Source organism: Ponticaulis profundi, assembly GCF_042659465.1.
Taxonomy (GTDB): domain Bacteria; phylum Pseudomonadota; class Alphaproteobacteria; order Caulobacterales; family Hyphomonadaceae; genus Ponticaulis; species Ponticaulis profundi.
Window position 1 is genome coordinate 349,805 of record NZ_JBHSSW010000012.1, and the last position, 81,944, is coordinate 431,748.

Below are 81,944 nucleotides of genomic sequence, written 5' to 3' on the forward strand. Positions count from 1 at the left end.
TCAAAGCTGGGTGGACGCGTCGGCAAAGCCCTGAAATGGGAAGGCATCGTCAACGACCCTGTCGGGGCCCTCTTTGCTGTCGCAGCTTTCGAAGTGCTGCGCGTTTTCGTTTCCGAAGGCAGCCCGCTTGCGATTGTCGCATGGATTGTGTTCGCAGCCATGGTGGGTGTTCTGCTGGGCGTTCTGGCCGGGCATCTTTTATCGCGTGCCTTCCGCAACGCGCTGATCCCTGAATTCCTGAAAGCGCCGATTATTCTCGTCAGCGTGCTGGCCTGTTACGGGCTGGCCGAAGCCATTGAGCACGAGATTGGCCTCGTTGCCGTGACAGCTTACGGTATGACGCTGGGCAATTCCCGCTTCGCAAGCCTGCGTGATATGCGCCGCTTCAAGGAGAACATTGCTGTTATCCTGATCTCAGGCGTGTTCATCATTCTCACCGCTGGCCTGACGCCGGAAGTGATCATGAGTGCCTTTACCTGGCAGACGCTTGCTTTCCTCATTGTCATGCTCTTCGTCGTGCGCCCTCTGACGGTTTTCGTCTCGACATTCGGCGAGCTGAACTGGCGGGAGGCTGCGCTAGTCGGCTGGATTGCGCCGCGCGGTGTGGTCGCCGTTGCCATTACCGGGTTCTTTGCTCAGCGTCTGACAACACTTGCCGAAAATGGTGAGCCGCTTCTGGCGGGCGCTGAACGCATCACCGCGCTTGCTTTCGCAATGGTGTTTGTCACCGTTGTTGCGCATGGTTTCACCATTGGTCCGCTGTCGCGTCGCCTGAAGCTCGCGCGGTCCGGACCCGCTGGTGTGTTGCTCGTCGGTGCTAATCCGTGGAGCGTCGGCCTTGCCAAAGTGCTCAAGGATGTTGGTGTCAGCGTCATCATGGCAGACACAGACATTCGCCGTCTGCGTCCTGCGCGTGAGGCAGGCGTTCAGGCATTCACAGGGGAAGTGCTCTCCGAAGCCGCAGAGCTGCGCCTGGACCATGCGCTGTTCTCAACCTGTGTCGCAGTCAGCGCAAACGACTATTACAACGCGCTGGTCTGCCGTCACTTCGGGCCGGAGCTGGGCCGCGACAAGACCTATCAGCTGTCCACATCGGATAAGGAAGGCGACGCGCTCGGCGTGCCGGACTCCACACGCGGACGCACACTCATGCGGTCCGGGCGTGGCTATGACACGCTGATCCGTGACCATTATCGCAAATGGGTCTTCCACAAGACGGAACTGACCGACGTTTACAACATGGAACGCTTCAAGGCAGAGCGCCCTGACGCAGAGCTGGTTGCCGAAGTCGCTCAGGATGGGAATGTCTTCTTCCTCGGGCCGAAACGGGCGCCGAAGGGGGAGCCAGGCATGACGATCATCAGTTTTGGTCCCGAGCTGAACCCGAAAGTGGAAACGCCGCCGCCGACCTCTGGTCAGCCGCCAAGCAATCCACCGCTTCCCAAAGAGTGAAGCTGCCTTCCATTCGATTTCAACCATTGCCGGGCCGCCTTGTGCGGCCCGTATGCGTCGTCGACCAGTTTCCAGAACGCCGAGGAGTGGTTCATTTCGATCAGATGGGCGACCTCATGGGCGGCGACATAGTCCAGCACATAAGGCGGTGCGAGAATGAGCCGCCACGAGAATGAGAGATTGCCGCGCGCGCTGCATGAGCCCCAGCGCGATACCGTATCCCGAAGCGTGATCTTCTGAGGTGATGCGCGCAGGATCGCAGCATACCGATCAACAGCGACCTCCAGATCCTTACGTGCAGACTTCTTGCAGAAGGACAGAATGCGGTCTTCGAAGGTGATCAGGGCGCCCGGACTGTCGATTTCGTTCGGTGACCCTTCGATCAGTTTTGTCCGGCCCTTGTCCGCTGAGCGGGTGAGAAGGTGGCGCTCGCCACGAAACAGAATGGATCCGCCCGGTTCGACCGATTGGCGCGTCGGTAGGCGCACCGCCTGTGCTTCCAGCCAATCTGTTCGGGAAGCCACGAATTTCTTCGCAGCGTTGAAATCCCGGTAAGATGGCGCGGTGACCACAGCTTTGCCTGATTTGGGATCTAAACGGAGTATCAGGCGTTTTGCCCGGGTGTTTTCTCTGAAGACCACGTCAAATCGGGTTCCATTTGGACTTTGGACTGCGAATCGATGGTGCTTCATGGAAGTCATGTTACAACATCCTGCACGGGGAAGAAGGGACAACCCTGTAGGGGTTCATAGAAATGAGGACAGGTATGAAAAAGTTACTCTTGAGCGGCACGGCAGCTATTCTGCTGGCATCTTGCGGCGGCAGTGGTGGGAACGCGAAAGAAGCAGAGGCCGCACTTGAGCTGCTTTCGCTGAAAGAATCCGGCATGGGCCGAGTCGATTTTGCGGAGAAAGATGTCTCCGGCAGCGACGCAACCTTCAAGGACGTGACCATCCGGACCAGCGAACTTGAGCCTGTCGAAGACGATATGGACATGGAAACGGATGACTCCGTTGACGTCGATATGGAAGGCGCCGATCTCAATATCGAGACGCTGAGCTTTAGCGGCCTCGAAGTTGACGATGCAGGTATCGCGCTCTTCTCGACCATGAAGATGAAAGGCCTGACGGCTGTTCAGACAGATGAAGACGCGACAGGTGACCTGACGGCGTCTGACCTGACGCTTGAAGAGCCATCGCCTGAGCTTGCCGCCTGGATCGCAGGCATTCTCGGCGCGGGCGAAGTGACGGATATGCCGGCAACTGAAGCGGTCAGCTTCGAAGGCTTCTCTCTGTCAAACCTCAGTGCGGTTGACGATGAAGAGAACCGTTTCGGCATCGGCAAAATCTCTGTGAAGGATTACGAACAGCTGAAGGCTGGTGAAATGTCTCTGGAAGACATGAACCTGTCTTTCATTGATACCGATTCCGACGCCGAAGGCTCTTTCAAGCTTGGTTCGATCAAGGTTGATGGCGCGAAAATGGACTTCCTGAAGGCGCTTGAGGAAGACACCGAAGAGGGCATTGTTTCTGGCGTCACGCAGATCGCCTATGGCAATCCGATTGATCCGGGCTTTGATGACTTTGCTCTGGAAGACCTCAGCTTCGATCTGGCGGGTGTTTCTTTCCTGCTGCCAAGCATGAACTACAAGGTCGATCGCAACAGCGATGGCGTGCCAACCAAAATGACCATGCCGAAATTTACGGCGACATTCTCTGCTGATGCAGAAGGCGGTCTCTATGGTCAGCAGGTTGCGCCAATGCTTGCGGCCTTCGGCTATGAAGAGGTGAAGATCACTGGCGAAGCGGAAAGCACCTATGATCCGGAAACGGACATCGCGGACTCCACGAAAAACTATATCGAGGTCGAGAACGCATTCCGTCTGAGCACCACCAGCAAGGTTGGCGGCGTTCAGAAGCTGGGTGAAGTCATGCAGAATATGGATGCAGAAGCCTTCTCGGAAGGTTCTCAGGATCCAACGAGCATGATGATGGAAGCCTATTCTGTCCTCGACTTCTACAATCTGTCTCTGTCTCTGGAAGATCAGGGCGTTGTCGACAATGCCTTCACGCTGGTTGCGGCACAGCAGGGCGCTGATCCGGCGCAACTTCGTGCGCAGGTCGTCGGCATGGTTTCGGCTCTGCCAGCCATCGCTCAGGGCTTCGGGATCGATCCAGCCATTTCGACGGAACTGTCGACCGCGCTGTCATCCTTCCTCACGCAGTCCGGTACCCTGACGATCACAATGAATCCGGAAGAGCCTGTGACACTGCCAATGCTGATGTCAGACCCAACCGCGATCACCAAGCAAAGCCTTGGTTTCTCGGCTGTGAATGACCCGGCTGAAACGGAATAGGTTCAGCGATTTCGACGAGAAACAAAACACCCGCAGAGCTGATCTGCGGGTGTTTTTTTGTGCTTATTCAGCGGCGATTTCGAAGGCCTGCTGCCAGTTCCGCTCAACCGTTTTGTCGTGGAAGCGGTGAATGAACTCGACCACGCGCGGCACAATTTCATTGCAGAAGCGCGAGCCATTGAAGACGCCGTAATGGCCGACGCCGGGCTGGATGTAATCGGTGCGCATGCTTTCCGGCAGGCTGGAGCATAGCTCGTGTGCGGCCTGTGTCTGGCCAATGCCGGAAATGTCGTCATTCTCGCCCTCGACTGTCATCAGGGCCGTCGTACGCACTTCGGATGGCTTCACCAGACGGCCATGATGATAGAATTTGCCAAGCGGCAAATGGTGCTCCTGAAACACGCGCTTGATGGTGTCCAGATAGAACTCCGCTGACAGGTCCAGAACGCTCAGATACTCGTCATAGAATTCACGGTGCTTCTGCGCGCTGTCGCCGTCATCTCCAACCAGATGTTCGAAGAAGCTGTAATGCGCGTCGACATGGCGCTCCCAGTTCATGTTCATGAAGCTGGAGAGCTGAACAAAGCCCGGATAAACACGGCGCAGCGCCCCCGGATACGGGAAGGGCACGGTGTAGATCATATTGTCTTCGAACCATTTGAACGGGCGTTCTTCGGCCAGCTGGTTCGGCACGGTCGGTGATTTGCGACAGTCAATCGGCGAGCCCATGAAGATCATGGCTGACGGGCAGTTCGGATCCTTGTCTTCCGCCATCATGGAGATGGCCGCCAGCGTTGGTGGGCCGGGCTGGCAGACTGCCAGGACGTTAGCGCCCGGTCCGACTTCACTGATCATGGTCCGGATATAGGTGATATAGTCATCCAGATCGAAACGACCCTGGATCAGCGGCACCATGCGGGCATCCGTCCAATCGGTGATAAAGACCTCGAAATGCGGTAGGAACGCTTCGACGGTTCCGCGCAGCAGTGTTGCGTAATGGCCGGAAAGCGGCGCCACGATCAGCAGGCGCGGCTGGTGATAGTCTTCGCCAAGGAGTTCGGAAAGGCGCGCCGGGTCGCGGCGGAAATGGATGAGGTCGCACCAGGTATCAGACCAGGCGATTTCCGGCGTTACAGCAATCTCTTCGCCTGCAATTTCGGTGCTCTCAAGTCCCCAGACAGGCTTGCCATACACCCGTGTCATGGACTCGAACAGCGCAGCGCTGGCCGCCATGGACTTGCCGAATTCAGTCCGGCTCAGTGCGTTCAGATCATGCTCGAAGAACATGCGATTGGCGCGTGCCAGCATGCGCATTGGGGCGGCTGCCGCGCGCTGCATTTCGACCATAGTGTAAAGCATGAGGCCTGCTCCGAACTCAGATTGTTGCAATGCAACATAAGCCAGACTGATGGATGTTACAACTCGTCAGTTTAAGGCGAAGATCTTGCGACTTGCCTCGTTCGACAAAATCAATAATAATAGTAAAAACTATAATTGTTCGGGGGGATATATGTTCGACGTCATTTCTGTTTCAGATCTGCTTGTCAGGGCGCGCCGCTGAGATGGCGTCCCGGCGAACCTTTCTGAAAGCGGGCGCAGGCCTGGCCGCGCTGGCTGCTATGCCTGTCGGCGGTCATATCTACTGGCAGACGAAAGACTTCACCCGTAACGGTTTCGACCCGGCGCCGCCGATTGCACCGGATGGTGAAACCAGCTGGATGAACTGGTCCGGCATTGAGCGTTCAACGCCTGTCGACATGCTGTTCCCGGAAACCGAAGACGAATTGGCGGATGTGGTGCGTCGCGCGCAGGCACCCATTCGTCCCGTTGGAAGTGGTCACTCCTTCACCGGCCTCGCGACAAGCGAGGGCATTATGGTGGACATCAGCGCAATGGAAGGTCTGAAGCGCTTCGATCCGGAAACCGGGCAGGCTGTCTTTGGTGCCGGTACGCGCCTGTTTCAGGCCGCGAGCCAGCTGGATCTGCATGAGCGCGCCTTTGCCAATCTGCCTGATATTGACGTGCAGACCATGGCCGGCAGCTTTGCCACCGCAACGCATGGCACGGGCAACCAATTGTCTGCCTTGCATGATGCGGTCACGGCGTTTCGTCTCATCACACCCTCCGGCGACATTCTGGATGTCAGCGCGTCCAGTCACCCAGACCTGTTCGCTGCGGGGCGCGTGTCGCTCGGTGCGCTCGGCATCATCACGGAATATACGATCAATACGGTGCCAGCCTTTAACCTGCACCGGCGCATGCATGTTGAAAAAGTCGAGCCCTTCCTGGAACGGATGGAAGAGCTGGGCGAGACGCACCGCAATTTCGAATTCTTTTATCTCACGGGAACGGGCATGGTTGCCTGGCTCACGCACGACCTGTTCGAGGGGGAGATTGAAGGCCGCGGGGAAAGTCAGGACGATGACACGCTGGATGCCATGAAGGCGCTGCGTGACAGTTTTGGCTGGTTTCCCTGGCTTCGGAAGAAGATCGCGCAAACGGCGATCCCGACAGGGGAGGTCGAGAACTTCACCGATGAATCTTGGGCGCTCTTGTCGACCACGCGGCCGGTCCGCTTTGTCGAAATGGAATATCACATTCCCCGCGAAGCCGCGCTGGCGACCGTCCGGCAGGTCATTCGCAAGCTTGATCAGACATCGGAAGCTTTCTTCCCGATGGAGTTTCGCAATGTCGCTGCCGACACGGCCTGGCTCAGTCCGTTCTCTGACGGGCCGAAATCCTCCATCGCCATTCATGCGGGCGTGGATGAGCGCTATGATTACTTCTTCTCGGAGTTTGAGCCCATCTATCGCGCGGTTGGCGGTCATCCGCATTGGGGCAAGCTGCATTCGCTGGGCAAGGCAGACTTCCTGTCCCTTTATCCGCGTTTCGCTGACTTCCTCGACATTCGCAAGACGCTCGATCCGACGGGTAAGTTTCTGAACCCCCATCTGGCACATATTTTCGGGGAGACATTCAATGGCTAGGCTTTCGAGACGAGTGCTCCTGATCGGAGGGCTTGGTGCAGCAGGAGTGGCAGCCGTAATGAGCAGACCGGAAGACAAGAGCGGGCCAAGAGACCCTTACTTTCTGAAGATGCAGACGGCGTTGGCAGAGGCCAATATCGCGACGCCGACACTGGTGATCGATCGGGCCCGGCTGAACCAGAATATTGATACATTAATGTCCCATCTGCCGGAGGGCATGGGATATCGCATCGTCGCCAAGTCGCTGCCTTCGCTGGATCTGATTGCCCATATTCGCGAGCGGACGGGTACAAATCGGCTGATGACCTTCAACCAGCCCATGCTCAATGCTCTGAGCGAGGCGATGCCCGAAGCCAGCCAGTTGCTGGGGAAACCTCTGCCCATTCAGGCTGCGCGCAATTATTTCGCCGGGCTTTCGCCAGATCGCTCCGATGCCGCAGACAACATTCAGTGGCTGATCGATAGCCCATCGCGGCTGGCCGACTATGAGGCGCTGGCTCGTGCTGAGAACCGGGTTTTTGCCATCAATCTGGAACTTGATGTCGGGTTACACCGTGGAGGCTTTGAACCGGGAGCTGAGCTGCAGGGCACGCTCGAGACCATTGAGAACGCACCTTCGCTTCGGTTCGCAGGCTTTATGGGCTATGAGCCGCATCTGCCGTCCTTGCCGAGCGCACTTGGCTGGCGCGACCGTGCCAAGGCCAATGCCTGGAAACTGTATCGGGCCTGTCAGGCGCAGGCGGTCGATGTGTTCGGTGAAGACCATGTGCGCAACGCTACGCGCAATGCGGCGGGCAGCCCGACCTATCGCTATTATCAGGATACCGATCTTGCCAATGAAGTTTCGGCCGGGTCTTGTCTCGTCAAACCCACCCATTTCGACACCGAGCTTCTGGAGCCACATCTACCGGCGGGCTTCATCGCCACACCTGTGATCAAGGCGATGGACAAGACGCGAATGCCGGGCCTTGAGTTTGCTGACGGTGTCCAGAAAGCGCTGAATCCCAATTACAGCAAAACCGTCTTCATTTATGGCGGCCATTGGCTCGCAGATCCGGTCGACCCGCCCGGGCTGGAATATAACAAGACATTTGGACGCTCATCCAATCAGGAAATGCTGAATGGCGGTCCGGAACTGGAAATGGCGATGGATGACTTTGTCTTCTTCCGTCCGCATCAGAGCGAGGCTGTCTATCTCCAGTTTGGCGATATTGCCGTTTATGAAGACGGCCAGATCGTTGAGCGCTGGCCTGTCTTCCCGGCATCCGCCTGAGCCCGCCTACAGGGCCATTTCCATTTCTGGCCATTTGTCTTCGGCAAGAAAAGTCTCGGTCATGCGTTCCATATAGGCCTCGAGATTGTCATGCCGGCGCACCATCTGGGCAAGCGGGGTATCGAAATAGGGGGTGGCAGCGGAAATCAGCATCGAAGCGACGCTCGCATCTGCCGCTGTCGGCCAGTCACCGAACAGGAAATCGCGCGCACCAAGCTGCAAGGCGATAGCTTCGATATCCCAATTGGCCAGTTGCAGCCTCTCTTCGTGGGAATGACGGCCAAACCCGGCACCAATCTGAGTCTGCTCCAGTTCCTGACGAACGGTTTTGCAGATCTCATCGCGCATATGCGGCGGTGCATCTTCAAAGAAAAGCCGCGGCCCTTTGTTGAAATTGGCCTCCTTCAGCCAGCGCTCCATCATGATGAGCGCGGCGAGATGACCTTCGGCCATGCGCTCGAAGGACCAGCTCGCAGCTTCTTCACGTTCTGAGAGTCCCGCCGTCAGACGTTTGCCCAGCTTTTCCTCGAAATAGGCCCGAATGAAGTTGCTGTCCTCAATCACTTTGCCCTCATCATGGACATAAGGGGCTTTGTGCTTTGAGACGCTTTCCAGGTCTGCGATGGCCCGATCGAAATCAATGCCCAGCATTTGCAGCTGAATTTCACTTTTCATCACATACGGACTTGCCGACGGACAGCCAAACATCGGGCCCCAGCCATAAAGCGTTGTCATCATCTCTCTCCTTCTCAAACGATGATGATGACTTGATATCGAAGGGCTCCTGACAGCATGGTGTCAGGAGCATGTCAGTAAGGGTGGGCCATGCGTAGAACCGAACGACTTTTTCAGATCATCCAGATCCTCCGCCGGAACAGAAGACCGGTGACGGCCCGTACCTTATCAGACGAATTGGAAACGTCTGTGCGTACCATTTATCGCGATATGGCCGAGCTTCTGGCTCAGGGCGTGCCCATTCGCGGTGAGGCGGGCACCGGATATGTGCTGGAGCCGGGCTTTGACATGCCGCCGCTCATGCTCACCGAAGATGAACTGGAAGCCGCGGTCCTTGGTGCGCGATGGGTTGCTGCGCGTGGAGACCAGACTTTGGCCCGCGCGGCGCTGGACCTGATCGCAAAACTCACGACCAGTGTGCCGCTGGAACTTCAGCCCATTATTGTCGATGCAGGCCTGGAGCCGATCAGTTTCCGAAATCGCCTACGCGATAGCGCTGATATGAGCGTTGTGCGTCAGGCCATTCGAACACAGAGCAAGCTTCAGCTCGATTATTGCGATGAAACGCAAAACGTCACGCAACGGACCATATGGCCGTTCCTGATCGCCTATGCCGAGGAGGTGCGCCTGATCTGCGCCTGGTGCGAACTGCGAAATGATTTTCGCAGTTTCCGCACAGACCGTGTGCGCGATGTGTCTCTGTCATCAGACCGGTTTCGTCCGCGCGTCCTGCAATTGCGCCGCCAGTGGGAAGCGCAACGTCGGGCGTGTCGGGCCGGTGAGGGCTAGCTTTCCTTTTCGGGCAGGAAGCTTGCCATGCAGGATGCCATGTCTGTCGGGTGAGATTCATGGGTGAAAAAGGTTTTCAGCTCCCAGTTCTCATCCATCAGGTAAATCAGCGTGGAATGGTCCATGGTGTAACCTGCAGAGCTCGAGGTGTCTTCCGCGCGCTGATAGTAGGCAACGAAGTTCTTGGCCGCCGCAGCAACATCTTCTTCTGAACCGGTCAGACCGACAATGTCCTCCGGGAAGCCATCATTCGAGATGTAGGTTTTGATCAGGTCCGGCGTGTCGCGTTCCGGGTCGATGGAAATCATGATCGTTTGCGGCGTTTCCACATCATCAGGCAGCTCTTCCAGTGCCTGATGGATGCGGTTCAGCGTGAACGGGCAGACATCCGGGCAATAGGTGAAGCCGAAAAAGACGATCGAATACTGACCTTTGAAGTCCTCTTGCGTGACCGGCTGACCATCCTGATTGATCAGATTGATTGGTCCGCCGATTTCTGCGCTGGAGCGCGACGAACAGACATTCTGGGGGCCGGACGATTTGGCGATCTGCCCGGAATTGTCTCCACATGCCGTCAGCAGAACAAGGCTCGACACTAAAATTCGCTTAAGCATAAGGGGAAACGCTCCGTTACTCTGGTCACGATCAAAGCCATCAGATAGGACAGTTTCAGGGGTAAGCAAAGCGAGGGAACGGGACTTGGCAGGACATCTGGATGACAACCAGACGCTTTTTTCTCTTCCAAGAGAAGGACTTGGCGGGGTTGGGTCTGCATTTGGCCGCTTACGGGTGCGCACCTTTGTCGCGACTCGCTGGATTGCGATCGCAGGTCAGGCGGCCTCGGTTCTCTTTGTCGAATTTGTTCTGGGATATGATGTTCCGCTCGCGCTGTGTCTTGCCGCGATTGCGGCATCCGCCTGGCTGAACGTCTTTCTTCAGCTCTCCATGCCGAGCCAGCGGCTTGCCACGACGCCGGAGGCTGTGGCGCAATTTGCGTTCGATATCGTGCAGGTCGCTTTCCTGATTGCGATCACGGGCGGATTGTCCAATCCCTTCCTTCTGATGATCATGGCACCGGCCACCATTGCTGCGGTCAGTCTGGATATTCGCTTATCCGTCAGCCTCGTCTTTCTCGCCTTCGCCTGCACGGTGATCATGGCATTTGTGTCCATGCCTCTGCCGTCTCCGCCGGGAGAGGTCTGGGATGTGCCGCGCTATTTCCGGGTTGGGCAGTTTTCAGCGGTCGTGATCGGGCTTGCCTTCTTCACCCTGACGGCCATCCGGGTGTCGCGCGATGAAGCGCGCCTCGTGCGGGCGCTCGATGCCGCACAAGTGGTGATTGCCCGTGAACAGCGCTTGTCAGCGCTGGGGGCGCTTGCCGCTGCAACAGCGCACGAGCTTGGAACGCCGCTCGCCACCATTCATCTGGTCGCGAAGGAAATGGCTGCGGATCTCGAAAAGGACGATCCGAAATACGAGGATGCCATCCTGGTCGCCGAACAGGCAGAGCGGTGTCGCTCCATCCTCAAGCGCCTCGCACAGGAGCGCGAGGCCGGAGATATTCTGCATGCCCGGCTGCCGCTCAATGCCATGGTTGAGGAGGCCGCTCGCCCGCACAAAGGGCGCGGTCCGCTGGTCGATGTGCGCTGTCTGGCGCACGCGGAAAATGACGAGAAAAAACCACCCGTCCTGCGCCGCTCGCCGGAAATCATTCACGCCCTCGGCGCGTTTATCGAAAACGCTGTCTCCTTCTCCAGCATGGAAGTGAGTGTGGATGCGGTCTGGTCGGAACGTATCATCACAATTACCATCTCCGATGATGGGCCGGGTTTTTCCGCCAGCGTGCTGCCAAAACTCGGTGAGCCCTATGTCAGCGAGCGCAGTTCTGCCCATGCCGGCGGCGGCGATATGGGCCTTGGCTTCTTCATTGCCAAAACGCTGATCGAGCAGAGCGGCGGCGAGGTGGCAACTTTTAACCGACCAGAGCCGGAACATGGCGCCGTTGTACGATTAAGGTGGGAACGGAGCGCTTTGGAGGCTGAAACAACTTGGTCTGCTCACGAAAACGGCTTAAGTGACATATGATTTTGTCTAACTTAGCCACAATATCAGGGGGTTCGATATGAGCGCTGACATCGATATCCATCAGGCACTGGAGTCGATTCCCGACCGGACGTTGCTGGTTCTTGATGACGACGCACCGTTTCGCTCGCGTCTGGCGCAGGCTCTGACGCGCCGCGGTTTCACCGTGTCAGCGGTCGGCACAGTCGCTGAAGCCAAGGATGTGGCGCGCATGAATCCGCCAGCCTTTGCTGTGCTGGACCTGCGTCTCGATGATGGCTCGGGCCTCGAAGTGGTTGAAGTGCTGCACCAGTATCGTGAAGACTGCCGTGCGATCATGCTAACCGGTTATGGCGCGTTGGCGACAGCTGTTGCAGCGGTCAAAGCGGGTGCGGTTGATTATCTCTCCAAGCCGGCAGACGTGGAAGATATCATCAAGTCTCTGCTCGCCCTGCCGGATGAAAAGCCAGAGCCGCCAGAAAACCCGATGTCGGCAGACCGTGTACGCTGGGAACACATTCAGCGCGTCTATGAGCTGTGCAATCACAACGTCTCTGAAACTGCGCGTCGGCTGAACATGCACCGCCGGACCCTGCAACGCATTCTGGCGAAACGCGCACCGCGCTAGGCCGAAATCAGTTCCAATATCAAAAAGCCCGCCAGAGTGATCTGGCGGGCTTTGTCTTTTCAGTCTGGTTCAAACCGACCTTAGATCGGCTCGTATGGGAAGACGCTGGTCGTCGGGCCGAGGTCTTCCATGCTTGGCTTCATGGCTGGCAGGCAGACGTCCAGAATGCTTTCCGGTGTCCAGCCTTCAATATTGGCCATGCTTTTGACCGGGCGGGGCTGGCTGAAGAGAATGACTTCATTACCGCGCACAGAGAAGATCTGACCTGACGTGTCACAGCTGTCTGCACAAAGCGCCAGCGACAGGTTGGAGACCTGTTCAGGACGCATGGCGCGCTTCATGCGCTCGACGCGCTGGGCACTTGCTTCATCCTTGACCGGAATGGACGCAATCATGCGGGTCCAGGCGAATGGCGCGATGACGTTCGAACGGATGTTCTTGCGCTCGCCTTCCATCGCCAGAATGCGGGAAAGTCCCACAATACCGAGCTTGGCTGCGCCATAGTTCGCCTGACCGATATTGCCGATCAGACCCGTTGTGGAGGTGAAGAAGACATAATTGCCTGCTTCCTTGTCACGGAAATATTCAACAGACGCACGCGCAACGTTGAAGGACCCACGCAGGTGAACGGCGATGACGGAATCCCAGTCATCTTCGCTCATTTTGTGGAACATGCCGTCGCGCAGGATACCGGCCGGGTTGATGATGGAATCCAGACCGCCGAATTCCTTTTTTGCGGACTCGATCATTTCCTGCACAGCTTCAAAGTCGGTGACGCTGTCAGAGTTGGAGATCGCGGCGCCGCCAGCTGCGCGGATTTCCGCTGCAACCGATTCTGCCGGACCTGCATCGCCCGCGTCATCGCCTGTCAGTGTGCCGCCAAGGTCGTTGACGACCACATTGGCGCCCATCGCGCCTGCCATAAGCGCTGTTGCCTTACCAATGCCGTTGCCGCCACCGGTAATCAGAATCGTTTTGCCGTCGAGTAGACCCATTTTCCTCTCCCGTGTAGTTAACTCGCACCATTTCTAACTCAGCCGGTTCGAAAGAAAACCCTTTTCTCTGCGGCCAGCCAGACGGGCGTTGTGCGCTGATGCATCGTCTGTGATCGCGATTGCTCAATTTCAGCGCGCACGGGGAATTGAAGGGCAGGAAGGCTTGCGGTGCAACCGTCGATTTGTGCAGTGTCGCGGGACACGACTTTTTATCGACACGGCATTTTCGGAGGTTGTCCATATGTTTTCCCGTTTCAAATCAGTTGCGCTTGCGACCACAGCGCTCGCCTTTGTGTCTGGCGCAGCGATGGCGCAGGAAGCGGCTGACTCCGCGACAACACCTGAAACCGAAGAGATGAGCGATCTGCGCGCGTTTCACGAAAGCCTGCTCGTTCTGGACTCACACCTGGATACGCCCGCTCTGCTGGTTCAGCCGGGCTTTGACATTACCCAGCGCTATTCCACCGATGAAGACTATTCTCAGGTTGACCTGCCGCGCATGAAGGAAGGTGGTCTCGATGGTGGCTTCTGGGTGATCTATTCACCGCAAGGACCGCTGACCACCAAAGCTTACCAGACCATTCGGGATACAGCGCTTTTGCGAGCGCTTTCCATCCATGAGATGGTCGCAGGCCATCCGGACGAGTTTGAACTCGCGCTCAATTCCGAAGATGCCGAGCGTATTCATGAAGATGGCAAGCGGATTGTCTATATCAGCATCGAAAACAGCTACCCGCTGGGTGAAGACATCTCCATGCTCGACACATTCTACAAGCTGGGAGTGCGTATGGTCGGCCCGGTCCACTTCCGCAACAACCAGTTTGCTGACAGCGCAACCGATATTGCCGGTCCGCAATGGGATGGTCTGTCGCCGCTTGGTGAAGAGCTGGTCAAACGCGCCAATGAACTCGGTATGATTGTCGATGCCTCACACGCGCATGACATGGTGTTTGATGATCTGATGGAGCTGTCCAAGACACCGATCATCCTGTCTCACTCTGGTTCCAAGGCGATCTATGATCACCCGCGCAATATTGATGATGAGCGTCTGAAACAGCTCGCTGAAAGCGGCGGCCTGATCCAGGTCAACTCCTATGGCGGTTATGTGCGGGAGCTGGCGAACAATCCGGAGCGCAGTGAAGCCCTAAGGGCGCTTTATGCAGAAATGGATTCCGGCGGTCCGAAAACCGCTGAAGCCTATCAGGCCATGCTCGCCAAGCGCCGCGAAGTGGACGAGAAATACCCGCCAGCTACAGCGACGTTCGAAGAGTTTCTGGAACACCTGCTTCATATTCTCGAAATTGCCGGTCCCGAGCATGTGGGCCTGGGCGCAGACTGGGATGGCGGCGGCGGTGTGGCCGGTATGGAAGATGTCAGCGACCTGCCGCTCATCACCTACCGACTGCTCGATGAAGGTTATACCGAGGAAGATCTCGCCAATATCTGGGGGCTGAATCTGGTACGTCTGCTCAAGGCGGCAGAGGACTATGCAGCCAGCCTGAAAGAGGCTCCGCCAGTCGAGGAAACCGAAACCGAATAGAAAAGAGTGCTTGTTTCATCGCGCAAGAGCTTTTAGACGCGCGCGATGATTACTTATCTTCCTGAAACGCCCGACCAGCATGGTCGGGCGATTGAGACTCTGTTCGACGCAACCTTTGGACCGGGGCATTTTGCCAAGACGGCTGAACGTGTGCGCGAGTTCAGTGTCTCCCTGCCAGACATCACGCGCGTTGGCATTCAGGATGGGAAACTGGTGGCTGTCTGCCGCGTCTGGCCAATCCTGATCGGTGGTACGCCTGTTTTGTTTTATGGCCCGATCGCCGTGTCACCAGAACTGCAGGGCGAGGGCATTGGTCAGGCCGTCACCGAAGAATCTCTGCGTGCAGGCGAAGCAGCAGGCCATCAGTTTGCCTGCCTGATCGGGGCACCGGTCTATTTCGAACGCATGGGCTTTGAGGTCGTCGCGCGTGGTCAGCTGAAAATGCCAGGTCCGCAGGATATGAAACGCGTCATGCTGCGCCGGCTGGCGGCATCATCAGAGACGCCATTCCCGGCAGGGGATGTCACTTTCCCTCTCGACGCCATGCAAGCAGAAGCAACCCAAAGAGCATACCTGCGACGAGCCAGGCTGGCAAAATAGGGTGGGTTTCGCTGTCGCGAACCACATAGGCTTCCCGGTCTCTCAAACCAATCCAGTCACCTCCCGCGCCGCCATTTCGGGTCGCGCGGATGTTCGGCGTGTCTGAAGCGGAACGAACCCGTCTCACCGATCCGTCTGTTGCATCGGCCAGCGGCTGGAGCACCTCCGTGGTCGAGCGCAATTCCTCATATTCGCGCGGTTGGGAAGGGCCCAGCAAATGCAGGGCGCGCAAGCCTTCGGAATCGGCGCGGTATAGGCCAAGTCGGCTCACATCCTCGCGGATTTCATAGACCGTGTCGTCATTCTGTTGCCAGACGAGTTCGCGCTCACTGCCGTCCGGTGCGGTGAGGGTGAGCGGTTCAGGTGCAGGTGTCAGTGTGGTGAGGCGCGCAATCAGCGTTTGCCCATCAGACGACAGAGACAGGCGCTCTTCCTCCAGCTCGGGCTCCTTCATCATCCAGTGAACCAGACGGCGAATGAGTTCTGCAAACGGGCCACCGCCATCATGACCACGTGCCCAGAGCCAGAGATGGTCAGACATCAGCTCGGCAACGCGGCCTTCGCCGACCCGGTCCAGAGCGAGCAGAGGCGCGCCATTTTCCCCGGTCATCAGCACATCGCCGGTGACGCGTCGTGCCTCGATCTGGCGATACCATTGGCCGAATGTGTTCTCATCCAGCGTGCGGGTGACGCTGTGCTTGCGACCAAGCTCTGACAGTGTCGGTTTGAAAGGTTCCTCGAACACCTCACCGCTTGGTGCCAGCGGCAGGACAGACGCAAGCGGTGTGCGATGCAGGCTTTGTGGTCCTGCAAAGGGTTTGCCAGCTGCGATCAGAAGCGCGCCGCCGCGATCCACATAGCGCGCAATGTTATCCAGATAGCGCAGATGCAGCACGTTACGGCGCTTATAGCGATCAAAGATGATCAGATCGAACTCATCGAGCTTTTCCTCAAACAGTTCGACCGTTGGAAAGGCGATGAGCGCGAGCTCAGAGGTCGGCGTCGCATCCTGTTTGTGCGGCGGACGCAGAATGGTGAAATGCACCAGATCGACCATCGGGTCTGATTTCAGAAGATCACGCCAGGCGCGTCCGCCCTGATGGGGTTCACCTGTGATCAGGAGGACGCGCAGCGTGTCACGAATGCCGGTCAGCGTTGCTGCGGTCAGATTGTTGATCGTGGTGAGTTCGCCGCTCACTTCGGGAATCGAGAACACCACCGTGTTTGGGCCGCGACGGTCCACTTCGACAGGGATTTCGCTTTCAAGGCCGGGCTGCACCGGCACATAGAAGGCGGGCAGATCGTTGACGCGTACTTCCACCCGGACAACAGATGCCTCGGCTTCCACATTCACCTTGAACAGCGCTTCATCGCCAACAATGCCATAGGAGGGCGATTGCGTGATCTCGATCCGGCGATCCTGCTCGTCCTCGCGGCCGACAATGAGGCTCTGTACCGGGCCAAAGGCTTCAAGGCCCTCCAGGTCGTCCGGCACGTCATGGGCCTGACCATCAGTGATCATGATGGTGCCTGCGATCTGGCTGCGCGGCATGTCAGACAGCGCCGAGATCATGCGCGTGGTGAGCGCTGTCTCCGGAGCATCAGCCTGTGTTTCAACACGGCGGACCTCGAAATACTCAGAGCCCGTCAGCTGGTCTTCAATCGCAGCAGCGATCTCGGAGGCGCGATCTTCGCGGCCATCGACTTCCATGCTGGCCGAACGGTCGACGACCAGCGCAACCGTGCTTTTTAGCGGATCACGGTTTTCCTGAATGAGCAGCGGGTTGGAAAGCGCTGCCGTGATGATGCACAGGGCGAGAGCGCGGGTCAGCCAGGCGCGACCACCGCGGAACGCATAAAAGCCCCAGACAATCAGGCAGGCGATGCCAAGCGCAGCAAACGCCCAGAGCGGAATGAACGGATCAAAGCCGAAACGGGAAGCTTCCATCATTGCGGCGTCTCCCCATTGTTGTTCGGCCGGATGATGTTTTCCAGCTCGAAGTCTGTGTCAGGACGCAGATCCGGTGGGCCGCTCTCTTCCTCCTCCTGACGCATACCATCGGTGATCTCACCCAGACGGTCGAGCAGGGATGGAATATGCACCTGATCATCCTTGTAATTGCCGGTGAGGATATACATCACGATGTTGACGCCGGTGCGGTAGGCCATTTCGCGGTTTCGCTCGCCGCCTTCAACCGAATAGACCGGACGGCCACGATCATTGAGAGCCCAGGCGGCTGTGAGGTCGGCATCGGTGATGAAAATACCGGAAATGCCATCACCTTTATAGGTGTTGCCGGCGCTCTCCGATGGCGCTTCGATCCAGATCGGACGGTCCGGATAGCGCCCGGTAAAGCCGTCCAGAAGATAGAAGCTGCGGGTCAGGACATGGTCCTCGTCCACGCGCGTCAGCGGCGGAACATCCAGGCCCTGCAAAAGCGTGGTGAGGCGGGTATCACGGGCGCTTTGTGCACTGACATCACCGCCGCGCCGGGTGTCGATGACCAGTGCGCCGCCATTGCGCAGATAGGCTGCGAGCGCTGTTTTCTCGTCTTCGTCGAGCGTCAGGCCAGCCTCGGGCATGAGCAGCATGATCAGCGGATACAGACTGATCGGGTCTTCGGCCAGATCAATGGCGTCGGGTGAAGATGGCTCGACGGTTGTGCGCCGGTAGAGGAGGGTGGAAAGACCCTGCAGGCCGCTGCGGGCCTGTTCATCAAGGGTGCGGTCACCGGTCTCGATATAACCGAATTTAAGTTCGAGCGCGGCAGGCGGCGCTTCTTGCGCGTGTGCGTCTCCGATCGGCAGAGCAGCCATAAACAGACCAGCGGCCAGCAGCGGAAGGAAAGCTGCGGCCTTGCGCGTAAATGGGAGGGCGAGACGTCCGGACAGGATCAGAGACACAATCAGGTCGATCAGCAGCAGGAGCATGGCAGCGACCAGAAGCGGAGCGGCATAGCGATGTCCGGTCCGCTCAGCGACGGTGCTGATGGTCACGCTGTCAGGCCATTCCGTGACGAGCCCATTATCGAAGCCCTCGCCTGCATTGAGGGGCAGGGAGAGCGTGTTGCCTTCATAGACACCGGCTGGATGTTCGCCATTGGCGGTGATGCCGGTGATTTCATCGGGCTGGATCGGGCGCGCTGTGCTCGGCGGTGTGCGCACCGAGCCAAATCCGTCGAGCCAGAAGCGAGGTGCCAGGCTGGTTTCAGATTGCAGGGAGAGTTCGCCCAGTTCGCGTGTCGGCAGGGTGATGCGGCGCATGATTTCAACAAAGGTGCCGGAGAGCGGCAGATCGGACCAGCCCGGACCTGCCGTCACATGGAAAAGGATCAGACGGCCATTGCCTTCACGGCTTGCGGTGATGAGCGGCGTGCCATCCTCAAGGCTCGCCCAGGTGCGGCTTTGCAGCTCAGGTGACGGTTGAGCAAGGACCTGACGGCGGACTTCGACATTGCCGGCCTGCGCCATGCTGGCGAACGGGCTGAAATCAGGAAAAGCGGCGAGTGCCTGCGGCGTGTCCCATGACAGGGCGCTGTCAAAGGCGCGCGAGGCCGGGCGCAGAGCAACCGGCAACAGCTCGTCGGTCTGTGCGGCCATGCGCGGGCCTGCAAAGCGGATCAGCACGCCGCCAGCATTCACCCAGTCGCGCAGCTGAGCCTGTTCAGTCTCTCCAAGCCGGCCAATGTCCGTCAGGATGATGGCACCGAGATCTTCACCCAGCAGTTCATCCAGCGTGCCTTCGGTAATCGTCGCAAAGGGGGCGAGCGCCTTGCGGAGATAATAGGTGTCTGCGAGCAGAGGCTGAACCTGCGCCGCTTCAGAAAGCAGGCCGACACGTCGTGTCCGGCTGGCACCTTCCCAATACCAGACACCCCCTGCACTCGATTGTCCGAGCACGCGGAAATAGGCGATATTGGTCTGCAAGTCCTGCGGCAGGTCAAAAGCAAGGTCCAGTTCCCTGGCGCCGGACGCGAAACTGCCAGAGACTGACGAGACCGAACGGCCAGCCTGATCAAATGCTGTCAGCGTCACATCCCGCGCGCCATCGGTTCCGGCGCGTGACAGGGTCAGCACGGGCGCGCTGGAGGTGATGGTCAGCGCCTTGATCGCGATGACGTCTCTGGCTTCGAGTGGCACAACCGAGACAGGTCCCAGCCCGCTCAGCTGGTCCACCAGTGCGTCAAACCCTTCGCCATTGACCGCATTGGCAATCCAGAGCGTCTCGACATTATTCAGCTCAGACGCATCGAGTCGCTCAGCGAGGCCCGCCAGATCGGGGCGCCAGGCCACAGGTCGCAGCGCGCGAACGCGGTTGCGCGCCTCTGTTGGCGTCAGTCGCTCGGCCAGTGCTTCGGTCAGGTCTTCGCTCTGGGTATTGGTGATCAGATAGATGCCGCGATCGCGATCCAGACTGGCCAGCAGGTCCAGCGCCGCGGACTGGCGCGATGACCAGTTGGTTGCCGAGGCCCAGTCATTGTCCATCAGAAACAGAATATCGCGCTGGCTCTCGGTGGTTTGCGGTGCAGGCGGTGACCAGATGGGCTGAGAGAGCCCAAATATGGCCAGTGTTATCGCCAGCATCCGCAGCAGGATGATCCACCAGGGCGTTTTGTCCGGTGTTTCTTCCATATGTCTGAGATCGCCGAACAGGGCGAGGGAAGGCAGTTCTTCGGTTTTCGGCTGAGGCGGTGTTGCGCGCAGCACCAGCCACAAAAGCGGCAACGCCAGCAGAGCGATCAGCGCGAGCGGCGCTGCAAACACCAAGGGACCGAGGGCTAGGCTCATCAACCGGCTCCTTCAACGCTTAACAGCTGGAGCAGGGCGAAGGCGGTTTCGAGCGGTTCGTCGCTCGTTTTATGCGAGAGGAATTGCCAGCCAACGCTCTGGCAGAGCGTGCGCAAGGCATCCTGACGCTCGGCAAACCGCGCAAGATAATCATCGCGCATGGTTTCGGTGCGTCCGAAGATTTTCTCGAGCCCCGTACCCGGCAGCCGGAAGCGCACACGGCCGGAATAGGGAAAGTCTGTCTCTTTCGGGTCGACCACTTGCAACAGAATGCCGGTCCGGCCTTCACCGGCTTCGCGTTCAATCCAGCTGCGCAAATCGTCCAGAGGCTGATAGAAATCGCTGGCGAGGATCAGATGTGCCGCCTGCGGTTCCGGCACAGCAGGAACGCGGCTTTCTCCGTCAATGTGCAGAAAATCATCCAGCATGCGTCCCGGCGAGTGAGAGGTCATGCTCGCACCATTGGCACCGCCCATCACACCGGCCATATCGCCGGTTTCGCAATAGCGCATGGCAATGGCCGTCAACAAGACGCGCGCTCGATCGGCCTTGCTTGGCAGGCGCGCATCGCTGCGCCAGTCGAATCCGGCGCTTCCATCGACCCAGAGCGAAAGCAGTCGCGCCGACTGCAGCTCATGCTCGCGAATGAAAAGCTCATCACCGGTCGCAGACCGCCGCCAGTCGATTGCACCTGCCGTATCTTCCGGTGTCTGACTGCGATACTGCCAGAAGTCCTCGCCCTGTCCGGAACGCTGTCGCGAGGCCGCACCGGGACTGGCGGTCGTACGATAGCCGGAGCCTGACCCGAATGGGGGCAGGGCAGCAGCCAGCGTTTCAACATGAGCACGAAGTGCGGCGAAGGATTCCATAAATCTCAGGCAGCTTTGGCGGCGAGGGTCTGGATCAGCTCTGGCAGGCTTGGCGTCTTGCCAGATGGATCAAAACGCATGGCCATGCGGTGTCCGAGCGCTGGCTCGGCAAGGGCTTCCAGATCCTCGACAGACGGGGCAAGGCGTCCACGCAGCAGGGCGCGTGCGCGGCAGGCCAGCATCAGCGCCTGACCGGCGCGTGGGGATGGGCCCCATTTGACCTGCTTGCGCACGGTTTCATCAGCGCTCTGTTCCGGGCGTGCATTACGGATCAGGTTGAGAATACGCTCAACAACCTGCGTGCCGACAGGCAGATCGCGGATCAGTTTCTGAATGGCAATCAGGCGCTCCGGCGTCAGCACAGTTTCAAGCTGTGTGTCCTTGCCGCTGGTCGTCTCAACCAGAATCCGGCGCTCTGTGTCGGCATCGGGATAATCGACCTGGATCTGCAACAGGAAGCGGTCGAGCTGAGCTTCAGGAAGCGGATAGGTGCCTTGCTGCTCAATCGGGTTCTGCGTTGCAAGCACATGGAAAGGCGCAGGCAGATCATGGCGATGACCGGCAATCGTGACGTGATGTTCCGCCATGGCCTGCAGCAAAGCAGATTGCGTACGCGGGCTGGCGCGGTTGATCTCGTCGGCAAGCAAAAGGCTTGTGAAAACCGGGCCAGGCAGAAAACGGAAGGAGCGACGACCTTCATCATCCTGTTCCAGAACCTCTGACCCCAGAATATCTGATGGCATGAGGTCTGGCGTGAACTGTACGCGGCCCGATTGCAGGCCCAGAACATGTCCGAGGGAATCCACCAGCCGCGTCTTGGCCAGACCGGGCGCACCAATCAGCAGAGCATGCCCGCCCGCAAGGATGGCGCAGAGTGTCAGCTCGATCGTCCGGTCCTGCCCGAAGACGACTTTTGCGACCTCCTCACGGACCTTTGCGAGGTCTGCCATGGCGGACTCAGCCAGCTGCGTTTCAGATTCCGGGGCGGTTATTTCTTCACTCATGCAGACATTACACCTAAATCAGACTCAAAAAGAGATAAGGAGACGCGTGTGGTCAGCCAACCGACAACAGATATCGAACAGCTGAACAAGACATTGCAGGCGATTATCCCGAATGCAAAGGGAGAACGAAAACTGCCGCCCGTCGACCAGTGGAATCCCGAACATTGCGCTGATATTGGCATGGAAATTCGCAAGGATGGCTCCTGGTGGCATGAAGGCACTGTTTTCAAGCGCCAAAAACTCGTTGACCTGTTCTCGACCATTTTGCGCAAGGATGCGGATGGGTCCACCTATTTGGTGACGCCTTACGAAAAGGTCATCGTCCATGTGGAAGATGCGCACTTTATTGGCGTTCGAATTGATCTTGCACGGAAAAATGATCTTCCAGTCATCGTGGTGACAACGAATATTGGCGAGAGTGTGGAGGTTTCTGCGGATCATCCGCTTCGCGTGGAAATCGATCCTGAAACGCAGGAGCCATCTCCCTATGTGCTGATCCGTGGTCGTCTGGAGGCGAAACTCGCGCGTCCGGCTTTCTATGAACTGGTGGACATGGCAGAAGAAAAGAATGGCGAACTTCTGGTAAGCTCGCATGGTGAGACTTTCTCCATCGGATCGGTGAGCGAACAGGCATGAGCTGGGACGGACCAGACGATTTTCTTGATCGTCTGCAGAAAAAACTAATCCCGACATTCGGTGATATGGACGCGCCTGTGGGCGGCGATCTGCATCTGCTTGATGAGGGACAGGATCAGAAACTGCGCGATGCAGGCGTTCTGATCGGTGTGGTGGATCGCGGCGAGAATGATCTGAATGTCATCCTCACCCAGCGCCCCAATTCGATGCCGACGCACCCCGGCCAGGTCGCCTTGCCGGGTGGCAAGGTTGACCCGACCGATCAGGGGCCGGTTCATGCGGCGCTGCGCGAAGCCAAGGAAGAGGTGGGCGTGGAGCCAACCAGCGTCGACCTGCAGGGCCGGGCTGATATCTATGTGACAGGCACTGGCTTTCGGATCACGCCTGTGATCGGCATTCTGCCGCCCGATTTCATTGCCATTCCGGACCCGCATGAAGTGGATGACGTGTTCGAAACACCGCTGTCCTTTCTCATGAATCCGGACAATCACATCCGCAAGACCACCAACTGGAAGGGCATTGAGCGCTCCTATCTGGAGATGCCGCATAATGGCCGTTACATTTGGGGGGTGACGGCGGGCGTGCTGCGTGCACTGTATGAGCGCCTGTATCGAGAGGATGATCAGACCTGATGACCAGAATTCTGCTGCAGCTGTTATTGATTCTGGTGCCGTTTGCGATTTTCGCGCTTTACCGGTTTGCCACCCGTCATGCGCGCACCGAACGTCAGAAATGGCCGATTGCGGTTCTGACGGGCATTGGTTTTGCCATATCGGCGGCGTTTTACGGCTGGGTCTATTTCCGCGAACCGCATGGCGACCGGACATGCTATTCGGCGCCGCGTTTTGTGGATGGGGAAATCATACAGGGTGAGGTCATTCCGTGCAGCGATGCCAGCATTGACAGCCGGGATTAGCGAAGGGCGCAAAACACCAGATGAGCGATGTGCAGGCAGCCGACTGGTTCAACGCGGCCGAGACCCGAAAGGTCATGGCGGCGCTGGAAGCCGTGCGCGCTGATTGTGCCCGTTTCGTTGGAGGCTGTATTCGCAATACGCTGATGGACCGGCCGGTCGATGACATCGACATCGCCACACAGCTGAAGCCGGAAGAGACGCTGAAGGCCCTGAAGACAGCTGGCATCCGGGCCATCCCGACCGGCATTGAGCACGGTACGATCACCGCCGTCTGCAATCACATCCCTTTTGAAATCACCTCGCTGCGCCGTGATGTGGAGACCGATGGTCGCCGCGCGGTCGTGGCCTTCACCGAAGACTGGGCCGAGGATGCACAGCGCCGCGATTTTCGCCTGAATGCGCTCTATGCTGACAGCAAGGGGCAAATCCATGACCCCACGGGTGGTCTTGCCGACCTTGCTGAGCGCCGGATCATTTTCATTGGTGATGCGCAGACACGCCTTCGCGAAGATCATTTGCGCAATCTGCGCTTTTTCCGCTTCACCGCCTGGTATGGCAAAGCCATCGATCCGGCAGGGCTTGCCGCCTGCGCTGCGCTGAAGGATGACCTGAAACAGATTGCCGCCGAACGCATCTGGAAAGAGTTTGCCAAACTGCTGGCAGCGCCTGATCCGTTTGATGCCGTCTATGCGATGGCCGGGGCAGGAGTGCTGGATGTGATCCTGCCTCAGAGCGAGGGTGTGGAGCGGTTTCGATGCCTGCGCACCATTGAGTGGGACAGCAATCTGACGGCCGATGCGATGCAGCGTTTCATGGCGCTGTTGCCGCGTGACCGGGCGGTCATGTCCTCTGTTGCCGCGGATTTGCGGATGAGCCGGGCAGAGCGTGGCAGGCTGGTTGATTTTGCGAAGGCGGATTTGCCGCCTGACCTTACCGATGCGCGCGGGCTGAAACGCTGGATCTACGCGGTTTCACCTGAGGTCGCACGCGATGTGCTCTGGTGGATGATGGCGGATCAGGATCTTGATCCGCTGGAGCTTGGCCCGGCGATTGAACTCGTCATGACCTGGACCCCGCCGACATTTCCGGTGAAGGGCGCAGATCTCGTCGCACAGGGCACGCCGCCCGGCCCGGAGCTCGGTCGTGAGCTCAGAGCGCTGGAAACGGCGTGGATCGAGAATGATTTCAGCCTGGATGGACTGAACGCCTGAGCCTTAGGTGTTCAGCCAGATAATGCCGAGATTGAGATACCCTGCAAAGCAGAGCCACAGCACATAAGGCACCTGCAACAGAGCGGCCACTTTTGAAATCTTGAAGAAAGAAAACATCATCAGCAGCACGCTGAGCAGCAGCGCAATCAGGTCCAGAAACGCCATTTCCGGGCGGTGGAAATAAAAGAACAGCGCGCTCCAGGCGAGGTTCAGAGCCAGCTGGAAAAAGAAAATGCCCAGCGGGACGCCGGAATTGCGCGCGGTGCTGGTGTCACGGCGAACCATGACCGCACCAATGGCCATCAGCACGTAGAGAATGGGCCACACAATGCCAAAGACAAAGCCGGGCGGCGTCAGCGGTGGTTTGGTCAGTTCGACATACCAGGGATCACCTGATCCGCCGGAGACGAGCCCGCCAAGGGCGGCAATCGCGATGACGGCAAGGACGATGCCGATATCGGCCATGAGCCCAGCTTGCCCATTCGTCTTGTCGGTGTTCGAGTGGACAATTGTTGCAGCCATTTCTTTATCTTTCTGTCTGGCTTCCGCTTATGGCCATTTTACCAATGGCGGCATGGAGGAAAGGATCGAGTTTACATTACCGCCAGTCTTCAGTCCAAACGTGGTGCCGCGGTCATAGAGGAGGTTGAATTCCACATAACGACCGCGACGAACGAGTTGTTCATCGCGTTCAGCGTCCGACCAGCTGTGTTCATATGTCTGACGAACGAGACTTGGGTAGATATCCAGAAATGCGCGCCCGACATCCTGTGTAAATGCGAAATCGTCCTCCCAGTTCCCACTATTGTGGCGATCATAGAAGATTCCGCCAATGCCGCGTGGCTCTTCACGGTGCGGCAGATAGAAATACTCATCGCACCATTGCTTGAATTTCGGGAAGTATGCCGGGTCGTGCTTTTCGCACGCGTCCTTCATTGCGCCGTGAAACTGCTGCGCCAGCGGGTGGTTCTCATCGCGCTGGAAATCGAGCACGGGCGTGAGGTCTGCGCCGCCGCCAAACCAGCTCTGAGACGTGACCAGCATGCGCGTGTTCATGTGCACGGATGGCACTTTCGGATTGCGCGGGTGAACGATCAGGGAAATCCCGCTCGCCCAGAACGCACCGCCGGACTGATCTGCGCCGGGGATCTGCGCCTGAAAGGCTTCAGAGAATTTGCCATAGACGCAGGAGAAATGAACGCCGGCTTTCTCAAACAGGCGTCCGCGCAGCATGCCCATCCGGCCGCCGCCCTGATCTTCGCCATTCGGGCCTTTCTTGCGTTCCCAGGGCGTGAACTCGAACTTGCCCGGTTCCCCATGATAAAGCGGCGGGGTGACAGCCTCTTCCAGCGCTTCAAACTCTTTGCAGATGTCCAGCTGCAGATTTGAAAACCAGTCCTTGGCGCGGGATTTATGGGTGTCAGAACTTGTCATCGAGTCTCGCCTCTTTCATGAAGGGTGCTCTGGTCAATCACGCCGGGCAGGGCTTGGCAATAATGCGGCCAGTGGAGCGTAGACTTTTTTGGAGCAGTGTTCGTGGCGGCGCCTGACATTTTTACCATTATCAGAAACGCACGCCAGCAGGGCCAATATGAAATGGTCATCGATGCGGTGCGTCGGCTGACCGCGTCGAAACCCAATATCGGCAAGGGCTGGGAAGAGCTGCTCAATCACGCGCTCGCCGCCGCCGATGAGGATGCCGGGCTCGAAATCGCCAAGGTCATGCAGGAGCAGAACCCGCGCGATCCGAAATGTGTGCTGATCCTGGCAGAGCGCTTCTCACGCGTCGGGAAGTCCGAAATTGCGCTGATGCTGGTGGAGCGACTGAAGAAGTCGGCACCGGCCAATCCTGCGCTAGACTATTTTCACGGTGTGTATTCAGGCCATCTCGGCAAGCTGGATGAGGCGGCAGAGCTGTTCCGCGCCGCCATCCGTCGCAAGCCGGATTTTGGCGACGCCTGGGCTTTGCTGGCATCGACCAACCGGATCAATCAGGACGACAAGGCTGCGCTCCAGGCCTTGCTGGAAAAGAATACGCCGCATGCCTTGCCAGGCGCAGCCTACGCGCTCGGCAGCCTGATGCATCAGAAGGGCAAGCATGAACAGGCCTGGCAGGCCTGGTCTATGGCGAACGCCTTTGATCGCAAGCGCCGCAACTTTAATCTGCAGGGTGAGCTGAATGCCATGAAGGACATTCAGGCTGCCTTTGATCGGATGGGCGATGAGCTGCCAGCCGTGCAACAGCGTGTGCAGGGGCCAAGGCCGGTCTTTATCGTCGGCGCGGCGCGCTCGGGCACGTCTCTGACAGAACAGATTGTTGCTGCGACCGCCGGAACCCGCGCGCTCGGTGAAACCATGCTGAGCCGGATTGCGAGCTGGCCGCTGGGCAATCTGGGGCAGGGCGATATGCAGAAAGCCGGTGCGTTTGAGCCGGGCAAAGTTGAATGGGCCCGCATGGAAAAGGTCTTCCGCGGTCTGTCCGGCATGCGAAGCGAAGGCGCTCCTGTGGTCACGGACAAAGGCGCGATCCTGCACCTCTTCGTCGGGGCGATGGCGCATATTCTGCCGGATGCGCGTTTCATCTGGGTGCGTCGCGATCCGCGCGACATCGCATTCTCAGCCTGGCGCGCTTATTTTGCTGACGGCAATCGCTGGCGAAATGATCTCTCTGACAGTGCTGCTTATCTGAAAGGGCATGTAGAGATGATGCAGTTCTGGCAGGACCGTATGCCAGACCGTGTGATGCGCGTGGATTATGAAACGCTGGCAAGTGAGCCGCAGTCCACAACAGATGACATGCTTGGCTTTCTGGATCTGCCGAGACTTGATCTGTCACGCACCAATTTCGAGCGTTCGAATGTGCCGACAGCGAGCTTTGCGCAAATCCGTGGCAAGATCTCCACCCAGTCCGTGGGTGGTTGGAAAGCGTATGAGAAATGGATTGGTCCGGCTTTCGGGCATGAGGGCTGAACAGCGCGCCTAATGGCGCGTCGCCATGTCCGCCTCGTCTGGTCGCAAGGTCAGCACTTCAACGCCATCATGCGTGACCGCAACCGTGTGTTCAAACTGCGCAGAAAGCTTTCCGTCGTTTGTCACCACCGTCCAGCCATCCGGCCGTGTTGAAACTTTGCGCGTGCCGAGGTTCACCATGGGCTCGATGGTGAACACCATGCCCTCACGCAGTTTCATACCGGCCCCTTTGTGCCCGAAGTTCAGAACCTGTGGCTCTTCATGCATCTCCCGGCCAATGCCGTGACCACAATACTCGCGAACGACGGAGCAGCCGTGCTTTTTGGCGTGGCGTTCAATCGCAAAGCCGATATCGCCCAGCGTTGCGCCCGGACGGACCTGCTCAATACCCTTCCACATGGCACCTTGCGCGATCCGGACGATGCGGCGTGCCGCCGGAGGTACATTGCCGACGAGATAGGTCTTGCTGGAGTCGGCGATATAGCCGTTTTTCTCGAGTGTGATGTCGAGATTGATGATGTCGCCATCCCGGATGATGTCATGTGCGCTCGGCACGCCGTGACATACGACGTCATTGATTGAACAGTTCAGGACATATTCGAAGCCATACTGGCCTTTGCTGGCCGGGCGCGCTTTCAGGTCATCGGTGATAAAGCGTTCGACGAGATCATTGACCTGCATGGTCGACCGGCCAGCCAGATCCTGTTTGTCGAGCATGTCGAAAACCGATGCGAGCAGCTTGCCGGAAATGCGCATCAGCGCGATTTCGTCCGGTGTCTTCACCATGTCAGGCAAGCGCCAGGTCTGCTGTCGCGATCTCAGCTCTTTCAAGCTCCATTTTGACGATCTCGTTGAAGGACAGGGTCGGGTTGGCCTCTGCCAGCATGCCGACTTTTATCCAGAACTCTGCCTGAGCATTGATGGAACGACACATGACGGTGCTGGCCTTGCGCACATCCTCGTGCAGATCGTCGTCGATTTTCACAATACCCATAACGGCTCCATATGTTTCATATATGAAACGTATATAAATCATATATAATCGTCAATCCATGGGCTGCGATGGTCGAATGCCGTAGCGTCAACTATCCCTTTCCAAGTCTCAGGCATTGGCGTACCGGTCCGGACATGTCCTCTGAAATCTCACTGAATGCGTTTCGCTTGTTCATCGCAGCGTTTGGCGCACTACTTGCTGCCCATTTGCTGGGACTGACCAATCCATACTGGGCCGCCATGCCGGTGTTTGTAGTGGCACAGCCCTTTCGCGAAGACATTCTCATCCGGGGCGCCTTGCGCATTCTGGGCACAATCGTCGGGGCCATAATTGGCTTCGTCACGATTCATTTTCTGCATGAGCCCTGGCTGGTCGGCGCAATCCTCGTGCTTACCGTGGCAAGCGGCGCAGCGCTCGCCTACTGGATCGGCACCATCTATTCCTATGGCGCGATGATTGCCGGTCTCACCTGCGCCGTCATCGTGGTTCCGGCATTCGGCGGTCATGCCGAGCCGTTTCAGCTTGCGATGGACCGGTTCTGGTGCACGCTTCTGGGTGTTTTGGCGGTGACGCTTTCAACATTCCTGTTCACGCCGCGCCGGGCGCACAAACACCCTTTGCGGCTGGATCATTCGCTGACCGCCACGGCAGGCCGGTTCATTACGAGCGGCGCGCTCGTCCTGCTCGGATTTGTCGGGCTGATCTATATTGGCGGCTTTCTCGGCATCGGCTTTGCGCTCGCGCTTTCCATTTTCCCGGTCGTCATGGGCTCCATGCCAAATCCGGCTCCCATGTTGAAATACATGCCGGCTGGCGCCGCGATCGGCGTCATACTGGGCCTGATTTATCGCTATATCGGGGGAAGCTTTGGCCTGGATCAGACGAGCATGGTCATTCTTGCGGGCATTTTCATCGCCATCGGGTCCATGTTGCGCGCTCATCCGCGCACAGCGCCATTTGGCCTCGATACCAACATGATCTTTCTTCTCTCGGCTGAGGTCGGACTGCCGGGACACAGCCTGTCGCTGTTGGCCGAGGGCGGCGCTGTGCTGCTTGCTGCCGGGCTGATCGCGACGACGGTCTATCGGTATGTTCTGAAGATTCCCGCCCTGACACCGCGCAGCTGAAGGGATCGCCAAAGTGTGACCGCGTCGTGAGGCGATAAGGCTTGCGAAGATCGCGCCGGCGCAGTTCTCTGCGGGGCAGAAGGCGAGGGCATGATGAAACTCTATGCGACAGAGCGATCCCATTTCGCGCGGAAGGTCCGTTTGTTACTGGACCATCTGGAGGCGGACTATGAGATGGTGGATGTCGGCGTGGTGACAAACCTGACGCCGGAGCACTTCCGCAAAAATCCGCTCATGACGATTCCAGTGCTGGAAGACGAAGACGTCTGGCTCGTCGAGTCCGATCACATCAATCGATATATCGCCCGCAAGCTTGATCCGTCAGACCGGTTTCGCACCTTGAGTGAAGCGCCGGACCATCTGAATATGCGTGCGGTCCTGAATGGCATCATGTCCAATGAGGTGAAGATCGTCATGTCGTCACGCCTGGAGCCGGTTCCGGATGCCAGCGGTTATCTCGACAAGGCAAAGGCCAGCATTCTGACCTCGCTTGGCTGGATCGATGACCGACAGCATCTGTTTGATGCAGAGACCCCCGGTGATCTGGAATTCCATTTCGTCGCGATGTGGGACCATCTGGAAAAGTTTGGCGCGATTGAGATGCCGGATCTGTCACTGTCGTCACTCGCAAATACCCTGATGGCCCAGCCGACGATCGCAAAATCAGCCTGTCTGCCGCGCGTGGGCTAGTCCGTTTGCGGGGGTGTCAGCTGCCCTGTCTGGCGAAGGGCTTCGAACACGCCAATGGCCGCGGCCGTTGCCACATTGATTGACCTTGCGCCTGCAACGAGGGGTATCACGACTCGCCCGTCTGCACGTTCGTGAACGTCGTCCGGAACACCCGCACTCTCCCTTCCGAACAGCAATCGGTCATTTTTTTCGAAAAAAAATTCATTCAGCGGCGTCGCGCCTTTTGTGGTGAACAGAATGACGCGCTCGTGATGCTTTTTTGCATCGTCGAAGTAGGAATCGACCGAATCAACGCGCTGAACGTCGGCCAGACCGCCATAATCCATGACAGATCGTCGCAGTGCCCTGGCGGTCAAAGGAAAGCCGCAGGGCTCAATAATGTCCATAGAAACGCCAAAACAGGCAGAAAGACGTATTGTTGTCCCAAGATTTTGGGGAATATCCGGTTGATAGAAACTCACTCGCAATGTATCGGCTTCTTTCATTCTGGCTGGGAACCCGCTCTTATCTCCTGCGCGACCTTGCGCCGCAAAGTCAATTTGGGCGATATGGGTATGTTATGGGCTCCACGGAAAGCCGATTTGTGAGGGCATGGCAACGTGACTGACGAAACACTAAACGAAACGGTCGACGAAGAGCGCCGTGATTTTATCCACATTGCGGCGGGGGCTGCAGTTGTTGGCGGAGCAGGCGCTTTGGCATGGCCATTCGTCGCTCAGATGCTTCCGGCATTGGACACCAAAGCGGCGTCCAGTCTGGAAGTTCCTGTCAATAATATCCCAGAGGGTAGCGAAGTTCGCGTGTTGATTGGCGGTAAGCCATTCTTCATCCGCCACCGCACGCCGTTGGAAATCCAACAGGCTGAAGCGGCGGACAGCGAGCCGATGCGCGATCAGGAAACAGACGACTCCCGTCTTGTTCCGATGGCTGATGGCACCCTGAACCGGGCGATCCTGATCGTATCAGGATCTTGTACGCACCTTGGTTGTGTACCGGTCGGACCTGGAAGCAACACAGGTGACTATGGTGGCTGGTACTGCCCATGCCATGGTTCGCACTATGACACTTCAGGTCGTATCCGTAAGGGACCGGCACCTCTGAACCTTCCTGTACCGACATATGAGTACAGCGCGGATGGTTCGAGCGTAACCATTTCACTGTAGCTGTCGCACAACTGGGGAGCTCCTGATGAGCGGACATGAATCCACATACAAACCGGGTACCGGCGTTGAAAAGTGGCTCGACACGCGTCTTCCAATCGTGCGTCTGGTCTACGATTCCTTCGTTGATTTTCCGGTTCCGAAAAACCTGAACTACTGGTGGACCTTCGGGGCCATCCTTGCTGTCTGCCTTGTGACACAGATCATTACCGGCGTGGTCCTGGCCATGCACTATGTGCCACACGTCGACATGGCCTTTGCCAGCGTCGAGCGCATCATGCGCGACGTCGAATATGGCTGGCTCATTCGCTACATCCACGCCAACGGCGCTTCGATGTTCTTCCTCGCGGTCTATATCCACATGTTTCGTGGCCTCTACTACGGATCATACAAAGCTCCGCGCGAAGTCATCTGGATCCTCGGCGTTATCATCTATCTCCTGATGATGGGCACAGCCTTCATGGGCTATGTGCTGCCATGGGGACAGATGTCACTGCACGGCGCGAGCGTGATCACATCGCTGATCGGCGCAATTCCGCTGGTTGGTGAGCAAATCAAGATCTGGCTGCAGGGTGCACCATCTATCGGTAACACCACGCTGAACCGTTTCTTCTCTCTTCACTACCTGCTGCCATTCATGATCGCAGGTGTCGTGATCCTTCACATCTGGGCGTTCCACACAGCTGGCAACAACAACCCATCAGGTGTTGAGATCAAGGACGTGAAGAAAGACACAGTGCCTTTCCACCCGTATTACACGGTGAAGGACGGCTTCGCGATCATCGTCTTCCTGATGATCTTCGCTGGCTTCGTCTTCTATGCGCCAAACGTTCTGGGCCATGCCGACAACTATATTGAAGGCAACCCGCTGAAAACGCCTGCGCACATCGTGCCGGAGTGGTATCTGCTGCCATTCTACGCAATCCTGCGCGCCATCACCTTCGATATCGGTCCGATCACGGCGAAACTCGGCGGTGTGATCGCGATGTTCGGTGCGATTGCGGTTCTCTTCGTCCTGCCTTGGCTGGACACCTCGAAAGTCCGTTCGCTTCGCTATCGTCCGCTGGCTCGTCAGTTCTTCTTCGCGTTCGTCTTCGTCTGCCTCGCACTTGGTGTGGCTGGCGCCTCGAACCCGGATGACGTTCTGATCCCAACTGGCAGCGACAAGCTGGTCTATGAAGCACCTGTCGAGTCTGACGCGGTTCGCGCAGAGCTGCGGGCAGCTGCTGATGCACACCACGCTGCAAGCTTCGCGGTGAAGAAAGACGTCGCTCGTGTGATGTTCGAACACTATGAAGATGCGATCGAGTTCGGTGAAGAAACAGGTCTTGGTGATGAGCCAGGCATCTATAAGCCAGGTATCAAATGGCTGATCGTTGCTCAGCTTCTGACCCTGTTCTACTTCGCTTACTTCCTCATCATCCTGCCTGTGCTCGGCCTGGTCGAGAAACCAAAGGGTGAGCCGGAATCCATTGCGAAGTCTGTACACAAACGCGTTGCTGGTGGTTCTGACCCAGCTGGCAAGTCTGACGAGTAGGAGAGCTAACGATGAAGTTGATGAAAGCTTGTATCGCCGGTCTCGCCCTTGTTGGTCTGGGCACTCCGGCAGCTCTGGCAGCCGGTGGCACCATGCCGCTGGAAAAAGGCGACACGCCTCTGCCAGACTGGGAATTTGACGGTGTTTTCGGCAAGTATGACAAGAACGCCGTTCAGCGCGGTTTCCAGGTCTATGTCGAAGTCTGTGCCGCATGTCACAGCATGGAACTCATGTCTTACCGGAACCTCGGTGAGCCAGGCGGTCCATTCTACAACCCGGATGATCCGGCACTGACGGAAGCGCTCGTTAAAGAGTTTGCGGCTCAGTACATGGTCGATGAAGTTGATGACTTCGGTGACACGGTTCAGCGTCCTGCACGTCCATCTGACAAATTTGTCAGCCCATACCCGAACGTTCAGGCAGCATCTGCTGCGAACGGCGGCGCGGCGCCACCAGATTTCTCAGTGATCGTGAAAGCACGCGCAGGCGGCGCAGATTACATCTACCGCCTTCTGACGGGCTATCCGGATGCAGAAGAGTTCGACTCTGAAAACCGTCTGCATTTTGACGATGACCACTCTCACGGTGTTCTGACTCAGCCTGCTGGCCTGTACTACAACCCGTATTTTGCGGGCGACACAGGCGGTAACTGGGAAGGTGACCCACGTCACAAGCCACCAGGTGGTTACCTCGCAATGCCACCACAGCTGTCTGATTTCCGCGTCGAGTACGCTGACGGTACGCCGCCAACGAAAGAGCAGCTGGCATCAGACGTTGCACACTTCCTGGCATGGGCGTCCGAGCCTAAGCTGGAAAACCGTACCTCGCTTGGTATGGCTGTGATGATCTACCTCTTCTTCCTCGCTCTGCTGGTGTATTTCTCTTACAAGCAGATCTGGCGGAATGTTGAGCACTAGAGGCTGATCTGACAGAAGATTTCTCAAAGGGAGGCTGTGGCAACACGGCCTCCTTTTTTATTGCGGGGATGACTGGTCATAGCGCTGCTTCAGTGCTGGAGTGGCGCTTTCGTGTTAAGCGGTCAGGGAGGCAGATTTGCGGGTCGGCATCGATTTCGGAACATCAAACACCTCGGTCGCGGTAAAAACTCCTGATGGCGTGAAGCTGCTCGAGCTGGAGCCGGGGACGACATCCATCCCAACGGCGATTTTCTATGAGCTGTCGAGCAGGGATTATTCCATCGGCAATCCGGCGCTGGAGGATTATGAGGCAGGCGAAGATGGCCGGCTGATGCGGTCCATCAAGTCGGTTCTTGGCACCTCGCTCATCGAAGAGACCACGCAGATTGGCAATCGCGCGACGCCGTTCCGACAGGTCATTCTCGATTTCCTGAGCCAGCTTATGGCGAAAGTCGAAAAGACGACCGGCCAAAAGGTCACGCACGTTACGCAGGGCCGTCCTGTCTCCTTCAATGATGACGATCCATCCCGCGATGCCATGGCGCAGGCCGTGCTGGCAGACTGTCTGAAAGAGACAGGGGTGTTAGAGGTCGAGTTTCTGTTCGAACCTGTCGCCGCTGCGCGCTCGGTGAGGTTCGGCGATGATGGCGAGCGTATCGCGTTTGTCGTCGATATCGGCGGCGGTACGTCTGACTTCTCTGTCGTGCGTCTGACAGGCGGGGAGGATGGTTTCGAGGTGCTGGGCAGCTCGGGCGTCTATGTTGGCGGAAACGACTTTGACCGCATTCTGAGCTTCTTCGAACTGACACCGCTCTTCGGGCGAACCGAAACGCTGGAGCTGAACGGCCTGCCAACGCCATCTGCGCCCTATGTCACCTTGTCCGACTGGAAGAGCCATAACCGGCTCTATCTGCCAGCGGCGGCCAAGGAAATCGCCTGGATGCGCAAGTTCGGTCCATCCAGCAAAGGCATTCAGGCTCTGGAATATCTCGTCGAGAATTTCGAAGCGGGGCTTTATGCCCACAAGACCGAAGCCGCGAAGATTGCGCTCAGCGGCGCTGATGAAGCGGCATTCCACTATGATGCGGACGATATCCATCTCAGCAAGCATCTCATGCGCGCAGCCTTCGAGGATCTGATCTCCGAAACCATCGCGACCATGCACCGTGTCGCAGATGCATGTCTTGCAGAGGCAGGCGTTCGCAAACCGGATGTCACCGATATCATCATGGTCGGCGGGTCGACCTTTATTCCTGCGGTGGAAGATGGCTTCCGGGCTGAATTCCCACAGGCCAGCCTTTCCGCCAATGACCGCTTCGGAGCCGTCGCCAAAGGCCTTGCCTTGCATGGTGGCTGAAACACGCCCGAACACAGGCCTGTGAGACGATCATATCTATCCTTTGCGCACAGGCGTCAGGCTGCTAAATGCGAAGACTGATCGCGATGGAGTTCCTCAAATGACGAAATGGACACTTGGTGTGCTGGGCGGGTCCGGCCTGTATGAAATTGATGGCCTGGAGAATGCCCGTGAGGAACACATTGTCAGCCCATGGGGCGTGCCCTCTGGCAATGTCATGCGCGGCAATATCGGTGACGTGGAGCTGGTCTTCCTACCACGTCATGGCAAGGGGCACCGCCTTTCGCCGACGCATGTGAACTATCGCGCCAATATCGACGTGCTCAAACGCGCAGGCTGTACCGATATTCTCTCCATTTCAGCCGTCGGCTCTCTGCAGCAGCAATATGCGCCCGGCGAATTTGTCTTCATCGATCAGTTCATCGACCGCAGCTTTGCGCGCGAGAAGAGCTTTTTTGGTGAGGGCTGTGTGGCGCACGTTTCCATGGCGCATCCGATTTGCGAGCGCCTGTCTGGTCTCGCGCTTGAAGCGGGCAAGAGCGTCGGTGCGACCTGCCATAAGGGCGGAACCTATCTCGTGATGGAAGGCCCGCAATTTTCGACCTATGCCGAAAGCCAGCTCTATCGCTCCTGGGGCTGCGATGTGATCGGCATGACAAACATGCCAGAAGCCAAGCTCGCCCGCGAAGCGGAACTGCCTTACGCGACCGTTGCCATGGTGACCGATTATGATTGCTGGCACGAGGAAGAGGACGACGTGTCCGTTGAGAACGTGCTCAAAATCATGAGCCAGAACTCGGCTTACGCCAAAGAGCTGATCAAGACGCTTGCGGCCAGACTTGGCACCATGCCGCGAGAGAATGGGACGCAGGGCATTGAGACCTGTCTCGACTTTGCGATCATGACACCGCCAGAGGTGCGCGATCCTGAACTGATGGCCAAGCTCGACGCCATCGCCGGGAGAGTACTGTAGATGAGCCTGCCACATCTGATCCTCGGGAATGCGGTGTATTCCAGCTGGTCCATGCGCCCTTATCTGGTGCTGAAACGGGCCGGGATCGAGTTTACCACCGAATTTGTACCTTTGCGCACAGACGAGTTTCGAGACTATCTGCCGACGGTTTCGCCGCTCGGCCTCGTGCCGGTGCTGAAACTCGGCAGTGATGCAATCGGCGATAGTCTCGCCATTTCGGAATGGGCTGCAGAAGAGGTTTCAGGCCTCTGGCCGAAAGATCCGGTCAAGCGCGCTCAGGCCCGTATGCTGGCAGGCCAGATGCATGCCGGTTTCATGGCGATACGCTCTGAAATGCCGATGAATCTCCGCCGTTATGCCGAGCCGCGTGAAGAACTTGATGATGCCGTTGTCGCCGATATTTCAAAGCTCTGCCAGGCATGGGGCTCGGCGCTTTCGAAATCGGGCGGCCCCTTCCTGTTTGGTGACTGGTCCATCGCAGATGCCTTCTATACGCCGGTCGCAACACGGTTTCAGTCATATGACATCAGCCTGCCGCCAGAGCTGCAAATGTATAGCGAGCGCCTGCTCGACCAGCCGGAATATCTGGCCTGGAAAGCGATCGCAGACGCGGAAGACTGGATCATTGAGGATGTTGATCAGAACTTTTTCTGATTTAGTAAGACAGATACGCCACACACAGACGGCAAACCGCTGAAACGGACAGAATTTCATGGACCTGAAAGAGACCATCCGCACCATTCCGGATTATCCGAAGCCGGGCATCATGTTCCGCGATGTCACCACATTGCTGGGCCAGCCACGGGCGTTCCGCCAGGCGATTGATGAACTGGTCCAGCCTTATGCCGGCCTTGGCATCGACAAGGTCGCCGGTATCGAAGCGCGTGGCTTCATTCTGGGCGGCGCTGCGGCGCACCAGCTTTCAGCCGGTTTCGTTCCGCTGCGCAAGAAAGGCAAGCTGCCTTACAAGACGATCACCGAAAGCTATCAGCTGGAATATGGCGTCGATGAGATGGAAATGCACGAGGATGCCATCGTCAAAGGCGACCGTGTGCTTCTGGTCGATGACTTGATCGCGACAGGCGGCACGGCGGAGGCGGCTATCAAGCTTCTGCGTCGTGCGGGCGCTGAGATTGTGGCGGCGGCTTTCGTGGTCGATCTGCCGGAACTCGGCGGCGCAGACCGGATTCGCGCACTTTCATGTGAGGTTCAGGCACTTATGGCTTTCGAGGGCCATTGACGCGGGCGAACGAACGTCACACCTATAAGAAAACTCGGAGTTGCTATGTATCGTCTCGACGAAGAAGAAGAGTCCACACCAATCGCAGAGCCTAACAGCTTTCTGGAACAGGCGCTGTTCAAGGCGCGCACCATTCTGCTGACAGGTGGCATTGATGACAAACAGGCGCGCCGCGTCTGTGAACGCCTTCTGGCGCTTGCTGCACAAAGCACAGATCCCATTCTTCTGGTCCTGTCTTCACCCGGCGGTCACGTCGAGTCCGGCGACATGATCCATGACATGGTGAAGTTTGTGCCTGCGCCGGTCAAAATTCTCGGCACGGGCTGGGTCGCAAGCGCTGGTGCGCTGATCTATTCCGCTGCGCAGAAAGAAAACCGTTTCTGCCTGCCAAACACCCGCTTCCTGCTTCATGAACCACGTGGCGGCGTTGGCGGTCAGGCATCTGACGTGGAGATCCAGGCACGCGAAATCATCAAGATGCGTGAGCGTCTGAACCGTATTTTCGCGGAAGCCACGGGCAAGACGCTGGAAGAGATCAAGAACGACACCGACCGCGACCACTGGATGAGCGCGCAGGAAGCTGTTGATTACGGCCTCGTTTCCAAGATCGTGACCAGCCAGAAAGAAGTGCTCTAAGCCGCTTTAGACAACCGTTATGAAAAGGGCGCCAATCGGCGCCCTTTTTTGTGTCTGCTATTTCAGCGCCGGGGCGACGTCGCCCAGATCACCGTCATTTTCGACAGGTTCGACGCCTGCCAGCTTTGCCAGCAATGGATAGACGGAGACATTGTCAAAGCTGTCCAGTTCCACACCGGACTTGATGGCGGGGCCATTGGCAATGAACAGCGCGGCCATTAGCGGGTCTGCCGGATCGAAGCCGTGATCTCCGCCGCTATTGCGCCATGCGCGCATCAAGGGCGTCTCATAGCGCCAGCCCGTATCAGCCAGGCAGACAATCGCCGGGACGCGAGGGTTTTCGCCATAGGCAAAACGCTCCGGCAAGTCTTCCTTCTTCCAGCACTCGCCATGCTCGGACCGACCCACCAGCGCTTCTTCCACGTCGGCTTCAAACCCTTCCTTCGGTGAGAGGCCAGCAAACGCACCTGTCCAGACGACATGCAGCTTGTTGATCGAAATCCGGTCCGTCAGGTCCATGATCTGGTCGTCGGCAATCGGTGCCATGCCATGGTCGGCGACAATGACCAGATTGGTATGCTCGCGCAGACCGCGTGCTTCCAGCCCCTCCAGCAGGCGCTCCAGTGAGGCATCAACCTGCGCCATGGCCGAATTGGTCTTCGGATTATCCGGTCCGTAGATATGGCCGGCCGTGTCGACAATATCGAAATAGAGCGTCGCAAATCCCGGCAGCTCATCTTCCGGCTTGTCCAGCCAGGCGAGCAGCATGTCGACGCGGGCAAAGTCAGGAAGCTTCTGATCGAACATAGCGTGATCACTTGGGCGCACGCCGTGGATCTCATAGTCAGAGCCCGGCCAGAACATGGTCGCCGTTTTGATGCCCTGCTTTTCGGCGCTCACCCAGAGCGGCGTGCCCTGATCCCACCAGGCCGGGTTCGACGCGACGGCGCGGTTTGGCAGGGTGAAGATGACGCCCGGCATGGATGGATCTTCCATCGTGTTGTTGATCATGCCGTTTTTGTCAGGGCGCAGACCGGTAATCAGCGTGTAGTGATTGGGAAAGGTCTTGGAAGGAAACGAGGGGCGCATGGCCGCGTGGGCGCCGGTCTCAGCCAGCTCTTTCAGAACCGGTGTATAGCCGCGGTCCAGATAGTCTGCCCGAAACCCGTCAATCGAGACGAGAATGGTCAGCTTGCTTTCAGCCGACGCTTCTGCGGTGCTGACGCCTGCCGCGTCGGTCTGGCTGACCTCTGGCGTCGGTGTGTTTGTGGCGCACGCCGCAAGCGCAAGCGAGGCCCCCAAAGTGATCAGAAATCGTAGTTTGCCCATGACCTATTGCTAGCGCATGTTTATGACGCAGCGACAACGAAAAAGTTATCTGCTTTATGCAGAATGTGAATTCGCCGGGATCTCCATTGATTTAATCTCCGGCACACAACATGTTCTGACCTGAGTGACGAAGGACTGAGTGCGTGACGTCTTGCGGATGTAACAGACTGGCCAGGCAACAGGCGCCCATGGCGCGTGTACTGAAAGCTGTGTCTGCGCTCTTCGTCGCAATCGCGCTGTTCACGGCGCAGTCTGCCTGCGCCTGCCTGCCGGGCAGTCATGATCACCATGTCGCAAAGTCTGCTCAGCCCGCTCCGCTCATGGCGATGGCCGTGATGGAGGATGGCGGGCCGTGTCATGACGAGGCCGCGCCGACAGAGCGTACGCATGCGCATGAATGCCCGCGTCTGCCCGATCTGCAGAAAGCGGCGTCGGCTGATCTGAACAAACCTGTTCTGCAAAAAGCCAATCTGACCTTCCCGGCCATACATCAGATCGCTCTGGCTGAGCCGCTCACCTTTGCGCGTGCTTATGAAGGGCGGCGCGAGAAACCGCCCTCGGCCGGTCCGCCGGGGGATAGCCCCGTGACGCTGAAAGTCCGCCTTCTGAATTGAGATCTGTGCGCTGACGTCAATGACGTTCTCCGCATCTGGCTGCTTTGCTGCAGCGTTCTTCTCAAATCGACCTGAAGGTTATTCATGTTTTCCCGACGACATTTTCTGGGCGCAGGTGCTGCAAGTGCCTTTGCCCTGTCCGGCGCTTCGCTCTTGCCCGCCTGGGCCAGACCTGCCTCTGCCGGCAATACCGGCCTCAACACGCTTACGGGCACGGAGTTCGATCTCCATGTCAGCCAGTTCCCTGTCATGATCAATGGCCGCAAAGGCCTGGCAACAGGCGTCAATCACACCCTGCCAGCACCCCTGATCCGCTTTCGTGAAGGCGATGACATCACGCTGAATGTTCACAATATGCTGGATGTGGATACCAGCATTCACTGGCACGGCCTGCTCGTCCCGTTCGAGATGGATGGCGTGCCGGGCGTGACCTTTCCGGGCATTCGTGCTGGGGAAACCTTCAGCTATCGCTTCTCCGTGCCGCAGAATGGCACCTATTGGTATCACTCACATTCCGGTCTGCAGGAGCAGGCAGGCCATTACGGCCCGCTGATCATTGATCCGGCAGGTGAAGATCCCGTCGGCTATGACCGCGAATATGTGATGGTGCTCTCTGACTGGAGTTTTGAAGACCCGGAGCGCATCTTCGCCAAGCTGAAAAAGGCGAGTGACACGTATAATTTCCAGGAACGCACCATTCCGGACTTCCTCGAAGATGTCGGCGAGAACGGTCTGTCGAAAACCCTCTCTGACCGGGCCATGTGGGGCAGTATGCGGATGAGCCCGCGCGACATATCTGATGTCACCGGTTCGACCTATCACTTCCTGATCAATGGTCACACCACGTTCGATAACTGGAATGGCGTGTTCAATCCAGGCGAACGGGTGCGGCTGCGCATCATCAACGCGTCAGCCATGACCATCTTCAATGTGCGCATGCCAGACCTGCCCATGACGGTGGTCCAGGCTGATGGCCTGCATGTGCAGCCTCTGGAGGTCGATGAATTCCAGATTGGCGTGGCAGAGACCTATGACGTGATCATCGAACCACCCGCTGAAAAGGCTTATGCCTTTGTCGCAGAAGCTATTGATCGGTCGGGGCAGGCAGTGGCGACCTTCGGCCCGCAGCCAGGCATGCGTGCGACAGCGCCTGAGCTTCGCGCCATTCCAACGCTGACCATGGCGGATATGGGCATGGACCACGCCATGCATGGTGACATGTCCGGCCACGACCATGCGCCTGACATGGACATGTCAAAGTCATCCAGCGGCGGCATGGAGATGGATCACAGCATGCACGGCAAGAAGACGCCGGACATGAAAATGGACATGGATATGTCCGGCATGGATCACGAGATGCACGGGCCTGGCGCATCCGGTGACTGGCCGGTCGAGCGTCCTGAGCTGGAGAAAGGGCCGAGCGTTTCCAATATTGCAGCCATGCCGATGGCGCGGCTGGATGATCCGGGCCTTGGTCTGGAAGATGTCCCGCACCGTGTGCTGCGTTATTCCGATCTGCGCAGTCTGGAGATGAACCCGGATATGCGCGCGCCGGAACGTGAGATCGAGATCCACCTCACCTCAAATATGGAACGCTATATGTGGTCCTTTGACGGGGTGCGCTTCTCGGAAATCAGAGAAGCCATTCAGTTCCGGCAGGGGGAGCGTGTCCGTGTGACTCTGGTGAACAACACCATGATGTCTCACCCGATCCATTTGCACGGCATGTTCTTTGATCTGGTCAATGGTGGCGGGCACCATCGCCCGCGCAAGCACACCGTCATCGTGAAACCGGCTGAAAAGCTCTCCTTCGACGTGTCGGCGGACCATGTCGGCGACTGGGCTTTCCACTGCCACCTGCTTTTCCACATGCATGCTGGTATGATGCAGGTTGTGTCTGTCCTGCCGGACGGGCGCATGGGGACGATGAGCGACCATAAGGCCCATCCTCCTGAACACAAAAAGCACCCGCCCGAGCATAAAGCGCACCCGCCGGGCCATGGCGATCACAAAATGCCGGATAAGAGCATGACGGATCATCCAATGGATATGGATCACGACATGAAGGGAGATGCGTGATGCGAAATATGATGTTCCTCAGTGCAGCAGCCATCTGGGCGTTTTCGGCACCTCTTGCGACCGCTCAGCATGATCACAATGCCAAACCCTGGTCCCAGGCCAATGCCTATTGGGATGATGACGACATGGATGATGCCCGCAGCGCGGTGTTGCACCATCATGGCGACAGCGCCTTCCTCATGTTCAATCTGGACCGTCTGGAATGGCAGTCTGATGATGAAGAGGATATGGCCGTCTGGGATGGTGAAATCTGGTATGGCGGTGACATCAACAAGCTCACCATCAAGTCAGAGGGTGAATACAGCTTCGAGGAAGATGAACTCGAAGAAGCGGAAATCCAGCTGCTCTGGTCGCGTGCCATATCTCCATACTGGGATTTGCAGACAGGCCTTCGCTATGATCTGGAACCGAAGGGGCGCACCCATGCCGTGCTCGGTTTTCAGGGCATGGCGCCTTATCGCTTTGAAGTGGATGGCGCGTTCTTCCTCAGCTCTGACGGAGAGCTTTCAGCCTCTGCCGAGGTCGAATATGAGCTGATGCTGACACAAAGGCTCGAGCTCAGCCCGCGTCTCGAACTTGGCTGGTCCGCGAAGGACATTCCGGAACTGGAAACCGGTCAGGGCTTTACTGATGCCGCGCTGGGGCTTCGCCTCAGCTATGATGTCATCCGGGAGTTCTCACCCTATGTCGGTGTCGAATGGCAGAGCGCGCTCGGCGATACCAAAGACATGATGGAAGCGGCGGGCGGTGAAACCGACCGAACCGTTTTCCTGATCGGTCTGCGCGCCTGGTATTGATCGTCAAAAGCTCCCGTTTTTCTGCGTCGGAACCATCCTGCCAAAGGCTGCGTTGGTTATTAGCTGACAGGAAAAACGGGAGTGCTTTTTTTGGAACAGCAAGCTGAGAAATATCTGAAATTTGCAGCGATGATCGCGACCTCCATGGTCGTGATGTTTCTGCTCATGTACCTAAACACCTATGAACTCAGTCATGTGCACTGGAGCCAGACGCGCTTCTACATGACCTTCATCATGGGCGGCGCGATGGCAATCGTGATGTTGCTTTTCATGCTTGGCATGTATCGTAACAAGGCCGTGAATATCGGCATTTTGCTGGTCGGAGCCGCGATGATCATCGGTGCTCTGTTTCTTGTGCGAACCCAGACGCCGATCGCGGACAAATCCTATATGCGCGCCATGATCCCGCACCATTCCATCGCCATTCTGACGAGCGAGCAGGCCCATATCCGCGATGCACGAGTGCGCGAACTGGCCGATGGCATCATCAAGGCGCAGCGCAAGGAAATCAAGGAAATGGAATGGCTTATCGAAGACATTCGGAAGAACGGCGCCGCGACTACGCAGGCGGAGGCCCAAGCGCGCCCGGTTCCTGATTTCGAGGGCCGTCTGAACCCGCAACAGGTAGCCGAAAAATGACCACCACTCACATGACGGACGAACAGATCAAATCAGACACCAAACCCGTCGCCGTGCTCTACCGCATGGTGATGGAGAAACATATCTGTCCCTATGGTCTGAAGTCGAAATATCTCCTCGAACACAAAGGATATGAGGTCGAAGACCATCATCTGACAACGCGTGAGGAAACCGACGCCTTCAAGGAAAAATACGGCGTTGAAACGACGCCGCAAACCTTCATTCGCGAAAAGCGCATAGGCGGCTATGACGGCGTGCGCGCCTTTTTCGACAAGAAAAAGGAAGGCGAAAAAGAATCGGCTTATCGCCCGATCATCGTGATCTTCCTGATGGCTTTCCTCATGTCGGTCGGTGTCAGCTGGGCGCTGCCGAATGGTCCGTTTGTCATCTCGGTGGTTGAGAAGTTCATCGCCATCGCCATGTGCCTGCTGGCGGTACAGAAACTGCGGGACCTGACGTCTTTCACCAATCAGTTTCTGGGATACGACCTGCTGGCGCAGCGCTATGTGCCATATGCCTATGTCTATCCGTTTGCCGAAGCTCTGGCAGGCATCCTGATGCTCGCAGGCGTGCTGGTCTGGGTCTCAGCGCCCATTGCCTTCTTCATCGGTACGGTGGGAGCGATTTCCGTCTACAAGGCGGTCTATATCGACAAGCGGGAGCTGAAATGTGCCTGCGTTGGCGGTGACAGCGAAGTCCCGCTCGGCTTTGTATCGCTCACCGAGAATGTGCTGATGGTCGCCATGGCGATCTGGATGGTCGGGAAGACCGCCGTCCTTGCCATTCTCTGAGACAAAAAAAGACCCGGCGAAAGCCGGGTCATTGCTTTGGGTGAATGTTGCGGCTCTAGGCGACCGCTTTGGAAATGAATTCCTCGATCTGGGCCTGTAGGCGACGCCCGGCATCCGACACTTCCTGAGACATGGCGCGCATGCTGCTGGAGGCATCTTTCGTGCGTTCTGCCGTTTCCAGAACCGAGTGAACTTCGGACGCCAGTTGCTGTGTGCTGGACGATGCAAGATTCACGCTGACGGAAATCTCATTCGTCGCTTCACTCTGCTGGCCAATGGCGCGGACCACTTCATTGGTATAGCCAGAGACGCGTTCCATCTGATCGGCGATCACATTGATGGATTGGGTCGTGTCGGTCGTAACCGTCTGGATCGAACCAACGAGTTCGGAGATCACCTTCACGGCATTGCCGGTCTGACCCGCCAGATCTTTCACTTCAGATGCCACAACCGCAAAGCCTTTGCCCATTTCGCCGGCGCGGGCCGCTTCAATTGTCGCGTTGAGAGCCAGAAGGTTTGTCTGCTCGGAAATATCACGGATCAGATTGACGACTTCGCCGATCTTCTGCGCGCTTTCAGAGAGGTCCGACACGCGTGAGCGGGATGTGCTCGTAGAGGCGGCCGCTTCGCTGATCAGCTCGTTGGAGCTGGTCATCTGGCTCACAATCTCTTCAATCGACGCGGTCAGTTCTTCTGCAGCGCTGGCAACAGAGTTGACGCTGTCGGATGCGCCCTGCGTTGCGCCATTCAGCACATCCGCGCGGGAGCGTGACTGGTTCGCCGTATCTTCAAGCGTGTGAGACGTGCTTTCCAGGTGAGACATGTGGCTCATCAGCTGAGACATCAGGGCTTCGGCTTCGCCGCGGAATCCTTCAGCCTCTTTGCGCAGGTCATTATAGCGCTTGCTGTCAGCCGCAGATTTGCTTTCCGCCTCTGCTTTCAGCGCGTCAGCCAGCTGCTGAGCTTCCTGCGCAGACTTGCGCTGTGTTTCGGCTGTTTCCAGCGCGGTCTTGGTCGAGGCAAACAGCGAGGTGATCTGATAATTCATATAGAGCAGGACACCGCATTCCAGCGACAGGATGAATCCGTGCAGCAAGACGCGTTCAATCGGTGCGCCATCCGGGAAGGCGATCGTCGGCAGAATGAACGCAGCGCCAAGGTGGTGGAACGCCACAACGGCTGTGAAGGCAATCAGTGCGCGCCAGTTCAGAAGACCCGCCAGCACCGCAAGACCTGCAAAAAAGGTCATGTGCATGTCGATCTGATAGGCAATGCCATTGCCATCCCACTGGAAATCATAGACTTGCAGCGCCAGCACACCGGCGAGGCCCACCGCCAGCGAAATCGCCGTAGAGGAGGAGGCTTTTGTCAGCGCAAAGCTGACGGTTGGCAGCACACTCAGAAGAACCGCCAGACCGCCAACAAGGATCAGGCTTTCCGAAGACTTGAAAGCCGCAAGTGCGGTGACCAGAATGGTCAGAGCCCACATCAGGCCGAGCAGGGCGCGTGTGAAGTTAAAGCGAACGCGGTCGATATCGACGGTTTTCATTGTATTTGTGTCTGACGACATGAGACGTTTCCCTAAATCGTATTGCCAGGACGGGCCTGGCAGGCGGTAAGCAGATCAGCGTCGATGACCAGACGTGCGCCCATCGCATAAAGCGCGGTTGCTGCGTGGCCATCCTGATCCTGTACGGTGATGTGACGTTGCTGCGGATTGGTGGCGACCACCTTCAATCCGATATCGCGCGATCGCTCGACATAGGAATCGAACTGCTGAGCTTCGGAAAACACGGCAACGACCTCACCATCTGCATCCGGAAGCATGCAAATAGCGAAGACTGGCGCGGTCGCCATGAAGACAGAAGCGATTGCGATCGAACGCATGTCATATCACCCTTTCAGATGTAGGGGTTTATGCGTTTGATTAATTTCGATTGCGTGAAGTTGGTCTGCGATTCAAACTATGCTTGGAAATGACTCGTTAAGCATGAGAAAAACGCGTTTATAAAGCATATTGACGGTTAAGTTCAGAATGGCTCTGAAAAGACAGTGTTATCTGTATTTCCTGAGTTCTTCGATCGGGTAATTTTTGCGACCGAATCCTAAGTAAAAAGTATGCGACAAACGCGCACAGTGGGAAATGGGAGGGGGGGAAGTTGCCTGTCCAACTTTTCTTAAGTGGTGAATAAATTGCTATCCATCGGCTTTCATTCTGATTGACGGTTTCCTGTTGGGGCTGGGTAATACGTTATCCTTTGGTTGGAAGCTGTTGCAGATTGAGCAAATAGAGATGTAAATAGAAAGGTGGAAATTGAGTAGTCGGTTGACAGAAGCCTGCCCTCCTGTTTCGTTGGAAAATGCGTGAATAATGTGAATTTGACCCACCTCAATTCGCGAGAAGGTCTTATTCCAAATCAAGAAAACTAATTGGAATCAAGGGCTTATTTATGCTGCCTCACAAGTTAGAAGCTGCGCTGCAGTATATCGAATTAGTCCGCAATGGAAAAAAGAAGGCAGATTGTGCCATTTCAATTTTGCTCTCTAAAGATTTCGTTCCGTCAGATTTTGCTTATTTTTTTGAGGTTTCCGACGTTCAGCCTGAGGTGATGATTCCAGAACTGTTTCCTTCGGCTAAGAGAGCTAGTTTTAACTACGACAAAGTTAAAGACACAGAGTTCCTAGATGTTAACCTTCCATCAATTAAGAATATTCGACTAGAATTTCCTTTAGATTGGCGGGACCCGTTGTTGGTAGATCGAGCTCATTTGCGAGAGTTCAACGCTCTTGAGTGGTTGCCAGCGGCGATGCTGTCGGAGGAGGGGCGCTCTCAGGCGCTGCCTGCGGTAGCTCAGTACCAATCGGATTTCTTTAATCATTTAACGCCGGACAAGTTTACGTGGGATGAGCATTCGATATCTGATCGAATGAGGAATCTTTTTAAGTTTGTTCAATACTATTGTAAGGGGGCTGACGAATTAAACGTACCTCTGATACTTAACTCATTGCGAATAATGTTGCTTCATTTGTTCTTAATGCTTGACGATATGTTTTACTGCCCCAGCCACAACCACGGTCTAATGCAGGATGTCGGGCTCTTGACGGTAGTTCCCAGTATTAAGGCATTGAAGCAAAAGGGAGAGATTCTCAGTTTTGTCGAAGATCGCCTTCTTAGGCGTCAATTGCTGAAATCAATTACAAAAGAATACGCGCATAAGGAAAATAGTCCAGGATACCATCTTCATTTTTTGAAAAGCCTATCGAAAATATTGAAAACTGAGACCATCAGTGACGACCTGCGCCACAACGTTGAGACCATTATGGTGGAGACACTTCGTGTTTTCCTATATTTCGTTTGGCCAGATCGAACTTTGGTAACATTTGGGGATACCGCCCGACAAGACGTGTCTGAAAAGGTTTTGGAGTATATATCAAGTATAGATCCAGGTTTCGATTTTCCGAAGCAGGTAATTCAGAAATTTAGATCAGAAACAACTGAGAGTCGCTTGGATCTTGCGCCAGATATAGTGTTGCGCTCTGTTGGGTACGCTTCTTTCCGCACTTACTGGGACTTCTCCAGCGCTGGAGCGAATGGAACTTGCGTTGTTCAGAAAAGTGGTTGTCGATCACAAATACACAAGCATGAGGACGATGGTAGCTTTCAGTTTTTCGGACTCGGGCAAGAACTGATCATAGATCCAGCGAAGTTCTCTAATGATCGGACGCGCAAAGAGGCATTGGGTGGCTGTAATACCACAACACATAACGTGTTCCGATTTGAGAGCGACCCTGCAGATTTCAAGATCGCCAGGGCGAATATCCAAGAGAGTTGGTTTGCTAGCGACAGAGTTTGCTACACAGTTTGCCGCCAGTTTAAACAAAAAAAAGATTCCCGGCCAGATGTATATCGAATTTTAGTTTTCAAAAAACCGGATGAATTGATTGTTATAGATGCTTTTAAAAGTCACAAGCCAGGTAAAGTTTGCTGGTCGCAGGTTGGGTTGCACCCGAGCCTGAGCTTTGTGCGAAATTTTAGGGGAAATCTCGATCATTTGGTAATTAGACCGGACGGGAAAGGGTTTTCGCTTTCGCTATTCGATGTCGCGAATACCCAAACTGCCCCCTGCGGAGAATTCGACGTGATAGAAGCAGAAATTCCGTATTTCCCAAGAGCTATGGTCGCGGAAAAGACGTCTCAAGTCAGGCTTAAGATGACTAGTCGCTCTGGAATTAATGCGCTTGCCTACAGGATAAAACTGTTCGATTCTGAGGCGAGCGCTGACTTCGCCGTCCCATCAGTAAGAATTAATAATGGTACTCTTCGTTTGTCATCTGAGGATGTTGAATTTTCTCTTCGTGTTTTTCCGCGAACATAAAATTATCTCAGGCTTTTCGCTGTTCGATTTCTTGCATTTTGGCATGTGTGAGGAGCATTAGGCACAATTTAGGTATGTCTTCACATGATAGGCCGGAAAAGACCGACTGGATTGGTGTACGGTTTGGAAACAGAGTGTCCCGATCAATAGAATGAGCTAGTCTTTTAAGCGTTTTTTCGTCCTGGTCCGCAAATCGGCTAAGAAAATGTTGCATAAAGTCCTCTGAGGCCCAGCTCGATCTTATGTGCTCAGACTTGAAGGATCCGCTCTCCGCAAAAGATTCCAGCAAATTACGAATCATTTTTCTTTGTTTCAGGGAGGTCGAATGCTTGTTGAAATATCGGTTGAGGTCCACCAGTTCGGGGGCAAAGCCGATATTTGCGATGGGTGGCATGTCTAGACCACTAACATTAACGCCGAGAAGATTGAAAAAGCCTGATATAAAATCATCACCAAATTTGGAAATATCTTCGAATACACACACTTTTACTTCTTTAAAATATTTTGAAAAGATTTCAATTTGATGCTCATATTCGAAATACCAGTAATCATATTCTAAAAATTCTTGGAAGTTTCCGCTGAAACTGGTGGCTTTTACTTTTTCTTGATACAGTGACTTGGCAAAACCGTCTCTGCTGCGCAATACGATACAGATTTCAGGATCCAGAGGTTTTAAAACTTCGGATAACCGTTTAACATATGCATCACGCTCCTCCCAGATGTTCCCGTGTTCGTGATTAACTGGGATTCTGTGTCGATAAGCTGGTTCAGCACTTAAGAGAACTGTGTCTGTGGCTTTCGCGTTGGCCGAAATGGCATTTACAAATTTGATATCGTCGTTTTGCTTAAGCTTCTTCGATGACGCTCCGGCAACCACATGAGCGAAGTCATGATGGGCGTAATGTGGCGAACGATTTATTAGCTTGTAGCCTGGGTATAAAAGGCCACGGTTACGCAATTGTCGGCGATTCTTCGCTGCAAATTGTTGAATACTGGTCGTCCCAGTTTTGTGCGTGCCGACATGGAATATAGTCCTGGCCAAAACTAAACCTCACATTGTTCTTCGTTAGGCGAAAGGCCTGTTGGTTTCAGATTTATTGATCGCTAACATCATGATACATGAAATTAAAGCTCAAGAGATTTCTAATAATGGCATAGTTTATATCGTTTACTGTTGAAAGTATCGAGTGAAAAGCTCCGCGTTTTTTGGTTATTTGTGCAAAAGCGTTCCAATAACGTGCTCGTAGGATACGCTAGGTTTCGCCTTCTCTAGGGAAATTCGTTTATCTGGTGGGCCCGGAGGGACTTGAACCCCCGACCAAACCGTTATGAGCGGTCCGCTCTAACCAACTGAGCTACAGGCCCTCACCAGTGTGAGAGGAGGGAACTTAGCGGTTTTTGGCGGAAGGTCGAGAGGGGATTTGCCAAAAATGTACCTGACTGGAATATGAACATCCCGGTCATTCTCCTGCCCCGATTGGGGTGTTCATTCGGCCTCGTCAAAAGGAGGCTTATGATGAAACACTTTCTTGCTTATCCATTGGCGGGTCTGGCCGTTACCGGTCTTGCCTGCACATCTCTTCCAGCCATGGCGCAGGCCATGACAACCGTCAGCCCGAACGCCATTCAGCCGGAAACCACGCTCACGATTTCCGCAGAAGCCGAGGTCACGGCGAGCCCGGATGTCGCTTATCTCACCGGCGGTGTTGTCAGTGAGGCGAGCACCGCTCAGGAAGCGCTCCGCCAGAATTCGGTTGATATGGCCGGCGTTTACAAGGCTTTGGAAGGTGCAGGTCTGGCGAAAAAGAACATCCAGACATCGGATTTCTCGCTGCAGCCCGTCTATAATTACCCGGAAAACGAACCGGCCGTGCTTACCGGTTACCGGGTTTCCAACCAGGTGATGGTGAAGGTCGAGGATCTCGACAATGTCGGCTCCATCATCGACACCATGGTTGAACTTGGCGGTAACACCTTCAATGGCGTTTCGTTCGATATCCAGGACAGTTCCGAACTGCAGAATGAAGCCCGTCGCAAGGCGATGCAGGAAGCCGTCGCCCGCGCTGAACTCTATGCTGAGGCGTCCGGTTATCAGGTCGCGCGCATTGTGACGATCAGCGAGACCGGCGGCTACAGGCCTCAACCGGTCGGTCGTATGGTGATGGCAGAAGCGTCCATGGCGAAATCTGCACCGACGCAGATTTCCGGCGGCGAGCTGACTGTGTCAGCAGGCGTCAGCGTCGTATTCGAACTGACTCAATAGGCATAAAAAAGCCGGCCAGTGTCATGCTGGCCGGTCTTCATCCTGTTCAGGCGCGAAAAGAAAAATCAGGCCGCCTGAACGATGTCGTTCTTTTCATCCAGAATCACGACATTTGGCGCGTAATTGCGTGCTTTTTCCGCTTCAACCTGGCCGAATGTGCAGATAATCACACGGTCGCCGACCTGAAAATGACGCGCTGCAGCACCATTCACGCCAATCGTTTTGGAGCCGCGCGGCGCTTCAATCGCATAGGTCATAATGCGTGAGCCAGCGGTGACATTCCAGATATAGACCTGTTCGTGCGGCAGAATGCCGGACGCGTCCAGAAGGTCCTGATCAATCGATACAGATCCCTCATAATGCAGGTCGCACTGTGTGACAGCCGCGCTGTGCAGTTTGGCTTTCATCATGGTCAGGAGCATGAGATTCCTCCACTCAACAATCCAACACCCGGGTCCTCCCCCAGAGCGCCATTCCTATATAGGAACGGCGACGTCCTGCCGAAAGGCTAGCTAATTTTATTGCGCTTGCGAGCGGACGAGCGACGCTTATGCAAGACCAGAGCCCCTGCGTAAAGTGAAATCTTCCGTTTTCCTGTGTTTTTCAGAAATGAAAATGCTGCAACTGCACAATAAAGACAGCTTCGTGAAGTCTTGTTCCCTTGTATAGAGGTTCGTTGCTTTTCTCTTTCATCAAGTGATGAAGAGTGAGCTATCGCAATCCTTGATCTGGCGGCGTTTAACCTTCGGGCCGCGTCTCGATCAGGTCCTGGTGCAACAGGCCGGCATCGCGGTGGCGATGGGCTTTCGTATAGCGCGGATCGGATAGCATTTTCAGCATATGCTCGCGTGATGGGTAGCGCACCAGCAGCACGCGGTCCCAGTCGCCCTGACCAATCATGAACCGTTCTGCATCGCCCGCATAGAGCGTTTCGACGCCCATATCGTCACTGGCAAATGTCATCAGCTCACGGCCATACCGGTCATAGGCCGCTTCACCGGAGATGCTTTCGCCATATTCCGGGTCGTCAGGCTGATAGTCTGCCGTCTCGCGGAATTTCAGCAGATTCAGCATGACAATCGGGCCGTCATGACTGTCCTTGGCAAAGGCGCGCATCTGTTCGGTTTTTGGCTGTTTGGCTGGCATGGTTTCCTCTCTCGTTTTTTGACCGACTATAAGGGCGCATATGCGCATGGCCAGATGGCACTTTCGGGATTTTGCAGCGTTCTCTTTCCAGAAAGAGGAGCACAGAATGGCGAAAGATCATGGACCATCCATCAAGGATGATGAGACCTATCAGGCATTGAGAGATGACGGTGCCTCAAAGGAAAAAGCGGCCCGCATTGCAAATGCTCAGGCCAGCAAAGAACAGAATCCGTCCCGAAAAGGCGGCAAGGCGCCCCCTTATGAAGACTGGACGAAGGATGAGTTGTATGAGCGGGCGCAGGAGCTCGACATTGAAGGCCGGTCCGACATGACCAAGGATGAACTCATCAAAGCGCTGCGTCAGGGCTGACGCAGCAGGGCCATCCGCCCGAGCTTGGCCAGCAGAAGCAGGAACGGCCAGGCATGCCAGAACAGATCAAAGACATCGATCGGCTTGCGCAAGCTACCATCGGCCAGCATTTTCAGCTTCTCCCAGATATGCGGCTCCGGAATGAAGGGGGCGAGGCCCAGCGTCATACAGGCGATCAGAATGAAGCTCAGCGGGATGCGGTCGAGAAAAGCGAGAATATCCATACCTTCAAATAGTCGAATATTCTAAAATAACAAATGCGCGAGTTTGCCTCATCTGCGCGAAAGCGCCGGAACATTGGGGCCGCCGGTCCCGTTTTGTTGGTGTAGGACAAACGAAAAGGAGGATCTCATGAATATTCTGCTCGCTGGTGCCAATGGTCAAACCGGTAAAATTCTGGCCGAGCGTCTTGTGAAATCCGGCTATCAGGTGAAGGGCGCAATCCGCAAACCTGAACAGGTTGACGGGATCCGCCAGATCGGTGCAGAGCCGGTCATGATGGATCTGACGCAGCCTGAAACCTTCCCGCAGAACCTGGATGGTGTCGACGCCGTGATCTTCGCGGCGGGCTCAGGTGGCAGCGCTGTTGAGGCGGTCGACCGCGATGGCGCGATCAGCCTGATTGATGCGGCAAAGCATGCTAATGTTGGCCGGTTCGTGATGCTGAGTTCCATCATGGTGGATACCCCGGAAAAGGGCCCGGAAGGGCTTCGCGATTATCTCAAAGCCAAGCGCGACGCAGACAATCACCTCAAGGCATCAGGTCTCGATTACGCGATTGTGCGCCCCGTTGCTCTGACGGATGAAACGCCGACCGGACAGGTGAACCTCACCGATATCGACTATCAGTCGGCCAGCATTTCGCGCGCTGACGTCGCCCATGTTCTGCAGGCCGCCCTGGAGCGTCCAGAAGCCAGTCAAGTGACCTTCGAGGTTGAGTCCGGCTCTCATCTCATTGATGAAGTGCTGCGAGAAAAGCTCGCAGCCTGAGCCAACTCCGCGCTGTGAGGGCGCCGAAGCAAACCACAACATGCAGGAAGGTCCGATGAGCAAGCTGCTGGCTCTGCTTGTCTTCAGGGGCCTTCCTGCTACTCTTTTCTCTGGTTGAATTCATGCAAGCCGGGGGAATGAATGCGCTCAGCTTTGGTTTTCGTCTGGGCCTTTCTAACGGCAGTCTGCTCGCCGGCTCAGGCTTTCGCCAGTGAAACGGCGCTCGTTCGCGCCATATTGCGCGGAGATGTGTCTGCGGCGAAAGCCAGTATTGATCAGATCAATGAGCCGTCCGAGACCTATCCCGGCATGCCGCCGCTCTTTGTGGCGCTCACCCCAGAAGTTCAGAACCGCATGCATCCCGAAGACCACGGGAGGCTGGTGAGATTGTTGCGTCGCAATTCACACCAAGGCTATATCGTCAGCGACAGCTATATCGCGCATCTGGCAGCTTTCGGACCGGCAGAGGAGTTCGAAACCTATCTCAGATATCTGGTTCACTGGGATGAGGGAAAGCGCGGCACCAAACTCTTCGATCACAATTTTCCGCTGACGACGCTGCAGCGCGGCCAGGATTATTATGCGCGCTATGGCCGGACTGGCGATGGATGTCCGCTGCTCATGCAGACCTTCTATGCCTATCTGGCGGCGCCGGAAAACTCCGTCCAGCTTGATGAAGCACGCCGCAAATTCGCCTTTCTGCTGGAGCCTCATCGCGCGACGCTGACATATGGTGCCGACCAGGCCGGTTCGGGATCTGAACCTGAGATGATCGATGTTCAGCTCAGCGATGACGACAAGAAAAACGCGATGGACACGCTCGCCTTTCTGAAAGACCTTCGCGCGCAGACGGAAACCGCCGAGGAAAAGGCCGAGCGCCTGAAGCTGGAAGCCGAAGACAAAGCCCGGGAAGAACGCATCGCCTATGAGCGGATCAATCACCCGGAATCGAAATATTATGCGCCGATCAAAGCGGATATAAACAAGAATTGCAGCATTGGCCTGATCGCCAATGATCCGAGCAAATTCATGGCTGGCCTGCCCTTGCACCAGATCAGTCGGCCAAACCTCTATATCGAGCTCGCCCGCGCCGGGGTCCATCCCGAACTCCGCCGCCGCCGGGATGATGTCATCGCCACCATGCGGCGCGTCGAACGCTTTGATCAGCAAAAGTTTGATAGTGCGCTCAACCAGTTCGGTGACTGGTATGCCGACCGTCTGGAAGAGGAGCGCGAGCGGCTGCGCCAGAAAGCTCAGGCGCGTATCGCGGAGCAGCAACGTCAGGACGCACAAAATCGCGCGAATATGCGTGCGGAACAGGCTGACGAGTTCGGTTTCGGGGATTTTCTGGCGAGCGTCGTGGGGGGCTATCTGGCTTCCAGTTCCACCTCGCCAGCCAATTCACAGGCAGATGCCATCCGCCGTGCTGAAGCCATTCTCAACAGACAGCGCGCTGCCAAAGCCAGAACGGGCAGTTCATCGGGGCAGGGCAGTGTGGGGTCTCTGGCGATCGTGGCAGGTCGCCTGGAAGACCCGTGCAAAGGCTCAAATGGTGAAAACTATTGTCCGCCGAAGACGACGGAAACACGCCAGTTCAGCGATGACTATCGGTATGGTGTGAGCGGTCAGGCTCCAACCCGTGGAGGCGGCCCTGTTGAGCGCACGCCATGCCCCAGCCAGTTTGGTTGCGCGATCAGGAATGATTGAGTTTAAGCCGCGCCCTGTTCGCCGCGCGGTAAGCCTTCAAACGGGCCGACGCCTGCAATGAAATGGTCGATCTGCGTAGCGCGCTCTCCGTGCCGGGCTATTTCAGTCGAGAATGTAGGTGAGGGGATAGGTTAAGCCCTCCTGGGGTATAAACTCGTCATCAATGGCAAGCGGCGAAAAGACCATTGAGGCAACGGCTTGTTCGGCGCTCTCCACAAAACCCTCATGATCGCAATTTGCTTTTATGTTCGTGGCGCTTCCCGCACGCGGCAGGTCGAAAGTGATCACACAATCCCCGTTTTTTCCCTGCTCGGACATGCTTATCGGAAAATAGAGGCTCGGATCTGTGTGAAGCACGGGCAGGCCACTACGCAGTTCTGTCATCTTGGACTCAGGGAGTTTGTCGCGGGCATCGTCGAGCAGGGCCTGGAACAATTTCCGCTCAGCACACCCCAGATTTGGAATCTCCAGGACCTTCCTCGACATGTATCCGGTGTATTGCACGGCGTCCTTTTTCTTCATCCAGACTTTGAGTTTCTTGTGAATCTCTTTTGCTGGCTTGTTTGGTCGTTCGCGGCATTCATCGGCGAAGGCGGACTGCGCTGCCAGCACACACAGGAGGCCGGAAATTGCCAATAACTTTGGTCCCATGACGACGTCCTCAGTGCTTTTCTTCTTATGCGCGACAGATTATCAATGACCGCTTTAAAAACGCTCTCTGACTGAAGTGATGTGCCCCACAGTTTCAGGCCGCGCCCTGTTCGCCGCGCGGTAAGCCTTCAAACGGACCGACGCCTGCAACGAAATGGTCGATCCTGCACTGGCCATCGCGTTGCTGAACGCGGATCACGGTCTGGTTTGTCTGTTTGACCGCCAGCACCTCTTCGACGGACAAACCGGCAAGGCGTCCGACCATCACACGGATGATGAAGCCATGGGCGAAGACGGCGACCGTTGGTTCCGGATTGGAGACGCTGTCCGCGAAAAAGCTGTCGGCACGTTCTTCCAGATCGACAAAGTTTTCGCCATTTGGTGGGCGATAGCCATAGCGGTCGGCTTCCCAGGCGGCCCATTCTTCAGGGCGTTTGACAGCGAGGTCGGCATAAAGCTCACCTGACCAGTCGCCAGAGCTCCACTCTTTCAGCCGGTCATCGAATGTCGGGTTAGCCGCCAATGGCATATGCTGAGAGATAATCTCTGCGGTCTGGCGCACGCGCGATTGCGGCGATGCCCAGATATGCCCGATGCCAAGATCTTTCAGCCAGCGCCCGTTTTCATCGGCATGGCGTTTGCCATTTTCGTTCAGATTGGATTCCCACTGGCCCTGCATCCGCTTTTCCGCATTCCACTCGGTTTCGCCGTGGCGAACGAAATACCAGGTGCGGTCTGGCATGATCTGCATGGTCATATGGTTTCCCCTTGCCGGTTTGTTTTTGCCAGTGCTTAGGCGGATTGGGGACGTTTGTCAGGATGTTTCGCGAAATACCGCTCGGCGTAATAGAGCGCGGCTAAGTGCAAGCAGTTTTCAGGGTGCACATCTTCGTGCTCAAAATACTTTTGCCAACTCCATTCAAACGTTTCGATTTCCTCGTTTTCATCAAGATGTTGTTGGTCTGATTTCTCGACGTTGAAGGCAATATAGTAGTGCACCTTGTTGTTCTGGGTGCCCCAGTTGGCGTAACCTTGGCCAATCTTTACCCATTCCTGAGCTGTGTATCCCGTTTCTTCAAGAAACTCTCGTTTGGCAACGTCTTCTGTATGCTCATCGGCTTCTGCTCTCCCGCTGGGTAGTCCGATCGTGACAGCGTTCGCGCCGTGGCGGTATTCGCGGATCAGAACCACATTGCCTGAGCTCGTCAAACCGATGACGGTGACCCAGTCGGAATATTCCAGAATGTGATAGTCTTCAATCTCCCGTCCATCATCCAATTGCACATGGTCTGTTCGGACAGAAAGCCATGGGTCTTTATAGGTCTGTTTGGATGAGAGAATTTTCCACGGCTTGATCATGTGGCGTTGCAAAGCCTCTTTCTGGTTGTGGCGTGTATGGCTTGGAACGTTTTAAACCGGCCCCGGTTGATAGGCCATGTCTCAACTTCTTTTTCCCGATAGCTTTGGCGATATCATCCGCATTCTGATCAGCGCGCCGCTCATGTATTTTGCGGTGGTGTGCTTCATCCGACTGTCGGGGAAACGCTCAACGTCTCAGATGAACAATTTCGACTGGGTCGTCACCGTGGCGCTTGGTTCCCTGGTCGGCTCCGGCATCATCCTCGCCGATGTGACGATCACCGAAGCGCTACTGGCGATCGGGCTCCTCTTGTTTATGCAATGGTGTCTGACCAGTCTCATCGTTCGCTCGCGCTTTGTGGCAGACCTGGCCAAGGCAGAGCCCCGCCTGCTGGTCGAGAACGGACAGATTCTGAAAAGGGCCGCCTCCAAGGAGCGTATTTCCGAGCGCGAGATCAAGTCTGCGGTACGTGAAGCCGGGCTGATCAGCCTGTCGGATGTTCAATGGGTCATCCTTGAGACCGATGCGAGCCTGACCGTTCTGCCAAAGAAAGATTATTCCCCGCAGAATGACGCGCTTGCCAATGTGAGAGGTTTTTAGGCGAGGGATTGCCTGCAATCCCCTCCATAGTTCCAATCAGACGAAGCAATTATGCTCGCTCTGCCGATTATTCGCTTTTGAAATACCGGCTCAGGAACCGCATCCGCGTCTTCATCAGATGGATTTGCAGGGCTTCGCCGCGGATGCCATGGCGCTGGCCCGGATAGGTCATCACATCAAACAACAGTCCGCGCTGCTGCAGCTCAGCCATTAGCCGGGTCATATTGTCGAAGGTCACATTGTCATCCGCCATGCCATGCATCAGAAGAAGCGGCGGCAGATCGCCCTCCCACTTGTCCAGATGATAGAAGACGGACGACTTCTCATACCCATCCGCATTGTCCTGCGGCGTGTCCATATAGCGCTCGGTATAGAAGGTGTCATAGAGCGACCAGTCTGTGACCGGGGCCCCTGAAGCGGCCGCTGCAAACGTGTCCGGTTCGGCCTGCAACAGCGTCATCAGCGTCATATACCCGCCATAGCTCCAGCCCTGAATGGCGATCCGGTCTGCGTCGACGAAGGACTGTTCTTTCAACCATTCGACACCTTTCAGCTGGTCACGCACCTCCGGTCCGCCGGTCTGGCGATAGATCACGTCTTCGAATGCCTTGCCTCGGTTCCAGGAGCCACGATTGTCGAGCCGGAACACGATATAGCCCTGATGGGTGTAGAAGACGTCCGACAGTTTTTCCCAGTCACGATCAACCGTCTGAACATGCGGTCCGCCATAGACCTCCACAATCACCGGATATTGCTTGTTCGGGTCGAAATCAGGCGGCGTCTGATAGCTGTAATGCAGCGTCTGACCGTCTTCTGCCGTCAGCGTGCCAAAGGTCGGCGTGGTGTGGTTTTCGAGGTAAGGGAAGTAGGGATGGTTTTCATCCAGCCTGTTTTCCTCAATCCACGCGATCAGTTCACCTTCGGCGGTATAGAGCCCGGTCTGAGGCGGCTGTGTCGGCGAAGACGACGTACCGACGAAGGATTTCCCATCCGGGCTCATCGTGATGGCCCATGACTTGCCCGCTTCTGTGATGCGGACGGCTTTGCCGCCATCAACAGGCACCGAGTAAAGATGCTTCTCAAGCGGCGTATCCTTGAAGCCGGTGAAGAAGACCAGACCGTTTTCTTCGTTGCTACCTTCAATCTTCGAGACGACCCATTCGCCCTGAGTGAGTTGTGTAGCCTCGCCGGCTTCTGGGGGCGTGAGCAGAATATGTCGGAAACCAGTGGTTTCATTTGTACGAATAAAGCCGATGCCATTATTGATATAGTCGGAACTCAGATTGACCCATTTATCCTGAACGTCGAGATCGAAGCTGGACGTATCCATAACCTCCAGCTCCGGGTTTCGTGGCTCAATATAGGCGTTGAACACATCAATCTTTGTCTGATCCCGATCCACACGCTGGACGGACAGAATGCGTGCACCTGAATGGACAAAGGTCCAGTTCACACGCGCCAGATACTGGTCCGTTGCCGGTCCCCAGTCTTCGCGTCGCCAGTCAATCTGAACCGTTTCACCTGTCTCGATATTCCGAACGAACAGATCAACAATCGCGTTCGGGCGTCCGGCGCGCGGATAGCGCTGGTCGATGACGGTGGTTTTATCGGCGGCAATGTCAAAGCGCTCGATCACATCGACCGTGCTCTCATCCACTTTGGTGTAGGCGACATAGCTTTCATCCGGGCTCCACCAATAACCGGTATAGCGGCTCATTTCTTCCTGCGCGACGAACTCCGCCACGCCATAGGAGATGGCATTTTCCGGTTCGGCATCGGGGGTGATCTGGGTTTCCTTGCCTGTCGCCAGTTCAATCACGAACAGCGCGCCATCGCGGATAAAGCTGACATAATTGCCGCGCGGTGAGACGCGGGCATCGTATTCAAACGCCTCGGTCTGTGTGAGCTGGCGTACCTCCGACACATCGGTTTTGATGCTCAATGCCACCACATCGCCCAATGCGACCGCCTCTCCTTCTGGTGTCGATACCAGGCGGTTGCGAAATTCCGGTGAGGTCACGGTCTCTTCTGCGGAGTCGAGCACTTTGAGCTGACGTAGCTCACCGCTCTGCCGGTCCAGACTGTGCCCTTCAGCGCCGTATTCGCCGAAAAACACATCACCGAGCTGTTCGGCCAGTGACGCCATTGTCAGACCATGGGTTTCAGCGCCCGGCTTCAGGCCAATCCAGGAGCTGGCGTGCAATGTCACCAGATGCAGATCGCCGCCAATCGGCACAAGAATGGTGTTCGCCGTGCCCCAGTCATAGCTGACAATGCCCTTCTGTCCGGCGATCCGCTTGCGCTCACGTAGCGCCTTTTCCGCTTCGGAGAGCTCAACCTCTTCCGGTTCCAGCAGGGTTGAATCCACCAGTAGGCTCTGCTCACCGGTCGCCACATCAAACTGCCAGAGATCATAGCGCGCGGAATCCTCAGCGCGGGCCTTCAGAAAGGTGACCCGCTGCCCGTCCGGAGAGAATTTCACACCCTTTGCCGTCGGACCGTTCAGGGATGGCGAGGCATAGAGCCGTTCAATGGTCAGCAATTGGCCAGATTCTGATCCAGATGCGCTCTGGGCGGAGGCGGTGTCTGCCATGGCAAGTCCTGTTGATGAGAAGAGAAAGAGGCTGGCGACCAGGCCGGAAAACTTCATTGCGATCCTCAATGGGCACTCAAAATACATGTTGCTCAGGCTTATGACGCTGGTTTTGCTGACGCAAGAGCGTTGCTGACGAATCAAATTGTCATAAAATTTGCGCAAAACTCATTCTGAGAGGCCCGTAAAATTGGTCAGACTATGCTCGTTCTTCGGGCATTTGCCAATTTCCTTCCGGTCAGACGGAATAGTTTGGGCATAAGTCGGGGATTAGGCAGGGCGAGGCATTGTCAGAAAGCCGGGTGTGCCCCCACATTGTGACCATGACTGAAGCGCATTCCCTTTTTGAGACCGCTTTGCGGATTTCGGCCGTCGCTGACAGCGAGGAAGAACGCCAGACTGCGGCGGGTCTCATGAAACAGGCCGCTGACCTGGGCCATGGCCGGGCGGCGGGCGATTATGGAAATATGCTCATGGCAGGACGCGGCGTGTTCCACGACGCAGGCCTTGCCTATCGGTACTGGTCGCTCGGTGCGCTGGAATATGGCGAAGCTGAATGTGCGTTCAAGCTCGGACTGGCCTGCCGCGATGGCGGCGACTTTGCGCCCGATCTTGCCGGCGCACTTGCCTGGTTCATGCTGTCACGTGATCTCGGCATGGATCTGGCGGCGCTGGACGTCGATGCCATTGCCTATGAGATCAATGAGGATCTGCGGGCAGAAGCCTTCCGCCGCTATGACCGTCTGCGCAGCAATTGCACCATTCTTCGCTAGGTCGTACGTCTGAAAATCTCGCAAACAACGCTGCCGCGGCCTAGCTCGCGGCGCTCAGTTCGATTGTGGTCATCATCCAGATCTGCGCCAGCATGATGGCGAGCGTGTTGGTGATGAAGGAAATCACGAAATTCACCAGCGCAAACAGGCCGGAGCGCCAGACCTTGCCGAACGTGCCTGCGCCGGCGGCCCCGCCGCGCATCACCGTCGTGAAGTCGATGGCAAGCAGCGCCACCATGAAGACCGGGCCGATAATGCGCCAGCTCTCGGCCGAAAAAGCGGAAAAGGCCGGCGTGCCGATCAGTGTGAACAGGGTGGACGGGATCAGAGCGACGAAATGCAGACGCAGCCTCAGCGCATAGCCCGTGCCGCGTCCCCAGATGCGCAGTCCCAGCACCGCTAGCACATGCAGCGCCATATAGGTGAGCGGAAAGAAGAAGACGAAATGGTCGAGCAGGCTTTCGACGAATTCCTCATGCGCCATGTGCTCGCTGAACGCATTGGCCGATCCGACCGCCAGATCGACCATGCCATACAGCACCGATTGCTCGCCCGCCCATAAAAAGCGCAGCGCCGTCATGACTGCGAGAATGGAGAAGACCAGCCGCACAGATGGGGTGAACCGTCCGCCCAGCCAGTCCAGAGAGCGGGCCGCGTCAAACACACGCTGCGGCTTGCGCAGTGCAATCCACATGGTTCTGAACCCGCGCAGGCTCAGCCCGAATGCATCTTCAGCAATCTCGTTCAGGCCGATTGGTGTCGGTTTCGGTTTGTCTGTCATGAAAGTCCCATATTGCGCTTCACCCGCCCGCTCAGGATCTTCCGCAGCCCTGAATGGAGCGCGCAAGACTCTTGCCCGACCGGTCTGCGGCTTGAACGCAACTGATGACCGAGCTTGCCTTATGCGCATTTCTACAGAGTTCGATCACGTCGTCAAAGCGCCATTCGTCTGTGTCGCGCCATCTGATATCCCCATTCATCAGGCCATCAAAACATCTGGCTGGCTCTGTTGATGTTTCCTGCTCAAGACACAGATCGGCAATGTCTTCTGCGGGCCAGTCCCTGCTGCCGCCAGGTGTGCGGGCGACCTTGCCCTGAAGCGCTTTTTCGCAGGCCTTCTCATCGATGACCGTTTGCGGCTGCGATGTCGGTGTTGATGGCGTCGGCGGTTCAGCGCCTCCGGTGCTTTCTATCCCCGGCTCACAAGCCGTCAGCAGAAGTGCGCAGAGCAGAAATCCTGCGCCTGTCAGCCGCTTTGTCATGCGTGTCCCCTTTTGCGTGTCCCGTTTCCCCTATAACCTGACAGACAAGCGCCGCGAATAACGAATGACAGTCGCGTGCATATTGAACTTGTGCGGCATTTGCGGCACACACAGCCTTCATTCATCCAGTTCAGCAGAAAGCCCGCTACATGGCCTCTTATCAATACATCTATCAGCTTCAGGGTCTCACCAAGACCTATCCAGGCGGCAAGAAGGTGTTCGAAAACATTCACCTGTCTTTTCTGCCGGATGCGAAGATTGGTGTGGTCGGTGTCAACGGCTCGGGTAAATCGACCCTGCTGCGCATCATGGCGCAGGAAGACAAGGAATTTAACGGTGAAGCCCGCGCAGCGGATGGCACCAAGATTGGCTATCTCCCGCAGGAGCCGCATCTCGACCCGGAAAAGTCTGTCTGGGAAAACGTGATCTCTGAATGCCCGGAAAAAATCCTCTTCGACAAGTTCAATGAGGTCTCCAACAAGATGGCGGAGGAATACTCCGACGAACTGATGGAAGAAATGACGGCGCTGCAGGAACAGATCGATGCTGCCGACGCCTGGGATATCGATTCCAAGATCCGCATGTCGATGGACGCGCTGCGCTGCCCGGATGAAGACGCCGATGTGACCAAGCTGTCAGGGGGTGAAATCCGCCGGATCGCGATTGTCCGCTTGCTGCTCTCCAAGCCAGACATGATCATCATGGACGAACCGACCAACCACCTCGATGCGGAAACGGTCGCCTGGCTTCAGAACTATCTCGTCAACTTCACCGGCTGTGTGATTCTCGTCACCCACGACCGTTACTTCCTTGACCAGGTGACGGGCTGGATTCTCGAACTCGACCGCGGCAAAGGCATTCCATACGAAGGCAACTACTCCTCATGGGTGGAGCAGAAAGCCAAGCGCATGGAACAGGAAGCGCGCGAGGAAGCCTCCCGCAAGCGCACCCTGTCCAAGGAACTCGAATGGGTTCGCGCCGGTGCGAAAGCCCGTCAGGCCAAGTCCAAGGCCCGTATCTCCCGCTATGAGGAAATGGCGAGCAAGGCCGAGCAGGAAAAGGTCATGACGGCGCAGATCCGCATTCCGCCGGGTCCGCGTCTGGGTAATGTCGTGCTCGAAGCTGAAGGCCTGCGCAAAGGCTTTGGCAACAAGCTCCTCATTGAGGATCTGGAATTCAAACTGCCGCCGGGTGGTATTGTCGGTGTCATCGGTCCGAACGGTGCGGGTAAATCCACCCTGTTCAAAATGATCATCGGTCAGGAAGAGCCGGATGCCGGTACGCTGCGCGTCGGCGATACCGTCAAGCTCGGCTATGTCGACCAGTCGCGTGACGCGCTCGATGACAAGGCAACTGTCTGGCAGGAAATCTCCGGCGGTACAGACGTCATCGATCTGGGCGGTGTGGAAGTGAATTCGCGCGCCTATGTCGGTGCGTTCAACTTCAAGGGCTCTGACCAGCAAAAGCCGGTCGGCGTGCTCTCTGGTGGTGAGCGCAACCGCGTCCACCTGGCCAAAATGCTGAAATCCGGCGCCAATTTGCTGCTGCTTGACGAACCGACCAACGACCTCGACGTCGAAACGCTGCAGGCACTTGAGGAAGGTCTCGAAAACTTCCCGGGCTGCGCTGTGGTCATCTCGCACGACCGCTGGTTCCTCGACCGGATGTGTACGCACATTCTCGCCTTTGAAGGCGATTCACACGTCGAATGGTTTGAAGGCGACTTCTCGGCTTACTGGGAAGACAAGAAACGCCGCCTCGGCGCCGAAGCCGTCGAGCCAAAACGTCCAAAATTCAAGAAGTTCTCTCGGGCATAATTCGAAAAAAGGCAGCCAAAGGCTGCCTTTTTTGTTCGTGATCTCGCGGTCAACTTCCACGCATAAAGCGGATGACAGCTCGCACCAATTCTGGTTTCCTGTTTTGGTTGTGATGAGGGGGTTGCGCATGCGTATGCTGGTAATTTTGGGAATGTTGCTGACATTCGTGCGTCCGGTTCTTGCCGAAGAGCTCATGACCATTCGGGACTTTCGGGACGATATGTTGCTTCAACTGCAACAAACGTATCCGGATTTCACGTTCGAGCCGCTCAACGAGACGAGTATCACCTTCAAGACGGACGGCGAGAAAGCTGCGGAAGGGCAGATATTCGTCGACAACTCCTACCAGCTTTACACGGTTGAGCCTGACAATATCGACGTCATAATGGATCGTGTGATTGGGCGTCTTGAGGATGTTCAGCCAGAGGGGCCTTCAGAAAAACTGGATGATGAAGCTTTCTTGGCGGGACTGGTTCTTGTGCTGCGACCGGACACCTACATGGATGCCGCACCAGACTATTCGGATGCTTTGGTGACATGGCCATTTGTGGCGGATCTGGCTCAAACATTGGCTTTTGACAGTCCGGAAACACTCCGCTTCGTGACAGTTGCAGAGCTGGAAGAGAAAGGCATCAGCATCGATCAGGAGCTCTACGAACGTGCAGCAGCCAATATTCGTGTTCGGATGGGTGATGTGTATGAGGACTCTTATGGATCGCTTTCTCTGATATCGACGGAAAATGGTCTCGGCACGAGCTATCCACTTCTTCCTGGCGTTTGCTCTGCGGAAAGCGAAGATCAGGCTTTCTGGGTTATCGATCGTGAGACAATTATTCGAAGTCGATTGGACGAGGGGAGACCAGGGTGGGCGGAAACTGAACTCCGCACGAATGCCTTCAACATCAGGAAATCCGGCTTTGGAATGACGAACAGCATTGCCACTTGCATTGACGGTAAATGGGACAGCATTCCAATTGTCGCCACTGAAAATTGACTGACGTCGGGACGTGAGGCGTTGGCAACAAGGTAAGCGCCAAGCACTATCCGGGACCCAGCCCTCTTTCACCGGAAACTCTCACCACACCGCAGGTTCCAGCGCAGGCTGGAACCCATGCCTGAGCCTTTGAACCGGGCACTTGCCTCACGCTCTGGCATGGATACCAGATCAAGTCTGGTATCGCCGGATTGAAGGGGAAAGCCCCCAAAAACCCACCGCTGTCATCCCGGACCTGATCCGGGATCCAGCGTAAAAACCAAAAACTAATCCCACACCGGCGCAGTGCCCCACATACTGGCACACATGTCAGAGCCCGCATCCAAATCTGTTGATCTGCGCCCCGTTTTCACGGAGATCGCCGCGCGCCTGGCGGGCTTCATGGCCCGGATCGCAGGCTATGCAGAAGATGCTCTGGAGCCGGAGGAAGACCCGGCAAGACGCCCGTCAAACATGATGCTGGGCGCAAAAAATACCCTGATCCTGCAGGTGCGGCGCATGGAATACACGCTGCGATGTTTCATCCTGTGGCTCGCCGCAGAGCTGTTGCAACGCGCAAGAGACGAGCCCGGTTTTGCTGACGGCCTCACCCTGACACCGCGTGTTGCCCGCCCGGCGCACCCGAATGACCCGCCGCCCAACACCTGGATGATTGAACAGGATCAGGCGCTGCGCGATGCCCTGTCAGACCGCGTGCGGCTGAATAGTTTCTCCATCGCGACGCCTTGCCCGAATGACGCGGCGGGTCGCAAGCCGCGTCGCTGGCGCGCGCGTTACAAATATCTGCCAGATGACCGCGAGATTGTGGATGCGGGGGCCGTGCTTGCCCGGCTGGCGCGCCTGCCGAAACTGCTTCAGCGGGCTGATAAAATGGCCGAACGCCTCGCCGCCCGTGTGCTTCATATGGATGGTTCTGGATCCCGGGTCTTCGCCCGGGATGACGATTTCTCTTTGACGCTTCCTTGTCATCCCGGAAGCCCGAACAGCCCTGAGCACGCTCTATGTGAGCCGTCAGGCTCACGAGAGCAAAAAAGAAGCAGCCCTGAGCGCGCTCTATGTGAGCCGTCAGGCTCACGAGAGCAAAAAAGAAGCAGCCCTGAGCGCGCTCTATGTGAGCCGTCAGGCTCACGAGAGCAAAACAAAAGCAGCCCTGAGCCCGCTTCATCGCGAGAGCGCAGCGAAGCGGGAAGCAAAGGATACAGCCCTGAGCGCGCCTCATCGCAAGCCCAAAAAACTCCTATCCCGCAGCTCTATTTCGAGCCGCTGATCCATTGGCTGCCGCCCGATGAGCTCTGGCGAAACTGCGCCGATGAAGCCGAGCGAGACGACCTGAATTCCCTGCATTATCGCGCAAGGTCTGCGCTGGTGGCACTGGGTGTTTTCCCGGAAGCCGAGCCGCCGGACCTGCCCGGTTTCGAGCGCTTCAAGCCGCCCGATCCCCCTCAGATCCGATCATTTGCCTGACACCGCCCCCGCGATACCGCGTGGGGCGATAGTGGCGCATCCTCTCCACCGCAGATACCAGCGAAGGCTGGTATCCATGCCTGAGTTTTCTCAATTGCCTTGTTTTTTGTGTTTGCTCGCACCTGCGCCGCGTCTTCGACTTGGCGGTGCTGCGCCTTCGCCTTGCTCGTGAGGCTGTGTTCCCCAACAGCCCGACCGGGCTGGGCGCAGAGCGGCCGAGCCGCAGGCGAGGAACAAGCCGTGGCTACCCTTATTCTGCCAGCTGAGAGCGGCGCTGAAAGACATAGCTGCCTTCATCAATCGGGCGGCCGGACATATCCGTCGGCGAAGAGAAGACATTCACCGTCAGCTCATCTTCATCGAGTTCGAGATGCAGAAAGCCCCAGTCAGACCCGCGCGAATAGTAATTGGTCAGGCCCGGATTATTGGCGAGCTGATTGGCGTGGAATTTCGGGTGCAGCGGGCGATATTTCGAACCGGCGCCGGACACCAGTGTCGGCAGGACAGGCCGGGCGTCCTCGCCCTCTGCGCCGCAGGCATCGGAATAAACCTCGGTCATGTGATCATCGCCGGAGATATAGACATCGGCATATTCACACAGGCTGTCCATATAGAGCGCGCGCAGGGCATGCGCTTTCTCGAATTTGCTGCCGCCGCCCGACCAGACGGCATGGTGGCCGATCACGACTTTCCAGTGTGCATCAGAGGCGGCGAGGGACTCTTCCAGCCATTCCACCATGCGTTTTTCGTCCGGCGTGGCGGGTTTGACATAGTCATCCCAGCTGTCGAGTTCGCCGGTGCGCACTTCATTGCCTTCGGCGTCCAGATTGTCCTCATACACAGTCGTGGAGGCGAGCAGCATTTCGGTGTCGATCACGAAGATTTCGACAAAGCCTTCCATGCCGGCGGGCACAGCGCTGTAGAAGAAATTCGGCATGGTGAAGTTCGGGTGCGCCTGCAGGTAATCCATCTGCGCGACCGCGGCTTCGCGCGAAAGGTGCCAGTCATGATTGCCCAGCATGGTGTAGATGGTGAAGTTCTCAACGCCTTCGCCGAGCTTGCCATAGGGGCGGTCCAGCATGTCGTGGAACCGGCGGGCATCGGAAATGCCATCCGCGCCGAGCGTCGCCCCATCCGGGTAGATATTGTCGCCGACCATGGCGGCGAAATCGCACCCGATCCGTTTGCAGATTTCATCTGCGCCCTGTGCGACCGGCCACATGCCGCTCGCTTCCATATAGCTGCCAAGAGCGGTTTCAAACACCCATGGCGTCGGGCGGAAGCCCTCCATGCTGCCATTGCGTTCGAGCCATTCCTCGGACATCAGCGTCATGTACTCGCCGATGGTGCGCATCGGCTTGTCGTCGTCTTCAAAGCGCTCATACGCCGGGATGTATCCGGTATCGCCGACGACCACGAATTTGGCAGAGCGCGTTTCGTCTGCTGCGGGCTCCTGCGCGAAACCGGCATGGCTGCAAGCCGCCAGTGTCATGACCGGGAGCAGGGTGAAGAGTGAATTGCGCATGAGAACCGCCCTTTCATGTCTGTGTTTAAAGGGCGGGCTAAAGCGTCTCTGTTACGCTTTTACGACAAATCCGTCGACTTTGCCTGAACGCGATCACGCTCGCGTGAGCTGGTCGGCAGGCGGATAGGTTTGGGGGCTTTTTAGTCGGAAGAAACGAAGATACCAAAGCAGGCTGGTATCCATGCCTATGACGTTTCAGCGGTGGAGCGATGTCAGCGTCCGCTAAAACGGCATTTTGAAGCCGGGGAGCATGCCTTCCAGACCGGAGGTGGCTTCCTTCATCGTGTTCTGGACCGCTTCATCGAGGCGCGCGCGTGCATCGGCATGGGCGGCCTTGATCAGGTCTTCCAGAATTTCCGCATCGTCACCCATCAGGGAGGGATCAATATCCAGACTTTCCAGCTCGCCCTTGCCTTTCAGCGTGACGCGGACCATGCCGCCGCCCGCCACACCATCGGCAGTGACGTTTTCGGCCTTTTCCTGAACTTCCTGCATCTTGGCCTGCATTTCCTGGGCCTGACGCATGATCTTGCCGAGATCCTTCATCGGCGTTCCTTTCTGCGTTCTGTGTCGCTGGAGAAATCAACATGCACGATGTTCTCCGCGTCTTCCTCGTCTTCGTCGCTGCGTGGCACGACATCCAGAACTTCCGCGCCGGGAAAGCTCTGTATGATAGATGCCAGATGTTCATCCTTCATCGCCGCGTCAATACGTTCTCTGCGTTCGCGCTCGCGGCGTTCATAAACGGTTTCGGCATTGGACGGCTCCACTTCGAACCGCCAGTTGACGCCGGTCTCGTCGCTCAGAAACTTCTGCAGGCCGGGGCCGAGCGATGGGGGCGCGTTTGGCGTCAGTTCAAAGCTCATATGCCCGAAGCGGATATCGCCGGGACGCAGAAACCGTTCGGATTCATATTGAAGATCTGCGCGCTTGCGCGCTTCGAGCAGAGCCAGAATGCCTTCAAACGTTGCGGGCTGTCCCATGGAAGTGACGCCCGCATCGTCATTTTTTGACGGAGGGTCTCCGCTGTCCTGCGGGGCTGGCGCACCGCCCATCCTGCCTTCCAGAATGGCTTTGACGGCATCTTCCGGCGGCGGCACATGGGCGGCGGCGGCCATCTGGATGAGCGTCATCTGCAGCGCAGTGGAAGGTTCAGGCGCATAACCGGCGGCTTCAAAGCCTTTCATCAGGATCTGCCAGTAGCGGGTCGCCTGAGCCGGGCTGACTTTTTCGGCAATGGCGCGGGTCATGCGCGACCATTCGGCCGGACCGGTGATCTTGTAGTCATCGCCCAGAACGCGGGCGCGGCTGACCTCTACAGAGAGGTCAATCAGGTCCTTGAAGACGATCATCGGGTCGGCGCCTGCCTGAATCTGGTCGTCCAGTTCAATCAGCGCCTGTTTGTGATCGCCGGAGGCAGCCATGTCGAACAGGGTGAGCAGGCGGGATCGATCGGCCAGTCCCAGCATGTCGCGGATCGTCTCGGCAGGGGTTTCCATGCCGTCTTCGGCGCCGACAATGGCCTGATCGAGAATGGAGAGTGCGTCACGGACCGACCCTTCGGCAGCGCGGGCAATCAGGGCGAGCCCTTCGGGCGACACACGGGCGTCTTCATTGGCGCAGACATTGGCAAGGTGGGCAGAGAGCTGGTCGACATCGAGCCGGCGCAGGTCAAAGCGCTGACAGCGCGACAGCACGGTCACCGGAACTTTCCGGATCTCGGTGGTCGCGAAGATGAACTTCACATGCGCTGGCGGCTCCTCCAGCGTCTTCAGAAGCGCGTTGAAGGCTGACTTTGACAGCATGTGCACTTCGTCGATGATGAAGACTTTATAGCGGGCTGAAACCGGCGTGTAGCGGGCACCATCCAGCAGTTCGCGCATGTCATCAACGCCGGTTCGGGAGGCCGCGTCGAGCTCCAGAACGTCCGGATGTCGGCTCTCGATAATAGCCTGACAATGGCGTCCGGGCGGGTCGAGCTCAATGCTTGGGCCATCGACCGTGTCGGTCTCGTAATTCAGCGCGCGGGCGAGCAGGCGGGCCGTCGTCGTCTTGCCGATACCGCGCACGCCGGTCAGCATGAAGGCATGGGCGATCCGGCCCTTGCGAAACGCATTGGCCAGCGTGGTGACCATGGTTTCCTGGCCGATCAGATCGGCAAAGCTCTGCGGGCGGTATTTGCGCGCCAGGACGAGATAGGAATCCTTTTTCTTCCCGTCACCGGTTTCCGGCGGCGGGGCCGTGTCACCGAACATGGACGGCGTCTGGTCATCCTGCTCGTGTTCGGGCAGGAGGCCTGGATCCTCGTCTTCATCGAAATCATCTGACTCGTTCATGGCGGGCACGTTACAGGGGGTTTGAACGACATGCGAGAGGTGTTTGCGCGATTTTTTGTGTAGGAATGCGAAGGCTGGTTGAGGCCCGGGAAACTTGCCTATCTTTCAGAACGGTGAGACATCTTTGCGTAGCTCATTTCGGGGGAGTTCTATGTTTAAAGTCATTTCAGTCGCCGCCATGATTTTTGCGGCATGTCTGCCTGCGTCCATGGCTCAGGAGGCGGTCGGCCGCGCCATGGTCGACGGCAAAACAGTTATTCTTTTCAGCGATTTTTCCTGGGAATATGAAAGTGCAGGCGATGCCGAATGCCAGGTGATCAGCCGGGAGCTTTCCTTCTGCGGCAGTTCGCTGAAATGGCGCGCCATGCCGAATGACGGCGGCGAGGTTGCCGCAATGTATCGCTATGACGACCGCAATTATGCAATGGTTGTGGTAGAGGATCTCGGCATTGAAGACGGTCTGACAAAAGACTTCATGCGCAAGGCTGTGATCGAGAATGCTGCCAGCGGCGCCGGTGTGCCGGTCAGCGCTGTCACGGTTTTCGAAAATACCGATACCATGTTTGGTGAGTCTGAAGCCGTGTTCGTTGCCTATGGTCTGGCGGTGGACAATTTGCCGATTGTCTATGCCAACACGATCGTCACCAAACCGAACAGCTCCTATCAGCTGATCACATATGCTGTCGGGCGCGAACTGACGGACGAGCAAAAAGTGCTCCATGTCGATTTCATCGACTCGATGCAGTTGAAATAGCGTCGGCAAGCATCCGGATCCGGCTGGTGTGGACCCCTGAATATGACCTAAGAAAGCACGTATGACTGACCTTTTACTTCTGGCCTTTATCTTTCTGATCGCTGCGATTGTGGTGGTGCCAGTCGCAGCCAGATTCGGGCTTGGGTCAGTGCTGGGCTATCTGATTGCGGGTGTCCTGATCAGCCCGCTGCTCGGCTTTCTGCATGTTGATGTGATGGCGATCCAGCATGTGGCGGAATTCGGCGTGGTCATCATGCTGTTCCTGATCGGGCTGGAGCTGGATCCGAAAACGCTCTGGTCGCTGCGGATGCGCATTCTTGGTCTCGGCGGTGGTCAGGTTATTCTGACAACGCTGGTGATCACGATTGCCTGTCTGATGCTGGACATTCGCTGGTCCTACGCGCTGGCGGCGGGTCTGATCCTGTCTCTGTCGTCGACGGCGATTGTGCTTCAGACGCTGAATGAAAAGGGCTGGACGCGCAGCGAAGGCGGGCAGGCCAGTTTCTCGGTCCTGCTGTTTCAGGACATTGCGGTCATCCCGATGCTGGCTTTCATGCCGTTGCTCGCCTCACCGGAGCTTGTGGCGACGATCAGTTCAGCGAACGGCGGCGGTGAAAGCGAACTTGTTGGCGACCATGGCGAGAGCCTCAGTCTCGTCGAAGGGCTGCCAACCTGGCTGGCTCTGATCGTGACCAGCGCAGCCGTCGGAGCGGTCGTGATTGCCGGGCAGTTTCTGGCACGGCCGATTTTCCGCTTCATCGCTGCGACACGCGTTCATGAGCTCTTCACCGCTGTCGCGCTGATGATTGTTGTCGGGATTGCTCTGCTCATGTCGCTGGTTGGTCTCTCGCCAGCACTCGGCACGTTTATCGCGGGCGTCGTCCTCGCCAATAATGAATATCGCCACGAGCTTGAGGCGAATATCGAGCCGTTTCGCGGCCTGCTTCTGGGCCTGTTCTTCATCACGGTCGGCGCGGGCATGGATTTCGGACTTCTGGTGTCCGACTTCCGGAACATCATTGCGGTCACCTTCGGGGTGATGGCGGCCAAAGTGGTTATTCTCTATCTTCTCTGTTTTGCGTTCCGGCCACGCGGCGCGCAGCATTGGCTGGTCGCGCTTGGGCTCTCGCAAATGGGGGAGTTTGGCTTTGTCCTGCTCGCCTTTACCGATGCGCAGGGTATTTTGCCCGATGAGATGTCAGATCATCTCCTTTTGTCGATCACCCTATCCATGCTGATCACGCCGCTCGTCTTCCTGATGTGGGAAAAGCTGATTGCGCCGATCTTCTCCCGCAAACAGGCCGATCGCGAAGCTGACGAGATTGAAGAAACGCACAAGATCATCATTGCCGGGCGCGGCCGGGTCGGCGGCATTGTCGATAATCTGCTCACGGCACTGGGTCATCAGGCGACCGTGATCGACTATAATTCGGGGCATTTGAACATTCTGAAAACCTTCGGGGTTCATGCCTATTATGGGGATGCAACCCGGCCGGATCTGCTGCGCGCAGCCGGCATTGAAGACGCCAGCATTCTGGTCGTGACACTCGACGGCAAGGAACAGATCAACACGCTGGTCAAACATGTGCTGGAAACCTATCCGCATGTGCATATCGTGGCCCGCGCAGTGGATCGCGAACACGTCTATCAGCTCTGGTCGCTGGGCTGCCGCGATATCATCCGTGAAACGTTCGACAGTTCGGTCCGCATTGGCCGCTCGGTTCTGATTGCCATGGGGACGTCGCCGGAAAAAGCGCAGCGCATCAGTGATGCCTTCACAGAGCTCGACAAGAAATCCCTGCGCCGTACCGCTGCGGTCTATGATCTCTTTACGCCGTCTCACAAGAATGACGAGTTCATCCGCGTGGTGCGCGAAATCCGCAATCAGTTCGGACCGGCTCTGAAAGACAAGCTCAGTGACGATCTCAAAGACGATTGAGATGTATCGTGTTTCTTGTGAGGGAATAAGCAGAGACTGGCACGACCCGAGGAAAACTCGTTAGGGCTGCTTCCTTCCGGACCTGACCCGGTTGGCGAGGCACTCGTCCATGCCAGCCTCCAACGGCCTATATCGCGAAGACCGCACCGGTTTGCAAGATGTGAATTGCAATCCTTTTCGACTGCGTGTGCCATTGGGGTGGAGCTGGCGCGCGCAATCATGGCATAGACAGCTGAAAACACGACTCAGGGACGGACACATGCTGACCTCAAACGACATTCCTCTCGCGGCAAAACCTCTGGATCGGGCCGCACATCACCGAACAGATGAGGCCTGGCTGGAGGAAGCGTTTGCTCGTCCGGATGTTCTGGTCTTTCTGATGCGTGATGGTCAGCCTTTGATGGAAGGTGAGGGCGGGCCGTCTCTGTCGGCAGGGGCACGCCTCGATACCAAGCCGCGCAATCTGGTCTGGCTTGGCGCCAATGCCTCGACCTTCATGAAGGATTCCATTCGTCTCTTCATGGGCAAGGACAAGAATGGCACGCCGATCTTTGCGGTTGGTCTGCCGGATGATTTCACCCTGCGTGGCACGTTGCTCGAAGGCGCAGGCAGTTTCGAGGATATGCGCGCAGCCGCAGCGAGCCTATCCCTGTTGGAAGCCAATCTGGTGTCGACCGCGCGCTCCATCACCGAATGGCATCGCAGTCACGCGTTCTGCTCCAAATGCGGCGCGCCATCAGAGCCAACTGAGGCGGGATGGAAGCGGGTGTGTCCGAGCTGCGGAACGGAACATTTCCCGCGCACCGATCCGGTTGCGATCATGCTGCCAATTCTGGGCGATGAGTGTCTGCTCGGACGTTCAGCCGGTTGGCCGCCAGGCTTCTGGTCGTGTCTGGCCGGGTTTGTCGAGCCGGGCGAAACCATTGAGCAGGCGGCTTGCCGCGAAGTGTTTGAAGAAGCAGGCGTCGTCTGTCTGCCGGAAAAGGCTGAATACCTCTTCTGCCAGCCATGGCCGTTTCCATCATCCCTGATGATGGGCATCCATCTGACAGCGGAAAGCCGTGACATCACCATCGATCCGAACGAAATCGAAGAGGCGCGATGGTTCTCGAAGGCGGAGCTGCAAGCCATCATGTCAGGTGACCATCCGGAAGTGTATGCGCCGCCTGAAATGGCGGTGGCGCATTATGTCATGAAAGCCTGGGCCGATAGCTGAGGCATAAAAAAGCCCCGGCAATGCCGGGGCTCTTACGGAAGATTTGCGGGCCGATTAGTTCATGGCACCGAATTTGTAACCGACAGACAGACCGAAGACGTCTGCATCCAGGTCATCAATCTCGTGGCGGGTGTATTCGCCGCGAAGATAGACATTGTTTGCGAATGTGTATTCGCCGCCTGCACCGAATGCGAAGCCTGTGTCATCAGCGCTTTCGGAGAAACCAAGCGCAGATGCTTTCACATCCGCCTGAACCACGCCGACGCGACCAAACACATTCAGATCTGGTGTGACGGGATACTGACCACGCGCATAAAGGCCGAACATGGATTCCAGCTCGGCTTTGACGTTCACGCCAAGCGCTGAGACATTGTCATCATCAACGCCGAACCCGGCTTCGCCTTCAACCGCGAAATATGGGTTGAACTCATAGCCTGCGTGAGCGGTGATTGCGCCGACATCGACATCCAGTCCGTCATCGTCCAGGCTGAGGAAGCTGTAGCCTGCGTCCGCATAAAAGCCTTCTGCATTGGCGACGGGTGCAACAGCCAGCAAAGCTGCAGCGGCAAGCATTTTAATTTTCATTGTGAATTTCCTAAAAACAACACACCTCGAAACTCAGAGGTTGGCTGGAGATATTCTCGGAAAACGTGTTTTCAATGGCGGAAAAATGTAAAAACCTCAGTTGTTTATGAGATTTTAGTCACAAAAAAGTGCGCTTGCACAATAAGGATTGAGACCTCATGAGACACGACTTGAACGCGTGCAGATCTAGTCCGTAAGCAGGTCCGGCCAGTTGGTATTGGCAGAGGCAATAAAGCCGGGTCGGTCTTGGTCCCAATCGCTCTGAACCTTGTCATTATAATTGAGGTAGAGCTTGCCATCGACGATGGACCAGTTTTCGGCGCTGCCCTTCGCTGTGTAACCTTGCGCGACAGCCCAGGCACAATATCCGCCATATTGCGGCGCATAGGTTTCAGGATCTGCGAGAAACAGGTCCAGGTTTTCCTGGCTTGCGAACCGGAATTCAGCGCCCTGATACTCGGTTGAGAAGGCTTTCTTACCCTCCACCGGCTTTCCGTCTGTAAAATAGGCCACCGGATCATGGCCCTGAACCGCCAGATTGGAAAACAGGCCGGTATAGACCGGAGCCTTGTCGGCAAACGCGGCTGGTGACGCTGCGCCCATAAGGAGCGCCATACCAGCGATGGTGAGTATGTGTTTCGGCATGCAAATCTCCCGTCACTTTTGACGGGGCTGGTTTAGCAGAGCGTCAGCGTGTCGGCGAAACACGAGGTGTCACGAATCCGGGATAGGCGTGTGAAGGGCATTCAGTCCGGTTTGCGCGTTGCACGCGGGAACACACCAAGGACCTTGATCTGCGTGCTGAAAAAGCCAAGCTCTTCGAGCGCCAGCTGAACCGGGCGCTCGTCCGGATGGCCTTCGAACTCGGCATAGAATTGCGCCGCCGTGAAAGAGCCGCCGGTGAGATAGCTTTCCAGCTTGGTGACGTTGACGCCGTTGGTCGCAAACCCGCCAAGCCCTTTATATAGCGCCGCGGGCACGTTGCGCACTGTGAAGAAGAGCGAGGTCACACATGGACTACGCACTTCCATCAGATCGTTCGGCTCGGGCCGCATAATCAGAAAGCGTGTTGTGTTGTGATCGGCGTCCTCAATGTTTTCGGCCAGAATATCGAGGCCATAGACATCCGAGGCGAGGGCAGGCGCGATGGCCGCGACAGCAGGGTCGCCAGCTTCCGCAACCTGTCGGGCAGCGCCCGCTGTATCGGCAGCGACCACGGCTTCAATGCCATGTTCGCGCAGGAAGCTTCGGCACTGACCGAGCGCCATGACGTGGGATTTTGCGCGTTTGATGTCTTCCAGCTTTGCGCCAGGCAGCGCCATAAGTTGAAAACGGATACGCAGATAGTGCTCACCAATAATGGAGAGCGTTGTATCGGGCAGAAGATGGTGAATATCTGCAACGCGGCCCGCAATGGTGTTCTCGACGGGGATCATCGCCAGATCACACTGACCATTCTCGACGGCATTGAAAACGTCTTCAAAGGTGCGGTGCGGGATGGCTTCAAGATGTGGAAAGGCTTCCTTACAGGCAATCTCTGAATTGGCGCCGCGTTCACCCTGATAAGCTATCTTTCCAGCCATAATACACCTCGTTTGGACTGGAGGGAGGAAAACCACGCTCCGGCGAAATCAGCAAGTGTTCATGCCCGATCCGACGTCTGCGGAGTATAAATCACAGAAAAATCTGCGTCTCTTCGCCGCGAAACGTGACAGAAGTGCAAACTTCCTTGCTCTGGAATATTGAACATCTGCGCTCTGCGTGCCAGAAGCGCTCAACAAGCTGGACAAGTTGGGATTCGACACCAATGCTGTTTAATAAGATTTCGGGCGCCATTCTGGCAGTCGTCCTCGCGATCATGGCTCTTGCCACGTTCTCGGATGTTGTTTTTGGAAAAGCGCATCATGGTGGCCACCATGAAGACGACGAACATTCACTGAACGAAAAAATCGCTGAGACTTTCTCTTACTACATCGAAGTTTCTGATGGCGGCGAAGGCGCTGCTGAAGAGGAAGAGGTTTTCGACCTGGGCGCCATGCTGGCTGCTGCCGATGTGTCGAAAGGCGAGCGTTCTTTCAAAGCCAAATGCTCTAGCTGCCACACGATTGAAGATGGCGGCGCAAACGGCACCGGTCCAAACCTTCACGACGTTGTTGGCCGTCCGGTCGCAAGCCATGCAGGCTTTGGTTACTCTTCTGCGATGCAGGCACATGCTGCTGAGCGTCCGGAATGGGATTACCAGCACCTGAACGACTTCCTTCTGAATCCAAAAGGCGTTGTTTCCGGCACGGCTATGGCCTTTGCAGGTCTGCGCCGCGATCCTGAGCGTGCAGACGTCATCGCTTACCTCGCATCTGTAAATGCTGCTGCGCCAGCTTTCCCTGAGCCGCTTCCGGAAGAAGCTGAGGGCGAAGAAGAAGGCGAAGCTGCTGAAGGTGAAGAGGGCGCGGAAGCGACTGAAGGCGAAGAAGCAACGGAAGCGGTTGAAGGTGCTGCCGAAGAAACTGGCGAAGCAGTAGAAGATGCGGCCGTCGAAGCCGAGGAAACTGCTGGCGAAGCAGCGGAAGCTGTTGAAGACGCTGCTGGTGAAGCTGAAGAAGCGGTCGAAGAGACAGCTGAGGAAGCTGAAGAAGCAACCGAAGAGTAAGCACTCATCGATCTGAATTTGAAAAGGCGGCCCATTGGGTCGCCTTTTTTTGTTGGGCTCAGTCTGGAGCTGCCATATCCTGGCTCAGTCGCAGAATGATGAATTCTGCAGGCTGAAGTGGCGCAAGTCCCAGTTCAACGACGAGGCGACCGCTTTCAATGTCGCTCTGGGTCATGCTGGTCCCGAGCCCGCAGCGCGCGAAAAAGGCGTCGCCGGGTTTGCTGCCCTGAAGCGCGCCTGATCTGTATAGATCATAGAGAAAGGTTTCGACGCCCGACTGAATGGATCGCCAGAGCGGGGCGGCATTGGGCTCAAAGACTGCCTGTTTCAGAGCCTGTTGCACGCAGGCGCCCGTCCATGAAAGCAGGCGACGTGTCGAGATATAGCGATAGTCATTGGAGTTACCGTCCAGCGTTCTGGCGCCCCAGATCACGCGGCCGCGCCGTTCAAATTCACGAATGGCATTCACGGCATAACCGTCAGATGGTGTGTTGAAATCTGCCTGCATGGCATCTGTGATCTGGTAGGAAAGACCGACCGAGCCTGTGATGGGCAAACTGGCAGGCGGGGCCCATACCCCGCGGCGGGAATCCTGGCGGGCGATGGCACCGGCAACCGCGCCAGATGGCGGCAGATAATGCGTAATATCGGCCATTTGCTTCAGCATGTGCGTGTAGAGCGGCAGAGTTCGGCCCAGCAGAATATGCGTCACGTCTGCGTCTTTGGTCTTCAGGCCGCCGGACTTTGCTATGTCCGCAAGTGCAGCGAGGCAGGCCTTGCGGTCCTTAGCGCTGAGCGCGCCAAGCAAGATGTCAGCATGTTCATACACGAACGTCCCAAAGTGCTTGTGACCATCCGGCGTCAGATTGAGAAAGCTGAAATCGCTGGAACGGTTGGAAGGCGCGATCAGCCAGGGCGCATAGGCCGCTCCGAAGGTCCGGTGAGACATGCCGATGGCCTGACGAAAATCCTCTATCGGATCAGATCGCGTGCTGGCTTTGGCAAAGCCGCCGGGAATATCGAGGAGCGCAAATCGATTGGGTGCGGCGTCACAATCGGCCAGCATGGCCTGTTGAAGCGTGAAGCACTCTGCCTTTGATAGCGCCGCAGCGTCCGGTATGGCGAGCAATGTCGGCGACGCGAGAGATGAATCGTTCAGACGGGTCAGCGCAGCAAGAAGCGCTGTCCGGTCTGGCGAGCTGGTTGTCTCTCCGGCTGACGCGATGATGCAACGCGCGCCGCCATTTTCGAAATACAGGCGGACGGCATCATACAAATAGGTGATTTGCGCCGCTTCCTTGAGCTTCAGCTTCGCTGAAGTCGTACCGGATCGTGCAGACAACAGATTTATATCTGCCAGCTCGAACATGCGCGGCGGGGGATCACCGAAGAGGCGAATGAACTCGCTATAGTTCGTAACGAGCTGCGGCTCTGTGCTGCCCCCGGTGGTATAACCGATGAAAGCGGCAAGAGATGTTTCCAGGCCTGGTACGTTGCCGACCAGGCCGGGAGACAATTCCTCGACATAAACGCCGGGAGCCGAATAGGTCTGGCCTGAAGCCTGACCCACAATGGATGAAATGGTGAGCGCGCCCGACAAAGAGAGCGCGTGTCGCCGTGTGAATTCGTTCGCCGGTCCTGCCAAGGTCCCCTCCGGTCTGATGTCCGTAAACATCAGGGCAAACCGGAGGTCGGATCAAGCGGTCAACCGGGATTTGACCGGATCAGGCGTAGAGTGCTCGTCTGTTAGACGTTGAAGCGGAAGTGCAGAACATCGCCATCCTTGACGATGTATTCCTTGCCCTCTGCCCGCATCTTGCCAGCTTCCTTGGCGCCGTTCTCGCCCTTGTGGGCGATGAAATCCGGATAGGCGATGGTTTCTGCGCGAATGAAGCCTTTTTCAAAGTCGCCGTGGATCACGCCAGCAGCCTGAGGCGCGGTTGCGCCTTCCGGAATGGTCCAGGCGCGGGCTTCTTTCGGGCCAACCGTGAAATAGGTTTGCAGACCCAGCAGGTCGTAGCCAGCGCGGATCACGCGGTTCAGGCCCGGTTCTTCAAGTCCCAGCGTTTCGAGGAATTCAGCCTGTTCTTCCTCGTCCAGCATGGCGATCTCGCTCTCGATCTTGGCGGAGATCACGACAACGGGTGAGCCTTCAGCCTCTGCATGCTTCTTGACCACGTCCGAAAATTCATTGCCTTCGCCAGCGGAGTCTTCATCGACGTTGGCGATGTAGAAAACCGGCTTGGCGGTCAGCAGCTGAAGCATTTTCCAGGCTTTGGCCGAATCCTTCGGCACATCTGCATTGCGGGCAGGTTTGCCGGCATTGAGCTGCTCGAGCGCAAGGTCCACCATGGCGAGCGCTTCCTTGGCGTCTTTGTCGCCGCCGCTCTTGGCTTTTTTCTCAAGGTTGGTGCGGCGCTTTTCGAGGCTTTCGAGGTCGGCCAGCATCAGCTCCGTCTCGACGACTTCATAGTCGGCCAGCGGATCAATCTTGCCGGATACGTGCGTGATGTCGTCGTCTTCAAAGCAACGCAGAACATAGGCGACGGCGTCGGTTTCGCGGATATTGGCCAGGAACTGGTTGCCGAGGCCTTCGCCCTGAGAGGCGCCTTTGACCAGACCGGCAATATCGACAAAGTTCATGCGTGTCGGAATGATTTCCTTGGAGCCAGCGATTGCGGCCAGGTTTTTCAGGCGCGGTTCCGGTACGGCGACGTCACCGACATTCGGTTCAATCGTGCAGAATGGGTAGTTCTCGGCCTGCGCAGCTGCCGTCTTGGTCAGCGCGTTGAAGAGCGTGGACTTGCCGACATTTGGCAGACCAACGATTCCGCATTTAAAGCCCATGGGCACATATCCTCTTAAAGCAGCCGCTCACATAGCAAATTTAGCGCATCTGACCAGCCTTGAGCACGGCTCTGTTGCGTTCAGCGTGCAGATTTCTGCCGCTGCGTGTGGGGAGAGACCGTTTGGCGCGTTTGCAATCGCGTCAATTCAGGCCATAGGTCGCGGCAGGGCATGAAAGAAAGAGGCCGTCATGGCGAACGCATCCACGAAAACCTATTTCGCGACCAGCATTCACGAGATTGGCATTGTCGATCCGGTCAAGGAAGCTGACCTGATGGATGAACTGAAAGCCGGTGTCTTCATGTTGTCCGAAGAGGATGAAGCGGGCATCGCCTGGTGCGAAAGCCAGGGCTATCTGGGCTATACGTCCTATGCCTCGCTGAATGATCTGCCGATGCGCATTCCGGCCTTCGCCGAGCTCGAAAAACGACTGGTGAAAGCAGCCAATGCGCATGCCAGAGCGCTGGGTTTCGAGATGGGCTCGCACAAGCTTTCCATGGACAGTTACTGGGTAAACCTGCTGGACCCGGGCGCCGGGCATTCCGGACATATCCATCCGAACAGCATTCTGTCCGGGACCTTCTATCTGGACCTGCCGGAAGGTGCATCAGCCATCCGGTTTGAAGACCCGCGTCTGCCTTTTATGATGAACTCACCGCCGCTACGCAGCGATGTTGCCGATGATGAGAAACGCTTCATCTATTTCCAGCCGGAGATTGGTCAGGCGCTGTTCTGGGAAAGCTGGCTGCGCCATGAGGTGATGGTGAATATGGCCGATGATCCCAGGCTTTCGATCAGCTTTAATCTGAGCTGATCCGAATTTCCGGATGCGCCTTTAGCGCCGCAGAGAGATCTTTGCGGCGTTTTTGTTTTGGATCGCACCGTTTCCGAGACTTCGTCTCCGTGGGGCTGCGTCTGCGCTTTGCTTGTGGGTTTGTTTTGAGCTCACACGGATGCGCTGTCGTGCATGGCTCTGATCGGCAGGCTTCGCCCGTTGCCGGGTCGCGCTCGGTCACTGGGAACCGATAAGGGGGGTGCG

The 81,944-nt window shown here is 56.7% G+C and carries 79 protein-coding genes, 1 tRNA gene and 1 other RNA gene (1 of these 81 cut by a window edge); 44 read left to right on the forward strand and 37 right to left on the reverse strand.

What is annotated here, in order from left to right:
• Positions 1 to 1,452, forward strand: the 3' portion of a protein-coding gene (locus ACFQDM_RS11000; RefSeq protein ID WP_377378976.1) for a cation:proton antiporter. The gene continues 462 nt to the left of window position 1, outside the view; the window shows 1,452 of its 1,914 coding nt (coding positions 463–1,914); the start codon falls outside the window, past its left edge; its stop codon occupies positions 1,450 to 1,452.
• Here the strand turns inward: ACFQDM_RS11000 and ACFQDM_RS11005 are convergent.
• Entirely contained in the window at positions 1,416 to 2,153 is a 738-nt protein-coding gene (locus tag ACFQDM_RS11005) for a M48 family metallopeptidase (protein WP_377378978.1), read from the reverse strand. The two genes, ACFQDM_RS11000 and ACFQDM_RS11005, sit on opposite strands and share 37 nt — an antisense overlap.
• Before the next feature lie 65 nt (positions 2,154 to 2,218).
• Between ACFQDM_RS11005 and ACFQDM_RS11010 the strand changes: the two genes are divergently transcribed.
• Entirely contained in the window at positions 2,219 to 3,808 is a 1,590-nt protein-coding gene (locus ACFQDM_RS11010; RefSeq protein WP_377378980.1) for a hypothetical protein, read from the forward strand.
• A 63-nt stretch (positions 3,809 to 3,871) separates the two neighbouring features.
• On the opposite strand, the gene ACFQDM_RS11015 is transcribed toward ACFQDM_RS11010, so the two are convergent.
• On the reverse strand, positions 3,872 to 5,167 hold the full coding sequence (locus tag ACFQDM_RS11015; protein ID WP_377378982.1) for a polyhydroxyalkanoate depolymerase: 1,296 nt from the start codon (positions 5,165 to 5,167) through the stop codon (positions 3,872 to 3,874).
• 203 nt (positions 5,168 to 5,370) lie between these two features.
• On the opposite strand from ACFQDM_RS11015, the gene ACFQDM_RS11020 reads away from it, so the two are divergent.
• Together ACFQDM_RS11020 and ACFQDM_RS11025 are read left to right on the forward strand one after the other, a co-directional pair.
• Positions 5,371 to 6,795 (forward strand): D-arabinono-1,4-lactone oxidase, encoded by a 1,425-nt coding sequence (locus ACFQDM_RS11020; protein WP_377378984.1) that lies wholly within the window; start codon positions 5,371 to 5,373, stop codon positions 6,793 to 6,795.
• 58 nt (positions 6,796 to 6,853) lie between these two features.
• A complete protein-coding gene (locus ACFQDM_RS11025; RefSeq protein WP_377378986.1) occupies positions 6,854 to 8,068 on the forward strand; it encodes an alanine racemase in 1,215 nt (404 codons plus the stop codon).
• Positions 8,069 to 8,074: 6 nt separating this feature from the next.
• Here ACFQDM_RS11025 and ACFQDM_RS11030 read toward each other — a convergent pair whose 3' ends face one another.
• Entirely contained in the window at positions 8,075 to 8,803 is a 729-nt protein-coding gene (locus ACFQDM_RS11030) for a glutathione S-transferase family protein (RefSeq protein ID WP_377378988.1), read from the reverse strand.
• Between the two features lie 90 nt (positions 8,804 to 8,893).
• Here ACFQDM_RS11030 and ACFQDM_RS11035 point away from each other — a divergent pair, with 90 nt between their 5' ends.
• Positions 8,894 to 9,592, forward strand: coding sequence for a helix-turn-helix transcriptional regulator (locus ACFQDM_RS11035; RefSeq protein ID WP_377378989.1), 699 nt, complete (start codon positions 8,894 to 8,896; stop codon positions 9,590 to 9,592).
• Here the strand turns inward: ACFQDM_RS11035 and ACFQDM_RS11040 are convergent.
• Positions 9,589 to 10,206: an SCO family protein gene (locus tag ACFQDM_RS11040; RefSeq protein ID WP_377378991.1), complete on the reverse strand. Its 618-nt coding sequence runs from the start codon at positions 10,204 to 10,206 to the stop codon at positions 9,589 to 9,591. The genes ACFQDM_RS11035 and ACFQDM_RS11040 overlap by 4 nt on opposite strands.
• A gap of 85 nt (positions 10,207 to 10,291) precedes the next feature.
• Here ACFQDM_RS11040 and ACFQDM_RS11045 point away from each other — a divergent pair, with 85 nt between their 5' ends.
• Together ACFQDM_RS11045 and ACFQDM_RS11050 are read left to right on the forward strand one after the other, a co-directional pair.
• Positions 10,292 to 11,677, forward strand: coding sequence for an ActS/PrrB/RegB family redox-sensitive histidine kinase (locus ACFQDM_RS11045; protein ID WP_377378992.1), 1,386 nt, complete (start codon positions 10,292 to 10,294; stop codon positions 11,675 to 11,677).
• A gap of 37 nt (positions 11,678 to 11,714) precedes the next feature.
• Positions 11,715 to 12,281 carry an ActR/PrrA/RegA family redox response regulator transcription factor gene (locus ACFQDM_RS11050; RefSeq protein ID WP_377378995.1) on the forward strand — a complete coding sequence of 189 codons (567 nt, stop codon included), beginning with the start codon at positions 11,715 to 11,717 and terminating at the stop codon, positions 12,279 to 12,281.
• A gap of 80 nt (positions 12,282 to 12,361) precedes the next feature.
• Here ACFQDM_RS11050 and ACFQDM_RS11055 read toward each other — a convergent pair whose 3' ends face one another.
• Positions 12,362 to 13,276: an SDR family NAD(P)-dependent oxidoreductase gene (locus ACFQDM_RS11055; RefSeq protein ID WP_377378997.1), complete on the reverse strand. Its 915-nt coding sequence runs from the start codon at positions 13,274 to 13,276 to the stop codon at positions 12,362 to 12,364.
• Positions 13,277 to 13,517: 241 nt separating this feature from the next.
• Between ACFQDM_RS11055 and ACFQDM_RS11060 the strand changes: the two genes are divergently transcribed.
• Together ACFQDM_RS11060 and ACFQDM_RS11065 are read left to right on the forward strand one after the other, a co-directional pair.
• On the forward strand, positions 13,518 to 14,816 hold the full coding sequence (locus ACFQDM_RS11060; RefSeq protein ID WP_377378999.1) for a dipeptidase: 1,299 nt from the start codon (positions 13,518 to 13,520) through the stop codon (positions 14,814 to 14,816).
• A gap of 45 nt (positions 14,817 to 14,861) precedes the next feature.
• The gene (locus ACFQDM_RS11065; protein ID WP_377379001.1) at positions 14,862 to 15,416 is read left to right on the forward strand and encodes a GNAT family N-acetyltransferase; all 555 of its coding nucleotides are present in this window, start codon (positions 14,862 to 14,864) and stop codon (positions 15,414 to 15,416) included.
• Here ACFQDM_RS11065 and ACFQDM_RS11070 read toward each other — a convergent pair.
• Genes ACFQDM_RS11070 through ACFQDM_RS11085 form a run of 4 tightly spaced genes read right to left on the reverse strand, consistent with a single transcriptional unit; the run spans position 15,340 to position 22,077 of the window.
• A complete protein-coding gene (locus ACFQDM_RS11070) occupies positions 15,340 to 17,367 on the reverse strand; it encodes a DUF7408 domain-containing protein (protein WP_377379003.1) in 2,028 nt (675 codons plus the stop codon). The genes ACFQDM_RS11065 and ACFQDM_RS11070 overlap by 77 nt on opposite strands.
• Positions 17,364 to 20,204 (reverse strand): DUF4159 domain-containing protein, encoded by a 2,841-nt coding sequence (locus tag ACFQDM_RS11075; protein ID WP_377379004.1) that lies wholly within the window; start codon positions 20,202 to 20,204, stop codon positions 17,364 to 17,366. The genes ACFQDM_RS11070 and ACFQDM_RS11075 overlap by 4 nt, the downstream gene beginning before the upstream one ends.
• Positions 20,204 to 21,073, reverse strand: a complete 870-nt coding sequence (locus ACFQDM_RS11080; RefSeq protein WP_377379006.1) for a DUF58 domain-containing protein — start codon at positions 21,071 to 21,073, stop codon at positions 20,204 to 20,206. Before ACFQDM_RS11080 ends, ACFQDM_RS11075 begins: the two co-directional genes overlap by 1 nt.
• A gap of 5 nt (positions 21,074 to 21,078) precedes the next feature.
• Entirely contained in the window at positions 21,079 to 22,077 is a 999-nt protein-coding gene (locus ACFQDM_RS11085; protein ID WP_377379008.1) for an AAA family ATPase, read from the reverse strand.
• A gap of 48 nt (positions 22,078 to 22,125) precedes the next feature.
• Here ACFQDM_RS11085 and ACFQDM_RS11090 point away from each other — a divergent pair, with 48 nt between their 5' ends.
• From ACFQDM_RS11090 to ACFQDM_RS11105, 4 genes are read left to right on the forward strand one after another with little or no spacing between them, the layout of a single operon-like run.
• On the forward strand, positions 22,126 to 22,713 hold the full coding sequence (locus ACFQDM_RS11090) for a DUF1285 domain-containing protein (protein ID WP_377379010.1): 588 nt from the start codon (positions 22,126 to 22,128) through the stop codon (positions 22,711 to 22,713).
• Positions 22,710 to 23,345, forward strand: a complete 636-nt coding sequence (locus ACFQDM_RS11095) for an NUDIX hydrolase (RefSeq protein WP_377379012.1) — start codon at positions 22,710 to 22,712, stop codon at positions 23,343 to 23,345. The genes ACFQDM_RS11090 and ACFQDM_RS11095 overlap by 4 nt, the downstream gene beginning before the upstream one ends.
• Complete coding sequence (locus ACFQDM_RS11100; protein WP_377379014.1) at positions 23,345 to 23,629, forward strand: DUF6111 family protein; 285 nt, start codon at positions 23,345 to 23,347, stop codon at positions 23,627 to 23,629. The genes ACFQDM_RS11095 and ACFQDM_RS11100 overlap by 1 nt, the downstream gene beginning before the upstream one ends.
• A gap of 20 nt (positions 23,630 to 23,649) precedes the next feature.
• Positions 23,650 to 24,840, forward strand: coding sequence for a CCA tRNA nucleotidyltransferase (locus tag ACFQDM_RS11105; RefSeq protein ID WP_377379016.1), 1,191 nt, complete (start codon positions 23,650 to 23,652; stop codon positions 24,838 to 24,840).
• A 3-nt stretch (positions 24,841 to 24,843) separates the two neighbouring features.
• Here the strand turns inward: ACFQDM_RS11105 and ACFQDM_RS11110 are convergent, their stop codons facing one another.
• Positions 24,844 to 25,362, reverse strand: coding sequence for a TspO/MBR family protein (locus ACFQDM_RS11110; RefSeq protein WP_377379018.1), 519 nt, complete (start codon positions 25,360 to 25,362; stop codon positions 24,844 to 24,846).
• A 27-nt stretch (positions 25,363 to 25,389) separates the two neighbouring features.
• Positions 25,390 to 26,274 (reverse strand): oxygen-dependent coproporphyrinogen oxidase, encoded by an 885-nt coding sequence (gene hemF / locus ACFQDM_RS11115; protein ID WP_377379019.1) that lies wholly within the window; start codon positions 26,272 to 26,274, stop codon positions 25,390 to 25,392.
• A 102-nt stretch (positions 26,275 to 26,376) separates the two neighbouring features.
• Between hemF and ACFQDM_RS11120 the strand changes: the two genes are divergently transcribed.
• On the forward strand, positions 26,377 to 27,810 hold the full coding sequence (locus tag ACFQDM_RS11120; RefSeq protein WP_377379021.1) for a tetratricopeptide repeat-containing sulfotransferase family protein: 1,434 nt from the start codon (positions 26,377 to 26,379) through the stop codon (positions 27,808 to 27,810).
• Between the two features lie 9 nt (positions 27,811 to 27,819).
• On the opposite strand, the gene map is transcribed toward ACFQDM_RS11120, so the two are convergent.
• Positions 27,820 to 28,596, reverse strand: coding sequence for a type I methionyl aminopeptidase (gene map / locus ACFQDM_RS11125; RefSeq protein ID WP_377379023.1), 777 nt, complete (start codon positions 28,594 to 28,596; stop codon positions 27,820 to 27,822).
• A 1-nt stretch (position 28,597) separates the two neighbouring features.
• A complete protein-coding gene (locus ACFQDM_RS11130) occupies positions 28,598 to 28,804 on the reverse strand; it encodes a ParD-like family protein (protein WP_377379025.1) in 207 nt (68 codons plus the stop codon).
• A gap of 134 nt (positions 28,805 to 28,938) precedes the next feature.
• Between ACFQDM_RS11130 and ACFQDM_RS11135 the strand changes: the two genes are divergently transcribed.
• Entirely contained in the window at positions 28,939 to 29,931 is a 993-nt protein-coding gene (locus tag ACFQDM_RS11135) for an FUSC family protein (RefSeq protein WP_377379026.1), read from the forward strand.
• Between the two features lie 90 nt (positions 29,932 to 30,021).
• Positions 30,022 to 30,621, forward strand: coding sequence for a glutathione S-transferase family protein (locus tag ACFQDM_RS11140; protein ID WP_377379028.1), 600 nt, complete (start codon positions 30,022 to 30,024; stop codon positions 30,619 to 30,621).
• Here ACFQDM_RS11140 and ACFQDM_RS11145 read toward each other — a convergent pair.
• Positions 30,618 to 31,106, reverse strand: coding sequence for a tRNA (cytidine(34)-2'-O)-methyltransferase (locus tag ACFQDM_RS11145; RefSeq protein WP_377379029.1), 489 nt, complete (start codon positions 31,104 to 31,106; stop codon positions 30,618 to 30,620). The two genes, ACFQDM_RS11140 and ACFQDM_RS11145, sit on opposite strands and share 4 nt — an antisense overlap.
• Positions 31,107 to 31,220: 114 nt before the next feature.
• Between ACFQDM_RS11145 and petA the strand changes: the two genes are divergently transcribed.
• The 8 genes from petA to ACFQDM_RS11185 all read left to right on the forward strand — a co-directional run bounded on the left by petA (position 31,221) and on the right by ACFQDM_RS11185 (position 38,441).
• Positions 31,221 to 31,784 (forward strand): ubiquinol-cytochrome c reductase iron-sulfur subunit, encoded by a 564-nt coding sequence (petA, locus tag ACFQDM_RS11150; RefSeq protein WP_377379031.1) that lies wholly within the window; start codon positions 31,221 to 31,223, stop codon positions 31,782 to 31,784.
• Positions 31,785 to 31,809: 25 nt separating this feature from the next.
• Positions 31,810 to 33,318, forward strand: coding sequence for a cytochrome b (locus ACFQDM_RS11155; RefSeq protein WP_377379032.1), 1,509 nt, complete (start codon positions 31,810 to 31,812; stop codon positions 33,316 to 33,318).
• An 11-nt stretch (positions 33,319 to 33,329) separates the two neighbouring features.
• Positions 33,330 to 34,235 (forward strand): cytochrome c1, encoded by a 906-nt coding sequence (locus ACFQDM_RS11160; protein ID WP_377379033.1) that lies wholly within the window; start codon positions 33,330 to 33,332, stop codon positions 34,233 to 34,235.
• A gap of 136 nt (positions 34,236 to 34,371) precedes the next feature.
• Positions 34,372 to 35,592 (forward strand): Hsp70 family protein, encoded by a 1,221-nt coding sequence (locus tag ACFQDM_RS11165; RefSeq protein WP_377379034.1) that lies wholly within the window; start codon positions 34,372 to 34,374, stop codon positions 35,590 to 35,592.
• Between the two features lie 100 nt (positions 35,593 to 35,692).
• Entirely contained in the window at positions 35,693 to 36,565 is an 873-nt protein-coding gene (locus tag ACFQDM_RS11170) for an S-methyl-5'-thioadenosine phosphorylase (protein WP_377379035.1), read from the forward strand.
• On the forward strand, positions 36,566 to 37,219 hold the full coding sequence (locus ACFQDM_RS11175; protein ID WP_377379036.1) for a glutathione S-transferase: 654 nt from the start codon (positions 36,566 to 36,568) through the stop codon (positions 37,217 to 37,219). It abuts the gene before it with no gap.
• 58 nt (positions 37,220 to 37,277) lie between these two features.
• Complete coding sequence (locus ACFQDM_RS11180; protein WP_377379037.1) at positions 37,278 to 37,805, forward strand: adenine phosphoribosyltransferase; 528 nt, start codon at positions 37,278 to 37,280, stop codon at positions 37,803 to 37,805.
• A gap of 45 nt (positions 37,806 to 37,850) precedes the next feature.
• A complete protein-coding gene (locus tag ACFQDM_RS11185; RefSeq protein ID WP_377379039.1) occupies positions 37,851 to 38,441 on the forward strand; it encodes an ATP-dependent Clp protease proteolytic subunit in 591 nt (196 codons plus the stop codon).
• Between the two features lie 57 nt (positions 38,442 to 38,498).
• Here ACFQDM_RS11185 and ACFQDM_RS11190 read toward each other — a convergent pair whose 3' ends face one another.
• Positions 38,499 to 39,770, reverse strand: coding sequence for an alkaline phosphatase family protein (locus ACFQDM_RS11190; protein WP_377379041.1), 1,272 nt, complete (start codon positions 39,768 to 39,770; stop codon positions 38,499 to 38,501).
• Positions 39,771 to 39,958: 188 nt separating this feature from the next.
• Here ACFQDM_RS11190 and ACFQDM_RS11195 point away from each other — a divergent pair, with 188 nt between their 5' ends.
• The 5 genes from ACFQDM_RS11195 (at position 39,959) to ACFQDM_RS11215 (ending at position 44,690) form a co-directional block, all read left to right on the forward strand.
• Entirely contained in the window at positions 39,959 to 40,384 is a 426-nt protein-coding gene (locus ACFQDM_RS11195; protein WP_377379043.1) for a hypothetical protein, read from the forward strand.
• A gap of 84 nt (positions 40,385 to 40,468) precedes the next feature.
• Entirely contained in the window at positions 40,469 to 42,463 is a 1,995-nt protein-coding gene (locus ACFQDM_RS11200) for a copper resistance system multicopper oxidase (RefSeq protein ID WP_377379045.1), read from the forward strand.
• Positions 42,463 to 43,260 carry a copper resistance protein B gene (locus tag ACFQDM_RS11205; RefSeq protein WP_377379047.1) on the forward strand — a complete coding sequence of 266 codons (798 nt, stop codon included), beginning with the start codon at positions 42,463 to 42,465 and terminating at the stop codon, positions 43,258 to 43,260. The genes ACFQDM_RS11200 and ACFQDM_RS11205 overlap by 1 nt, the downstream gene beginning before the upstream one ends.
• Before the next feature lie 129 nt (positions 43,261 to 43,389).
• Positions 43,390 to 43,899, forward strand: a complete 510-nt coding sequence (locus tag ACFQDM_RS11210; RefSeq protein WP_377379134.1) for a DUF305 domain-containing protein — start codon at positions 43,390 to 43,392, stop codon at positions 43,897 to 43,899.
• Positions 43,900 to 43,910: 11 nt separating this feature from the next.
• Positions 43,911 to 44,690 carry a glutaredoxin family protein gene (locus ACFQDM_RS11215; RefSeq protein WP_377379049.1) on the forward strand — a complete coding sequence of 260 codons (780 nt, stop codon included), beginning with the start codon at positions 43,911 to 43,913 and terminating at the stop codon, positions 44,688 to 44,690.
• Between the two features lie 55 nt (positions 44,691 to 44,745).
• Here ACFQDM_RS11215 and ACFQDM_RS11220 read toward each other — a convergent pair whose 3' ends face one another.
• The gene (locus tag ACFQDM_RS11220; protein WP_377379051.1) at positions 44,746 to 46,260 is read right to left on the reverse strand and encodes a methyl-accepting chemotaxis protein; all 1,515 of its coding nucleotides are present in this window, start codon (positions 46,258 to 46,260) and stop codon (positions 44,746 to 44,748) included.
• A gap of 11 nt (positions 46,261 to 46,271) precedes the next feature.
• Positions 46,272 to 46,577 carry a hypothetical protein gene (locus tag ACFQDM_RS11225; protein ID WP_377379053.1) on the reverse strand — a complete coding sequence of 102 codons (306 nt, stop codon included), beginning with the start codon at positions 46,575 to 46,577 and terminating at the stop codon, positions 46,272 to 46,274.
• Positions 46,578 to 47,140: 563 nt separating this feature from the next.
• Here ACFQDM_RS11225 and ACFQDM_RS11230 point away from each other — a divergent pair.
• Entirely contained in the window at positions 47,141 to 49,066 is a 1,926-nt protein-coding gene (locus tag ACFQDM_RS11230) for a heparinase II/III family protein (RefSeq protein ID WP_377379055.1), read from the forward strand.
• 7 nt (positions 49,067 to 49,073) lie between these two features.
• On the opposite strand, the gene ACFQDM_RS11235 is transcribed toward ACFQDM_RS11230, so the two are convergent.
• Positions 49,074 to 50,108, reverse strand: a complete 1,035-nt coding sequence (locus tag ACFQDM_RS11235; RefSeq protein ID WP_377379057.1) for a hypothetical protein — start codon at positions 50,106 to 50,108, stop codon at positions 49,074 to 49,076.
• Positions 50,109 to 50,354: 246 nt separating this feature from the next.
• Positions 50,355 to 50,431 (reverse strand) — tRNA-Ile (locus tag ACFQDM_RS11240).
• 151 nt (positions 50,432 to 50,582) lie between these two features.
• Between ACFQDM_RS11240 and ACFQDM_RS11245 the strand changes: the two genes are divergently transcribed.
• Positions 50,583 to 51,329 carry an SIMPL domain-containing protein gene (locus ACFQDM_RS11245; protein ID WP_377379060.1) on the forward strand — a complete coding sequence of 249 codons (747 nt, stop codon included), beginning with the start codon at positions 50,583 to 50,585 and terminating at the stop codon, positions 51,327 to 51,329.
• A 65-nt stretch (positions 51,330 to 51,394) separates the two neighbouring features.
• Here the strand turns inward: ACFQDM_RS11245 and panD are convergent, their stop codons facing one another.
• Positions 51,395 to 51,751, reverse strand: a complete 357-nt coding sequence (gene panD, locus ACFQDM_RS11250; protein WP_377379062.1) for an aspartate 1-decarboxylase — start codon at positions 51,749 to 51,751, stop codon at positions 51,395 to 51,397.
• Between the two features lie 316 nt (positions 51,752 to 52,067).
• Entirely contained in the window at positions 52,068 to 52,475 is a 408-nt protein-coding gene (locus ACFQDM_RS11255; protein ID WP_377379065.1) for a DUF1330 domain-containing protein, read from the reverse strand.
• Positions 52,476 to 52,581: 106 nt separating this feature from the next.
• On the opposite strand from ACFQDM_RS11255, the gene ACFQDM_RS11260 reads away from it, so the two are divergent.
• Complete coding sequence (locus tag ACFQDM_RS11260; RefSeq protein WP_377379068.1) at positions 52,582 to 52,845, forward strand: DUF7218 family protein; 264 nt, start codon at positions 52,582 to 52,584, stop codon at positions 52,843 to 52,845.
• Here ACFQDM_RS11260 and ACFQDM_RS11265 read toward each other — a convergent pair.
• Positions 52,836 to 53,069 carry an RND transporter gene (locus ACFQDM_RS11265; protein WP_377379070.1) on the reverse strand — a complete coding sequence of 78 codons (234 nt, stop codon included), beginning with the start codon at positions 53,067 to 53,069 and terminating at the stop codon, positions 52,836 to 52,838. The genes ACFQDM_RS11260 and ACFQDM_RS11265 overlap by 10 nt on opposite strands.
• Before the next feature lie 127 nt (positions 53,070 to 53,196).
• On the opposite strand from ACFQDM_RS11265, the gene ACFQDM_RS11270 reads away from it, so the two are divergent.
• Positions 53,197 to 53,835, forward strand: a complete 639-nt coding sequence (locus tag ACFQDM_RS11270) for an SDR family oxidoreductase (protein ID WP_377379072.1) — start codon at positions 53,197 to 53,199, stop codon at positions 53,833 to 53,835.
• Between the two features lie 141 nt (positions 53,836 to 53,976).
• Complete coding sequence (locus ACFQDM_RS11275) at positions 53,977 to 55,542, forward strand: hypothetical protein (RefSeq protein WP_377379074.1); 1,566 nt, start codon at positions 53,977 to 53,979, stop codon at positions 55,540 to 55,542.
• 102 nt (positions 55,543 to 55,644) lie between these two features.
• Here the strand turns inward: ACFQDM_RS11275 and ACFQDM_RS11280 are convergent, their stop codons facing one another.
• From ACFQDM_RS11280 to ACFQDM_RS11290, 3 genes are all read right to left on the reverse strand, one after another.
• Positions 55,645 to 56,193: an energy transducer TonB gene (locus ACFQDM_RS11280; protein ID WP_377379076.1), complete on the reverse strand. Its 549-nt coding sequence runs from the start codon at positions 56,191 to 56,193 to the stop codon at positions 55,645 to 55,647.
• A gap of 94 nt (positions 56,194 to 56,287) precedes the next feature.
• Complete coding sequence (locus tag ACFQDM_RS11285; protein WP_377379078.1) at positions 56,288 to 56,950, reverse strand: histidine phosphatase family protein; 663 nt, start codon at positions 56,948 to 56,950, stop codon at positions 56,288 to 56,290.
• Between the two features lie 35 nt (positions 56,951 to 56,985).
• Positions 56,986 to 57,552, reverse strand: a complete 567-nt coding sequence (locus ACFQDM_RS11290) for an NUDIX hydrolase (protein ID WP_377379080.1) — start codon at positions 57,550 to 57,552, stop codon at positions 56,986 to 56,988.
• Positions 57,553 to 57,628: 76 nt separating this feature from the next.
• Here ACFQDM_RS11290 and ACFQDM_RS11295 point away from each other — a divergent pair, with 76 nt between their 5' ends.
• Positions 57,629 to 58,153, forward strand: a complete 525-nt coding sequence (locus ACFQDM_RS11295; RefSeq protein WP_377379081.1) for a DUF421 domain-containing protein — start codon at positions 57,629 to 57,631, stop codon at positions 58,151 to 58,153.
• 67 nt (positions 58,154 to 58,220) lie between these two features.
• On the opposite strand, the gene ACFQDM_RS11300 is transcribed toward ACFQDM_RS11295, so the two are convergent.
• Positions 58,221 to 60,803 carry a S9 family peptidase gene (locus ACFQDM_RS11300; RefSeq protein WP_377379083.1) on the reverse strand — a complete coding sequence of 861 codons (2,583 nt, stop codon included), beginning with the start codon at positions 60,801 to 60,803 and terminating at the stop codon, positions 58,221 to 58,223.
• Positions 60,804 to 61,069: 266 nt separating this feature from the next.
• On the opposite strand from ACFQDM_RS11300, the gene ACFQDM_RS11305 reads away from it, so the two are divergent.
• On the forward strand, positions 61,070 to 61,519 hold the full coding sequence (locus ACFQDM_RS11305) for a hypothetical protein (RefSeq protein ID WP_377379085.1): 450 nt from the start codon (positions 61,070 to 61,072) through the stop codon (positions 61,517 to 61,519).
• Positions 61,520 to 61,559: 40 nt separating this feature from the next.
• On the opposite strand, the gene ACFQDM_RS11310 is transcribed toward ACFQDM_RS11305, so the two are convergent.
• Positions 61,560 to 62,300, reverse strand: coding sequence for a hypothetical protein (locus tag ACFQDM_RS11310; protein WP_377379086.1), 741 nt, complete (start codon positions 62,298 to 62,300; stop codon positions 61,560 to 61,562).
• Between the two features lie 31 nt (positions 62,301 to 62,331).
• Positions 62,332 to 62,781 (reverse strand): hypothetical protein, encoded by a 450-nt coding sequence (locus ACFQDM_RS11315; protein WP_377379088.1) that lies wholly within the window; start codon positions 62,779 to 62,781, stop codon positions 62,332 to 62,334.
• 149 nt (positions 62,782 to 62,930) lie between these two features.
• On the opposite strand from ACFQDM_RS11315, the gene ettA reads away from it, so the two are divergent.
• The 3 genes from ettA (at position 62,931) to ACFQDM_RS11330 (ending at position 67,056) form a co-directional block, all read left to right on the forward strand.
• Entirely contained in the window at positions 62,931 to 64,598 is a 1,668-nt protein-coding gene (ettA, locus tag ACFQDM_RS11320; RefSeq protein WP_377379090.1) for an energy-dependent translational throttle protein EttA, read from the forward strand.
• 127 nt (positions 64,599 to 64,725) lie between these two features.
• A complete protein-coding gene (locus tag ACFQDM_RS11325; protein ID WP_377379092.1) occupies positions 64,726 to 65,592 on the forward strand; it encodes a hypothetical protein in 867 nt (288 codons plus the stop codon).
• A 306-nt stretch (positions 65,593 to 65,898) separates the two neighbouring features.
• Complete coding sequence (locus ACFQDM_RS11330; protein ID WP_377379094.1) at positions 65,899 to 67,056, forward strand: hypothetical protein; 1,158 nt, start codon at positions 65,899 to 65,901, stop codon at positions 67,054 to 67,056.
• Positions 67,057 to 67,306: 250 nt separating this feature from the next.
• Here ACFQDM_RS11330 and ACFQDM_RS11335 read toward each other — a convergent pair whose 3' ends face one another.
• The 3 genes from ACFQDM_RS11335 to ACFQDM_RS11345 form a co-directional block, all read right to left on the reverse strand.
• Positions 67,307 to 68,581, reverse strand: a complete 1,275-nt coding sequence (locus ACFQDM_RS11335; protein WP_377379096.1) for a metallophosphoesterase — start codon at positions 68,579 to 68,581, stop codon at positions 67,307 to 67,309.
• Between the two features lie 222 nt (positions 68,582 to 68,803).
• Positions 68,804 to 69,127 (reverse strand): YbaB/EbfC family nucleoid-associated protein, encoded by a 324-nt coding sequence (locus tag ACFQDM_RS11340; RefSeq protein ID WP_377379098.1) that lies wholly within the window; start codon positions 69,125 to 69,127, stop codon positions 68,804 to 68,806.
• A complete protein-coding gene (locus tag ACFQDM_RS11345; protein WP_449301483.1) occupies positions 69,124 to 70,836 on the reverse strand; it encodes a DNA polymerase III subunit gamma/tau in 1,713 nt (570 codons plus the stop codon). The genes ACFQDM_RS11340 and ACFQDM_RS11345 overlap by 4 nt, the downstream gene beginning before the upstream one ends.
• A gap of 232 nt (positions 70,837 to 71,068) precedes the next feature.
• Here ACFQDM_RS11345 and ACFQDM_RS11350 point away from each other — a divergent pair, with 232 nt between their 5' ends.
• Positions 71,069 to 71,671, forward strand: a complete 603-nt coding sequence (locus tag ACFQDM_RS11350; protein WP_377379102.1) for a hypothetical protein — start codon at positions 71,069 to 71,071, stop codon at positions 71,669 to 71,671.
• Positions 71,672 to 71,732: 61 nt separating this feature from the next.
• Entirely contained in the window at positions 71,733 to 73,610 is a 1,878-nt protein-coding gene (locus ACFQDM_RS11355) for a cation:proton antiporter domain-containing protein (protein WP_377379103.1), read from the forward strand.
• Between the two features lie 27 nt (positions 73,611 to 73,637).
• On the opposite strand, the gene ffs is transcribed toward ACFQDM_RS11355, so the two are convergent.
• Positions 73,638 to 73,732, reverse strand: an RNA gene (gene ffs, locus ACFQDM_RS11360) — signal recognition particle sRNA small type.
• A 137-nt stretch (positions 73,733 to 73,869) separates the two neighbouring features.
• On the opposite strand from ffs, the gene nudC reads away from it, so the two are divergent.
• The gene (gene nudC / locus ACFQDM_RS11365; RefSeq protein ID WP_377379105.1) at positions 73,870 to 74,826 is read left to right on the forward strand and encodes an NAD(+) diphosphatase; all 957 of its coding nucleotides are present in this window, start codon (positions 73,870 to 73,872) and stop codon (positions 74,824 to 74,826) included.
• A 54-nt stretch (positions 74,827 to 74,880) separates the two neighbouring features.
• Here the strand turns inward: nudC and ACFQDM_RS11370 are convergent, their stop codons facing one another.
• From ACFQDM_RS11370 to ACFQDM_RS11380, 3 genes are all read right to left on the reverse strand, one after another.
• The gene (locus ACFQDM_RS11370; protein ID WP_377379106.1) at positions 74,881 to 75,411 is read right to left on the reverse strand and encodes a porin family protein; all 531 of its coding nucleotides are present in this window, start codon (positions 75,409 to 75,411) and stop codon (positions 74,881 to 74,883) included.
• A 186-nt stretch (positions 75,412 to 75,597) separates the two neighbouring features.
• Positions 75,598 to 76,026 (reverse strand): YHS domain-containing (seleno)protein, encoded by a 429-nt coding sequence (locus tag ACFQDM_RS11375; protein ID WP_377379135.1) that lies wholly within the window; start codon positions 76,024 to 76,026, stop codon positions 75,598 to 75,600.
• A 131-nt stretch (positions 76,027 to 76,157) separates the two neighbouring features.
• On the reverse strand, positions 76,158 to 76,994 hold the full coding sequence (locus tag ACFQDM_RS11380; protein WP_377379108.1) for a prephenate dehydratase: 837 nt from the start codon (positions 76,992 to 76,994) through the stop codon (positions 76,158 to 76,160).
• A gap of 224 nt (positions 76,995 to 77,218) precedes the next feature.
• On the opposite strand from ACFQDM_RS11380, the gene ACFQDM_RS11385 reads away from it, so the two are divergent.
• Complete coding sequence (locus tag ACFQDM_RS11385) at positions 77,219 to 78,058, forward strand: c-type cytochrome (protein ID WP_377379110.1); 840 nt, start codon at positions 77,219 to 77,221, stop codon at positions 78,056 to 78,058.
• 58 nt (positions 78,059 to 78,116) lie between these two features.
• On the opposite strand, the gene ACFQDM_RS11390 is transcribed toward ACFQDM_RS11385, so the two are convergent.
• Positions 78,117 to 79,703, reverse strand: a complete 1,587-nt coding sequence (locus tag ACFQDM_RS11390; RefSeq protein ID WP_377379112.1) for a phage tail sheath family protein — start codon at positions 79,701 to 79,703, stop codon at positions 78,117 to 78,119.
• A 101-nt stretch (positions 79,704 to 79,804) separates the two neighbouring features.
• Positions 79,805 to 80,905: a redox-regulated ATPase YchF gene (gene ychF / locus ACFQDM_RS11395; RefSeq protein ID WP_377379113.1), complete on the reverse strand. Its 1,101-nt coding sequence runs from the start codon at positions 80,903 to 80,905 to the stop codon at positions 79,805 to 79,807.
• Between the two features lie 190 nt (positions 80,906 to 81,095).
• Here ychF and ACFQDM_RS11400 point away from each other — a divergent pair, with 190 nt between their 5' ends.
• Positions 81,096 to 81,719 carry a TIGR02466 family protein gene (locus ACFQDM_RS11400; protein WP_377379115.1) on the forward strand — a complete coding sequence of 208 codons (624 nt, stop codon included), beginning with the start codon at positions 81,096 to 81,098 and terminating at the stop codon, positions 81,717 to 81,719.
• Positions 81,720 to 81,944: the final 225 nt, after the last annotated feature.

What these genes read in the sequence shown, in the direction of transcription:
- ACFQDM_RS11400 (WP_377379115.1), top strand. Translation starts at nt 81,096, where the DNA reads ATGGCGAACGCATCCACGAAAACCTATTTCGCGACCAGCATTCACGAG.
- ACFQDM_RS11085 (WP_377379008.1), bottom strand. Translation starts at nt 22,077, where the DNA reads ATGAGTGAAGAAATAACCGCCCCGGAATCTGAAACGCAGCTGGCTGAG.
- ACFQDM_RS11265 (WP_377379070.1), bottom strand. Translation starts at nt 53,069, where the DNA reads ATGGATATTCTCGCTTTTCTCGACCGCATCCCGCTGAGCTTCATTCTG.
- ACFQDM_RS11020 (WP_377378984.1), top strand. Translation starts at nt 5,371, where the DNA reads ATGGCGTCCCGGCGAACCTTTCTGAAAGCGGGCGCAGGCCTGGCCGCG.
- ACFQDM_RS11075 (WP_377379004.1), bottom strand. Translation starts at nt 20,204, where the DNA reads ATGAGCCTAGCCCTCGGTCCCTTGGTGTTTGCAGCGCCGCTCGCGCTG.
- ACFQDM_RS11100 (WP_377379014.1), top strand. Translation starts at nt 23,345, where the DNA reads ATGACCAGAATTCTGCTGCAGCTGTTATTGATTCTGGTGCCGTTTGCG.
- ACFQDM_RS11040 (WP_377378991.1), bottom strand. Translation starts at nt 10,206, where the DNA reads ATGCTTAAGCGAATTTTAGTGTCGAGCCTTGTTCTGCTGACGGCATGT.
- ACFQDM_RS11025 (WP_377378986.1), top strand. Translation starts at nt 6,854, where the DNA reads ATGAGCAGACCGGAAGACAAGAGCGGGCCAAGAGACCCTTACTTTCTG.
- ACFQDM_RS11345 (WP_449301483.1), bottom strand. Translation starts at nt 70,836, where the DNA reads ATGTTCGGTGACACGGCCCCGCCGCCGGAAACCGGTGACGGGAAGAAA.
- ACFQDM_RS11030 (WP_377378988.1), bottom strand. Translation starts at nt 8,803, where the DNA reads ATGACAACGCTTTATGGCTGGGGCCCGATGTTTGGCTGTCCGTCGGCA.
- ACFQDM_RS11350 (WP_377379102.1), top strand. Translation starts at nt 71,069, where the DNA reads ATGTTTAAAGTCATTTCAGTCGCCGCCATGATTTTTGCGGCATGTCTG.
- ACFQDM_RS11155 (WP_377379032.1), top strand. Translation starts at nt 31,810, where the DNA reads ATGAGCGGACATGAATCCACATACAAACCGGGTACCGGCGTTGAAAAG.
- ACFQDM_RS11335 (WP_377379096.1), bottom strand. Translation starts at nt 68,581, where the DNA reads ATGCGCAATTCACTCTTCACCCTGCTCCCGGTCATGACACTGGCGGCT.
- ACFQDM_RS11255 (WP_377379065.1), bottom strand. Translation starts at nt 52,475, where the DNA reads ATGCCAGCCAAACAGCCAAAAACCGAACAGATGCGCGCCTTTGCCAAG.
- ACFQDM_RS11205 (WP_377379047.1), top strand. Translation starts at nt 42,463, where the DNA reads ATGCGAAATATGATGTTCCTCAGTGCAGCAGCCATCTGGGCGTTTTCG.
- ACFQDM_RS11200 (WP_377379045.1), top strand. Translation starts at nt 40,469, where the DNA reads ATGTTTTCCCGACGACATTTTCTGGGCGCAGGTGCTGCAAGTGCCTTT.
- ettA (WP_377379090.1), top strand. Translation starts at nt 62,931, where the DNA reads ATGGCCTCTTATCAATACATCTATCAGCTTCAGGGTCTCACCAAGACC.
- ACFQDM_RS11270 (WP_377379072.1), top strand. Translation starts at nt 53,197, where the DNA reads ATGAATATTCTGCTCGCTGGTGCCAATGGTCAAACCGGTAAAATTCTG.
- ACFQDM_RS11170 (WP_377379035.1), top strand. Translation starts at nt 35,693, where the DNA reads ATGACGAAATGGACACTTGGTGTGCTGGGCGGGTCCGGCCTGTATGAA.
- ACFQDM_RS11080 (WP_377379006.1), bottom strand. Translation starts at nt 21,073, where the DNA reads ATGGAATCCTTCGCCGCACTTCGTGCTCATGTTGAAACGCTGGCTGCT.
- ACFQDM_RS11145 (WP_377379029.1), bottom strand. Translation starts at nt 31,106, where the DNA reads ATGAAAGAAGCCGATACATTGCGAGTGAGTTTCTATCAACCGGATATT.
- ACFQDM_RS11185 (WP_377379039.1), top strand. Translation starts at nt 37,851, where the DNA reads ATGTATCGTCTCGACGAAGAAGAAGAGTCCACACCAATCGCAGAGCCT.
- ACFQDM_RS11195 (WP_377379043.1), top strand. Translation starts at nt 39,959, where the DNA reads ATGGCGCGTGTACTGAAAGCTGTGTCTGCGCTCTTCGTCGCAATCGCG.
- ACFQDM_RS11245 (WP_377379060.1), top strand. Translation starts at nt 50,583, where the DNA reads ATGAAACACTTTCTTGCTTATCCATTGGCGGGTCTGGCCGTTACCGGT.
- ACFQDM_RS11060 (WP_377378999.1), top strand. Translation starts at nt 13,518, where the DNA reads ATGTTTTCCCGTTTCAAATCAGTTGCGCTTGCGACCACAGCGCTCGCC.
- map (WP_377379023.1), bottom strand. Translation starts at nt 28,596, where the DNA reads ATGGTGAAGACACCGGACGAAATCGCGCTGATGCGCATTTCCGGCAAG.
- ACFQDM_RS11015 (WP_377378982.1), bottom strand. Translation starts at nt 5,167, where the DNA reads ATGCTTTACACTATGGTCGAAATGCAGCGCGCGGCAGCCGCCCCAATG.
- ACFQDM_RS11260 (WP_377379068.1), top strand. Translation starts at nt 52,582, where the DNA reads ATGGCGAAAGATCATGGACCATCCATCAAGGATGATGAGACCTATCAG.
- ACFQDM_RS11210 (WP_377379134.1), top strand. Translation starts at nt 43,390, where the DNA reads ATGATCGCGACCTCCATGGTCGTGATGTTTCTGCTCATGTACCTAAAC.
- ACFQDM_RS11375 (WP_377379135.1), bottom strand. Translation starts at nt 76,026, where the DNA reads ATGGCGCTCCTTATGGGCGCAGCGTCACCAGCCGCGTTTGCCGACAAG.
- ACFQDM_RS11010 (WP_377378980.1), top strand. Translation starts at nt 2,219, where the DNA reads ATGAAAAAGTTACTCTTGAGCGGCACGGCAGCTATTCTGCTGGCATCT.
- ACFQDM_RS11065 (WP_377379001.1), top strand. Translation starts at nt 14,862, where the DNA reads ATGATTACTTATCTTCCTGAAACGCCCGACCAGCATGGTCGGGCGATT.
- ACFQDM_RS11370 (WP_377379106.1), bottom strand. Translation starts at nt 75,411, where the DNA reads ATGAAAATTAAAATGCTTGCCGCTGCAGCTTTGCTGGCTGTTGCACCC.
- ACFQDM_RS11325 (WP_377379092.1), top strand. Translation starts at nt 64,726, where the DNA reads ATGCGTATGCTGGTAATTTTGGGAATGTTGCTGACATTCGTGCGTCCG.
- ACFQDM_RS11215 (WP_377379049.1), top strand. Translation starts at nt 43,911, where the DNA reads ATGACGGACGAACAGATCAAATCAGACACCAAACCCGTCGCCGTGCTC.
- ACFQDM_RS11315 (WP_377379088.1), bottom strand. Translation starts at nt 62,781, where the DNA reads ATGACAAAGCGGCTGACAGGCGCAGGATTTCTGCTCTGCGCACTTCTG.
- ACFQDM_RS11275 (WP_377379074.1), top strand. Translation starts at nt 53,977, where the DNA reads ATGCGCTCAGCTTTGGTTTTCGTCTGGGCCTTTCTAACGGCAGTCTGC.
- ACFQDM_RS11280 (WP_377379076.1), bottom strand. Translation starts at nt 56,193, where the DNA reads ATGGGACCAAAGTTATTGGCAATTTCCGGCCTCCTGTGTGTGCTGGCA.
- ACFQDM_RS11130 (WP_377379025.1), bottom strand. Translation starts at nt 28,804, where the DNA reads ATGGGTATTGTGAAAATCGACGACGATCTGCACGAGGATGTGCGCAAG.
- ACFQDM_RS11005 (WP_377378978.1), bottom strand. Translation starts at nt 2,153, where the DNA reads ATGACTTCCATGAAGCACCATCGATTCGCAGTCCAAAGTCCAAATGGA.
- ACFQDM_RS11105 (WP_377379016.1), top strand. Translation starts at nt 23,650, where the DNA reads ATGAGCGATGTGCAGGCAGCCGACTGGTTCAACGCGGCCGAGACCCGA.
- hemF (WP_377379019.1), bottom strand. Translation starts at nt 26,274, where the DNA reads ATGACAAGTTCTGACACCCATAAATCCCGCGCCAAGGACTGGTTTTCA.
- ACFQDM_RS11285 (WP_377379078.1), bottom strand. Translation starts at nt 56,950, where the DNA reads ATGACCATGCAGATCATGCCAGACCGCACCTGGTATTTCGTTCGCCAC.
- ACFQDM_RS11385 (WP_377379110.1), top strand. Translation starts at nt 77,219, where the DNA reads ATGCTGTTTAATAAGATTTCGGGCGCCATTCTGGCAGTCGTCCTCGCG.
- ACFQDM_RS11295 (WP_377379081.1), top strand. Translation starts at nt 57,629, where the DNA reads ATGTCTCAACTTCTTTTTCCCGATAGCTTTGGCGATATCATCCGCATT.
- ACFQDM_RS11310 (WP_377379086.1), bottom strand. Translation starts at nt 62,300, where the DNA reads ATGACAGACAAACCGAAACCGACACCAATCGGCCTGAACGAGATTGCT.
- ACFQDM_RS11035 (WP_377378989.1), top strand. Translation starts at nt 8,894, where the DNA reads ATGCGTAGAACCGAACGACTTTTTCAGATCATCCAGATCCTCCGCCGG.
- ACFQDM_RS11110 (WP_377379018.1), bottom strand. Translation starts at nt 25,362, where the DNA reads ATGGCTGCAACAATTGTCCACTCGAACACCGACAAGACGAATGGGCAA.
- ACFQDM_RS11230 (WP_377379055.1), top strand. Translation starts at nt 47,141, where the DNA reads ATGCTGCCTCACAAGTTAGAAGCTGCGCTGCAGTATATCGAATTAGTC.
- ACFQDM_RS11055 (WP_377378997.1), bottom strand. Translation starts at nt 13,276, where the DNA reads ATGGGTCTACTCGACGGCAAAACGATTCTGATTACCGGTGGCGGCAAC.
- nudC (WP_377379105.1), top strand. Translation starts at nt 73,870, where the DNA reads ATGCTGACCTCAAACGACATTCCTCTCGCGGCAAAACCTCTGGATCGG.
- ACFQDM_RS11305 (WP_377379085.1), top strand. Translation starts at nt 61,070, where the DNA reads ATGACTGAAGCGCATTCCCTTTTTGAGACCGCTTTGCGGATTTCGGCC.
- ACFQDM_RS11160 (WP_377379033.1), top strand. Translation starts at nt 33,330, where the DNA reads ATGAAGTTGATGAAAGCTTGTATCGCCGGTCTCGCCCTTGTTGGTCTG.
- ACFQDM_RS11380 (WP_377379108.1), bottom strand. Translation starts at nt 76,994, where the DNA reads ATGGCTGGAAAGATAGCTTATCAGGGTGAACGCGGCGCCAATTCAGAG.
- ACFQDM_RS11190 (WP_377379041.1), bottom strand. Translation starts at nt 39,770, where the DNA reads ATGGGCAAACTACGATTTCTGATCACTTTGGGGGCCTCGCTTGCGCTT.
- ACFQDM_RS11220 (WP_377379051.1), bottom strand. Translation starts at nt 46,260, where the DNA reads ATGTCGTCAGACACAAATACAATGAAAACCGTCGATATCGACCGCGTT.
- ACFQDM_RS11135 (WP_377379026.1), top strand. Translation starts at nt 28,939, where the DNA reads ATGTCCTCTGAAATCTCACTGAATGCGTTTCGCTTGTTCATCGCAGCG.
- ACFQDM_RS11050 (WP_377378995.1), top strand. Translation starts at nt 11,715, where the DNA reads ATGAGCGCTGACATCGATATCCATCAGGCACTGGAGTCGATTCCCGAC.
- ACFQDM_RS11330 (WP_377379094.1), top strand. Translation starts at nt 65,899, where the DNA reads ATGTCAGAGCCCGCATCCAAATCTGTTGATCTGCGCCCCGTTTTCACG.
- ychF (WP_377379113.1), bottom strand. Translation starts at nt 80,905, where the DNA reads ATGGGCTTTAAATGCGGAATCGTTGGTCTGCCAAATGTCGGCAAGTCC.
- ACFQDM_RS11225 (WP_377379053.1), bottom strand. Translation starts at nt 46,577, where the DNA reads ATGCGTTCGATCGCAATCGCTTCTGTCTTCATGGCGACCGCGCCAGTC.
- ACFQDM_RS11140 (WP_377379028.1), top strand. Translation starts at nt 30,022, where the DNA reads ATGATGAAACTCTATGCGACAGAGCGATCCCATTTCGCGCGGAAGGTC.
- panD (WP_377379062.1), bottom strand. Translation starts at nt 51,751, where the DNA reads ATGCTCCTGACCATGATGAAAGCCAAACTGCACAGCGCGGCTGTCACA.
- ACFQDM_RS11070 (WP_377379003.1), bottom strand. Translation starts at nt 17,367, where the DNA reads ATGATGGAAGCTTCCCGTTTCGGCTTTGATCCGTTCATTCCGCTCTGG.
- ACFQDM_RS11180 (WP_377379037.1), top strand. Translation starts at nt 37,278, where the DNA reads ATGGACCTGAAAGAGACCATCCGCACCATTCCGGATTATCCGAAGCCG.
- ACFQDM_RS11340 (WP_377379098.1), bottom strand. Translation starts at nt 69,127, where the DNA reads ATGAAGGATCTCGGCAAGATCATGCGTCAGGCCCAGGAAATGCAGGCC.
- ACFQDM_RS11290 (WP_377379080.1), bottom strand. Translation starts at nt 57,552, where the DNA reads ATGATCAAGCCGTGGAAAATTCTCTCATCCAAACAGACCTATAAAGAC.
- ACFQDM_RS11175 (WP_377379036.1), top strand. Translation starts at nt 36,566, where the DNA reads ATGAGCCTGCCACATCTGATCCTCGGGAATGCGGTGTATTCCAGCTGG.
- ACFQDM_RS11355 (WP_377379103.1), top strand. Translation starts at nt 71,733, where the DNA reads ATGACTGACCTTTTACTTCTGGCCTTTATCTTTCTGATCGCTGCGATT.
- ACFQDM_RS11300 (WP_377379083.1), bottom strand. Translation starts at nt 60,803, where the DNA reads ATGAAGTTTTCCGGCCTGGTCGCCAGCCTCTTTCTCTTCTCATCAACA.
- ACFQDM_RS11095 (WP_377379012.1), top strand. Translation starts at nt 22,710, where the DNA reads ATGAGCTGGGACGGACCAGACGATTTTCTTGATCGTCTGCAGAAAAAA.